We start from the raw sequence: 113,383 nt of genomic DNA, 5'->3' as shown, positions 1-113,383 counted from the left end.
CCGCCGCGGGGCAACAGTGTGAACCGCTCGCCGGTGGACGCGCCGGAAGGGCAGCGGACACCCGAGATCCTGCTGACCCACCTCATGGAGGGCATCGGCCTCGCCCTCGATCCCGACGACGGCCGCATGTACGTGACCGACCTCGCCGGGAACGTGTACGCGGCCGACCTCGACGGATCGAACCGGAGCGAGATCCTCATCCTGCAGGGCAACCTCACCGGCATCGCACGTGCCGTGCTGCCGACCGGAACGACGGGATAGGCGTGAACTTCGCCCCGCTCTGGCAGAAGCAGACGACCTTGCCGTCCGGTGTGTAGGCGGGCATGCCGTACCAGAGCTTCGGCGCGGGGACCGGTGCGCCGGCTGTGATGACGGCATGGACGCGTTCGGCCTTGATCCGGTCCGAGTCCTGCATCTCGGCGATCTTCGCGAGCACGTCCCGCTCCGCCTCCGCAGCCTTGTCCGCGCGCGCCGCGGCGCGCCGCTGTTTACCGCAGCCTGCTGTCAACCCGCCCCATCGACGAGGCCGCGATCGACGGGGCGAATTCGTTGCGGAGACAACAGCTCGGCGGTCGCCATCACCAGGGCACCGGGCCGTCCTCGCTGAAGAACCCACCGGTCGGGCCGCCCGCGCAGAGCGTGGCAGGCGCACCAAGACCGCGGCGCCCTGCGCGACCGTGAGGTACCCGCTGTGGTTGTTGACCTCCGTGTCGACGTAGCCGGGGTCGGCGGCGTTGATGAGGATGCCGTTCTTGCGCAGTTCGTTGGCGTATTGCATGGTCAGTGCGTTCAGTGCGTTCAGTGCGGCCTTGGAGGGCGTGTATGCGGCCGACGTCGGCAGAGCCGCCAGCGGGCCGTCCGGGTCGCTCGTGATGGTCAGCGACCCGGCGGCGCTACTGACGTTGACGATGCGTGGCGCCGGTGACCTTCGCATCAGCGGGAGCATGGCGTTGGTCACCGCGATCACCCCGAAGACGTTCGTCTCGAACACCGCCCGGACCATGTCCAGGTCGACGGAGCTTGGGACTTGATCGTGGGCGTCTTCGGGAGAGACCTGTCCGGAGCCGGTGACGCCGGCGTTGTTGATCAGCACGTCGAGGTGGCCGAAGCGTTCCTCGATCTGCTGTGCGGCCGTCCGGGCGGTGGCCTGGTCGGTGACGTCCAGGACGACCGCGTGCGCGTTGCCGCCGGTCGCGCGCAACGCCGCAGCGGCATCCTCGCCACGTCGTGGGTTTCTGGCACCGATCAGGACCGTCATGCCCAGCGCAGTGAGCTGCTCGGCAGCCGCACGGCCGATCCCCTTGTTCGCCCCGGTGATCAGCGCGATCTTCTGGTGTGTGGCGTACTTGCTCATGACCAGTTCCTTCCTATCGGATGGCGGCGTCCAGTGACCCGTGCAGAGGTCCGACGCCGACGCCGCGTCTGAGGAGGTCGGTGACGATGGAGGGGGTTTCGGCCGTTCAAGCAGCGGCCCGAGAAGTTGCGCGCAGCGGGCCGAGCGCCTGCGCCCACGCCAGCAGCTCGTCGACCAGCCCATGCACCTCCGCCACGTGCGGCTCCTGCGGTCGGAAGTCGGTAAAGGCCTCGAAGTCCTCGCGCAGCGACAGCGCCACCTGAGGCCCGATGTCCGCCATCCGCAACGGGCCTGCCTGCGCACGGAGCTTCTGCACCGCCATGACCGCGCCGAAGATGCCGTAGCCGACGTAACCGACCGGCTTGCCGCCCCACTCCGCATAGAGGTAGTCGATGGCATTGGTGAGGGCGGCGGGCGGGGCGGTGTTGTACTCGGGCGTGACGACGATGAAGGCGTCGCACGATCCGATCCGCTCGGACCATCGCTGCGTGTGCGGCCGTCGGCCCGGTACCATGCGCGCTGGCACGGGCTCGTCGAGCAGCGGCAGCGCGTAGTCCTTCAGGTCCACGAGCTCGAAGTCCGCGACGTCGCCTGCGTGTTCAACCGCCAGGTCCCGCACCCATTGGGCCACCTGGTCGCCGTTCCGGCCGGGGCGGGTGCTGCCGATGATGATGCCGGTCCTGATCATGTCCGATTCTCCTGTGCTGGTCTTGGATCTGGTCTTGGTTCTGGTTCGTGTGCGCCGAACCTGTCGCTGCTTGGTTTCTGGTTGGGGCGCGGCAAACCGTCGCAGTCCGCCGCTGTTTGCCCGAGCGGTGCGTGGCCGGTGCGTGGGCGGTGTCGGAGGCGCCTACTTGTCCGCGGTCGGGAGCTCGTAGCCACTTCCTCGGCTGCGGTCAGTCGGCGTCCCGACGGACCTGTTGTGTTTCGCGCAGGACCGCCCATGGGTCAGCCACGGGGCCCATGTGCCCGAGCTTGTCGGGGTTGCTCACCGTGCGGATCGTCTGGATCCGTCCGTCGAGGATGTCGAGAGTCCAGGTGTTGAGGACCTTGCCGTCCGGGTCGCGGAAGATCGCGCCCGGCTGGCCGTTCACCTGGTGCTGTTCCACGATGCCGCCGATCTGGATGAACGGCGGTAGGAGGGTCGCGAGCACCTGGGACACATGGTCGGCGCCGAAGAAGCCCCTGGCCCACTGCGGGGCCTTGCCGCCGCCGTCCCCGACCAGCGACACGTCGCCGGCGAGGAGCTCCCGCAGCCCGTCGATGTTCCCCTCCCGCAAGGCGTCGAAGAACCGCTCGGCGAGCTTCTCGCGCTCCTTGCGGTCGGCCTCGAACCGGGGTCGGCCCGCGTCCATGTGGCGGCGTGCCCGCACCGCGAGCTGGCGGCACGCTGCCTCCGATCTGCCCACCGCCGAGGCGATGTCCGGGAATCTGAAGGCGAAGACCTCCCGCAGGACGAAGACCGCACGTTCCAGCGGGCTGAGCCGTTCCAGCAGCAACAGGGATGCCATCGACAACGTGTCGGCCAGTTCCGCCGAGTGCTCCGGGTCCTCGTAGGGGTCGGCGAGCAGCGGCTCGGGGAACCACGGCCCGACGTACTCCTCCCGCCGTAGGCGGGCCGAGCGCAGCACGTCGATCGAGATCCGGGTGACCACGGTCGAGAGGAACGCCTTTGTCGACGTGGGCCGGGTCGCGGAGAGCTCGTAGCGCAGCCAGGTCTCCTGGACCGCGTCCTCGGCCTCGCTCACGCTGCGCAGGATCCGGTAGGCGATCGAGAACAGCAGTGGCCGCAGCTGTTCGAACTCCTCGGTCCGGGTCACGCCAGCCCGTCCTGGAAGCCCTGCCGCCACGACGGACAGCGCGGCTCCCAGCCGAGCTCCCGCTTGGCCTTCGCGTTGGAGAGGCCCCGCCCTTCGGTCATCATCGTCACCACCACCTGTCCGGCCAGCAGCCGGGCCAGCCACGGGGGGATGCGCACCGGCCGTTTCGCCCCCGCGCACGCCGCGAGATGGGGCAGCCACTCGTCGGCCGGCGCCGGGTCGTCATCGACGATGTTGAACACCCCCTCGCTTTCTGCTCGACGGCCAGGACCGTGGCGCTCGCCGCGTCGTCGAGATGGATCCAGGAGGCATAGCCGGTGCCGTTGCCGACCAGCGGGAACTGCCGCTTGCGCACGAGTACGACCTGGTCGTCGGTGGCGCCGGGCCCGTAGAACGCGCCGTATCGCATCACCGCGCCGCCGGCGCTGGTGACGGCATCCTCGACGTGGCGCAGCGCTGCCATCGCCGGGTGCGCGGGTGTTTTCTCGTGCAGGTCCAGCGGGTCCTCCTCGGTCTTCACCCAGCCGCCCTCGCGGATCCCGTTCCAGTTGGCGTAGCCCTGCGCGACGAAGTGCGGCACGCCGGTCGCCTCGGCGGCGGTCAGTAGGTGATCGGTTCCCTCGGTGCGCAGCCTGATGGTGGGCAGGGACCACCGGTCGAAGTGCTTCAGGTCGGGCTTGCTGGCGTGAGTCATGCTGATCCCGGTCATCTGGTGCACGATCACGTCCGGGCGTGCCGCCGCCACCGCTTCGCCGACGGACATCGGGTCCAGCCCGTCCATCACGACGCCGTCCGCGCCCAGTTGCTCCACGAAGCCGAGCTTGGCCGTGCTCGTCGTCGTGGCCGTCACCCGGTGACCACGAGCCACGAGCTGCGGCACCAGCCACCGTCCCAGGACTCCACTCCCGCCTGCCACGAACACCCGCATGACCATCACCTTCCTGCTTTCGGAGTCTGACTTCGACGATCTGAGACGAGACAGCCCCGCCGTTCTGTGACATCGGAGGGCGGGGAGGGAAATGGCGGGCGGAGGGGGAGGCCGTCGGCGCCGCCCGGGCACGGCCCGAGACGAGGACGGGCCCGCCGTACGTTGGCCGGTCGGCAGGTCGTCATGAAGGGCCCGGGCTGCCGACCCGTTGAGCAGCCAAAGAGCCCGGCTGACGAGTCACCGGCAGCCGGGCCAGGGCTCTTGCCCTTCCCCGGCGAGAGGGGGCGTGGGCACGGTCGCGACCTGGTTCGTCATCGACGGCGCGGCGCCGGCAGCGGCTGCCGTCAGCTACACCAAGTGCATGGTGGTGACGCGGCTCGCCGGCGATGGTGATCCCGATGAGGACACCGTCCCCCTGCTCGAGGCACTGCGGATCAGCGGGCACATCCCCGGCACGGTTTCCACCCCCTGGCGCGGTCTGGCCGGTCGGCCGCCGGTCGGGCCAGTGCCTGGGGAATCGCCTGGTCACAGCCTCTGGGGAATGACGTCGGTGTCGGCCATCGGGCGCCGGGGTCCGTCGTTCCGGGAGTGCGGGCGCGTACGGAGTGCTCTAGCGTCGTATGAGCGAGGGTGGCCGATACCGGGCCGATCGGGTCTCGGAGGAAGCGCACACGACCCGCATGACAGGCACGGCATACCGCCTGCTCCACCCCTGTGGTGCTCGATCCCTGGGGGATTCCGTCTCTCGCGTTCGCTCGCCGCCGCCCCCGCCCGCGGTCCGGCGCGCGCAGGATCGCGTGATCCGACCCAGAGAGCAGGTGCATCCTCATGCGTCGTTCGGCTTGTATTCCCAGTGTTCTCGCCGGCCTGGCCCTCGCCCTGGGCGGCACCGTCATCGCCGCACCAGCCGCCCACGCGGACATCGCGGCCTGCGAGAACCAAGTCGGGGACCAGGGCACCCAGGTCACGGACGCCGTCCGGATGGGGTGTTACGTCGGCCTGGTGGGCGACCAGAGCGGCTGTGTCGGCGATCTGACCCGGGCCGGGGTGGCGGGCGCCGTCGCAATCGAGGCATGCCGCCAGGCCCCGGAGTAGTCGGCGGTCCCGTACGCGCCCCTTTGGCTCGCCCCACGTCGAGTCCGCCCCGAGGGGCGCGCGAGAGTGCGTCATGTCCGGCGTCCGGCAGCCGGGTTCGAAGAAGCGCCGCCCGTCTACGAAACGCGGCAGGCGTTGAACAATGACGAGTTGTCAGGGGAGGGTGATCTTTACGGGCCACGCGTGGTTTCGGGAACCACGGTCGGCAGTCGGCCGACCGGGGTGCCGCATCCCGGCCGGTACACGGTCGCGGCCGGCTGGGGCGGCCCTGAGGGACTGCCGCACTGTGGCGGTCGCTCGATATGTGCTCCATGCCCCTCGCATCTGGACATGACCGGCGGTGCCGCCCCAGTCCCGCCATACGTTTGGGCCATGAATTCCTCCTCGTCCGCCCGTCCTTCGCCGCCCGCCGCAGACACAACCACGCGTGGGGTATTCGGCCCCAGCTGGTTCGCGGCGGTCATGGGCACGGGCATCGTCGCCAACGCGGCGGTCACGCTGCCCCGGACCTTTCCCGGGCTGCGGACGTTCGCCACGGTGGTCTGGCTGGGTGCTGCGCTGCTGCTGATCCTGCTGGCCGTCGGTTATCTCAGGCAGCGGGCGCTGCGGGTACACGCGGCTGATCCGGTGGCGGCCCAGTTCTTCGGCGCGCCGCCAGTGGCGCTGCTCACGGTGGGCGCCGGGGCGCTGGTGTTGGGCCGGCGGCTGTTCGGGCTCGAGGCAGCGCTGCGTCTGGACTGGGCGCTCTGGTCACTCGGTACCGTGCTCGGTCTCGTCACAGCGTGCACGGTGCCGTACCTGATGGTCACCCGGCACCGCTTCGCGCCGGACGCGGCGTTCGGCGGCTGGCTGATGCCGGTGGTGCCGCCGATGGTCTCCGCCGCGACGGGCGCGCTGCTGGTGCCCCACGCACCGGCCGGGCAACTGCGGCTCGCCCTGCTGCTGGGGTGTTACGCGATGCTGGGGCTCGGCTTCGTCGCGGCGCTGCTGGTGCTGGCCATGATCTACGGGCGACTGGTGCACCACGACGTACCTGCAGCAACAGTGGTGCCCACGGTGTGGATCGGCCTGGGGGCGTTGGGCCGCATGTGAACAGCTGCGATCCGGTCCGCGCCGCGAGAGCGCTCGTGGCCGTCACGCAGGCGCCCACCGGGAAGATGAAGGACCACCATGTGGGGGCGAACGGCAGCCCACCCCGGACCGTCCGTGCGGTCAGCCCCGCGGCGAGCGCCAGCCACATCATGGCGAAGCCCCATACCGACACTCCCCCCAGCAGCGCGGCGACCGCGTTGTTCGCCTCCCCGATCCCCGGGGCCCGCCGAGAAGCGCGCGACGGCGCGACGACCGCGCGGGAGAGCACGGACGAGGCGGCCGTCAAAGCGGTCCGCGTTGCCGAGTTCATCGAGGCGTATCAGTCCGCGGACATCTGGTGGCCGATACCGACCCGCTCACGGCAGGACGGGTGGCCGCGCATCCGGAACTCGAGCTCACGGCATTCGGGCTCCGGGACGATGACCTGCAAAGAGAGTTCGTCGTCGACGGGTTCTCGTGGCAGGCCACCATGACGCTTCGCGATGTGCTGCATGCGCTGCAGGAGTCGTGCTGCCGTACCGTCGGCACCGAGTACATGTACATCCAGAGCTCTCAAGAATGCCGCTGGATCCAGCAGCGGATCGAATCGCCTCAGCCCCCGCCGGACGTCGCCGAACAATTGCAGATTCTCTACCGGTTGGGTGCGGCAGAGGCTTTTGAGACGTTCCTGCAGACCAAGTACGTGGGACAGAAGCGGTATTCGCTCGAAGGCGGCGAGTCGGCGATCGTGCTGCTCGACGCTCTGCTGCTCCGCTGCATCGGGCAGGGGGCGGGGGAAGCCGTCATCGGTATGGCACACCGGGGTCGGCTCAATGTGCTGGCCGACATCATCGGCAAGTCCTACGCGGAGATCTTCGATGAGTTCGAGGATGCGGTGGACATCCGGTCGGTCCAGGGATCCGGCGACGTGAAGTACCACCTCGGTGCGGAAGGGACCTACCGTGCGTTGGACGGCGGCATGATCGCCGTCTGTGTGGTGGCGAACCCCTCGCATCTGGAGCTGGTGGGGCCGGTGGCCCCGGGGGTGGTGTGCGCCAAGCAGGACAGGGCGGCAGACGGTGGGGAAGCCTTCTCCGTCCTGCCGATCGCCGTCCATGGCGATGCCGCGTTCGCCGGTCAGGGCGTGGTCTTCGAGACGCTGAACATGTCCCAGCTGCCCGGCTACCGCAGCGGCGGGACGATGCACATCGTCATCAACAACCAGCTCGGCTTCACCACCTCGCCCGCCAACGGCCGTTCGAGCGCATACGCCACCGATGTGGCACGGACGGTCCAGGCCCCCATCTTCCATGTCAGCGCAGACGACCCCGAGGCCGTGGTCCGGGTCGCGCGCCTGGCCTTCGACTATCGTCAGGCGTTCCACAAGGACGTCGTCGTCGATCTGATCTGCTATCGGCGCCACGGGCACAGCGAGGTCGACGATCCCTCCATCACGCAGCCGGCGATGTACGACCGCATCGACGCCAGGGCTTCGGTGCGCAAGCTGTACGCCGAGGCGCTTGTCCGCCGGGGACGACAACACCGAGCGGCAGGTGGAAGGCGCCTTGCGGGACTATCGGGGGCACCTCGAACGGGCCTTCACGCAGACCCGGGCGCGTCCGGTGCCCCTCTCCCCGACGCCTGTGAACCCCGTGAACCACCTGAACGCCATTGACCCCGTGAACGCTCAGCATGCGGCCGCCTCCCAGGTGGCGACCGCGATCACGGAGGCCGACGCCCGCCAGGTGATCGCTTCCCAGACCGCTGTGCCGGGAGGTTTCACCGTGCACGCGCGCGTTCTTCCGCAGCTCCAGAGGCGGACCCCGACGCTGGGTGCGGGAACGATCGACTGGGCCACCGCGGAAACACTGGCCATCGGCTCCCTGTTGCTGGACGGGGTTGCGGTGCGGCTGGCCGGGCAGGACGCCCGCCGTGGCACGTTCGGCCAACGGCACGCCGTGCTCACCGACCGGCGCACCGGCGCGGAGCACACGCCACTGAGCTCCCTAGGCCCGCGGGCCGCCGACTTCGCACCCTACGACTCGATGTTGTCGGAACTGGGCGCGCTGGCCTTCGAGTACGGCTACTCACTGGCGCGGCCCGACGCTCTGGTGCTGTAGGAGGCCCAGTTCGGCGACTTCGCCAACGGAGCGCAGGCCGTGATCGACGAGTACATCGCGTCACCCGAACAGAAATGGGGCCAACGCTCCGGGGTGACACTGTTGCTGTCGCACGGCCTGGAAGGGCAGGGGCCCGACCACTCCTCCGGCAGGATCGAGCGGTTCCTCCAGCTCCGCGCGCAGGGGAACATGACCGTCGCCATGCCCTCCCTGCCGGGCAACTACTTCCATCTGCTCAGGCAGCAAGCGCTCGGCGAGCACAGAAGGCCACTGGTCGTCTTCACGCCGAAGTCGATGCTGCGGTCGAAGGTGGCTACCTCCGGGCTGACGGAGCTCACTTGGGCGCGTTCCGTGCGGTCATACCGGATGAGACGGCGGACACCGCCCGGATCAGGCGCGTGCTGGTGTGCTCGGGCAAGGTCTTCTACGACCTGGACGCCCGTCGGCGAAGCGCCGGTCCGTCGGACACCGCGATCGTCCGCGTGGAGCGTCTCTACCCGTTCCCCACGGAGGAGCTAGGCGCGGAACTCGCCCGTTTCCCCGCTGGGGCCGAGGTGCGATGGGTGCAGGAGGAGCCGGAGAACCAAGGTGCATGGTCCTTCGTGAGGCCCCATGTGCACCGGCCGGCGGGCCGTCCCGTCGTATGCGTCAGCCGCCCGCAGGCGCCGGCCCCAGCCGTGGGTTCTGCCCGCCGGCATGCCGGCGAACAGCAGGACCTCGTGAGGTCGGCCTTCCACTGACCGTGCCGCCCCAACGGTGCGGACCGGGCCCGGAGGGGGACGGACTCCGTTGTGAGGACACCGGGCGCGGCCGAGGCGCGGAGCGGTGCCGACCTCGTCGGACACGGGCGATGGGGTTCGGGCCGCACTCAGGGGAGGATGGAATCGACGTACCCTCCGTCGACCCGCAGTGCGCCGCCTGTGGTGGCGGACGCCAGGTCGGAGCTCAGGTAGACCACCATGTTGGCGATCTCCTCGGGTTCGATCAGGCGCTGCAGCAGCGACTGCGGGCGATGTTCTCGCATGAAGGCTCGCTGTGCCTCTTCCCAAGGGAGGTCACGGTCGACGAGTTGGTACACGAAATCCTCCACACCAGCGGTGTGGGTAGGGCCGGCGATGACGGAATTCACGGTGACGCGGGTCCCTGACGCATGCTTGGCGAAGCCACGGCTGACCGCGAGCAGGGCCGTCTTCGACATGCCGTAGTGGATCATCTCGGCGGGGATCACCACCGCAGAGTCGCTGGCGATGTATTGGACGCGGCCCCACCCCCGTTGGATCATCTGCGGCAGGTAGGTACGGGTGAGACGGACGGCGGCCAGCACGTTCACTTCGAAGTAGCGACGCCATTCGTCGTCCGTGATCTCCAACGGGTCCTTGGCGCCGAAGATGCCCAGATTGTTGATGAGGATGTCGACGTCCGGCAGGGCTTCCCGGGCGACGACGACGCCCTCCTCGGACGTGACATCGGCGGTGACCGGAAGGAAGTCGCCCTCCGGCACGTCGGCTTTGAGCTGTTCGATGGACTCCTCGACCCTGCCCCGGTCGCGTCCATTGACTCCAACCCGGGCGCCGGCCCGCGCTAGTCCGGCCGCGATCGCGGCTCCGATGCCTTGGGTGGATCCCGTCACCAACGCGGTCCGTCCAGTGAGGTCCAGGCGCATGTCTTTTCCTTCCCGACGAAGGTTCGGCGGCTGTCGGCCGTCATGGCACTTCTTCTCCTCCAAGTGCCCGATCATGTTCGGAAACCCTGGTATGGGGCAGTACGGGTGACAGCTTCTGGCTGGACGGCGTCCTCTGCCCGCTTCAGGAAAATGCATGCCGAAGACTGCATCCTGGTCCCCGGCACGGTGGCGCGGGGTGTGCAGGGCGTCATATGGGGACAGGCGCGGATTCCCTCGGCATTCATGAGACCTGGACACTCGCCTGATCACCGGCTCGGGGCCGGGGCGCCATAGGAATTCCCTATAGCAGCTGTTGATATTCAGTCTTTGCCTCTCGTTCCATTCCGGACCTACCGTGAAATCGCTCGACGAGGTGCTGGCCGCGAATTCTCCGAACATTCGCGCTCTGTGAACGGCGATCCTTCTTCCGGCGAGCGGACGAATACATAATTGAGGGGACCGGTGGCATGACCACGATCGAGAACGGGTCGGGAACGCGAGAAATCGCGGGAAAGCGGGCCCTGGTCACGGGTGGTTCTCGTGGAATCGGAGCGGCCGTCTTACGGCAACTCCTGGACGCGGGCGCCGAGGTGCTCACGACCGCCAGGTCGGCGACGAGCACGGTACCTGAGGGGGCCACCTTCGTGGAGGCCGACGTGCGGACACGGGCCGGAGCGGAGGCGCTCGCAGCGGCCGCGCAGGAGGTGTTCGGCGGGGTGGACATCCTGGTCCACAACGCGGGTGGGGCGGGACCGCACGCCGGCGCCGTGGCCATCCCCGACGAGGAGTGGCAGGACGCGCTGGACCTGAACTTCCTGGCGTCGGTGCGGCTGGACTCGCTGCTGGCACCGGGGATGCGGGAACGGCGTTCGGGGATGACCGTGCACATCTCCTCCGCTGCGGTCACCCTCACGCCACCACCGTTCCTGCACCACGTGGCGGCGAAGGTGGCGCTGGAGGCCTACAGCCGGGGACTGGCCTCGGAGCTGGCCCCGTTCGGAATCCGGGTCAACACCGTGTCTCCCGGCAGAACCGCCACCCCCGGCGGTGCAGCAACGCGGGAGCAGTGGGCGCGCCTGGACGCGGGGCCGGGCCAGGACAACACCACCCCGCCGCTCGGGCGCGATGGTCAGCCCGACGGCATCGCCCACGCCATGCTGTTCCTCATGTCCGACCGGGCGGGCTGGCTGACCGGGAGTAATCTCGTCGTGGACGGCGGTGAATTCCCCAGGGGTTGACGTCGACGGGATTCTGGAACGCCAGTTTCGACACGAAGAATTCAGCGCCACCCGCCCCCTTCTCGGCCGTCACGACACCGGAGAGAAGGAAACCGATTCGGACCAGGTCTCCTGACGCAGGAGTTCGAGCAGGGCCGTCTCCGCCGGGCCCGCGTTCTGCCGGACCACGGCGATGACGGGCTGGGACACGAGCGGGAACACCGGGCGAACGAGGTGCTCGTGACCGTGGGGCACCGCGGAGGCCGGGACGAGCGACACCCCCAGCCTGTGGGCGGCCCAGCGCACGGCCGTCGCCGTCTGGGACACGCGGGCGGCCGTGGTCGGGGTCAGGCCGTTGTCCCGCAGCACGTTCAGCAGCACGCCGTCGAGCGCGCTGTCGCGGTCGAACCTCACCCACGGCTCGCCCTCCAGTTCGCGCAGCTCGACCCGGTCCGCGGCGAGCTGCCGGTGTCCGGCGCCCAGCACCACGACGAACTCCTCCTCGTCGAGGTGGTGGGCGTCGGCGGGGCTCTGCTCGCATGCCGCCATCAGGGCGAGGTCCAACACGCCCCGGCGCCCGAGTTGTTCCAGCTCGGCGGAGCTCGGCTCCTCGAAGACGGTGACCTCCAGCCGTGGGAAGCGGCGGCGCAGCGCGTTCAGCGCGCCCGGCAGCTGCCGCGTGCCAAAGCCCATCTGCACCGCGCCCACCAGCTCGCCCACCAGCTCATCGGCACCGGCCCGCGCCGTCGCCCTCGCCCGCCGCGACGCCCTCACCGCGACCTCCGCCTCCCGTAGGAACGCGCGGCCGACCACGGTGGGCACCAGTCCGGTCGGCGTGCGGGCGAACAGTTTCACACCGAGTTCCCGCTCCAGGCGGCGGATCTGCTGGGACACCTGACGAAGGCTCATCGGCTTCCGTCCCCTCCCTGCGGTGGCCCGCGGTCCACCCCGCTGCAATCGTCGTAATAGGTGTGACAACACGGGAGGCGGTGCGTTTACCCCATGTGCGTCACCGACCGTACGGAGATGGCGGCGCGCTGACAGTGGAGCAGGGCATGATCTGATGGATGCGCTACACAAGTTGGACTTCAGATCGCTTGTTCGTCTCGTACCAGCAGTACTACTTGCAGGGCGACGACTTCCTCACCGAATACGACGACACCGACACGGTCGAGCGGATCTACACGGGAAACAGCTTGGCGGCCGGAGGCCCAGAACACCTCACGGTGCTCGCAGGCACGCACACCGGCTGGATACGCCTGACCACCCAGCAGTGCGCGGGCGAACCAGCTCTGCCGGCGCAGGAGTGGGAGACCGTGGTGGACGTGAGTATCTGCAGCACGAGCGGCGTCCTGCGGCTGTTCCGGTGGGGCGGAGACGTCGTGGAGGACGCCGGGAACTTCGCTACGGCCGGGGCAGGCTGGTACCGCGTCCGCGTACAGGCACGCGGGCGAGATGAAGGCGATGCGCACGAAGGCGACGGCCCCGTCGAGGAACACTTCATGACCGTCTGGCCGGCACCGCCGCAACCCGACGCAGTCCACACCGCGAACGACGCCTTCGCCCGCGCGCATTACGACCCCGCCCGGCCTCCCGGCCAGCCCATCCAACCCTGAGCACCTTCACCGGTATTCCGTGGCGCATCCAAGGCGGATCATCAATAGGCGTACGCCGACAGGTGGCTTCATCGGGCTCGTTGCCTGGGCCAATGCGCGTTCGATGGCGCTGCTCACGCCGACGACGCGATACCGGATGGCGGCCGCTGTGGGCAGGACACCGAAGGCCCTGACCGGGGTTACCGCGCTCATAGGGCCGAGACCGGTCTTGGAACCTAGCCTGGGCGCCGGGTACGCGGACTTCGACGCGGGTCAGGGCCCAGTCGAATCGGAGGATCCGTCCGCTGACCTACGGGGGCAACGGGTGGCAACGGCCGGGCTGCCCACGTACCCATCCTTGCCGCAGCCGCCCCGCGGCCCATGATCTGTTGTGTGATCGACACCCCCTGGGCAGATACGGGGATCAGCAGGTGGAGCGGCCGAGGGTGCCGCGCGCGGCGTACGGCACGAACTCGAGGCGGACCGTGTCGGTACGTGGGATGACCAGTGCCACTCCCGTGTCCGGCGTCCAGCTCTGCGGCAACAGCACGTATTGGTCGGCGGACTGGATGATTAGAACCATGCCTTCGTAGCGGTATGGGTATGCCGACTTGGTGTCGCGGCAGCGGAGTTCGCGGATGCCGGCGGCGTCGATGCCGAGGCTGCGCTCACTGCGCAGCACGACCGCGGTGGAGGTGGCCAGCTGGGATGCCAACTGCTGGGCGCGGCCTCGGCCGACGGCGGCGGCGTAGTCGCTCGCGGCCCAGATCAGACTCAGGCCGACGAGCACGAAGACGACCGCCCATTCGGCGACGGACGCCCACTCCGGGCGGTCGGGGCGAGGCTCTGGAGGACGAGGTTGGGGGCGTACGTCGTCGGGCCGGTCGGCTTCGGAAGGGTCAGCGTCGTCATCCGCAGGGGTCGGCCGGGTGAGCCGGAACGCGCCAACTGGCAGGCCGCGGCGCAGTTGCAGCGTGTACGCCAGCAGGACGACTCCGGCGGCAAGGCTCAGCGGCGCCGCCGCGAGGTGGGCGCGCAGGAAGAACCGGTCGTCGAGCACGCTCCACAGGCCGCCGAGCACGAGGAGGGCCCCGATGCCGGCGAGGGTGGGGACCAGGACGACCAGCACCCGCACGCGGCCGCCCGCGGCAAGGCGGATGCGCACCAGGTCATGGCCCCAGAAGGCGGCGAGACCCGCGGCGGCCGTCACCACCATGGGTACGAACAGGGAGTCCACGCTGATGACCAGGTAGTCGGTCGTGCCGAGGCCGAGCATCGTCGCGTCAACACCGAAGTAGGCGTAGAACCAGTAGGCCTGGTTGAGGCCGAAGTAGTAGAGCAGCCCGGTGATGAAGCTGGTGGGCGCGATGACCGCCCCGAACAGCGCGCCGAAGCGACGCATGCCGGGGACCGCCTCCACGCTCCCCGCGTCCGTCATGAGGGAGTGGTGGCCGACGACGAGGCACCCTGATCGGTCCCGGTCCCGGCGTCCGTGCCAGCGTCCTGACCGCCGTTGTCCTGTCCGGCGTCCGTTCCGGCGTCTTGACCGCCGTTGTCCTGCCCTGCGTCCTGGCCTGCGTTGTCTCCGCCCTGGGATGTCGTTCCCGCGGAGTCGTCGGGGGACGAGGTGGGTGGGCAGGGTGCCTTCACATGGATGTAGATGGGGTCGCCCCGGTAGTACGGCGTCCTGCTGGGCACGGCTTCGACGAAGCCGCAGTCCTGTCCGAAGTCGTGGGACACCGGCTGGCGTATGAGGTTGACGCAGACCGTGCCGCCGCACTGCGGTTTGAAGTAGCCCTCCAGAACTACCCAGTTTGCCCGACCCTGCTGGTCGTCTCCCAGGGGGACGCCCTCAAATTGATGGATCTTGGGCAGGTTCATGGGCGACCCCTTCCCTGCAGGGCCGCCGTTGTTGCCGCCACCGCCGCCACCGCCGTTGCCGCCACCGCCGTTGCCGCCACCGCTGTTCGAGCTGCCCCCGCCGCCTACGACTCCCCCCTCCGCCGTCGGTGGTTCCCCCGCCGCCGGACGAGAGCGCCACCCCGCCCGAGCTGGCTCCCGATCCGTCGCCGTTCCCGCCCCCGTTGTTGCATGCGAGCAGTGGGGCACACAGCAGAAGCGTCACACTCCAGCGTGACACACGCCGCCAATTCGCCATTTCTCCCCCGTGACCGCGAAATCTGGCTGTATCGGGAGAATGACACTTGATCCGCCCAGGGTCCATCCCCTTCTCCAACTTGCGGGGGAGACTGCGCGGTGAGCCGGTCCCATCTTCTTGCTGAGCAGGTGCGATGCAGGATGAGGACGGCTTCAACGAGGCGCGTGACACGGGTGGTGGAGCGCCGGAGCTTGCGCGAGAGTCGCCGTACTTTGAGTGTGGCGAGGGCTTGCTCGACGAGGGTGTCGGCGATTGCTTCATGCGCCGCCATGGCCGCTAGGCAGGACCCGGTCGAGCTGGCTGCGTGAGGTGATGCCGAGCTTGGTGAAGACCTTGCGCAAGTGGTACTGGACGGTGCGTGCGCTGATGAACAGGCGGGTGCCGATCTCCGGGTTCGACAGGCCGCCGCGGGCCATCCGGGCGATCTGGCCTTCCTGGGCGGTCAGTTCCTCGTGCCGGGCCGGGGCGGTGCGCTTGTGGGCGGTTCCACCGGCGGCCCGCAGTTCGCGGCCGGCACGCTCGGCGAACGCTGTCATGCCCATCGTCTCCAGCATGCCGTGTGCCGTGCGCAGTTGTTCGCGTGCGTCGTTGCGGCGGCGTTCGCGGCGCAGCCATTCCCCGTACAGCAGATGCGCGCGGGCGAGATCGACCCGGAGTCGGGTCTTGGAGAAGTGGGTGATCGCCTCGCGGTACAGGCGCTCTGCTGCGTCGTCCTCGCTCAGCAGCGCGCGCGACCGGGCCCGGGTCCCCTGGACCCAGTCGGTGCCGCTGGCATCGGCCATCTCCGAGAGCCGGCGACAGGCGTCGGCTGCGGCCTCGGGCGTCCCGCAGCGTGCGGCGGCCTCGATCAGCTCGGCCAAGGGCCAGCACATCCCGGCAGGATCGTTGCCGTAGGCGGTGGCACGCACGCCCGCGGCCATGGCCTTGTCGTAGTGGCCGAGACCGTTGTTGAGGGCGGCGTTCGCCCATTCCGCGTAGGTGATGCCGATTCCCTCGCCGCGCGTGGTCACGTCCTCCAGGGTGGCGTCGATCACGGCACAGGCCCCGGCCTCGTCACCGCGCAGTGCGGCCAGGCCCATGGCGCTGTAGGACGCCAGGCCGCTCCCGGTCGCTTCCTTGACCGCCTGCAGTTCGTCGGACAGCGACGCCGCGCCGGGCAGATCACCGGCGAACAACAGCACGTAGGCACGTGCGGTGAGGGCCAGTGGCAGCTCACTGAGCGTGCCGGTCTCGCGCGCCAGTCGGAGGTACCGGGCCGAGAGCGTCTCCCAACGGTCGTCGTCCCAGAGCCGGATGGCCGTGATGCACGCCAGATGCATGCGTCGCAGTTCCTCCTCGGCGGACATACCGAGTCCGAAGTCGGCCAGGGCCCTGCGCAGGACCGGGACTCCTGCGGCATACCCGACATCAACCGTCGCTGCCGTGCCGTCGAGAAGGAGATCGGAAGCGCGCGGGGCGTGACGCGGCGGAGGTGCCGCGCCCGCCGCTCGGGCCACCTCGAGCACGTCACCGCCGGGACCGGCCAGGCGTCCGGCGAAGATCGCGCCGAGCAGCGCATCCAGGTAGGCCGCGCGGGAGAGATCCGCGTCGATGGGCCGGAGCCGCTTGGCCGCCCTCAGCAGCAGCGCGGGGGCATCACCACCCCGGCTGGTGATGAACGCGAGCTGGGCCCGCATCATGTCGACACTTGCCTGCTGGAAGTCGCTGAGCTGCCCGGATTCGGCCATGGCCAGCAGCTCCCACGCCACGTCGAAAGCACCTGCCTGGATCGTGGCCCGCGCGGCGTCCAGGGCCCGGCCGGCCCGCCCTGCCGGGTCGAGCGTGAGCAGCGCCGCCTGCTTCAGGAACGCGGCTGCCGCGGCGGTGCCGCCGCGTGCCCGGGCCCGCCCGGCCGAGTGTTCGAGTTCGGCGGCGACGTCCTCGTCCGGTCCCGGGGCGGCCTGCGCGCGGTGCCAGGCACGCCGGTCGGGGTCGAGCCGCGGATCGGTGGCCTCGGCCAGGGCGCGGTGCGCGGCCTGTCTGTCCTGAGCCGACGCCGAGCGGTACGCCGCCGAGCGGGCCAGCGGATGGCGGAACCGTACCCGGGTGCCGAGCTCGACCAGGCCGGCCCCGGTGGCGGGTGCCGCCGCGTCGGTGCCGGTTCCGAGTCGGCCGGCTGCCCGCCACACCAGGGCCGGGTCGCCGGAGGGGTCGGCCGCCGCGATCAGCAGCAGCCTCCGGGACTGTTGCGGAAGGGCGCCGACCCGCCGTAGGAAATTCTCCTCGACACTGCCCGAGAGCGGCATCAGCCCGGGGAGCCCGAATCCGCCGGCCAGCTCCGCGGGCGCCAGCCCCCGCGTCAGCTCCAGCAGGGCCAGCGGGTTGCCTCGTGCCTCGAACACGATCTGATCGCGTACCCGGGCGTCGATCGGCCCGGTCAGTACCGCGTCCAGCAGCGCCCGCGCGTCGGCCTCCCGCAGCCCTTCGACCCGCAGTTCCGGCACTCCGCCCAGGTCGCTGTGCACGGTACGGGCCGCGAAGACCAGGCCCATCGACTCCGCCCCCAATCGGCGCGCGACGAAGGCGAGGACCTGCGCCGAGGCGCGGTCGAGCCACTGCTCGTCGTCGATCAGGCAGATCAGCGGCCGCTGCTCCGCGACCTCGGACAACAGGCCGAGCACGGCCAGACCGACCAGGAACCGGTCCGGCGCCGGCCCCTCGCTCATCCCGAAGGCGGTGCGGAGCGCGTCACGCTGCGGCCCCGGCAGATGCCCGAGCCGGTCCAGCAGCGGCGCGCACAGCTGGTGCAGCCCGGCGAACGCGGGTTCCATCTCCGACTGGATACCCGCGGCGCGTACGACACGGCAGCCGAGCGCCTGCACGGCCAGGTACTCGAGCAGCGCCGTCTTGCCCACGCCCGGCTCGCCGGTCAGCACCAGCGCCCGGCTCTCACCGCTGCGAACGGCCCCGATCAGCCGGTCGAACACCCCGCACTCACCGCGGCGGCCCGTCAGCTCTGCCGCGCGCCTCCATCCCGGCGGGTCCGCGGCCTCACGCACGACACCACGTTATCCCCCTCCAGCCGGCACACCGGCGACGGTGGCCAGCCAGTGGCGGATGCGACCGCCGCCCCACCGGTCGCACGCTTGAACCAGGACATCAGTGGGGGACGGACCGTGAACGGAGCAGCCATGACGACCATCCACCACCGCTACGCCACCGTCCGTGGACAGCGACTGTTCTACCGGGAGGCCGGGCCGCCCGACGCGCCCGCCGTGGTACTGCTGCACGGCTTTCCCACGAGCTCGTTCATGTTCCGGAACCTGATCCCGCTGCTGGCCGACCGGTATCACGTGATCGCCCCCGACCACCTGGGCTTCGGACTCTCCGACGCGCCACCGGTGGATGAGTTCGACTACACCTTCGACGCTCTGGCCGACCTGACCGCGGAGCTGCTGGGGCAGCTCGGGGTCACCCGGTTCGCCTTGTACGTCCACGACTACGGCGCACCCCTGGGCTGGCGGCTCGCCCTGGCGGACCCCGCCGCGGTCACGGCGATCATCAGCCAGAACGGCAACGGCTACGAATCGGGGTTCACCGAGGACTTCTGGAAACCGGTGCGCGCGTACTGGCATGACCAGACACCGCAGACCGAGGCGGCGATACGTCAGGCGCTGACCTTGGAGGTCACGTGGTGGCAGTACCTGCACGGCGTGTCGGACGAGAGCCTGGTCGACCCCGACACCTGGTACCACGATTTCGCCCTGCTGTCCCGGCCGGGAACGACCTGGTCCAGTTGCGGCTGTTCGCCGACTACGCCGGCAACCTCCCGCTGTATCCGAAGCTGCACAGTTACCTCCGCGACAGCGGGGTACCGCTGCTGGCCGTGTGGGGCCGCAACGACGAGATCTTCGGCCCCGAGGGCGCGCTCGCCTTCTCCGAGCACGCACCTCGGGCCGAGATCTGCCTGCTCGACGGCGGGCATTTCCTGCTCGAAAGCCATCTCGACGCCGCTGCGGGCGCCGTCCGCAGCTTCCTGGAAAGGACACTGACATGACTGGCCTCCTGGAGGACGAGACCGTCCTTGTCGTCGGGCGGGGCGGCGGGATCGCCCGCGCCATCGCCTTCGCCGCCCGGGACGCGGGAGCCCGCGTCATCGCCGCGGGCCGCGACCGGCAGGCCCTTGCCGACGCCTACGCCGGCGAACCCGACATCACCACCGACACCGTCGACCTCACCGACGAAGCCGCCATCGCCGCTCTCGGCGAACGGCTCGGTACCGTCGACCATGTGGTGTCCACGGCCTCGGCCCGTGCTCGCGGGCGCCTCGCCGGCCTGGACCGGGATGCGGTTCGCCGCTCGTTCGACACCAAGGTGATCGGCCCGCTCATGCTGGCCAAGCACCTGGGTCCCCGCATCGGTGAGGGCGGGTCGTTCACCCTCTTCTCCGGCGTCGCCGCGGCGAAGATCGCGGTGGGGACCCTGGCCGTGGCCATCACGAACGGCGCCGCTGAGGTTCTGGCCCGCTCCCTCGCTCTGGAACTGGCCCCGATCCGGGTCAACGCCATCTCTCCCGGGGTGATCGACACCGGCGCCTGGGACGCCCTCGGCGAGCAGGGCAAGGCGGACTACTTCGCCGACATCGGCGCCCGCAACCCCGCACGGCGTATCGGCACCACCGACGACATCGCCAATGCCGTCCTGTTCGCCATGACCAGCACCTTCCTGACCGGCGTGACCCTGCACATCGACGGCGGTGAGCCGCTCACCTGAACCCGTCGCCGGTCCGATCCGAACAAGACCCCGAGAGGAAGCAAGACTCCGAAAGGAGCAAGACGATGGGCCTCTCCTGGCAGCAAGGACCGCGCGCCCGCGGCGGTCGGCCGGTTCCTGGTCCCCGATGCGTTGTCCGACCGGATGCTGTTCGCCGAGCCGCTGCGCCGTCGCATGCGCGTCCGGTTCGGTGACACCTGGATCGTCGACAGCGAGGATGCCGTACTGCTGCACGAGCCCGGCCGCTATCCGGTGGCCTACTTCCCGCTCGGCGACGTCACCGCCGACGTCCTGCAACCGGGCGAGCACACCACCCGGCACCGTGACCTCGGGACGACGGCCTGTTACACCGTCCGGCCGGGACGCAGAGCAGGCAGCGCGCGGCGTGGCAGCACACCGAACTGCCCGACCATGCCGGAGACCTGAAGGGACGGGTCGCCTTCGCGTGGCGGGCCATGGATGCCTTCTACGAGGAGGACGAGCGGATCGTCGGCCACGCCGCCGACAGCTACCACCGCATCGACATCCGCTCCACCAGCCGCCACCTGGTCGTCCGCAGCGGCGACGGGGTCGTCGCCGACACCATCCGACCCCTGGTCCTGAAGGAACGATGCCCGAGACCTCAGCTGACCTGCGCTACAGCAGTGATCACCCTGTCGGTCAGCGACGTCGACCAGGCCGCAGCCTTCTCCACCCAGGTCGGCTACATCCTCGATGTCGACTGCCATCCGGCCGACAACTTCCGCGTATTGCAGCTGACTCCGCCGGGCTCGGCCTGCTCGATCCAGGCGACTGGGCGTCGGGCCCCGACCCCGACCGCCGGGACTACGCCAGCTTCGCCGACTTCGCCGACCCGGACGGCAACACCTGGGCGCTCCAGGAAATCGGCCGAATCAGCCCCAGCTCCACACCTGTTGCGCACGTGCCTACAGAGTGATCCAGTAGCGGCGCTTGATGCCCGCGTTGGTTGTGCGGACGTCCTCCAGGACACCACCGTTGCGTTCGATGCTGCGTGCCGACGCGACGTTGTCGTCGTCGCAGGTGACGAGAACTCGATCCAGGCCGAGCGCACGGGCCTCTGGTAGAACCGCCCCGAGAGCCCAGGTGGCCAAGCCGCGTCTCCGGAAGGAGGGTCGGATGCTGTAGCCGATGTGCCCGCCGATGTCGAGCAGAAGGGCGTTCAGGTAGTGCCGTAGATCGACGGCCCCCAGATAGCTGTCGCCCTCGACGATCCACCAATGGGTCGCATGGACGCGCTCGTCCCCGACGGCGACCGACCTGTCCGACTGCTGTCGCAGTCGTTCGACCCACTCCGAGAAGATCTCGGGGTTGTCGAGGTCGGCATCAGGAGCGAGACGCAGGCCCGTCCCGTCCTGGTGGGCACCTGGAGACCACTCGTCACGCGCTGCGAGCCATGAGGAATGCAACCGGCCTGTGGGTGCGATCAGTTCAGGCATGCGGGCGACGCTAGCACTCGTTCGTCTCCCGTGATCATGTTTTGCTGCGCTGGGTTGTTGAAGTGTGCTGGTCATGCTGCGAGGGCGAGGTTGTGCCCGACGCGGGCCCGTTCCCGGAGATGCTCCGCGTTGGCTGTGCTTCGTGGTCTGCACTCGTCGACGAAGCCCGCCCCTGGCCGCAGTGCAGCAGTTCCAGCCGTGGGTGATGGTGCACTGCTCGCAGGTGATCGTGCCGTTCATGTCCGGGTAGTGCCGCTGCCATGCGCAAGAACTCTGTGCTCGCTCCTGCACCGGCTTCCACGGTTGGGCCTCGGCGTCCGTACTTGATCGTTCCTCAGGCACCATCCTGCGCCGACACCGTGACCTCGTCCCATCAACGCCTCGGTGCGTAGGCCGAGTTGCTGCTCGGTGTACACCTGATTCCCCGGTTGTCGTGGAGTCTGGTCCACAGGGGTCCGGCCCTACTGGCCGCGTCCCGTTCGCCACGGGGCCACACACCTTGCCACGCACACCGTCGCGAGACCGGCGAGCGCCATGGCCACGCCGACGTCGGTGAACTCGGCGACGGCCCCGAACACGACCGGTCCCGCACCCTGCACCGTCATCAGTCCGGCGGTGAGCAGTCCGAACGCCTGGCCGCGGCCGGCCTCCGGGACCGCGTCGAGGAAGGGGCGCTGGAGTCCGAGTGCGTACGCGAACCCGGTTCCGGTGACCAGAAGGAGGCCCGCGCACACCACCCACGGCGGATCCAGCGCGAAGCCGGCCAGCGGCAGGCCGATGACCACCACCAGCGCGGCGACCAGGCGTTCCCGTACGGCGGGACGGACGAAGCGGCCGACGGCCAGGTCACCGGCGAGCATGCCGACCGGCAGGCAGGCCAGCAGCAGTCCGGCCGAACCGGCGGGCATGCCGCGACCGCCCGCGAACGGGACGATCAGGCTCTCGGCACCGGCGACAAACGCGGGCGGCAGCCACTGGGCGAGCAGGAGCGTGCGGACCCTCCGTTCGGCGAGCAGCTTCGTGTTGCCGGACCAACTGTGGCGCAGCACCGAGCCGAAGCCCTGCCCCGATCCGTGCCGTACCGCCTGCTCGGGCGCGGGCAGGTCGGGCAGCCGGAGGCGGACGGCGACCGCGGCGGCCAGGTAGACGCCCGCGCTGAGCAGGAGCGCGGTCCGCGGGCCAAGGAGCTCGACCGCGGCACCGCCGCCGGCCAGGCCGAGCAATTGTGCCGCGGACGCGGACATGTTGGACAACGAGCGTCCCAGGACGTAGGCGTCACCGGTGCGCGTCTCGGCGATGAGTCGGTTGGTCACGCCGCTGAAGGCGGGGGTCAAGCAGGCCACGACGGCGATGACGACCAGGATCGCCGCCACTGGTAAGTGGGCCACCCCCATGGCGGCGGTCGCCGCACACTGGAGGCCGTATCCCGCGGTGACGAGCCGGCGCGGGCGGGCGCGGTCGGCGAGCGAGCCGAGGAAGAGCGAACCGGCGAGTTGCGGCAGGAAGCTGACGCCGAACGTCAGGGCGCCCAGCAGGGGTGAGCCGGTCGTCGCGAAGACGAGCACCGAAAGGGTCATGATCCGCAGCGAGTCGGCCGTGACCGTCAGGGTCCGGGTCACGAACAGCAGCCGGAAGCTCCGGTCGGCCAGCACTTCCCGATACGTGGCGCGCTGTTGCGGGGCGAGGTCGGGGGCGGAGGTCACGGGCAGGAGAGTGCCGGGCGCCCGGCGACCCAGGCTGCCGTTACGCCTGAGGCGTAAGCCCATCAGCGTGTCTGCCGGGGCTCGGGACAAAATTCAGGACAACAGTCCCATCGGTGCGGGACGCGGGGTGCCGGAGAATGACGCATCCGGGCAGGATGCCATCCGCCCAGCCCGGGCCTGCTCCGTCCACAGACGACCGAAGGGACCGGACATGCTGGTAGACCACATCGAGACCCCCGACCTGGCTCCGCAGACCTACCTCGACGACGAAGCCCCGGAGGTTTCCGTCGACGCCCCGGAGGAGCGCGCCTGGCTCCCGTCGTACCAGGCGGTCCGGACCGCCTGACGCGCGGCGCGTCCCGTCGGTACCGGGCCCGAGACAGGGCCCGGTACCGATGACTTACGTCCGCGTCCGCCGCCCGACTCTGAAGGACGGTCCTCGTTGCCCGCTTCACCTTCCGCCGCCGAGCCGGTCACCGACCGGGTGGCGCAGGCCGACACCATGCTCTGCGCCGATCGGCAGTTCGGCGACTCCGCCGCCATCGGCGAGCGCAACCTCGCCCGGTTCCGGCTGGGCCTGACCATGCTGGCGCGGCATGACGGCGCAGCAGCGGACGTGCTGCGGACAACGGCCTCGGCGGCCGACGAACACCTCCGATCGCTGCTGTACGACCCGGTGCTGCGCAACTGCTTCGAGGTCGACCTCGCGCGACTGGAGAGCGGCCGACTCGGACCCAGCTCGTTCGGCTCCTACGTGAGCGGTTACGTGCCGGCCTTGGCGGCGGAAGCTCCGCCCGCCACGGGGCCCTGCGAAGCCCTCACCCGTCCGCACCGGAGTGCCTGGCCCGGTCTCGGGGACGCCTGGGTGCTGACCGAGCCGGCGCCACACGGCAGTTCGCAGGAGATGCTGGCCGGGCGCCTCATGGAGCTGTACCGCGGCGCGCTCGGCGACGGCCGGGCGGCAGGCCCGGTCGATCCGGCGGACAGCGTCCGCGCTGTCCTGCGGGAGGGCGCGGAACTCCTCGCGACACTGTTGCCCGCCGCGGGAGCCGGTGTACTCGGGCACGTCACCATGGTGGGCTTCACCCATAGGGAGAGCGAAGAGGGCCCCCTGCAGTCCATGTCCGGCGGCGACCCGCTTCCCTCGACGGTGCTGCTGGCGCCCGAACGCTGCACGTCTCCGTGGCTCGCCGCCGAGAGCCTGCTGCACGAGGGCGCCCACCTCAAGCTCTTCGACGCGCTCCGTACGGGCTCGGTGGTCAAGAACGCCACCGAGCGCGTCCCGATCCCGTGGCGGATCGGTTCGTGGACGGTCATCCGGGTGTTCGTAGCCCTGCATTTCTACGTGCACCTGCTCGTCTTCCGGGCTGCGGCGGCCGCCGCGGGTGAAGCGGTCCGGGAGAGGTTCGGCCCGCCCCCGTCGGTCGAGGACCTCGACGAGCCCAGCCCCGGCACCCCCGCCGCCCGCAGCGGGCAGTACCGGACCAGTGCGGAACGGGCCCGCTACCTCGCCGAGTGTGTGCTGTCGCTGCCGGAGGAGGCACTCACCGAGAACGGGCACCGGTTCGCCCGCTGGCTCCTCACCGCGCTCCGTCTGGTGGACGACGACGCGCCGCGGCCCCATGACCGTGCCGCAGCGACGACCCGGCCGGCGCAACCGTGGCAGCCGCCGGAGAATCCCTCAGGAGGCGTCCTCCAGCGGATCACCCCGGTGGACGCATGCGCCCTGCCCGGCCTGGGACAACTCGTCGTGAGTCCCACGCGGTCGGCCCGAATGCACTGGCTGAACGCGCGCTCGTGGACGGTCTACTCCCTGTGTGACGGGCGTGACCTCGGCTCGGTACGCACGGCCTACGCCCGAGCGGTCGGTCTCCCGGGCGACTCGGAGGAGGCCGACCGGCAGGTGAGCAACAGCGTGCGTCGGCTTGTGGCAGCCGACCTCATCACCCACGACATGTGACACTCCCCGCTCCGGGCACTGGTTCCGTCGGCCACGCCTGTGCAGCTGTTCCGCTGCTGCGCCTTACATACTTGCGGAGCCGGAGCCGGAGCCGGGGTCGGCCGTTTCCAGGCCGGCCAGCCGTGCGGACACAATGGCCTCCAGCCGACTGGAGACATGAATTTTCGGCAGGATGGCCGAGACGTAATTGCGTACGGTCTTCTCCGATATGAACAGCTCCTGCGCTATTCGGCGGTTTCCGTAGCCGAGCGAGACCAATCGCAGCACTTCCCGTTCCCGGTTCGTAAGCGCTGGGAACGGGAGCGTGCCGTCGGCTTCCGCCAGGCGCACCAAGAGGGCGGACAGTTCGCCGCCGGCCCGCGGTCCCAGCGTGACGTACCCCCGCTGTACGGCCCGCACGCTGCGCAGCAAGTCCACCGTCTCCGTGTTCTTGAGCAGATAGCCCGTGGCCCCCGCCATCAGCGTGGTGAGCAGCAGGCCGTCGTCGTCGTGCTCCGGGGACACCGAGGCGATCAGCCGCGGCGCCGGGTAGTGCCGACGCAGTTGCTGGAGCAGCCCGATTCCCGCGCGCCCAGGCAGGTCGAGGTCGACGATGACCACATCGGGCTTCTCCTCCCGGACCGCCCGCACGCCGACGTGCGGGTCGTGGGTCCCTGCGGCGACGGTGATCCCACCATCTTCTAACGCGGAACGTAATCCGCCCAGAATCAGGGGAATGCTCTCTATTACCACCACACGCGTACCGATATGTCGGACCGCATTGGCCATTCTGGCCCTTCCTCACACCCGGGCCGGCGTGAGGCGCAACGAAGCGTCTTCCCCACACCGCCATGATCAACGTTCGAGTGAAAGCGTAGAACCCCCGTTGACCGGCGGCCGGTACAGCGCATGTGCGGATCCGGCGGCGGGTCGGAGGGGGCCATCGGACTGGTGTGGTGTGGCCGAGCCTAGGCAACTCCTGGTGGACCTGTTACGGCAGAGCTGACCGATGCCCCTCGGGCTCGATCGGCGGCGCGATGGCCGGCTGACGGCCACGGAACAGGGCGCTGAAGTCGGCCATTCTCGGCTCGACTACTCTCGGCGAGACTGACGTTCACTCTGCGATCCGGGAGAACTGCGACCGAATCGTCACTCGGGAGACGCCAACGCATGAATACGCCACCATCGCCGCCTGCAGCGGAGCGGACTGACGGATCATCCGTCCGGATCGGCGCTCTCGTTCCGCTGTCTAGGCCTGGCTGGGTCGAGGCAGGCCAACAGTTGCTCGCTGGACTCGAGTTGGCCGTTTGCGAAGTCAATGACGCCGGCGGGATCGTCGGGAGACCACTCGGGCTGGTGGTCCGAGACACCGCGGCCGATCCACAGCAGGCCGCGGCGGCCGTGGATGAATTGGCTCGCCTGGGCGTGGCTGCCTTGGCGGGGGAGTATCACAGCGTCGTCGCGCGCGCCGCTGCCGCCAGGGCCGACGCCCTCGGCCTGCCGTTCCTCTGCTCGTCAGCGGTTCTCGACGCGCTCACCGAACAGCCGACGGAATGGGTCGCGCGCCTCGCCCCGGCACAGTCCCACGGCTGGCGGATCTACGCAGACTTCCTTCTCGGCGCGGGCCACAGTCGAATCGCCGTAGCAGCCGAGCCGAGTGTCTACTGGACATCCGGGGCCCGCATCCTGCGGGACTACCTCGCTCCACGCGGCGGCACCGTCATCGAACTCGACATGCGCGAGCTCGCCCCCACGGCCGTGTGCGACGAACTCGTCGACAATCGCGCGACAGCCCTCCTTCTGCTGGTCGGCCACCCGGATCCGGCCGTGTCGATGGTCAAGTCCGTCCGCCGCGACCAGCGCCTCGCCGAGATCATGATTGGCGCACCGGCAGGGCAACCCGAGTTCGCCGAGTGGGCGACGTTGCTGGGCGACGACAGCGCCGCGATCCCGTTCTTGCGCTACTTGCCCGAGCGCCTCACCCCACTCGGCGCACGAGTCGAGACGGCCCTCCGCGAGCGGCTGGGCAAAGCACCCTCGTTCGTCGCCTTCGAGGGCTACGACACGGTCGCCGTCCTCGCCGATCTGCTGCGTTCTCACGGCGCGGACCGGGTGCGCACTGCCGAATCCTGGCCGCGCGTCGCAGTCGAAGGCACCCGCGGGCAGATCCAGTTCTCCCGCACGCCAGGCATCAGCGTGTGGCAATGGGCCTGGACGCCAGTCCAAGTCGTTGATCGAGATCCGGCGCGACCCGATCGCTTTCGGATCCTCCACACCGGCTGAGAGAGCACGGAAGTCCGACTGCCCAGATCTGTCAGGACCTGAGGCATGACGTTCGGCCCAGCAGGAGCCGGAGGTTGGGCCGATGCCGAGTGGACCGAACTCATCGAAGGCGAAAGCGCGGTCTGGACGCTGGTTGAGCGCCTATTCGCTGCGGGCGAGCTTGGCGTCGAAGGTCGGATCCGGGGACTCCTTCCACGTCTTCGTATCCTGGAAGGACATCCTGCGGCGGGCCCTGCAAGCGGTGCAGGGCCTCCCGGCCGATCGTGATCGGCCGGGAGGTGTTCCGACACACGCGATCGGCGAGCTCGCGGATCCCGACCGGTGGTCACAGCACTGGCTGAGGATGCGCCAGTTCTTGATCAGTGGTTGACGAAGTCCGGGCCGATCGGTCTGTATACGGCCGTACACCTGGTCCATGGGCTGCTGACCGGCGCTGCCCGCCCGGGTTGGGAGGCCGTGGGTGAACAGCCGGCGATGCGTGCGCCCCGGGCGCCGAGCACGGGGGACACGTACGGGGGTCCGGCCGGGGCGAACCCCACCGGACCCCCGTCCCCCCGTCCCCCCGTCCCCCCGTTCCCCTCCGTCCCCCGTGGCGGGATCTCAGCTCACGGTCCACTTCTGGTTGGCGCCGCCCGAGCACGACCAGATCTGCAGCCGGGTGCCGTTGGCCGAGCTGTTGCCCGTCGCGTCCAGACACTTGTTGGCCTGCGGGTTCACGATGTCGTGGGCCGCGCTGACGGCCCACTTCTGGTTGGGCCCGCCCGTGCAGTCCCACAGCTGTACGGTCGAGCCGTCCGCAGTGCCGTTGCCGGTGACATCCAGGCACTTGCCCAGCGCGCGTATGGTGCCGTCGGAGGAGACCGTCCACTGCTGGGCCGTGGTGCCGTTGCAGTCGTAGAGCTGTACGGGCGTGCCGTTGGCCGCGTTCGCCCCGGCCACGTCCACGCACTTGCCGGCGAGCCCGGTGATCGGGCCGCCGGTGGACCCCGAACCGTCGCTCGTCGTCACCTTCACCTCGTCCACCACCAACTGCTGCGGGAAGACGGTGGAGCCGTCGGGGTCGCCCGGCCAGTAGCCGCCGACCGCGAGGTTGAGGATCATGAAGAACGGCTTGTTGAACACCCAGGTCTTGCCGCCCAGATCGGCGGGCGTGCGCCGCTGGTACACCGTGCCGTCCACCGACCAGGTGATGGAGTCGGGGGCCCAGTCGACGGCGAAGGTGTGGAAGGCGTCGGCGAAGGCCTGGCCGCCCGGCAGGGAGTAGGCGGCGCCGATGCCCCCGGATCCCGAGTACCCGGGCCCGTGGATGGTGCCGTGCACGGTCGAGGGTTCGAAGCCGACGTTCTCCATGACGTCGATCTCGCCCGAGTTCGGCCAGCCGACCTGTCCGATGTCGCTGCCGAGCATCCAGAAGGCGGGCCACATGCCCTGGCCGCGCGGGATCTTCATCCGCGCCTCGACATGGCCATAGGTTCCGGAGAACTTCCCGGAGGTGTTCATCCGGGCCGAGGTGTACTCACAACGCCCGTACCAGCACTGGTAGTTGCCCGGATTCTCGCGGCGAGCGGTGATCACCAGGTGACCCTGGCCGTCCAGCGTCGCGTTGTTGCTTCCGGACGTGTAGTACTGCCGCTCGTGGTTGTTGACGTTGTCTCCGGTCTCGATCTGCCACTTCGAGGTGTCGACGCCCGCGCCCGCGGAACCGTCGAACGTGTCGGAGAAGGTGGTGACGGCCGCGGCCGCCGTGGGGGGATCCGCCTGGGCGGGAACGATGGCTGCAGCCGTGACGAGCGCTGCGGACAACGCTGCCAAGAGGCATCTGCGGAGGAGACGTGGGGAGTCCAAGACTCTCCCTTCCGTACGGCGCCCTGAGAAGGGGGCGTCGACTGAGGTGGGGGGTACGTGCATCGCCTCTTGATTTAAGGAGTGAGGTAAGGGGGTGTCAATACTTTGGTCCGGACCAGCACTTCGGGTTCGGCTCAGGCCTCCTAGGAGTCGCGCCGTTCGCGGAAAACGACGGCATGGGCGCACCTCCCGGCCGCGGCCACCGTCCTAGCAGCGGCAGGCAACCCACCAGCGCGCCACTGGTGTTGAGGGCCGAGCCGTGTGGGTGGAGACGTTCACCGGACTGCGGATGAGGCAGTTCGAACGGCTGCTGACGGTGGTGCGGGAACGGGTCGGGATCGGTCCTGCAGGCCGGCCGGCCGTGTCTCGGTCCGTGACCGGAAGGTCGGTGCTTCCGCGCCCGGTCACTGCTGCCGAGCGAGGAAGCGGACAACGGGGAACATCCCCGGATACGGGCTCGCGCCGGGAATGCCTTCGCCCGGATGAAGCACTACACGATTCTCCGCGACTGTCGGTGGCACGGAAATGGCCGCCAGTACGCGCTCCAGACCGTGGCCCACCTGCGCGTAACCTCGCCCTCCCCGCGTGACCACCACACGCAAACAACCCAGCACAGGCTGCCTGACCACGGTGCTTGGGTCAGTTCGGCCGATGGCGCGCATGCGTTCCTCGCTCATGGACAGTGGGCCATGGGGTCGGCCCACTGCTGAGGACGTGGTCGATATCATGACATCGTGGGGTTATGGGCAACTCCATGGAGTATCCCGTTTTCAGAAGCAGCAGTGCGACGGACGTGTATGCACTGGCCCAGCGTCTGCGGGCGTTGATGTCATGGTCGAGGCCGACCGTCCGTCCGGCGGCCGAACTGCAGACGCCGAGGACGTGTGGCGGATGGTGAACGTACTGCCGAACGCACCGTACGAGGCCGAGGGCGTGCCGTTCGATCCCGAACGGTGGGGTCATGAGTACCGTGGGGACGCCAACACCGATGACGTGGACTGGGAGCGGCCTGCTGGAGACCACACGGTCTTTGTGCACATGACCAAGTTTGGCAGTCTTCCCCGAGCACAGTGGTTGGCGGGTCAGTTCGGTGCGTCAGTGCTGGGGAGCCCGATGGTCGGGTGGTGATCGAAACGGGCAGGGCCGCCAGGGCGTTCGTCTGAAGTAACGGATACGACGATCTTCGTGTGGCTGGTGGAATCGCGGCGGTGGAGACGTCCTGGACAGTCCCTTTCCCCGGGCTGAACCCACGACAGGTCGGTAAATCGATCACGGGACCGTGCCGCTCGATGGCAACGGCAGCTACCGGCGTCGGCCGCTCCGTACCTCCTCGCGCAACGCCCTCGTCAGCACCGCCCGCCGACTGCCCGCCCCGGTCGACTCCAGGATCGGATCGGCCGCGAGTACGTCGGCGCCGCGTCGCTCCAGGCGCTCGTCGTCATGCGGGCACCCCGGCCTCGTCCGTGACCATGGCCATCTCACCCGGGGGAAGGGTGGGGTTGGCACCCGCGCTGGTGGCCAGCTCGGGCAGGGCGAGGGCCTCCAGGAGCCGGGGGAGTGGTAGGCGCGGGTCGCAGGCCGCTGCCTGGCGTGTCCAGACGTCCGGGTCGTGGCTGAGTCGCTCGATCAGGTCGGGATCGGCGGCGGGGTCGCGGACTACCACTTGTCGGTAGATCCCGTCCGGATGGTCCGCGTAGCGGGCGGCGAGCCCCTCGCGGGGGAAGCGGGGGTGGCCGGTCGCCATCCAGGCGGAGAACGTCCCGCCGAGCCGTGCGTACACGCTCATCAGGACCTCCTCCGGGGTGTCGGGGTGATAGACGGCCAGGTGGGTGCGCACGAGGATGTCCGTGTCCTCGGCCAGCAGCCGCAGGAGATCGGGTCGCAGATGGGGGCTGCGGGCCGCGGCGCGGCAGAGGATGGGCGGAGGTCGCGGCCCGGTGCGGCACGTCCTGATCGGCGATGCCGGCCGCCACCCAGTCCACGTCACCCCGTGAGTGCGGCGCCACTGTGACGTCGATGGCGGCGCGTCGGGCTTCGGTCAGCTCGGGCCGGAGGGAGACGGCGAGCCGCACCCCGTCGTCGGGGTCGACGGCGAGACGGTCCACGAGGTCGGCCGGCAGGGACGGATTACGGGCGAGTTCGACCAGGTGGACGCCTTCGGCGAGGAACCGCTCGGCGCCCGCGCGGTCGAGAAGCCCACGGCGCAGCGCCTCGGGCAGGACGGCGGGGTCGCGGAGCAGTGCCGCCGTGAGCCGTTCGTCGTGAAGACACGCGCACAGTGCGGCCGACCGCCGTACCTCACGGTCGGGGGCGTCGAGCAGCGTGGCACGCCCGTCCGCCGTCAGGTCGTCCCAGACCCGCAGAGCGGCGCGCCGTGCGGCCGGATCGGGATGCCGGACCAGGGAGGCGAGGAAGGACGGCGCCAAGTGGCGCGAGTGCAACAGCGCGCTACGTACGGATGGTTCGGGGTCTTCTAGGAGACGCCCACACACGGCATCCGGCAACGGACGGACCTTCGTCCGGTGATTGTGGGTCCACTCGGGTCCCCTTGCGACGGCGGCCCGCACCCTGGGCGAGGGGTCGTCCGCGAGCCGGGCCCGCTGCTCGGGCTCTGCCTGGCCGCTCAGCGCGAACTCGACTCGCGCGTCCAGGACCGGGTGGGTGAGGACGGCCGCCACGGCCGGCTCGGGCAGCCCGGGCCGGTGGAGGGCTTGGAAGGCGGGCCGTGGCCCCCGCCGTCGAAGGCGATCAGCCGCAGCAGTAGCGGTGTGGGAAGGGCCGGGTCGGAGGCGACTCCGTCCAGCGCGGAAGAGTAGAAGGCGACCATGTCCCAGCTCTCCGCCCCGCCGCTTTGACTGCAACCCCGACGCCTACGCGGTATCGGCCTTACGTGTCAACGGCCGTCGTCCAGCCACGGACCAGGCTGCCGCAGCACGCGATCACCGAGAGCCCGCACCACGTCCGGTAGATGTCTCCCACACCGCGTCAGCCACAACAGCCCGGACCTTCCCGTGCGCTCAGGCCGACTCGGACAGGCATGGACCTCCCGCGCGAACGCCACATCGATACGGGCTGACTTGTCATCGCGGCGCGCGTAGCCAGTGCAGCCCTTGCCGAACCGGACAGGTCACCGGCTCCTGCCCCTGCCCCTGTCCGGGTTCCGGAACTCCGCATGCTTGCAACCACGCCCACGCCACGGCTGCCTCCGCCTCGTTCAGGTGCTCCAACTCGGGTTCGCCGTCTCCACCTTGGGCACCCGCATAGCTAGCCACCAACTGCGTCTGCCATTTCAGGGCAAGTCCGCTCGCCGCTTCCTGACTACCCGTGCCCGTACGCAGGTTCCCGATTCCATGCACGGCCACAACAGTGGAAGCCGTGCGCGATGCCCCGGTTGGCATCAGCCATCAGCCATCACTCAGGAACGAGGCGCTTCCGAAGCAGGCGGCGTTACTTGTCATGGTCGTGGCCGGGTCGGCGTACAGCCGCTTGGGGCGCACGGCTGCAGCGCCACTGGCCACACTGGATGCGGTTGCTCTTCCCGGGGCTGCAGGCCGGGGATGAGGGGTCGGCCGGTGCCGGGGCCGACTGCCAACGATCCGGCGGCTTTGCATTTCACATACACATCGTGAATGTGCCCTGGAGTTGGGATAGTTGTGACGCCTCGGTCGGATGTTCCGGCCGACGGCCTGACGATCCCGGGGGACCTGTGACTTTCATTCGCCGTGCCGTTTCGGCGGCCGCTGCCGCCGCCGTCGTGCTCGTGGCGATGTCCGCGGATTTCGCGTCGGCCACTGGTGGGGAGCAGTCGTACATCGCCGCGGACGGCACGATTCAGGGATGCGTGAACTCGAGCGGTCACCTGCGCCTCGTCGAGGTGGGCTCCGCCTGCCGGTCCCACGAGCAGTCCGTCACCTGGGCGCAGACCGGCCAGGAGGGGCCTGCCGGGCCGAAGGGAGATGCCGGGCCGAAGGGGGACACCGGAGCGAAGGGGGACACCGGAGCCCAGGGGCCGGCGGGACCCGCCGGTCAGCAGGGAGACACCGGGCCGCAGGGTCCGGCCGGACCCACGGGTTCGCAGGGGCCCGCCGGAGCCCCCGGTCTGGCGGGCGTGCACGTGGTCACCGTGTCGAAGAACGTCGCAGTCCTGGACGTGGTCGACGTCGCCGCCACGTGCCCGGACGGCGAGATCGCCACTGGGGGCGGCTGGTACCTGCCCAGCTCCGACGCCCAATCGTATGGCTCGGAATTGCACTCCAACCCGATCCTCTCCGGCACCACGCCCGTCGGCTGGACCGCCGGGTTCCTGAACGGCGGCTACGAGCCGTACTACACGGCCTCCGTCTACGCGATCTGCGCCAAGACCGGCTGAGGCCTCAGAGGCGAGGTGCCCAGGGCTTGCGGCTTTGCTGACCGTCTGAGAATGAGGACGTCGCGCACAGAGGCAGTTCTTCAGTCGTCGAGACGTCGGAGGATCTGTGTGTACTCACCTGTCTCGACCAGGCGGGCGAGTACACGGGGCATGTTGCTGATGTCGGCGTCTCGGACGATGAGTTCCTCCAAGCACCAGAAGGGTGATGATGGTGGCGCTCCATCGCGGGCGTCCTTAGCTGCATGCCGCTTTGCTCACTGAAATGCGACCCGTCGGTCTGCTGGAGATGGGCAACTGTGCCGTTGACGGCTCGCACATTCGCGTTCTCAAACGAGGCTCCACACCGGGCTGGCGCCGGTCGACCGCGGGCGTCCCGGCAGCAAGTACCATCTGGTCGCCTACCAGCACGGCACACCCCTCGCGCAGTGTCGCTGACCGGCGGCAACCAGCACGCTGTCACCCAGTTGAACCCGCTGCTCGACGCCATTCCCCGCATCCGTGGCCTGCGCGGCTGTTCCGCGCCGGTCCGGTGGCGTCGGGATCGGCAGCGTTGATCCCGGCCCAAAACCTTCTTGTCCAGGCTGAGTGTTGTCCCGCAATGATCGTGGAACCGAGCGTAACCCTGTCTGAAGGTCTGGCGACGTGCTCAGCCGGTGGTTCGTGGCGTGTTCAGGGATCGGGCGAAGTCGGCGAGTGCGCGGAAGTCGTCCTCGCGCAGACCGATTCGTGGGTTGACGTGGTGTAGAAGCCCAGGTCCGTGGTGGTGGGCGGTCACGTATGCCTGGTCCAGATCGCTCTGTTCGTCGTCCACCCAGGCGAAGGGTCGGCCGTTGGCGTAGTCCACCAAGGGGCCGGTCTTCCAGTGGATCCCGTCGGGGCGGTCCTGGAACAGTGCGTCGCCGAAGTCGACGAAGGGGAGTTCGCGAAGGCCGAGTACCGGAGCGATCCACCGGTTGGCTTCGTCCATCCATGTGGTGGCCCAGCACAGCTCGTAGCCCAGTTGGAGCAGGGATCGCCCGTGCTCTGGGTTGAGCCAGACCCGCAGGGGGCGCCGCCGGGCCGAGAGGCCTCTGAGTTCGTCTGGAGTTCCGCTGTCCTGGGGCACTCGGAGAGTGGTGTAGCCGTCGGGGCGCCTCTCCGGCTGGGCCGCATAGGGGTTGAGCGGCCCGTCCACGTCGAGAAACAGCAGTGGTCGGTTCACGATTTCCCCCGGTCTTGCTCAACATCGGCTGCGCCGTGGAAGCGTAGCTGCAGCGACCGTCGAGCGCTCCAACAGCATGGATAGCCCCCCGCGGGGCCCGTGAGGTCGTAGTTTCGGCTACGGTCCAGGTTCCGCGGCGCCGCCGCGAGGCCGGCGATCCTCTTTGGCCCCTTCAAGGCGGGCCAGGCGCGGCGAGTGCCCCGCATCGATTCCTTGAATCCTGCCGGTCGATGGATTGTTGCTCTTGGCGATACGGACTGGAGCACCGCACGCAGGACTCAGGCAAGTGGACGGTGTCAGCGGGGGCAAGACCGGCCGCGCGGGTTCCCAAGGAGGGACGCGCGGGTCCCCAAGGAGAGAGCCGTCGTCACACGTTACGGTCCAGCCGAGCAGACAGGCGTTCTGACCGTAGCGCGCCGCGGCCGGGGTGCGGGTGAAGAACGGTCGGTTCCGCCGCATCACTGGCCGCGGCATACGGTGAGATCCTGCGCTGGCAACGCGTGATCCAGTCACAGAACCTGAGACCGTGACAGCACTCGCCTTGGTCCGGTGCTCACGATCCAGAACGCAGTCCCAGAGCACTGTGCTCCACCACACCCGAGGGAAGGTCGCTCTTCCCCGAAGCCCGAGCAGTCAGCTCCACGAGTCCGGCCCGGAGGTCGGCGGCCGGCTCACCAAGGACGATCGCACTGATGACCAGCTCCATCATCAGGCTGTCGTACTCGTCGCCCCTGCTCCGATAGCGCTCCCCATGGGCCTCCACCACAGCAGAGGCGATCTTCCTCCCACCACCAGCCACGGGGGCAAAGGACGCCTCATAGACGCCGCGACCGGTCCAACTCCGGTGCATGAAAACGACATCGGCTTCGACGAAGACGTTCCACTTCTCATCCATGTCCCGGGCCCGATATCCGCGCCGGATCCGGTCCCAGTCCTCGTCGCTCCAGACACGATCGGGCAACTGAGTCACCAGCCTGGGGGTGTTAATCGGCTGGAGGCGTCGGAACGTCTCTCGGGTGAGCGGGGTATCGGCAGTCATGACGTGATCTTACGGATGCACCACTCCAACAGGACAGCGACTCAGCTCCAACTGGGCATGCGATGCGATGCGATGCGATGCGTGCGGCAGGGGGCTTCATGGTTCCGGCGAGCGCTGGGCGCCGTCTGACGGCCGACTGGTCGCAGCGGTCGACTGTGCTGCCCGAGCTGTCCGCGGGGGAGCCCTTCCTGTCGCTGCTGCTCATCGCAGCTGGTCGTATCGCCCCAGGAACTGGAAATCCCCGTCCCTGGCCTGGTAGAGGAAGCTTGCGTTCTCCGGTTTCAGCGTGTGTGTGGCGTCCTGGGTGAAGCGGATCGGCTTGGCCACGCCGTCGTAGGCAGTGCGGAAGAGGCGTTCGGCGACCTGGCCGGGCTCGATTCCCGCGCCGCCCCCGAGTGCGTCGAGGGCGCGGGCGATCAGGCCGACGGCGTCGTACGCCTCGGCGGCCCAGCGGCCGGGTGTCTGGCCGTAGCGCTTCCGGTACGCGGCGGTGAACGCCTTGGACGCCTTGGTCCCGACCGCTTCCGGTTCGGTGTACGGGGCTTCGAACATCCAGCCTTCGGCCGCATCGCCCGCCGCGGTGAGGAAGGCCGGGCGCATGACGGGCTCGAATCCCAAGCGGGGTCCGGTGAATCCAGCCGCTGCCAGGGTGTGGGCGCAGGCTGCGGCTCGGCTCGGGGAGATCCCGGCGTGCACGACGGCCTGCGGGTCGGTGGCCAGGGCCTTGGCGACGGCCAGGCGGAAGTCGTCGGTGTCGGCTGCCACGGGGTGGATGGTGACCGTGCCCTCGCTGGGCGGTGCCTCGCCGATGTACCGGCTGATGTCCCAGGCCGTCTGTCCTGCGGCCTGGTCCTCGATGGCGGCGGTACGACGCGTGGAATGCACCCGGGTCAGGTAGAGGATGACCGGTAGGGCGCGCTCGGAATCCGATGCCCTGATCGAGCACACGGTGCGCCGCAGGGAGACGGTGGAAAGTCCGGCCTCGTCGGCGTCGACCGACACGAGCACGAACGGTGTCGACGCGGCCGCGTAGAGCGGCCCCGCGGCGCGTGCGGCAGCGGTCGTGGTGGGGCCGATGACCGCGCGGACGGTGAACCGGGCGAGCATGCTGCGGGCCGCGTCCTTCGCCCGTGCGGTCTCACCTCGGTCGTCGTACCTGGCCAGGGCGAGGTGGAAGGAGGCGTCGGCGCGTGCGTTGTGAGTGGCGACGGCGAGGCCGGCCCCGCGTTCCTGCGCTGTTCCGGTGTCCTTCTGAAGCCCTGTCAGGTCGGCCTGGAAGCCGATGGTGCGTCGGCACGTTGCGGGGCGTGCCGGCCGCCGCCGCGGTGTTCCGCCGGTTCAGCAGTACGGCGGCGCCGGCGCCCGAGGCGGCCACCGCCAAGCCGCCGATCGCGAGAATGCGACGGGGCAGCCTCGGTACCGACTCCGGGGGCGATGACTCCGGGGCGGTGCGGGCCGGCGGGCGCGGCGGCGGGTTGAGGGCGCGAGAAGAACGGTCGGCCACCAGCCGCAGCACCTCAGGAGGCAGCCAGTCACCCTGTCCATGGGACTCGGCAGCCGGGCTCGTGCTGTGCCGCTGCGCTCCGCCCGGCGCCTGGCCGGCCCCATCGGTCACTGCCTCGAACACGTCACGGAGCTCGGCGGCCGTGGGCCGGTGCCGGGGGTCTTTGGCGAGGCAGCCGGTGATTGCCTCGTACACCGGTGGCGGCAGGAGACGGTCGAGGCCGGTGAGGTCGGGGACCTCGTGGACGGTGCGGTACAGGACCGCGGCCGCGTCGCCGGTGCCGAACGGCCGTCGGCCCGTGGCCGCGTACGCCAGCACGCAGCCGAGGGAGAAGACGTCGCTGGGCGGGCCTACCTCGCCCTCATAGGGCAGGGCCTGTTCGGGGGAGAGGTAGCCGGGGGTGCCGATGATCGCGTCGGGGGCGGTCAGAGCGGTGGTGCCGGTGCCTTGGGCGATGCCGAAGTCGATCAGCCGGGGCCCGTCCTGGCCGAGCAGGATGTTGCCGGGTTTGACGTCACGGTGGACCAGGCCCGTCGCGTGCACCTCGGCCAGCGCCCGCACCAGACGCGCGCCGAGTACGACGACGGTGTGCGCGGGGAGCGGACCGTGTCCGTCGACCGCCTCGGCCAGCGACGGGCCGGGCACGAAGGCAGTGGCGAGCCACGGCTCGCGCGCCTCGGTGTCGGCGGCCGTCACCGGAACTACCCAGCGGGCGGTGAGCCCGGTGGCCAGCCGTACCTCGCGGCGAAAGCGGGCCCGGAAGGCGGGATCCGCGGCGTGTTCGGCGCGGATCATCTTCACGGCGACGAGTGCCCCGTCGGCGGCGCGAGCCAGATAGACCGTGCCCGTGCCGCCGGCTCCGAGCCGGGCGAGCAGTCGGTGCCCGCCGAGTGTCTCGGGGTCCTCGGCCCGCAGCGCACGCATCGACTGCTCCCGCCGTCAGGACGTGGGCAGCGTGCCGACGTAGGCGAACCGGCCGCCGTCGACCCGGTAGTGGTGAACCAGTTGCATGGTGAGCTCTTTGCTCTTGTCGAACGCGTACGTCGTGGTCAACCCCTTGAACCGGGCCTTGGTGAGGGCCTGGGTGACCTGGGCACGGCTGGGGCGTCGGACGCCCTCCCCGGCCAGGGCGGTGAGCCGGTCGGCGACCAGGCGGGCGGTGTCGTACGCCTCCGGCGCCCAGATACCCGGCGCGCTGTTGTACCGCTTGCGGTAGGCGGTGGCGAAGGCGTGTAGGGGTGTGGCGTCCGGGCTGATGTACGGGGTCAGGGTCTGCCAGCCGTCGGCCGCGTCCCCCGCTGCGGTGATGAAGGACGCGATGGCCGTGGGCGCGTCCAGGAACCGTGGCCCAGCGAAGCCCCGTTCGGCCAGGGCGCGGGCGACCGTGGCGGCGCGCTCGGGGGTGCCGGTGCAGAAGAAGCCGTCGATGCCGTGGGCGAGCATGTCGGCGATCACCACGGACGCGTCCGGCGCGGCGGCGGGCACGACCCTGGCGTACAGGCCGACCTTGCCGACGCGGGCCGTGTCGCGGGCGATCTGCGCGGACTCCATGCCGGTGGCCCGCCCCGCGCGGTCGATCAGCAGGCCCGGGCGGCGGGAGCCCTGGGCGTGTTGTAGACGGTAAAGGCGGCCATGGGCGCGGTCCGGAAATACGCCTTCGGTTCGGCCAGCAGGGCCGACTCTGCGGCGGCGAACGAGAGTTCGGACACGGTCAGTACCGGCAGCCCGGCCGCCTCGTAGACCTCCAGGGCGGCCTGGGTCGAGGCGTAGCCCGTGGGGCCGAGGACGGCGAGCACATCGTCCTCGCCGGTCAGCCGCCGGGCCGCCTGCTCCGCCCGGGCCGGCTCACCCCGGTCGTCCATCACTCGGAGGGCGAGGGCGAACGGCTTGTTCTTGCGGGAGTTGAACTGTTCCACGGCCAGCCGGGCGGCGCGCTCCTGTGTCGTGCCGGCCTCCCGCTGCGGTCCGGTCAGGTCCGCGTGGACGCCGAGGACCCAGCGTCGGCCGGTGGACTGCGCCGCCGGATCCTGCTTGTCGTCGTTCCCCAGCGCCGCCCACAGGGCAGCGCCGCCGCCTGCCGCGAGCAGGGCCGCGCCGCCCGCGGCCAGAGCCAGGACCCGGCGGCGCCCCGGCTTTCGGGCCCTGGGGTCCTGCGCGGGGTCTGCGGAGATCTCGGTCGGCTCGATGCCGGGCAGGGCCAGCATCTCGGCGGACCGGTCGGCGACCATGGCGACCACCGCGTCCGGCAGCCAGTCGATGGAGTCGGCCGGGGCGTCCTCCACCAGTTCTGTGTCCACCTCGGCTGCCGTGGGCCGGGCCGCGGGCCCCTTGTCCAGGCACCGATGAAGCAGCGTGCGCAGTTCGGCGTCGTCGATGCCGTCCAGTTCCGGCGTGTCATGGACGGTCCGGTACAGCAGCGCGTCCGCCGTGCCGGTGCCGAACGGAAGTCGGCCGGTGGCCGTGTACGCCAGCACGCAGCCGAGGGAGAACACATCGCTCGCCGGGCCGACCTCCAGGGCCCGCGCCTGCTCGGGGGAGAGGAAACCAGGCGTGCCCAGCACCACGCTGTCCGAGGTCAGTTCCGTCTCCTCGGCAGCCGTGGGCCGCGCGATGCCGAAGTCGATCAGCCGGGGTCCGTCGAGGGCGAGCAGGATGTTGCCGGGTTTGACGTCACGGTGCACCAGACCGGCGTCGTGCACCGCGGCCAGAGCCCGCGCCAGCGCCTTGCCCAGTACCCGCACCGCGCGCGTCGGCAGCGGCCCGCAGGCCACGACCGCCTCGGCCAGCGACGGACCCGGCACGAAGGCCGTGGCCAGCCACGGTGCCTCGGCTTCGGTGTCGGCACCCACCACCGGCACCACCCAAGCGCTGTCCACCCGCCGGGCGGATATCACTTCCCGGCGGAACCGGGCCCGGAACTCCGCCTGGTCGGTGTACTCCGGCTGGATCACCTTCACCGCGGCCAGGTCCCCGGCTTCGGTACGGGCAAGGTAGACCACGCCCATGCCGCCCGCGCCCAGCCGTCCCAACAGCCGGTGGCCGCCGAGGCGGGACGGATCGGAGGGAAGCAACCGCTCCATCACGCACCCCCTTCCGGGTCCGACTTCGCCCCCGGCATCGACGCGCCCTCGCTGCCCGAGGCGCCCGAGGCATCCGGCTCCGGCGAGACGGATCCCGACCCGTCGAGGCCCCCCAACTCCGACTTCGCGCGCACCAGCATCTTGGGCAGGGCCCCCTGGACAAGGGTCGACAGTTCGTCCGCTTCGCGTCCCCGGCCCCCGCAGACAGAGGTGCTGATCACCACGGAGTTCAGCGTGGCCTGGTCCCACTTGTACGGATACGGGCCGCCGCGGGAGTCACTCACGCACAGGCCTGTCTCCTCAAGGAACTCGTCGCTGGAACTGTTGAGTCCCTCGCCCCGCGCGAACGCGGTCGAGCTCAGTTCCGTCAGCCGCTCACCCGGCCGCAGAAGCTCCTCCTTGCAGCCGAGGGACTCCTCCAGCATTCCGGCCTGTTCCCAGGCCGCGTCCAGCGCCGTACGGTGCACGGTGACCGTGGCCGACAGCCGCACCGGCCCCTTGGCACCCTCGGCGGGCACCTCGAAGTGCCGGGTCAGCGTGGCCAGCACGCCTGCGGGCAGTTCCGCCAGATGCCAGGTGCAGCCGTCGCCCAGCACCGCCCAGCGGCTCGGGTCGCTCTCGTACGGTGTCGTCCGCACCACCTCCGGCCCGAACAGCTCCGGGCCGGCGATCACTTTCCCGATCAGCGCCCGTGCCTGGTCCGCGGTTCTCGGCTGCTTCGCGGGGTCCGTCTCGGTGGTCGGCGAGGCCGTCGGCGAGGCGTCCCCGCCTGTGCTCGCGTCGAGGCTGCCCCGGTCTCCGTATCGCCGCCGTTCTCGCCGCCCGTGCAGCCGACCAGCAGTAACCCGCACATCACCAGGGCACTGCTGATGTGCGGACCTCTCGCATACGCCACGATCCCGCCCCTTGTCCGGTGCTCGTCCGGTGCTCGCCGTACCTCGCGCCGCGAGGGGAACTGCCGAGTCGACGTGTGCCTCGCCCCCGTACCCATGCCACTTGGGCATCCGGCGGTTCCCGGGCTTCCGTATCCGGTTTCGTGGGCGACGACGACTTGTGGAGCCGATCGGATCGTAGCCGGTTCACGAACGAGCGAGACTCAACTCGCAATGACTGCACGGTAGTTGGGATACATCGGAGGGAAACCGTGCCGTCCGCCCAGCCGGGCCGGGGCCGGTCATGCTCAAGGCGATGTCAATGGAGTACGAGGTAGGGGGCGCGCAGGATCATGGCAGGAACCGAGCGGCAGCAGGGCCCGGGCAGCCGCTCGGAAGGGGTGGGGGAGACCGCTCCCGACAGTGCGGTGCGATGGACCGATCCGGACTTGGCGGCCGCCAACGCCGCGGGACGCGTGACCCCCGCCCAGCGGGCGATGATCACTGGCGACTCCCGTCTCCCGTACTTCTGGTGGCCCTTGCTGACCGTAAGAGACCGGTGATGACGGCGTCGAGATCGCGTTCGAGGTGCTGGGCGAACCGATGGAGGCTGGGCAGACCGGTGACGGTGGCCGCTTCGATCCACTGCGGCAGGAGGTTGCCGTAGAGGTGGAGCTGGAGGCGATCCTGCCCTGGACGATTTTCGGGCGACCTCCCGTGCCATCACACGGTGATCAACAGTCACGCTGTGTACGCGACCCCAAGAAGTGGACCAGAGCATGAGAACGAAGAGCGAATGTCGATGGGGCCTGGCATCGATTCTTGATCGAGATGTCCAGAAGTGTTGATGAGGACTGTCAGCACCCGACGGAGATGTGCTGGCCGGTGATGTGCGCGGCGCCGTCAGGCATCCGGAATGCGACCGTCTACGGCGATCTCCTGCGGCGAACCGAGCCTACCGAACGAGTCCACTCGGTTCGCCGCTGCGAGCTTCGCGGCCATCTGGTCGGGGGACGGGCTCCGAAGTTTCCGCATCGGCGTGGCTATGGCCACCAGTGCCCCGAGGCCGAGTGCCGAACGTGCCTGTGAGACGCCTGGTTCCTAAGCGACCGTGAGTACGATCTTGCCTTGGATGTGCCCCCGGGCGGCGCGTTCGTGTGCCGCTCGGGCATCCGCGAGCGGAAACGTGCTGTCTATCGCGACACGAACCGTGCCTGCGTCGAGCAGGCGTCCCAGTTCAGCGAGTTGCGCGCCGTTCGAGCGGACCTGGGTGCCCGAGACCGTGACGCCCAGCTTCGCGGTTTCTTCGTCGTCGTAGTCGCCGAAGAACACCGGGTACAGGGCGCCGCCGCGCTTGAGCGTGCGCAGGAAGCGACTGCTGTCGCGGCCACCGACGGCGTCGAGAACGAGGTCGATGTCGTGCACGAGTTCCTCGGGTCGGCTCTTGGTGTAGTCGATGAACTGGTCGGCGCCGAGTTCGCGCAGGAACGATTCATGCGCGCCCGATGCCACCGCGATGACACGTGCGCCCTTCGGGTTGTTCGACATGGACGTCCTGCTCGAGCGTTTGCCAACCGAGTCGCTGGTAGAGCGGAACCAGGGGAGGTCGGCAGAAGAGAAGCCCGTGCTGTGGCCCCATCGTTCGGGCGTGGTCCACGGCCGCCGATACGACCAACCGTGCCAGTCCGCGGCCTCGCAAGTCAGGCGCAACAGCCACCCCGCCGACTCCCACCACCTGTGTGCCGACCTCTCCGATCGATATGGGTAGCCGCAGCAGACCGGCGTGTGCGACGAGGCGGCCCTGCTGCCTGATGCCGAAGTGATCTTCCTTGGGCAACCAAGTCAATCCGGCGTCTGCGACGCCGAAGGGATCGGCGTCGCCGATGATTTCGATCTGGTCGGTCTTCGTATACTCCGTGAGCCGCACCACGGGCGGTGCGGGAGGGAGACGGTCTGTCATCTCGCCATGATCCTGTTCACGCCGGACCCTGGGCAAGTGAAGATTCCGGGTGCCCAACGGATGTGCTCGGTCACGCTGGCGGGGGCCGGCACGGAGACGGGTGCGGCCGCCGATGATCATCGGTGTGCGAAGGCAGAAGATGAGACAGTTGGCCGCAGGTCGCGGCAGGGATTCCGCCTGCCGACCAGACATGTTCGAGGTCCTGATGGGCCGTATCGCGGGGCGATTCGCCCGGGTGGAACCACGGCGCCGGGCACGGGAGTTCGTGTTCGGGCTGCCGTCGGACCTGCCACATGAGAATTGCTGGACGCTGGCCGAGTATGCCGAGGACTTGACCCCGTACGGTCTGCAGCACCTGCTGTTGCGGGCCAAGTGGGACGCGGATGCGATCCGTGACGATCTCCGGGGCTTCGTCGTCGAGCAGCTGCTCGATGACGACGTCGTGTTGGTGGTAGATGAGACCGGCAATGTGAAGAAGGGCATCGCCACGGTCGGCATGCAGCGCCAGTACACCGGAACTGCCGAACGCATCGAGAACAGCCAGGTCGCCGTCTACCTCGCCTGCTCGATCCCGCTCCTACGGAGGCAACCCGCAGTTGCGCGGCGCGCTGGAAGACCGCCGGGGCGGCTACGTGCTCGCGGTTGCCCGTGATCATCAGTTCGCCATCCGGGCGGGGCAGTCGTGGGTCGATGTCCTGGTCAAGAAGCTTGCGAAACGAGCCTGGCGGAAGCTCTCCGCGGGAGTCGGCGCCAGGGGGCATCGCTTCTACGACTGGGCCCTGGCCGACGTCGCCGACAACCGGCCCGGCCTCCGACGCCTACTCGTCCGCCGCAACCGCAGCAGCGGTGAACTCGCCTTCCCACGCTGCTACTCAGCCAGGTCGGTTCCCCTGGCCAGGATGGTGCGCATCGCCGGGCGCAGATGGACGGTCGAGGAATCCTTCCAGGCCTCAAAGCGTCTGGCCGGACTGGACGAACGCCAGGCCAGACGCCGGACCTCCTGGCACCGCTGGGTCACCCTCGTCATGCTCGCCCAAGCCTTCCTGGCCGCAGCCACCGCAAACGAACGCACCCACCACCCGGCTCCGGACGAGCTGACACCGCTGACCCGCAACGAGATGAAACGCCTGTTCACCGTGCTCATCAACGGAGTTGTCCACCCAGCCGCACATCACCTCGGCTGGTCCGACTGGCGACGGTGTCATCAAGCCCGCTCCCGGGCCTGCCACTACCAGCGGAAGATCTCTCACCAGCGATGAAGATCGCGATCTATAGCTGGAGGACTGGCCCGCCGGGGACGCTGGAGCCTCCGGGACCAGCGGAATGGAGGGCCCTGCGTAGGGCCTGAAACGGGTACAGGGTTTCCCTGCTCTCGTCCTGGATCTTGACGTAGAAGTCCGTCAGTACCGCGGCGAGCGGTGCATGCCGGGAGAGGACCGCCCTGGCCCCCCGCGGTCCGGTCGGTGGGTCCTCCCCTTCCACACATGCGCGAATGAGTGCGTAGCGTTCTTCCCGCTCATAGCCGTATAGAGCTGTGATCAGCCAGTTCACCAGCCAGCTGCGCGTGTAGCAGCGATCGTAGGTCCTGTGCAGTTCGAAGAAACTGGTCTCGGACGGTGACAGATCAAATTGGGAGGAGAGGGCGAGGCCGTAGTCGGCGAAGTAGAGGCGTCGGCCGTCGGTCAGGATGTTCTGAAAGTGGGCGTCGAAGTGCAGGAGTCCGCGAGCGTTCATGAAGGACGTGCCGGCCTCCAGCTCGCCCTCTACCAGGGAGCAAGCCCGGTCAGCAGACTCTTCACCAGCCTGTATCTGCTCGGTGAACCACTCGTGCAGGGTCTGAGGGATGTACTCCAGGAACAGCGCGAGGCTCGCAGAGGACTGCTGAAGGGCCTCGATACGACGGCGTACCTCCGGCCGGCCTCCCCAATAGGCCACGGCCCGCTCCACATCCGCGAGTTCCATGGGAAGCGCGGGCGCCGAGTCTGGCAGCACGCGCCAGTGGTACATCATCGGGAACCCTTGGTGCTGCCCTGCGAGCACCCAGTTCGTCGTCATGGTGTGAACGGCGAGCTCTCGCCACGCCCCGAAGTTGGGCCCACCGACGCCGTACTGGCAGAAGGTGGGAAGCCCGAACATGTTGGCGGTGGACCGTACATGCTGCGGCAGCCGCTCCAGATCCGTGAGCGGCACCCGCTTCACGAAGACCGGCTTCCCGTCAACCTCAAGCAGCGCGGACTTCCCGCCGATACCGGAGCCAAGCGGCACGGCGGCGTCCACAAGTTCGCCCAGCCGGTGATCACTTCGCAGGGCGAGCGAGGTGGAGACAGTGCTGTAGGCAGTCAAGCGCGCGTCTTCTGACATATCGGGATGCTTGACCGCTACGTGCATCGGAATGCCGACCTCGTTTCCACCATGCCCACGAGTGTCCACCAACTGCCGCCTCTGCACTGTAGATGAAGGTCGATGAGGAGTTCGGTCGTGGTCGCCGTAGTGGTGACGACGCTTGTGGTGTCCCTCGTCCTCGGCCTGGCCCAGATCGTCATGCCAGAGGAGTCCGAGCACAAGCGGGACCTTCTGTTCGCATGGATGCGCTACCGCGAGCGCCAAGGCAAGACGCAGGCTCGTCGGTCGGCGCGGCGGACCGGCCGTGGCCCTTGCGAGCCGGACGAGGGAACGCCGGTGAACCGCGAGACCGGACGCGGGGGCTTCATCACAGCCATCGTCCGACAGCTGCGCTCCCGTGGCTCGTCTCCCGGGCGGATCGGCCCTCGCTTGCGGCCACGCCCCGACCCGTACGTCACATGGGTCGCCGAACGCTCGCACGCCTGGATCACGCACGTACGTCGGCATGCTCGCGACCACGAACGGCTCGTCCAGCACCCGGAGAGTCTGATCCCCTGGGCGGCGATCACGCTGATGACCCGTCTGCTGATCCACGGCACGAAGAGCCTGGCCCCTTGCCTGCCGCGCAGGCCGCCTGAGCTGCCCAGGCTGTCGCCACGCGCCCCCTACTCCGAGGCTATCGGGCTCGCATCCCGCACACGTTTCATCGGTGAGCGATGAGTTCGGGGGGCGGTTCGGGTCTGCCCTCGCATGACTCGCATCATCGCTGACATCTCGGTATCCCTCGACGGCTTCGTCACCGGGCCCGACCCCGGCCCGGTCAACGGTCTGGGCACCGGCGGCGAGGCCCTGCACACCTGGGCGTTTTCCGACGACCCCGACGACCGCCGGGTCCTGCGGGAGGGAACCGCCCGCTCGGGCGCCGTCGTCCTCGGCCGCCGGCTTTTTGATGTGGTCGACGGACCGAACCGTCTGACGCTGAAGGAGGAAAACAGCGGGCAGGTGCGTGGCCTGCTCGACATACAGCGCCAACGGGTACGTGCGGCACTGGCGGACTCCTCGGCCGACAGCCGAACGCTCGACGAGCTCGCAACGTTTGTCGTCGCTGTCAACCAGTCGCTGGCCGTACTGAGCCGTGCCGGCGCCTCGGACGCCGAGCTGCGCTCCGTGACCCGGCTCGCATGCACAACGGTGGCGGACACCCTCGCCCGGGCAACATCCGAGGACGTCACCCAGAGCTGAGGGGCACCGGCTCCGCCAGGACTGGGCTTTCAACCCGGCATGCCGACAGGCACTGCCGTCGGCGTGATGCCGAGACGGTCGGCGCTCTCGCGGACGGAGTGCCCAACGGCGTGGAGCGACAGAGTGACCGGTTCGTCATGGCTCTCGGCCGTCCATGTCGGCTCCGCGGCCCGTCCTTGACCGTCCGGCGGCAGCTAGCCCTTCGAGTCCGGCTTCCAGTCCTGGGCGAGGAGTCCGAGCAGCACCTGGTCCAGAAACTCGCCCAGCACCCAGACCGAGGAGCGCAGCACGCCCTCGCGGACGAACCCGTTGCGCTCGGCGGAACTCAGCATCGCGGTGTTGTCCGACAAAGTGTCGATCTGCAGCCGCTGCAGGCCGCGCACGACGAAACCGTAGTGACAGAGCACCGCGACCACGTCGGTGCCGTAGCCCTTGCCGCGCGAGGACGGCAGCAGCCCGAGCCCGATGTGCGCGGACCGGTTGTGATTGTCGATGCCCCACAGCGTCGCGGTACCGACCAGCGTGCCGCCGTCCAGCTCCACCACGGAGAACGGGACGAGCCCCTGCTCCTTGTCGTCCACTTCGAGCCGCGAGTCCTTCGAACCTGGCGTGATCGGCCGCCACGGCCGGCCTTCGGCCCGCGAGCCGTTGACCACGTCGTCGTAGAGCTCGGTCCGCAGGACCGGGATGTCGTCCTCGTGCCGGGCCCTCAGCCCGACCTTGCTGCCCTTTAGCATGCAAGCTTCCTATCCGACCGGGATGGCCTGCGGCAAACCAATAAAAGATCAGCTCAGTTGGTGTAGCAGAGGTAGCGGATGAGGGAGCTGGCGATGCCGGCGAAGGCCAGGAGATGCTCGACTTTGCGCTCGTCTCGAGACCGGGCCGGCCGACGGCGATGATGTCGAGCAGACCGTGGCCGTGATGGGCGGCGCGGACTGGGAACGCTGGGTCGACCACCTCGCCGGACGGGACCTGCTCGGCGCCGGCTTCGCTTCCGCCGCGCTGTCGTACTTCGGATCGCCGCTGACAGCGGCGATCTACCGGCAGGGCACCATCGGCGCGGCCAAGGCCCACTTGGAGGCCACCGCCCGCACCCTGAACGAGCGGCTCGACAAGACCGTAGGCGGGCGGGCCGTGACCTCCGTCAACGGCGCCGCCGTCACCCAGTCCTCCACCGCCATCCCTGGCATCGCCCTGTACACCGGCCTGTTGCGCGGCGTCCTTGGAGAGGACCTGGTCCCGCCTGTACGCCAGCTCGCCGTCCTCTGGGACCAGCTCACCGGTGCTGCCCCGCTCACTCTGGATGACGAAGGCCGGGTCCGCCTGGACAACTGGGAACTCACTGACGACGTCCAGGCGGCCGTCGCCGAACGCTGGGAGGCCGCCACCACCAGCACCATCGCCGACCTCGCCGACCTCGCCTGGTTCCGCGCCGAAGTCCAACGCCTGTACGGATTCTCCGTGCCGCGCATCGACTACACCGCCGCAGTCGCCACTGACATCCCTTGGCCCACCCACACACCCTGACCCCGGCATCCGGCATGGAGGAACGCCATTTCGAGGAGCGTACTGAGGTGATCGGCGCAGCGCGCCGCGCACACGGGGAGGCCCCGGTGGCCGCGCCGGCTGAGCGAGGCCGCTTCACCCGTGCCCAAGCAGCCCGCCGCCCGGCCCAGGGCGAGGGGGCCAACACAGGGAGATGTACCGCACGCTCCTGGACGTCGAGCAGGCCACCATCTCCCGCGTCCTGAGCACTGCCCACCGGGACCTGGGTGGCGACTTGCTTGGCCTGCCTCAGAATCCCCGTGATGCGGCGGGCCAAGGCAACTCCCTCACGGCCCGGTGGCGGAGGCCGCGGTCCCGGCCTCCTTGGTGAACGAGCCGGTCGACGCCGCCGACGACAAACAGCTGGGCAAGACCCTCGCCCGCTGCGGGCGCGTCGATCTTCTCGAAATCGACGAACTCGGCTACCTCGAACTGGACCGCCGCGGCGCGGAGATACTCTTCCACGTTCTCACTGGGCGTGGGGGAAAGATCAGCATTGCGGTCGCATCCAACGAGGCTTCACGGGTGGAGCCGCACCATCACCGACCCGGGGCTCTGCGCGCGACGGTGGACAGGTGCGCCTTCAGTGCCACCTTGATCGACTGGAACCGAGTCCTACAGACTCGCCCGCAGCGATGGAGTCAAGCGCCTGCAGAAAAGGACGTGGGTCTACGCAACAGCCACTGCCCGAACGTCCGACGCGGGGGCCGCACCACCACGCGGCCGCGGGCCTTCTGACCGACCAGCTCCACTCGCAAAGTGACTGGCGTATCAGGATCCGTCGGAATCTGACGGTACTTGACGCTGCTGTGCACCAGCTGCAGACCATCAGTATCGACGACGATGCCCGGCCTCGTGATCAGTGTCAGGGCGCGGCGGCGGTGTCCGTACCGAGGTAGACGTAGCGCGCTCCGGGGCGCCCTGATGCAGCTGCTGGCCTGGACCGACCGGTACATGCTCGACCTGTACGGCGAGGGCCTCCAGGTCGAGCGCGCCTTCGAGACCAAGCCTCGCCGCGGCGACGCCTACTGATTCCGGCGGGTCAACTCCTTGCGGCGTACTCGCGCGCGATGGTTCAGGCTACGAGAAGGCGGAGGCCGAGCTCTGCCGCGTCGAGGGCGACGAGGTCGCGGTTGCGCTCCGCCCAGCGGCCTGAGGAAAGGTCGTCGCGAAGGCTGTTCACCGCCCGTTGCTCGGCCTCCGGCCCGACTCTGGTCCATACCGATACCGCGCGGCGCACATGTTCGTCCAGGTACGCCTCCGGCCGGCGCCAGTGGGCCTCGAAGAAGCCGTCAGCGCAGTCCCATGGGATGAGCACGGGCTCCGCGCGCCCCTCGATCGCGCGGGTCAGGTCTGCCAGTGAAGGCCAGCCGACGAGAAGGGCAGCGAATTCCGGCAGGTAGTCGCGGGTGAGCCAGAACCTCTGAAGCCAGCCGGTGTCACTGGCGTCGTACGTGAACACCACCACGCGCCGGGCCACTTGCCGCATCTCGCGCAGCCCGGCGATCGGGTCCTGCCAGTGATGAACGGTGCTGAAGGCCATCGCGGCGTCGAAGGACTGATCCTCGAACGGGAGGCTCTCCGCGGCGGCGGCCACGCAGGGCGCCGCGCTCGCGGGACGCTGCGCCCGCATGACCGCCGACGGTTCCACCGCGGTCACGTCGCGGTCCGGGGGTTCGTAGGAGCCGGTGCCGGCCCCGACGTTCAGTACCGTCCGTGCGTCCCCGAGCGCATCCCAGATCCTCGCGGCGATCCGCGGCTCGGTGCGCCGCGTCGCCCGGTATGCGGACCCGATGGCTTCGTACAACTGCGCGCCGAGTACTTTCAGTTGTTCCTCCGGCGTGGTCCTGATCCCCATTGCCCGTGCCTCCAGTTCCCCGTCTATGGCCGTCACCATGGCGGCAGCGCGGTCGCGCTGGTCCAGCAGCAGGCCGCGCAGCCTGTGCAGGTGCGCGACCGCGTCGGTGGTCGGGTCGTCTACGAGATCCGCGATTTCGCGCAATCCGAAGCCCAGCCGCCGGTAGCCGAGCACCTCCCGCAGTCGCTCCACATCGTCCGCCGAGTAGGCCCGGTATCCGGCCGAGGTCCGCGCGGATGGCTGCACGAGGCCGATCTCGTCGTAGTGATGCAGTGTGCGGACGCTTACGTCGGCCAGCTCGGCCACGCGTCCTACGGTCAGATGTTCCTCCATGTCACCGACAATGCGGCATGACGCCACGTGAGGGTCAAGCGCTTCGCACCAGGTACCGCAGGGTGGGCCGGAGCCCGCTGGAGACGTGACGTACGGGGGCGGAGGCTGCAAGGCTCAGGCTCTGCGACGCTGCGGCCATGAGTAACCGAGTTGCCTGGCGAAGTCTGGTGAGCCACCGCAGACTTCAGCGGCTTGGCGCGGGTCAGCTGCGACGAGTTGCTCAGCGAGCCGTTCAGCTTGGTCTGCGGGGTCGTCACTGGAGACGGCGAGGATCATCCGGAACTGCGGCCATGGACGGTCTTCCCTGATCGCGGAGCGGCCTGGGTGGAAGAGGGAGACGTTGACCTGGTGCGGTTCCCAGGGCCAGGCGGATACGGCGTCGAGTTCGCATTTCCACCGTGCGAGCCAGTCAGTGTGATCTCGGAGGTCTTGCTCCAGCAGCCGTGCAACGGTCCGCGCCGGCCAATTCCAGCTGCGGTCCGCGGTTGCCCGCTCGACTTCTCTTTGGTACTCCTGAGCCTCAAAGCGGAAGGAGGGCAGGTCAACCTCGTCCTCGTCGGGATTGCGCCACTCGTCGCAGAGAACGTAGTCGCCGTCTTGCTGGATGGGATGTTGCCGGCCGTCGGCCCCGTCCCTCAGATGTGACACAGCAAGTGTCACCCACCTGGCAGGCGCCAATCCTCGACACCTTGGTCCTCTGCTCTGGCCGCCACATAGTCGATTCAGTCCCTCTTGGCATGCTGGACCCGGCGGACAGCCGTGTTGATGTGCATATCGAACAGATCCGGGACCACGGACGCAGGCATGTCAGGGGCGGGGGAGGTGGTCTCACTCGTCCGGACGACAGGCCCCGCCACCTCCGCGCGCGGCGCGCCACGTCACCCGAGCGCGTCCGCGCTTCGCGCCTAAGGTGACGCCCGGAGGTGGAGAATGCGAGTGGGGTTGCACGCGCTCGGTATCGGTGACGGTGCCCGTCCCGAGGTGATCCGTGCGGTGGCCACGGCCGCGGAGACGCACGGCTTCGCGAGGCTCTGGTGCGGCGAGCACGTGGTGCTCGTGGACGCGCCCGCCTCCCGTTACCCCTACTCCGTGGACGGCCGGATCGCCGTGCCAGGGGACGCGGACTGGCTGGACCCGCTGCTTGCCCTGACCTTCGCGGCGGCGGTCACCAGCCGGATCGAACTCGCCACCGGCGTGCTCCTGTTGCCTGAGCACAATCCGATCGTGGTCGCCAAACAGGCCGCCACACTCGACGTGCTCTCCGCCGGGCGGTTCAGCCTCGGAGTCGGAGTCGGCTGGTCGGCCGAGGAATTCGCAGCGCTCGGAGTCCCCTTCGCGAGGCGCGGGCAGCGCACCGAAGAGTACCTCGCCGCGATGCGCACCCTCTGGGCCGAGGACCCGGCCTCCTTCGCAGGGGAGTTCACCCGCTTCGACGCGATCCGGGTCAACCCGAAACCGCTGCGCGGCGGCCGGCTCCCGGTCGTGGTCGGAGGCAACAGCGACGCCGCCTTGCGCCGCGCGGTCACGCTCGCCGATGGCTGGTACGGCTTCAACGTCCCGGCGGCCGACGTCCCGGCACGCATCGCCGTTCTCGCCGACGAGTGCGCCCGCCACGGTCGTGCTTTTGCCGAGCTCACAGTCGCCGTCGCGCTGAGCGACGGCACCCCGGAGCACCTCCCCGCACTCGCTGCGGCAGGCGTCACCGAACTCGTCGTCGTCGGCGCACCCCCACCCGCTCCCGAGGTGGCGGCCACCTGGGTCGCGGAGATCGCTCAAACCTGGATTCGCCCGGAGACGACGCTTCAGGGAGCGGTAAGCGGTTGAGCGGTAGCCGCTGGAAGGTGCTCGACTGCGCCCAGGAAGTCGCGGAAGGCCCGGTCGGTGCGGGTGGTGTCGCCGGTGGCGTCGAGGTCCATGAGAAGACCACGGATGACAGCGAGAACGAGCGTCGCGAGATCCGGCCGACCGATGCTGCGCAGGCCGTCTTCGAGCGGCCCGAGCCAGTCGGTCGTCGCGGTGCGCCGGAAGTCGGGCCACAACTGCTGCTCCGCGCTCTCGCGCAGCTGACCGAACATCCGCAGGTACGGCCGGCCGTCCGGGCCGGTGATGGAGGTCCAGGCGCGATCCAGGGTGGCCGTGTAGGGCTCGTCGGGTCGCACCCGCAGGAGGTCGCCGAATGTGTCGAGCTGGCGTTGCCGCGCGCGCCCGAGGACGGCCCGCAGCAGGGCGTCGCGGGTGCCGAAGTGATAGATCAGCATGCGGGCTGAGGTGCCGGTGGCGGTGGCCAGCGGCTCGAGCCGGTCGGGGAGGCCGTGCGCGAGGGCGTGATCAGCGCAGGCATCGAGCAGCCTCTCCTTGATGTGCGGTTGCGGTCGTCTGCCCACGGCGCGACTTTTTCACGTAACGGCGACTACGTCTACCGTTGATCGAAAGGCAGTCAAGGCAGACGTGGAGGAAGCGATGAGGGTCGTGTTCGTGCATGGGGCGTGCGTGCGGGACGGGTCGTGGTGGTGGCACCGCACCGCCGAGCTGCTGCAGGAGCGAGGGGTGCCGAGCGTGGCCCCGGCGCTGCCGAGCTGCGGCGAGACGGGCCTGCCCGGCGGCGTCGGCGGTCCGGGGCTGTCCGAGGACGTTGCCGCGGTGCGGCAGGTGCTGCAGAGCGGCGACGAGCCGACCGTCGTGGTCGCCCACAGCTACGGCGGCATCGTCACCGCGGAAGCCGCTGCGGGAATCGGGTCGGTACGCCACCTGCTGCTGGTCTCCAGCTACCTGCCCGAGGTCGGGCAGAGCCTGTCGGAGTTCGGGGACGGGAGCCCTGCCCCGTTCCTCGACGTCGACCCTGACGCCGGCACGTTCGGGGTCCGCCGCGAACTGCTCGTGGACACGTTCCTGCAGGACTGCGACCCTGAGGTCCAGGCGCAGGCGGCGGATCACCTCGCCCGGCAGAGCGTGCAGGTGACGGGGCAGAAGGTCGGGGCGGCCGCATGGCAGCAGGTGCCCTCGACGTATCTCGTCTGCAGTCAGGACCGCGGCACCCCGCCGCGCCTACAGCGCGAGTTCGCCCGCCGGGCCGGCAGCGTCGTCGAACTCGAGGCCGGCCACCACCCGTTCCTGTCCCAGCCCGCCGCGGTCCGGGACCTGCTGCTGAGCCTGTGACGGCAGCCACGGACGAGCCGGGCCGGCGATCCGAGGACCAGGAGGCCGTCGTGAGCGCCGAGGAGGAACTTCCGTCGAGGGCCTACACGGCCTGCAACGGGCAGGACGTCGACCAACGAACACCGGCGTGACGCCAGATTTCCGGCCGCTGATCCTCAAGCGCCGTCTCCCCCTGACGCGCTGCCCCCCAAGATCAACCGCCTAGCGTTGTCTTTCGCTGGAAGCTACCGGCATCCCTTGACGCGGTCCGAGGACCGGCCACCATCACGGCACCGGGGAAGGCACCGCCCACACTTCGGGCGGTGCTACTTCGCATCGACATTTCTGGGTCCGGCGATCGCCAGATGCTGGGTGTGGACCCGCCACCGGTTCGCACGGTTCGGTGTGCGGGCGGTCGCCAGACGCAGACGGCTACACCCCTGTTGAGGGCAGCGGGTCCTGTCCCACCATGTTGTGTCCGCGGGCGGCCGATTCGCGCACGGCGTCGAAGCCGTAGCCGATCATCTCTTCCTCGTACGCATGCAGGGCCTCGGCCAACGGCCGACCGCCGGCGGCCTGAACGAGTCGAACGGTCAGTATCCGTGCGTCACGCAGTGCGGTGTTCGCGCCAACGCCGATGGCAGGGCTCATGACGTGGATGGCATCGCCCAACAGGGTGACCGCGGTGGTCTCCCACGTCGCGACGGGCACGCTGGTGCGCACCGAGACCGGGAAGATCGAGGCGGGGTCCTGACGGGACACGATCTCGACCAGTCCAGGGTGCCATCCCTCCACCAGGGAGAGCGTGAGCGCTTTCAGTTCCGCGCCGTTCATCGCGAACAACTCCTCGTCCGTGCAGGGAATCTGCTCACGTCGGGTGCCGAAGACGCACGCGAGGTAGTCGCTGTCGTCGCTGAGCTCGATGTCGGAAGCCAGCCGGGCCGTCGCCCGGTGCATGGGCTCGTGGTACTGCACGGGGGCGAGTCCCACGAAGCGCTTGCCCGGGCCGATGACGGTGGTCCACAGTCCGAGCAGTTCGGGCGGGACCAGGGCTCGGGCCTGGTCACCGGCGAACGGGACCTTGCCGTAGAGCAGCCGCAGTCCGGCGTCGATGACCTGAGCCTGGGGCAGGTACTGCCTGCGGGTGGCCGAGTTGACCCCGTCGGCGCCGATCAGGACATCGCCCGTGGCACTGGTGCCGTCCGCGAAGTGCGCGGTCACCGAGCCCGACCGGTCGGTGTCGTAGTGGGTCAGCCGGGCACCGTAGTGCACCGCCTTGTCCAGGCCGGACAACAGGATCTGTCGCAGCGTCATGCGGTTGACCGCCAGGTGCCCGCCGCCGGGCAGGTCCGGGACGGGCGGGAGTTCCTGGGCGTGCAGCAGGTTCAGCTGGTGGTCGAACGTGTCCATGCGCGACCCGGGGGTGGCGGCGGTAGCCGTGAACACCTCGTACGCCTGCGGCGTCAGCACCGCCCTGAGCGCGGTGATGCCGTCGGAGTTGATGCGGATGCGGTAGCCCTGGTTGCGGAAGGCCGCAGTGGAGTCCTTCTCGTACACCGCGGCGCTGATCCCCGCCCGGCGAAGCCCCTGCGCGAGGGCCAGGCCGCCCAGCCCGCCTCCGGCGATGATGACATGCAGATCCGACACAGCTGTGTCCCTTCTCGAAGATGAAACGAAAAGGGACGCACCGGACGTGCCTCAACGGCACTGTACGAGCGCATGACCGCCATCCGGACTACCTACCGGACCGTGACTTTTGTACGTCCGGAGAAAAAGCTAGCACAGGTCCGGCGGTGAGCCCCGCAGTGCCAACACCAGGCATGCCACTGCGAATTGGTCGGGCGTCTGCTTGAAGGGCATCGCTTGCCGTGGCCCAGGGCGACTCGGCCTGGAGCATCACGGCCGCAGAGCGCTCCAGTTCAAGGCTCAGCCAGGGGTGCGCCTGATCTTGTACTGCCTCCGCAGTTCGCGGGGCCATCCCCGGCGCCAAGCTTCGGTCGTCCGTCACAGTCGCCAGCCTCTCGGCAAGCTGCGGATCCCTACCGCCGGCGACCGGTGGCAGCGGATTCGCACATGCGATCAGAACACGGCTTCCCCGGGACGGCCCTGCGGTGCGTCTGAGTGAGTGTTCAGCGGGCCGGCCGGTGCAGTGCCAGGTCTGCCTCGCTGAACCGGGAGGACACGAGGTTGGCCTGGTGCCAGTGCGGATAGATGAGGTCGGGCGCGCTTACTTTGTCGAGGCGGTCCACTTCCTCCGGCGAGAGCTCCAGATCGGCCGCCCCGAGATTGTCGGCCAGTTGTTCGTCCTTGCGGGCGCCGATGATGACGGAGGTGACGGCGGGTTTCGTGAGCACATAGGCCAGGGCCACCTGGGCCGGGGAGGCCCCGCGTGCGGAGGCCACCTCGACGAGGGCGTCGATGGTGTCGTAGAGCTTCTCCTCGTCACGTACGGGGGGCTCGGACCACTCGGTGAGGTGCCTGCCGTCCTCGGGCTGCCGGTCACGCCGGTATTTGCCACTCAACAACCCTCCCGCGAGCGGGCTCCAGACGAGGATCCCGAGCCCCTGGTCCACGGAGGCGGGAACGAGTTCGTACTCGGCGTCCCTGGACTCGAGCGAGTAGTAGATCTGGTTGCTGACGAACCGCTGGTATCCGTGCGCGTCGGCGACACACAGCGCCTTCATGAGCTGCCAGCCAGAGAAGTTCGAGACGCCCAGGTACCGGACCTTTCCCGAGGCCACGAGGCTGTCGAGCGTCTGCATGGTCTCTTCCAGCGGAGTCAGACCGTCCCACTGGTGCACGTGGTAGATGTCCAGGTGGTCGGTACCCAGGCGGCGCAGGCTGGCATCGACCTGGTCCAGGATGTGCCGGCGCGACAGACCCTCGTCATTGGGTCCGTCCCCCATGGGCAGGCGTACCTTCGACGAGACGAGGACCGTGTCCCGCCGGCCTGCCAGGGCCTTGCCGAGGATCTCCTCGGCCGCTCCCGAGGAGTACATGTTCGCCGTGTCGATGAGGTTGACGCCGGCGTCGAGGCACATGTCGACCTGACGACGGGCACCGTCCACGTCGGTATGGCCCACGTTGCCGAAGACGTCCTTGCCGCCGAACGTCATCGTGCCCAGGGCGATCGTCGAGACCAGCAGCCCTGAATTCCCCAGCTGTCGGAAATCCATGGTCAATCTCCTCCCAATCCAGATCGACAGCGCGGTGAGGCCACGGCGCGCGCCGTGGCCACTCGGGTCGACCGGCCGCGCCGCGGGGGCTCGTCACCCGGTGATCCGAGTGGTCGACCCCTCACGACAATGCCTTGATCAGAGCTTCCAGACCATCGCCGTAGATTCCGGTGAAGAGAGCGACGACGTCGGCATCGGAGGCGTCCGTGGGAACGAAACGTCCCGACCACTGGACCTCACTGATGGTCGCGTCGCCCGAGACGGCGTGGACCCGCAGGGTGGAGACGTAGTCGGTCACCGGGAACGGCGCCTCGACGATGGCGTAACTGTACTGACGCTCTTCCTCGTTGAAGGCGACCAAGCGCTCGACGATGGTGTCCCCGTCGGGGTTGCCGAGCCTTCTGAGGCGCCCTCCGTCCTCCAGGATGCTCGACGGAATGTAGGGAAGCCAGTCGGGCAGCGAGCCGAACCCCCCGATCAGCCGCCACACGCGTTCCGGAGGGGCCGGGACGATCCGGCTCACCGATGTGGATGCCATGGCGTGTCTCCAAGTGTGTCGAGAATCGTCGTTCCTGGGGGAGCCGGGAACAGCCGTCCCTGAGCGAGCCGAGAATGGCCGTTCCTCGGGGGAGCGGATGGGATCAGATGCCGTCCGGCAGAGGTGCCTGCGGGCTCACCAGCCGTGCCTCGCGAAGTTCTCGCCAGAACCGGTCCGGGATCTGTTCGTGGAGTGCCGCCAGGTCCTCGGCGATGCGGCTGGGCTTCGTCGCGCCGGGAATGACCGCGGCGCTCACCGGGTGGGCGAGCGAGAACTGCAATGCGGCCGCCTTGATCGAGACCCCGTTCCGGTCGGCGATGTCCTTGATGAGCCTTACCCGTTCGACGACTTCCGGGGGCGCGTCCTGGTACTCGAAATGGGTTCCGCCGGCCAGGATTCCGGAGCTGTACGGTCCGCCCACCACCATGCCGACTCCCTGCTCCTGTGCCATGGGCAGCAGCCGCTGCAGGGCGTGCTCGTGGTCGAGGAGGGTGTACCGGCCGGCCAGCAGGAAGCCGTCGGGCTTCGGTTCATCGAGTGCCAGGGTGAGCTCGATGGGCTCGGTACGGTTGACACCCAGGCCCCAGGCCCTGATGACGCCCTCGTCCCGCAGCCTGCTCAACACCCGGAACGCCCCGGTCCTGGCTTCCTCGAACTTGCCGATCCAGGGGTCGCCGTGGAAGTCCTGCGCTACGTCGTGCACCCAGACGATGTCCAGCCTGTCCACGCCGAGTCGCTGCAAACTGCCGTCGATCGAACGTTCCGTGGCATCGGCGGTCCACTCGTGGAGGATCTTGTTCGGCCTTCCCTCGGCGAACAGACTCCCCTTCTCACCCAGATCGCGACTGCCGGACTCGACCACGTCGAGAATGACCCGGCCCACCTTGCTGGACAGCACGAACTCGTCCCGGGGCTTTTGCGACAGCATCTCGCCGAGACGGATCTCGGCGAGGCCGGCGCCGTAGAGCGGCGCGGAGTCGTAGTAGCGGATGCCCTGGTCCCAGGCCGCGTTGAGGGTGGCGGACGCCTCTTCCTCCGGGACAGCACGGAACATGTTGCCCATGGGGGCCGTGCCGAAGCCGATGCGGTCGGGCATGATCTTGTCCAGGGCCATGATGGTTCCTTTCCGGGAGCCGGTCACCCTATGGAGCCGGGCTGGGGTGTCAGCGGCTGCTGTGCCGTCCGTGTCACGCGCGTGGTGGAGAAGAAGAGGAGAAGGCCCGCCAGGGTGAGGAAGAAGCCGGCCCACGCCGAGGAGAGGGTTCCGAAGCCTGCGCCGATCACGGCCCCGCCCGCCCAGGCGCCGATGGTGTTGGCGACATTGAGCGATGCCAGGTTCATCGCTCCCATGAGGGTGGGAGACTCCGGGGCCAAGTCGGTCAGACGCACCTGGATCGTCGGAATCGCGGTCATCATGGCCGCGCCGATGCCTACGAGCGTCACGAAGAGGACCCACGGCTGGGCGCCGTACAGGGCGAGCGGTACCAGCAGGACCAGCGCCGTGCCGAAGCCGCCCACCAGGCCGAGCGACGGATGCCGGTCCGCGATGCGGCCGCCGTAGAGGTTCCCGGCGGTCATGCCGATACCGAAGAGGGCGAGAGCGATCGGTACGACGCCGAGGTCGAGGCCGGCCGCATCGGTGACGTAGGGACCTATGAAGCTGTAGACCGCGAAGATGCTGGCCACGCCCACGGCGGCGACGCCCATGATGGTCCACGCGGCGGGCTTCCGCAGCGCGCCGACCTCCTTCACGAGGGAACTACCGCTCAGATCCCGGGTCCGCGGTACGAAGAGCAGGAGCGCCAGCAGAGCCGCGGCGCCGACCCCGGCCACGATCACGTAGGTGACTCGCCACCCCGTGGTCTGCCCGAGGAATGTCGCGAGGGGCGATCCGACGATCGTGGCCACCGTCAGACCGGTCATGACGAGTGAGAAGGCCTTGCCGGACCTTCCGGGGCCGACGACGTAGGAAGCGACGACCGCGCCGGCACCGAAGTACGCACCCTGCGGCAGGCCGCTCACGAACCGCGCCGCCGCCAGCATGCCCAGGTTCATGGCGAGGGACGACAGCAGGTTTCCGACGACGAACAGGCCCATCAGCCCGAGCAGAAGCCGGCGCCGGTTCATACGGGCCGCGGCGAGTGTGATGGTGGGCGCGCCGATGACCACCCCGGCGGCGTACGCGGCGATGGCGTTGGTGACCGAGGAGAGCCCCAAGTGAAGGTCGGCGGAGAAGAGTTGAGGAATCCCCATGCTCGCGAACTCGGACGTTCCGATCGCGAAACTGCCCAGGGCAAGCGCGAACAAGGGAAGCTTGCCCGACCGGCGGTGGGGAATGGCGGCGCAGCGCTTGTCCTCAGCCGCGCATTGGGCTGCGTACGCCTCTTCGTGCATGGACTGCCACCTCTGCTGCCGGTGGAACGCCGGACCGAGGACGCCGGCTGCCGGGAAGAAGGCGGGCGCGGCCCATGGCGCGTCGGAGACAGGGTGAACAGAACCTGTCCGTCGGCTCAGTCCTCGCGTAGGATCCCGCCCGCGGACGCTCGTACATCGATTGTGCACCCGTTTCTGCGACGCTGCAGGAGGGCGTTTCGATGTCTCTCCTCCGCCAAGTCCGCTGCGGCTGAACTCATGGGTCCGAGCAGGAGTTTCCCCTGCCGGGGTGTCGTCTCCGACGGGCCGCCGCGTCTGGTGTCCTGGGATTTCCCCCATCAGCTGTGCGTAGGAATTCGGCACGCATTCTAATACCGGACCATGTGCAACGAGAGCTGCAGGCCTGCCCGATTTCGGCAAGGCCGGGAAGTGAGTGCCTACTTGCAGTGTCGGTGCTGCTTCGCGGACGTGGGTACGACGTGCCACGGGCCAAGACTCTCGGGGCACGGAGCCGACTCCCTCGGGTACACCGCCAGGTCTCACTCTGCCCTGGGCCTGGGGCTCTTGCTTGCGCGAGTCCACGTGTGGGACGCACGGGTGGTCAGCTGTGCCTGGCACTGACCACGTCCGTGCTCGGGACCGATGAGCAGGCCCCCGGGACCGGCGGACTGCCGGTCTCGGCGCGGGCGCGCGACGGCGCCGCCGCTCCGGGAGGTCGCTCAGGGGAATACGGTGGGGACCAGGCCGCCGTCGACGCTCAGCGCCGCGCCCGTGGTCGCCGCCGCCTGATCCGATGCGAGGTAGGTGATCAGGCCGGCCACCTCTTCCGGACGGATCAGACGTCCCAGCAAGGAGTTCGCGGCCCGCCCGTCCGCGACGAACCTGCGCTCCTGTTCGGCGACGTCGAGGCCCGGGTAGAGGTCGGCCCACATCTCCAGCACGCCGGCGCTCAAGGTCGGCCCGGGCAATACGCAGTTGACGGTCACTCCGCTGCCGGCGACCTCCTGGGCCATGCCGCGCGACACCGCCAGCTGCGCCGTCTTGGTCATGCCGTAGTGGACCATGTTCGTGGGCGTCTGGATGCCGGCCTCGCTGCTGACGAACACGACCCGGCCCCAGCCGCGTTGCACCATCCGGGGAGTGTAGTGGCGGGCCAGACGTATGCCGGAGAGCACGTTGACGTGGAAGAAGCGCAGCCATTCCTCGTCGGGAATCTCGAACACCGGCTGGGTGGCGAACACACCTGTGTTGTTCACCAGGATGTCGACGTCGGGGACCTGCTCGATCACCGCATCGGCGCCCTCCGGGGTGCTCACATCCGCGGTGACACCGCGACCGCCGAGCCGCTCGGCGGTCGCGGCGACGCTCTCGGGGTTTCTCCCGTTCACCACGACCTCGGCCCCGGAGGCGGTCAGCGCCGCCGCGGTGGCCTCGCCGATGCCTGCGGTGGACCCGGTGACCATGGCGATGCGTCCGCTCAGGTCGATGTTCATGTCTCCACCATCCCTGCCTGCTGCGTCCGTCGGAGGACGTCGCTGACGGGCGCGAGGCTCGTCCGCCGGTTCGTTGATCGATGTGCCCGCAAGGCTGCTTGGGGTCCTGGGCGAAGCGCCGCCGGTTCCCGCTCAGGACAAGTGGCCGATCTCCCGGGACGCCTCCGACGCGTGGCTCCAGCGGAACCGGGCGAGCCCGTGGCCGTGCGCGTCCATGACCCCAGTCTTGTCCTGCCGCGTCACGCCCGCATCCGCGGCCGTACAGTGCGAACGGGCGCCCTCGGTGGTAACGGCACATCACCTTGGCCCTGCTCGCTCACGCCATCCTCGCCACCCCGGCAGCGCAGGCCGCCACCGCTGCAAAAGGGGGCGGCAGCCATGACATCCGCAGCCCCTGACCGTGGCAGAGGTGCGGCGCCAATGCCGAAGTCGCAGCTCAGGACACGAACCGCTGCTGGAGTGTTACTCGGAGTCCGGCGCATGTTCGCAGGACAGCACCGCCCCCACGGTCACGCCTTCGCCGCAGTCGTCGCGGACTCCCCAGTCGTTGGCGAGCGCCGCGACCATGTGCAGGCCGCGGCCGCTCTGCGCGTGGGTGGACGGCGTAGTGACGACCGGAAGGCCGCAACCGCCGCCGTCCGTCACCTCGATCCTGAGCCGGCCCCGGCAGTCGGTCTGCCAGTGGATACGTACGTGACCGGCGTCCTGCCGCGCGCCGACCAGAGGCCTTCCGTGCAGGCAGGCGTTTGTCAGCAGCTCGGACAGGATCAATACAGCGTCGTCTATGACGGATTCGGTATGCCGGTGGTCTGCAGCCGATCGCGCATCAGACGTCTGGCGTTACGGATGTCCGGGCGATCGTGGAGAAGGTCCTCGGTCCAGGTCAGGAGCGCCTCTCCGTGGCCATCAGCGTCATCTTGCTTCTCCGTCTCGGGTGCCGCCGTTCACCGGCGAACGCCGGTCGTGTGCGGCCTGCGTCCTGCGGGCCGGGCCAAGGGCTCCCGATCCACATGCGGAGCCGTGGGCCGGCGGGCTGGGCGCAGCACCGGAGGGGTGGGGGTGTCAGGCTCGGTGGTACTGGATAGGGGTGGTGACCGTGCCTCCGAGCCGGTCGGCGGCGTGACGGGCCCAGGAGGGATTGCGCAGTAGCTCACGGGCCAGGAGGACGGCGTCGGCCTTGCCCGAGGTGAGGATCTCCTCGGCCTGCACGGGCTCGGTGATCATGCCAACGGCCGCGACGGGCAGGTCGGTCTCGTTGCGGACGCGCTCGGCGAAGGGGACCTGGTAGCCGGGCCCGGTCGTGATCTTCGCGTCGGGGACGATGCCGCCGGTGGAGACGTCCATGAGATCGACGCCGTGTGCCTGGAGCTCTTTGGCGAAGCGGACGGTGTCGTCGGCTGTCCACCCTTCGCGGCTGTCCTCGGGGTTCTCGGACAGCCAGTCGGTGGCGGAGATGCGGAAGAACACCGGCAGGTGCCCGGGCCACACGGCGCGTACGGCATCGACGATTCCCAGCGCGAAGCGGATCCGGCCTTCGAAGGAGCCGCCGTACTCGTCGGTCCGGCGGTTGCTCTCCGGGGAGAGGAACTGGTGGATCAGGTAGCCGTGGGCTCCGTGGATCTCGGCGACCTCGAAGCCGGCTGCGAGAGCACGTACGGCGGCAGCGGCGAACTGCTGGGTGATCTCGCGGATACCGGCCGTGGTCAGCTCCTCGGGAACCGTCGACGTCTTGTCGAAGGCCACCGGGCTGGGGCCGACCGGTGTCCAGCCGTGGGGCTCGTCCGGGGCGATCGGGCGTCCGCGGTCGATCCACGTGCGCTCGGTCGACGCCTTGCGTCCGGCGTGCGCCAGCTGGATCCCGGGGACGGTGCCCTGCGACTTCAGGAAGGCGGTGATGCGCTGAAAGGCGGCGACCTGCACTTCGTTCCAGATGCCGAGGTCATAGGGGGAGATACGGCCCTCGGGGCTGACGGCGGCGGCCTCGGTGATGATCAGCCCGGTGCCGCCGGCGGCGCGTGCGGCCAGGTGTGTGAAGTGCCAGTCCGTGGGCGCGCCGACGCTCTCGCCGTCGGGGGAGGCGCTGTACTGACACATCGCCGCCATCCAGATGCGGTTGGGGATCGTCAGCGACCTGAGGTCGTAGGGGGTGAACAGGGAGGTCATTGCGGTACTTCCTTGGTGAGGGATCGTGACTCGGACGAGGCGCCGAAGGCCCAGTCGGGGTGGCCCTGCCGCGCCTGGCGAGAGGTGTAATTGCAGACGCATGTATTTTATTTCCGCCGGATACCAGCGTGCGACGGTTTTTGCATAGGGCGCTTATCCCGCCGCCGGGTGTTCACGGTCGAACCGTGACGCACCCAGCGGCCTGGTCGCCGTCGGTGACGAGCGCATTGCGACGAGTGAACGGAGCCACGTCTTCGTGCTGCCCGCGTGGGTGTCGGGCGACAGCGGTGATGCTTCGTCTTCGGCCCCAGCCCCGGCCCACGAGGAGCCCTGCGGTGGTCGTTCCCGGTTCCCGTTCAGTCCTGAGCGTCACGACCACCTGCGCGGGCACACCGTGCTGCGGCGCTACCTCTGTGCGAGGGAACTCGCCAAGGGCGCTCTGGTACAGCTGCTCCAGCCCGTGGTGCCCCCATCGACAGGCTGCACCCGGCGTTTCGCGCGGGCCCCGAAGCGACCCCGGCGATCGTGGAGGTCCGCACACCGAAAGAACAGCCGGCAGCTCGCCGAATACGCCGGCCACGCCACCCGGCACGACCTGCAGCACCTGCTCTTCCACAGCCGCTGAGGTGCCGGGGTTCACGCGTCGGTTTGGTCGGCCGACCGAACGGCTGCGATCGGCGTTGCTCTCGGTCGGTCTTGCCCTCGCAGGCAGGGCCGGCGCTCGGATGACGGACGTCTTGGGGTCGCCGGTCAGCCGGAACACTTTGCTGCGGCTGATCGCCGCGCCGCCCGATCCTCCGGTCACGGAGCCCCCCGCGTGGTCGGCGTGGACGAATTCGCCAAGCGCAAGGGCCGCATCTACGGAACCGTGCTCGTAGACGTCGAGACACGTCGCCCGATCGACCTTCTGCTGGACCGGGAAGCGGACACGCTTACGGGCTTGGCTCGCCGAGCGGCCCGGCATCGAGAACGTCTGCCGCGACCGTGCCCCTTCTTCGCCGAGGGCGCGACCCGTGGGGCCCCACCGGCCATTCAGATCGCGGACCGGGGCACCTCTGGCACAACCAGGGAGAAGCCGCCGAGAAGTGCGTCTGCCGACACCGCGGTTACCTGCGTCCCGCACGAACATCGCCCGACGAACCTCCGGAGGAGGCGGAGCCAGCCGCGTCATCGCCCTCGCCGACGGGCCACCGGTGCGCCGAACGCACTCGCGCCAAGCACGCCACCATCCACGCGCTTTTGAAGGCAGGCCACAGCAGACGGTCCGTCGCCCGGCAGCTCGGCATGACGCTCAACACGATCCTGCGCTTCTCCCAAGCCACCACACCGGAAGAGCTGCTCACCGGCCAGTGGCAAAGCCGCGCGACCGGGCTCGACGCCTACGAGCCCAACCTCGACCAGTGCCGGCGGAGTGCTGTACCAACGCCTGGAAGCTGTGGGAGGAGATCAGACAGCAGGGTTCCCCGGACGGCTATGGCAACGTCCGCAAGTACGAGCAGGACTCTGCGCCGCAAACCCCAGCCGGTCGGGCCCCGGCTGCCATCGCCTCGCGCCGCGACCGCCGGCTCCTGACCCACCCGGACGCGCTGACTAGCGTTCGGTGTGGAATTTGGCGTGGTGCTCCATGTTGCGCTCGGTTCGCAGACGGCCGGCAGACGACGCGGCCGGGTGGATCGTGATGGGGTGTGGTCGGCCGACAGCGTGCTCGCTCAATGACAGCGCCGACGATCGACCTGCCGAGGTGTTTCGTCCCCGGCTCGGCCCTGGCGCTGGCGGTCGAGTCGGTCGCCTGCCCGGCGATCCGCCAGGTTACGGGCCGAGTGCTTCACGGCGTGGGCCCAGCTGATGGAGGCGCTGGTGGCCGAACGCCGCCCCGACCGGCCGGTACCGCCGATGGGCGGTACCGTTGCGATCGGGGCGATCGTGCATCTGCCGGGCACCGTCATCGAGGAGGGCCGGGACCTGTCCTCGATGAGCGGCATCCTGGCCGACACCACCTACCGTCTGCTACCGGCCTGACGGCGGGGGTGGTCGGCTGCTAGCTCAGATGCCGGGTGAAGAACTGGGCCGCGGCGTCCCCCGCGAACTGCGGGACGCCGGTGTGTCCGCCCAGATTGGCGTGCAGCGTCTTCTCCTTGGAGCCGAAGGCGTCGAACAGGTCCAGGGCCTGCTGCCGGTCGTTCCCTTTGTCGTCCCACTGCAGCAGGACGTGCAGCGGAATGGTGACCTGGCGGGCCTCCTCGAGCATGGCGCGAGGGACGAAACTCCCGGCGAACAGAACGGCGGCCGAGATGCGCGGCTCGACCACCGCCAGCCGGGTCCCGATGGCGATCACTCCCCCCGAGTACCCGACCGGGCCGCCGATCTCGGGCAGCGAAAGGAGAGCGTCCAGGGTGGTCTGCCATTCCGGGACCGCCTTTTCGACCAGCGGGAGGACGAGCCGATCCACGATCTCGTCGTCGACCGGCTCGCCGGCCTCCAGCGCCCGGCGCAGGTCGGCGCGGGCCTGCTCGGCGGCGGCGGAACGGGGCCGGTCACCGCTTCCGGGGAGCTCGATGGTGGCCGCGGCGAAGCCCTCCGCTGCGGAGTGCCGGGCCCGGGCCGCCAGCCGGGGGTACATCTTGTGCAGTCCGCCGGGGTGGCCGAGCAAGATCAGCGGCGCCGGTGCGGATGCGGATCCGGGCGTCCACAGGATGCCGGGGATCTCGCCGAGGGTGAATTCGCGTTCGAGGACGCCGTCGTCGAGACGCTGTTCAGAAGTGAATTGCATGGTCGTGCCTTTCGGGAGTGCGCTTGAACGGCGCTCCCGGACGACCTATCGCCCGACCGTGACCCCGGAGGGGAGCACCCATGTCGATACTGCGTCCACGGGTACCACCTCCTCGTTCTCTCGCACGGCCTCCGGAAAAGTAGCAGTGGTCTCCTTGGTCCGCCAACGGGTTTTTGCGGAGGCTCCGTGGCCGGATGCCACGGTTCCTCCAGTCCTCAAGGCCGACTCAGCTGACCACGGACGGCATCCTGACTCCGACTGGCAGGACCGTCTGGGATGAGTCCGTCGTCCGTCGTGCGTCGTCTGTACGCTGCAACGGCGACGAGGAAAGACTGAATCATGGCTCGCGTCACCTTTCCGCTGAACACACCGCTCACGAATGCGCAGATCGCCGCCGTGTCCGCGCTCGCCGAGAAGTTCAAGGTCGGGATCTCGCTGTACGGCAACACGCCCTCGCCCACGCGTGACTCTTTCACCTGGATGGTCGAGGGCGGCATCCTCCAGGGCGTCCGGTTCACGCGGCACCTGAAGGCGATGCGCTGACCGAGCAGCCCGGCTGCACCCTCGCCCCACTACGCACCGACGGACAGCCGAGAACGACCAGGAGTGGCACGGTCGCTACCGTCCGACGGCCTTTCGGTGAACCTCGGCGACACCGCCGGGCGGTGTGCCAGCCAACCTTGATCGTCCTCACCGATAGCCGCTGTACCGATGTTTCTCCCCCCGTATCGACCCCCGCCACGCCTCGCGGTCAGCCCCGTGCAGCCTCCGTGTGCTCGCGGGTCGCCGCGGCGAGGTCGAGTACGGCATGCGCGACGGCCGCCAGGCCCTCCCGATCGCGTCGGTCTGCTTGTCCGCGCCCTCCCGGCCGGCCGCCATGTCCGCCCGGCTCTCCGCGTAGTCGCCCCACACGCTCTTTGTCGGCATCCCCACCCCTCCCCATGCCACCGGTCCGTCCGGCGGCGCCTGCACCCTCCCTCTCCAGGGCGGGAGTGAACCGTCCATGTCGTGACGGCTGTTGAGTCCGCGCCAGCCCATGAACTCCGGATAACCTCCCCATGTCCGAGCCGCATGCTGGGTAGAGCGGTGGGTGTGGCCCGTACGATGATCGTGTGACAGCCCGCCGCACGCTTGGTACTGGCCCCCAGGACGCGCACAGCATCCGCGCCGCCCAGGCCGACCTCCTCGACACACTCCCCGGAGTTCGTCTCCCTGACCTTGACGAGCTGCGGGCCCGTGGAGTGCTCGGCGCCCACCCGGCGATGTTCCCGAGCGAGCCGCGGACCCTTGGACCGGGCGGCCGCGCGATCGGCGATTCGCCCGACCCCTCGGCCTGACGCATCCTCAGCACGCCGCGCTGAGAGCCCGATAGGGTCGCCCCGGCGTCACAGTTGTGCCCATTCACTCAGTGGACGGGGTTGTGAACGCCCCCGCCTCACTGTGCGCGCATCGCCTGGCCCTCCCCGCCGCTCTTCCGGTCGACTCCGGTACCGGATCGAGTGGCGCTGGCCGGGATCGTCTACGTGCTCCGCAAGGGCGTTGCCTGGAGAGACGTCCCTGCCTCAGTAGTGGGCTGCTCCGGAGTGACCGCTTGGCGCCGCCTCCGCGACTCGGCCGAGGCCGGCGTCTGGTCGCAACTGCACGCCGCACTGCTGACCGAGCTCCGCATGGCCGGTCTGTTGGACATGGACGCCGCAGCCATTGACGGCTCCCACATCCGGGCTCTCAAAGGGGTGTCAGTGGTGGCGGGCAGACTGTGGGGCATGACTTTGGTGACCGCACAGGATTACGCCTGGATACATTCCTCCCCGGTGTTCCGCAACACGATAGAGGGCGGATACGGCCTGACCCTGGTACGGGGCGTCGCCCCCAGCGACGTACTGCGTGTGATGGGGGCGGAGCCGCAGGGCACGTGCACGGGCGTGGACGCGCTGATCGAGCGGCATACGGACCAGCGTGATGCGACGGACTACTGGGACGACTCCTTCATCGCAGGCACCTTCACCGTGCCGGGCACGAACGGCGATTGGACGCTCGTCCTGCAGTTTGACGGCGGCGTGGGGATGCGGCCGCGCTTCCTGGAGACCCTGTCGGCGGCCGGGCGGGCCGTGACGCATTCCAGCAACGGGGGCGCGCCCATCGACCTGTTCCACTGGTACGAGGCCGGTGAGCTTCGGACCAGCTTTGAGTGGCCCACCGACAGGTACGGCAGCACCCCGGACGAACTGGTCCCCTTGATGCGTGAGATCGGTTTCGACCTGACCGAGGACGGCACCGGCCCGAGCACCGACACCAAGGCGGCGGTCCTCGCCCTCGCCGAGCGGCTGACCGGTGTACGGCTCACGGAGGAGCTGCTCAAGGACGCCGAGTACCACTTCGGGCATGTGCCGGAGGAGCCTGCCGAGGAGTGGACCAAGTTCGTCATCGACATCACCGACGCCCACGGGGAACGGTTCTACAAGGAAGTTACCCGTGAGGAGGTCGAGGCCGCTTCGGCACGTGCCCGGGCCGAAGCGGAGGCGCCGATCGTCATCCTGGGGCCCTCGTCGCCCGCTCCCTGACTCTCACGCCGGCCAAGGCCGGAGCGCAACCGCGGCTCTATGACCCTGCTTCGAGCCCTGGATGGAGGCGGTTGCGCACGATGGCCATCGCGTGCGAAACGGCACCGTCGTCCATGGCGCTGATGAACCCCTAGGCCGCCCGCCGCCGTGGCCAGCCCGCGCCTGCCCCTCCCAAAAGGGAGAATCGAACATCAACTCACGTACCAACCTCTGAGCTGACGACACAGCTCAGCACGACGATCCCGGATGACGCTGTCATGGAGACTCCTGGGCTGCCTTTTCCGCGACGCGTGCAAGAAACGATCGCCATGCACGATCGCATCCTGAGCACGGCCAGTGTCCGCCGTGTCATGGGGAGTTCGTTATAGCGCGGCACGAAAACCCTCCAGAGTAGGGCAATTGGCTGCAAGCGGTGGTCTACTGCATTACATGCGCCTTACGGTCGATGAGCGGGACACGCTGATCATGGGTGCGTTCATCGGAGGGGGCGGGGCGGGGCTCCTCCTCGTCTTCGATTTGTTCTGGCGATTTCCGTGGCAGGTGATGCTGCTCCTCGTCGCTGACATGGTTGTGCTCGGGGGCTTGATCGCCGCCATGCCGCTGGCCGACGTACGGCGCGAGGCGGACCGGCGGGAGAGCAGCCGCGTGAGTCTGCTCGCCTGGGGCGGTCCTCAACGGGGGGCGTTGCGAGACCGACTTGGCGGCGTTCACCGCCGATGGGGAAGGGGGGAGCTGCCGGTGAGCCCGCTATTTTGTGGCACGCGGCTGGCCGTGGGCCACCGGGACGGCGTCGAGGTGGGCATCGCCTGCTCCACGGACTGGGACCTCGAGGGGGAACCACTTGGCGCATGGCGGTCCTGGTCCGCCTCTCCGAGGAGCGGTTGCCTGCACGGCCGCGCCGCCGGGAGATACACCGACTGGGCCTGCCGCAGGGCGTGGTGTCGGTGGCGATGGGCGGCCGGGAGCTGTGCGTGCGGTACCAGGGCTGGCCGGATGACTTTGTGGTGCTGAACACGCGGGTCGACGCAGCCGTTCACCTGGCGGCGAGCCTGCAGGAGGCGTGACGCGGACGCAGACTCGCCCGCTGTCTCGGCTCCGGCTCCCCTCCGCAAACGTTGCTCGCCTGACCTGCGAAATCCGCAAGCCCCTCAACGGGTCGCGAGCGTGACCCAAGCCCCTTCAGGATGCTGGGCCGACTCCAACTACAACTGAGGCTGGGACTGCCGATAGCGCTCGTCGGTCCCTGACTACCTGGGGAAGCGCCCCTCTGCATCGGGCCACACCATCTGGAGGGCCGGGAAGGGGGCGCCAGCAGAAGGCTATCGCGTGCCCGAAGAACTCCCGGTACCAGCGAAGATCGGCTTCCTTGAGGACGACCGGAAACTCCTCCAGCGCCTACTGCTCGTCGGACAGGTCAGTCTTGTAGGGCTTGTGCTCGCTCACGGTGTTCAGCCCAGCACGCCCGAGCCCGCCGACCAGCAGTGATGTCGCAGCCCCACACGTTCAGGTGACGATGAAACACCTATCAACCCGCACACCGCCCTCTGAGACCTTTTGCAGGTCGGAGGCTTGTCGCTGCTGGCCGGTGGGCCATAAGTCTGTCGCGCCATCTCCGTGCATGGTGGTAGGAACTGCGAGCATGGAATTCTTCTGCTACCACCGCGATCGGTCCGGCTCCGTGGCGTTGCGCAGCGAGTTGCTGGAAGATCATTGGTCCTATATGGATCAGTACGCGAAGGAGATGATCGCCCGCGGCCCGACCCTCGCCAGCGACGGCGACATGCCCACCGGCAGCGTGCACATCGTCGACCTGCCAGATCCCGCCGCCGCCCGCGCGTTCGCCTTCGACGAGCCCGGCTATCAGGCCGGCGTGTACCGGGACGTGCTGCTGCGCCGGTGGCGCAACATGCTGGGGCGCACCATGTGGGACTTCCCTGGTGGCCGGACCGGTGGCAACCGGTTTCTGGTGCTCGGCCTCGGCTCGGGGGAGGCCGCCGACGCCGCCGTGCCGCCCGACCGGGACGAGCTGATCGCATACGGGCCGCTGCTTTCCGACGACGGCGCCACCTGGCTGGGTACAGCGGCACTGGTCCGGGCGCCGGACCCGGACACGGCACGCGCTGTCCTGATCCCTGACCGGTACGCCGACATCGAGGTCCACAACTGGCAGTTCGGCGGTCGGCCGTCATGAACCCTGGGCGGCGGTGACCTCGGCGGGCCCGCGACGGACCGCATCCAGCAGCCGGCACCACGAAGTGCGGCCCGATTCGAGAGCGGCGAGTGCGGCCAGCCGGGGATCATCGGGTGCTGGTCCCGGCTGCGGCCATAGGTATGGCAGAACAGCCTGTCCGCGCTGAACGGCACGTCTGGCCGCGGCCAGTTGCTCACGTCCACGGCCAGAACGAGCCTGCCGTCGGCCGCCTTGGGCTGCGGCAGCGAGGCCAGAGTCCGCCGCAGCCGCCGGGCGTTGACGCGGCCACGGTTGAGGGCGTCGTACAACGCGCCGTGACCACGGCGGTGCTCGGCCAGCAGCGTCAGGTCCACCGGCGTTTTCACCAGCCCGTCGGCGCACAGCAAGGCGTCGGTCAGCTCGAAGGCCAACAGCCTGACGCGACCTCGACCTCGCGTCAGGCCCGGCATCGCCTCGGGGCGAGACCTAGGCCTGGTCGACCTCGTCGAGCGCTACGATCAGTTCGTCGACTGGATCGCTGACATCTCCGTGCCCGTCGCCAGCAGGCGGCGGAGCTCGTCAGCCAAGGCCGAGAGCCGCATGGCCCTTTCAGGCTCGAGTCCAGATAGTGCCACCGCTCAGCTCCCGTTCTCAGTCGGTACGGGCTCGTCCGCAGTGTCGAGCATGACAAGGCCAGCGCTGACGGCCTGTCTGTCGTCGATCCCTACATGCCGGAGGAAGGCCCAACGGTCCAGCTGAGTGCATGCCCAGTCGGGATCGTATGCCGCGGTCGGCAGCTGCGGGATACGCTTGCGGCCCGTTTCGTCCAGCCGATACGGCTCCTCGAAGGCGCTGTTCCATGCGTGGACTGCGAGGGTGTACCGCTCTCGGGCCTCTTCAGCACTGAGCCCCAAGTAGGCCGCGATCTGTGCCCAGGAGCTGCCGCGTTCTACTTCGTAGACGACGGCCGAGTTCAGAGTCCGCTCAGCCAGTTCGATGAGCTGCCGAGCCTGGCTGACGCGGCCGGCAAGTCCGGTGTCGACATCGTTTCGGGTACCCACCAGCCCGGCGGCACTGTCCGCCACCTCGGTGGCGTGGTCGGCAAGTACGAGCCGGGCCAGTCCTTCGCGGGAGTATGCGGCTCGGTCATGGCCATAGGGGGTCGGCTCGCTCATGAGGGACAGAGTTCCATGTCCAGGTGTCACGTCGCCCATGACGCCCGGACTCACAGCGCGCCACCCAGCGCGGGGCGACTTCCGTGACCGACTCGCCCAGATGTTGGCGCGACAGCCCGCAGAAGGCAGGGGGGACATGGCCGCGCGGGCCTGTTTGATCTTCACGCATCGGACAACTCGCGGGGTCGTCTCTATGTCCCCACACTCAACGACCAAGATCAATCGCAGGTCGGCCCAGTAGGGTCGCAGGCATGACGACACCCCTTGCCGGCAGTGCCTTCGACTTGCTCCGCCTCGACGCCGTGCCCGACCAGGAGGCGCTGCGCCGGGTCTACGAACCCCCCAGCGACGCGTCGGTGCGGAAGCAGATGACCGAACTCACCGAGCAGACCCGGCGGTTGATCGGCTGCTCATCGCTGGTCCTGGTCGCCAGCGCGGACGCCGAGGGCAACTGTGACGTCTCCCCGCGCGGCGGTCCCGCCGGGTTCGTCGCCGTCCTGGACGCACGGACGGTGGCGATACCGGACGCGACCGGCAACAAGCGTCTGGACACCCTGCAGAACGTCGTCGCCACCGGACGGGCCGGGCTGCTGTTCGTCATCCCGGGGCGCACCACGACGCTCAGGGTGAACGGCCGGGCCTGCGTCTCCACTCGCCCAGAGCTGCTGTCGCGGCTGACCGCCGTGGGCAAGCCGCCGGCCAGTGCGCTGGTGCTGGGGATCGAGGAGGTCTACCCGCACTGTCCCAAGTCGCTGCTGCGCAGCGGGGCCTGGAAGCCGGAGGAGTGGCTGTCGGCGGACGCCCAGCCGGCCTCGGCCGAGGTGACGCTGGCTCAACTGCGGATGCCGGAGCTGATGATCGCCGACATCGAGCAGGCGGAGGCGGACTCGCTGAAGTACCGGTACGAGTAACGGGCCGACCTGCGATTGCTGAACCACCAGCCAGCCGAACCCCCAGGCCGGCACGCCCCAAGATCAATGGCGGGGCTGCCCGTGAGCGAAATGTTGACTGAACTGTCCGAACTCTTCAGTGATGTCCGACAACCGGGTGCGCCCGGACCAAGATTCATGGCCGTCAACGCTGCTTCAGAAGCTGCCTGCCTCCAGGAGCATGGGCGTACCTCCAGCCCGGCCGGTGTGGTCCATCCATTTGACCTGGGCAGCTCCCAGCCCGGCCGTGCCAGGTGCTCATGTTCGTGTCGTCCGGTCGGCGTCGGCTCAATCGGAGGTGGACGGCCGATGCGAGGAATCCACGGCGGGGGCGAGCTCGTCCTTGCTCATCCCCAGCGTCTGCTGCAGTCGCCGTTGCAGCGGGATATGCAGGTCGTGGTGGGCGGCCAGCCGGGCCGCGTCGGCCTTCGGGTTGGTCGGCATCATGAGCCCCCGGGCCATGGTCCGGCCGGAGGGCGAGGTCAGGGCGTTCAGCAGGGCGTGCGCGCGGTGGGCGGCGTCCGTGGCGAGCAGGCGCATGGCTCTGGCGTCGATGCCCGGTAGAGCGGCCGGTTCGGGTTCCGCCGGGACGGTAGGCGGCTCAAGACGCGGGGCAGAGGCGGGATCAAGATGCTGAAGCGACAGATATATGGGAGAGCCGGCTTCGCACTACTCCGCAAACGAGTCCTCCTGGCCTGACCCAAACCACACTCCGTCACCCCGTCACGGAAATCTTGACTGAGCCAGTCGATGACGCCTCCGTGCGCCAGGACCTGGGGCCGAAAGGGCTGCACGCCGTTCGTTCGAGTGCGGGGCCGTGGCTCGGGCCGAGTCTCGATGGCAGGTATGACCCGCTACAAGCCGGGCAAGCGGTCCCGCTTGATCTACGCGGTCCGCGAGTACACCGGACGTAAGGATCAGCCGAAGGGCTTCGGTGGCGCGACTTCCGTGATCTGCTGGTCCGCGCCCGCATCCAGCTCCGCGTCCCGATCGTGCTGGTCTGGGACAATGTCCGCATCCACCTCGCCGCATCCTTGCGCGCGTTCTTCGCCGCGAACACCAGCTGGCTCACCGTGTCCCAACTGCCCACCTACGCGCCCGATCTCAACCCGACCGAAGGCTTGTGGTCCCTGGTCAAGCGCGACCTGGGCAACCTCGCCGCCGCCGACCTGAGCCAGATCACCAGGGCAGTACAGTGCAAGCTCAAGACCCTGCAGTACCGGCCCCAGGTGATCAACGGCTGCCTGAGCGGAACCGGCTTGGGCCTCGAAAATTGATCACGCTCAACGCGTCGGCTAAAAGAAGCCGAAGAATCGATCCCACCAGCTGGGCTGCCATGGATCCTTATCCCATGGACGAAGCCGACTCTCCCCGTCGTACCGGAGATTGAGCAGCTCTTCTGGGAGCACCACGTACCCCAGGCCGATGAGCGCCTGCTCCACCCTTGCAAGGTCTCCGGCTTCCAGCTCACCCTCGGCCTGAGCGTCATCCGTGCCGAAAGAAGCCCCGGGATTGTCGGCCGACACCAGAGCCAGAGACCCGAACTTGCTCACGCACACCACGATCCGAGTCCCGCACACAGTCGCCTCTGCGGGGACAACGACGCGACCATACTCGCTGGAATCCTGAGTGTCCCGCTCAGCCATGCAACTCGTCCCGAAGCCGCTCTCCAGGCTGGACACCAGACGTCCGAACGGCACGGCAGCTTCGCTACGGCTGTAGCCCATGGGCTGCTCCAGCCACTCCGGGTCGTCGAGCCGGCGCAACAACGTCATCAGATCCGCTTCGCTCTCCGCCATCCGCCCATCCTGGCGCAGGCCAAACGCTGGTCCATGCGGTTCCTGGCGCGGGGGAGCCCGACATCAAGCATTCAAGTTCAGTAGCCGAGTTTCCGCAGCACCTTGGCGATGGTGGCCCGGTACGTCCGCAGCGCCTGCAGCCCGGCGGCGTAGCGGTCGCGGTGCCGTGTGATGTCCACGGCCTGCTTCTGCGCCCGTGCCGCGTGCCAGAGTTCGGCCGTATGGTGGAGGCGCTTGCAGGTGACGTCCGCGACGGCGGTGGCCCGCTCCCGCTGCGTATGCCGGGTGTTGCCGTCACTGTCGCGCTTCCAGGCGGTGTCCGTGTACGCCGCGACGGGGTCGAGATAGCGCGTGAATCCTTGTTTTGCCACACAGCGGGACCACACATCCCAAGCTGCGCGAAGGCGAGGGTCGCGCTTGACTGCCTTGTCGACCTCGATCGCCCGTGTGCTTGCGTAGAGCCAGTCCCGCCTGAGGTCGATGCCGCGCATCAGCCGCCGGCTCGCCTCGGCGCTGCAGGCGGGGAAGTCCGCATACTCGGCGTTGGTCATCCGGCGGCCCTTCGGCCGGAGGGGCAGGGACTTTGCCGGGTCCCAGCCGTAGCCCCAGCGGCGGGCGGTGGAGAGATCCAGGACGCCGTAGTCGGTGCTGACTGCGGTGGCGACGACGGGGTCGCTGGGGTAGCGGGGGTCGAGCGGGAAGTCCAGGTGGCCGCGCTCCGCCATGCACTGCCGGATCAGCAACGCCGATGCCCGCTGCGATCGCTGGTAGTCCTGCGGCGTGTAGTCGTAGCGGTCGGCCGGGAGGGGGCCGAGGTCCGACGCCGTGCGGATGACCTCCGGGCGTTCTGGACCGGCGGCACAGATCGCCGCCAGCACCACCACGGCACTCAGCCGCCACCCCCGACTCGTCATGCGAAGGGATGGTAGCGGGCGGCGTGCAGCGGTCGGCCCTGGGCCCCAGCGACTCATCCACGCACGCCAAGACTCCAAGCGACAGAAAGCTCGATCAGGCGACACCTATCGAGCAGCTCTCCAGACCGACGTACCGCGATCCTGCGGGAAGCTCCCCGCTCCCTCGCGGGACTCTCACTCTGCCCAAGCCACACTTCAGCAGGTCGGCGAATTGCGTCGGTTGATGTCCGTTCTCAACGAACCCAGTCGACGGCAGGCGGCTGACCTGGTGATCCGTCGCAGCGAAGGTTGATCATTTTCACCGAAGGTTGGTGACCGCTAGGTTTTCTCACCGAAGGTTGAGTGATTGTTTGAGGCTGGCTGTCTGGGGTCAGGGTTCGGTCGTGATCAACTCGACATCGCGCGATCCTCAGACGAGTTGACGGTTGTTGACCGGATTGCGAAGAAGGCCAGTGCTGCGAGGACCGCCGCACTCGCTGCGAGTGCCAAAGTGCCTGGAAGGGACCGGGTTGCGACCGGTCCGGCAACCGCTGCCCCCAGGGCGAATCCGGTGATTTTCAAGCTGGCGCCGGTGGTGAAGATCTGGGCGCGGAGGTGTTCTGGAGCCTCCCGGTGGCGGATGGCGAACAAGGCGGCCAATTGGGGTCCTTCACCGATCCCCGCGATGAGTACGGCCACGACGAGCACGACGGGCTGACGCCACGTGGCCAGGGCCAGCGCGGCAGCCTGGACGAGAGCACTGGCCCAGATGATCGTGTCGGGGGCGGCTGAAGGCGGAAACCGGGCGAGTGCTGTGTTGGCCACCAGGGCGGAGATCGCCGCGCAGGAGAGCAGCACCGCGCCGCGGCCTGTTCCGCCCAGGACGCGCTCGCCCAGGAGTGGGATGCACGCCGTCAGCATGCCCTGGGCGATGCAGGAGACGACCGAGGTGAGGGTCGCTCGGGCCAAAGCCTGCCTTCCGGCGATGACCCGCATTCCGGCAGCAAGTTCGCTGATCAGTGAGGTGGTCCGAGCGCCCCTCGCCCGACCAGGACGGGCGGGCAGCATCCACGCGGCGGGCAGTGCCAAGGCAATGAGCCCCACGGAGACCACCACGGCCGTCGGGGCTCCCAGCGCCTCCGCCACGCCGCCGGCGAGAGCCGGACCGGCCAGACTCGCCACGCTGAACGTCATGGCATCGAGGGTGTTCGCCCGGGGCAGTTGGTCGCCCAGCGCCATACGGGGCAGTTGGGCCGTCCATCCACCCGACAGGGCCGGCCCCAACAGCCCTGTCACCACTGCGATCAGGATGATGACAGCGAACGGCATACGGCCGAGCCCCAAGAGAATCATCCCCAGCCCCGCCGCATACAGGACGAGGGCCACAGTCAGCAGGCGTCCCGGCCGTCATGCTCTGTCGAGGAGTGCCCCGAGCACCGGCCCCCCTACCGCGGCAGAGATCGTGATGCCCGCGAGCAGCGACGATGCGTCGGTAGGAGATCCGGCCAGAGCAAATCCTGTCAGCATCAGCGCCGGTCCCGACATCTCGTCCCCGGCACGAGCTGCCACTGCCCCGGCCAGATAGAGGCGGAGTGAGTAACGCTTTTCCATCAGCGAGACGTTACGGAGGTAACTCAAAACTCAGCAAGATGCGTTACATTTCACATGTGTTCCCCAACAGCGACGACGACTGGTCCACCCGGCACTCCGTGCTGACCACCGCTCGGCGGACCGCCGCCCTGATCAACGCTCTCACTGACGACTGTCCCGACCCAACCGAAGTCGCCGACGTGCTCCGCACATACGGTGAGACAGACCCCATCGACCTCACCACCCGCGACGTTGCCGGGATGCGCGCAGCCGCCACCCTGCTGCGGCAAGTCTTCGCCGCCGAGCACGCCGCTGACGCCGCAGCCACCCTCAACCGCCTCCTGCAGGAACACACCGGACCGCTCCGTCTGACCTCGCACGGCGGCAGCACCCCCTGGCATCCCCACCTCGACCACGACGACAGCGCCCCCTGGGACGAGTGGCTCCTCGCCTCGTCCTGCATGGCCCTGACCGTTCTCGTCTGGGACCGTCAATGCCCGCCCGGCAGGATCTGCGCGTCACCCACCTGCCAGAACGCCTTCATCACCCAGGGCAGCGGTCCCGAACGCCGCTACTGCTCCCGCCGATGCGCCACCCGCGAACGAGTCGCAGCCCATCGGCGCTCCCACTCCGCCGAGCAGTCGAGTGAAGTCAAGTAGGGCGCCCAGGATCCAACCGCACTATCGCTCAACCTTCGATGAGCCGTCTCCAAGGATCTGGTCCCCGTCCTAGGTGATCTGGCCCAATTCGCTTGCGGCCTCAGGTGATCTGGGTGCCCCTTGGTAACGAACCTCGGGCGGGGCTTCCGAGAGCTGAGCAACGTGAATCGTCTGCCAGCCTCCTAAGTTGATGCCAGAACACGGTCTAGCGCCGCCCGGCCCGCGGGTCCCCATGTCGGCTTGCCGCCTGGCAGGCCCCGCTCCCCGGCCCGGCCCATGAGGATGAGGAAGAGGCTCTTCGAGGCAGCCAACCCTCGTGCGCGCCGGATCGTCGCCTCGTCTGCGTAGGCGTATGCGCCGAAGAACCGTGCAGCTGCCCCCGCGGGAAGGAGCATCCAGGCCGCCGCGAGATCGACCGCCGGATCGCCGGCGCACATGTCACCGAAGTCGATCACGCCCGAGAGTGTCCCGTCCGAGACGACGACATTGGCCGGATGAAGGTCGCCGTGCAGCCATACGGGCGGGCCTTCCCAATCGGGACTCGCAACAGCCTCGTCCCAGACGTCGCGGACATTCCGGAGGTCAGCGGCATCGCTTCCGGAGGCGACTTCCTCGAGTCCCCTTTCGAAACCGTCCGAGAGCGTTTTGAGGGGAACGCCGCGATCCTGACTGACCGGTGCATCTGCGGGCGCCTTCGCATGGAGTGCCTTGAGGAAGCCTGCCAAAGTGTCGGCTGCGCTGTCGTTGCTGATTGGGGCGCGGTCGGCCGGTTCGCCGGGAACCCATGTCGCGATGGTCCATGGCCGGGGGAAGCGTGTGGACGGTGCACCGATCCGCATGGGGGTCGGGACCGGGAGTGGAAGGCGCGGGGCCAGGGCGGGCAGCCACCGGTGCTCTTTGCGCAGGAGGGAGGGTGCTCGCTCGGTGCGCGGCATGCGCACGGCCAACTCGTCCCCCAGGCGCCACAGTTGGTTGTCCCAACCGCCGGCCACCTCACGCACGTCCAAGCCTGCAAGGTCAGGATGCTGCTCTCGCACCAGAGAGCGGACCAAGTTCTCATCGATCTCGAAGCTGTCCATGATCTCACTCAACCATCAGTCGTGGCTGCCGACCCAAGCGTGGTGCCAGTTCGAAACAGAGCCGGACCTGATCAGCTGAGACAGCATCCGGGATTCAACCAGCCAAGACCACATCACCCGAGATTCCCGGCATCCCCACGTCTCAAGTGAACTGGTCGCCCCGGCCGCCGTGCTGCGCTGCGGGGACGCGGGGGACGTGCGGGACGCGGTCACCGCGGTCCGCGACCGGGGACTGGAGATCGCAGTGCGCGGCGGCGCGCACAGCGATCCCGGGCTGTGCCTGGTGGACGACGGTGTCACCATCGACCTGTCACTGATGAGCGGGCGAGTCGATTGCCCGAGTGGGCTCTGCCTCGGCCGCCTGGTGAAGGGCCGCCCGATACCTCATCGGCGGGCTACTCACGCAACCGCTGGAGTCAGCCTTGGGACCGCCTTGCAACCATCGACTCGGCCAGCCGGATCACGCTGCAACAGGTCCAGGCACTGACAGCTGTGGACTGGGACGCGCACCTGCCCTAGTTCGGTACTTCCCATCCAGGCTGGGTATTCGATAAATGGCAGCCCGGCAGTGAGCCCTGACGGTCTTCGCGGCTCCCGGACGACGCCGAGGCCGTGCTCGGGGTGTCAGGGCCCGAGGCAGGAGAGTGGTGGCCCTGCCCATCGGTAGTGCCACGATGATCAGTCGCGTTCGTGCTCTCGTGAACAGGCACTCAGCGAACGTCTGACCTACCGTCAGCGCGCGGCCTGTGCCAGTCGTATCCCTGAGCGTGCACCTCGGGCGGGGGCTCGCTTCTTCAGACCCGAACCGTGTCTGACCGTTTCGGCGCCGGCCCGTCACGTTCGTGGAAGACGCCGGGGCTCACCTCGTCGGACTGCTCGACGACAACCGATGCCAAATGGACAGGCCACCGAGCCTCTCGGTTCCAGGTTGCTCCTGACGGAGCGTGATACATGCCCCAGCCAGCCAAGAGACTCGCGCCGGTCAGGTCCACGCCGAACAGGCAGGGGTCTCGGTGATCGCGTAGGCAGAGGCGTCGGGCACGCGAGGGAGAGCAGCCCGCGCGGGGCTGCTTCGTGCTGGGCGCGCTCGGCGTCCGTCACCACGCCTCCAGGGTAGGCCAGGGAGCCACAGCGGATCCCGTCGCCGCATGACGCAGAACGAGCAGCGGTAGTTCGCAACCGTGTCCAGCGTGAGCAGGAGCTGGACGGCTGCGTCTTCGTCCCGGCGGACGGTGCCGGTGGCATCGGGCTGTGCCAGTGCCGCCTGACCCATGATCACCTCGATCAGGTGGGTGACGTGCTTCTCTGCCGTCTTCCAGTCCGGTTCGGCGCCCGCAGCGGCATGGGCGAGGGGTGGCGGGCACCGAAGGCCCGCACCGCCTCCCTGACCGTCTCGGGGCCCTGTTCATGGGTACAGGCGTCGGTGTTCGCGTTCGAGGCGAAGGGCAGCGGACTCGCCCTGGGCCTTCGCCGGTGTCCGCAGCGGTGACCTGCACCGCGAGCGCCGAGGGTGTCAACGACGGCGTGGCGCTTGCGGCCGTTGATCAGTTTGCCGCCGTCGAAGCCGCACCTGTCCGCGCCGACGACGGCGTCCGCCTTGACCGACTGGGAGTCGATCACGCCTGCGCTCGGCTCCGGGTCCCGGCCTGCCTGCCTGCCGGCGGACCTTCCCTCGTAGCCGGTCGTGGAACTCGATGGCCGTGTCGTGGTCGCGCCGGCGGCGGAAGAAGGCGTAGACCCCGTCCCACGGCGGGAAGTCCGTAGCGACGGCCCGCCACTTGGTTCCGTTGTCGACCAGGTAGCGCACCGCGTCCAGCTTCGTCCGGTGGCAGTACGCTTCCGGCTGTCCCCCACGTCCCTGAAGCCAGCCCGGCATCGGCAGCAGCGGACGGACCACGGCCCACTCCGCGTCCGTCATGTCGGCGGGATAGCGCCGCTCACGCGTCCCGTTGTCCGCGGCGTTCCCGAACCGGTGCGCGAGACAGACACACGATGGGGCGACCGGACTGGACCCCGTTGGCGCGAGGGCGTACGAATGCGACAACCCCTTCGCCTTGAACCGCCACGTCGGCCGCCGATCGCGAGCGTTGATTCGATAGGAGAGTTTCGAGGAGTGCATCGAACCGGGGCGCTTCAGGTGCCAGTCCGCTTCCCGCAGGCGCCTGATGCCGTTGTCGAGATTCCGATGCCTGCGCTGCCAGCGTACGGAGAGGGCGGCGGCGACGGTGGGAAGTATGCCGTTGCGGCGGTGCAGGAGGGTGGGTGCGTGGGCTGCCTCGGCGCATGACCAGGAACCTTTGATCTTCGTAGGCGTGTCCGAGCATGGGCGGACTACGCTGCGCCGCGAGTGCTTGAGGACCTTGATGAATGAGACGCGGCCCGGATCGATCCCGTTGTCGTCGGCCAGACCTACGATGATCCGCGTAGGGCGGTGATGCACAGTCAGGTGCACCCAGAACTCCTGACGCACCAGATCGGGTCACCCGAGCGCAGGACCACGACCGACCCGCGCTGGAACGTCTTGATCTGCCGAAACGCCGCCTCCGCCTCCCATATCGCGTGGCAAAGCCCTGCCAACTCTGCTGCTGGATGGCTCGTGATCGAGCCTCGTCTGCCGATAGCACCGATCAACGCAGGTCGGAGCAAGCGAACCGACGCGAACCGCCCTCTGGAACCCAGCAGGTTGCGTTGGACTTTGGTTACGGTTGACGCGTAGATACCCTGATGACTCGCGCTCAGCGCTTCCGATTGCACCGTCACCGAATGGTGTCGGTATGGAATTTGCTGCCGCCGTGAATGCGCGTGCGGTGTGTCACTGGCGGCTATTCAGGTGAGGGCCTCTCGGTTGAATTGTGATCGCAGCTGGGCGTGTTACCTTCCCGCCGATTGATCCGACATGAATCATTTCTGCCGGTGTTCCGGTACCACTTACGGGAACGACACTCGCGATCCGCCCGAAGGAGCCCCGATGCGTCAGAGCATCTCTCGTATCGCCCCCATTCTCATGGGACTCACCATCGCCGCTTTTGACGTCGTTACGCTGCCCGCTACCGCACAACCTGCCAACCCGGATCCGGACCTACTCGGCGTGTCGCAGTCGGCTACGGCGCCTACCAACCCAGGGCTCGGCACTCCCTCCGCCGAGGCAAGCAGAACCACTATTGCCACCAGCCGGGCGCCGATCATGAACGTGACCAGCTGCAGCGAGAGCGACCTGCAAGCCGCGATCGGCGCTGTCGCCACAGTGGGCGGCACGGTCAACCTCAGGCCCGGCTGCACCTACACCCTCACCGACACCGTACCGCCCAACGGCGATAACGGACTGCCGGTCATCAAGAATAGCGTTACGATCAACGGATGCGGCGACATCATCACCCGAGCCGCAACCGCGGCGAATTTCCGTTTCTTCGAAATCGGCGGCCCCAATGGAAACCTCACTCTCAACACCCTGACCCTCAGCAACGGTCACGCGTCCACTGGCCTTGGCAACGGCCGGGGCGGTGCGATCTGGCTCAATGGCGCCGGTTCCGCACTGACGCTGAACAACTCCAGCCTCACCACCAACACGGCCGACTCGTATGGTGGGGCCATCGACAATGAGCATGGCGCGGTGAGCGTCAACAGGAGCACGCTCCACAACAACAAGGCGAGTGCTGGCGGGGCCGTGTTCGTCAACCCATTCGGAGGTTCCGGCACGGCGACCTTCGACAGAAGCAGGATCACCGGCAACCACGCAACCATCCTGGCTGGCGGGATCGCCGCCGCCGTCGGCACGAAGGTGACGTTGACCGGCACCCGGGTCACCGGCAACGACGTCACCGGTAACAATGCGCAGGGTGGCGGCATCGCGCAAGCCGGAACCATGTCGCTGAAGAGAAGCGAGGTCGTTGGCAACACCACCACCGGTGCAAATGCGCAGGGCGGCGGCATCTTTAACACTAGCGGCACGGTGCAGCTCACCAGCAGTCCCGTCGCCGGCAACACCACCAACGGCACGAACTCCCGCGGTGGCGGCATCTTCAATACGGGCTCCGGCTCGGTGGCTCTCACCCGTAGCCCGGTTACCAACAACCGGGCGCTGGGAACGGGAGCAGACGGTGGCGGCGTCTTCAAAGCCAGCGGCACGGTGACGCGGGACGCCGGTCCCATCTCCCGTAACCGGCCCAACAACTGTGGTAGCCCAAGCACCGTACCCGACTGCTCCTAGTGTCCTGCGCCAGTAGTTGATCGTTAGTAGTTGCGTGACTTCTGCTGCTGGTGCGTCAGTTCCTCGCCGGGGCCCGAAGCTGGAACCGTTACTTCTGTCCGTGGATGAGCGGGCGGTGTTGGAACGGTGGACGCGTCGGGCGACATCGGCCCAGGCCCTGGCCCTGCGCGCTCGGATCGTGCTGGCGTGCGCGGGCCCGGAGGTACCGCCGATCGTCACGGTCGCCCGGGATCTGCGGGTGACCGCGGACACCGTCCGCAAGTGGCGCCGACGCTTCCTCGCCGAGCGGCTGGACGGGCTGGCCGACGAGCCCCGGCCGGGCCGGCCGCCCACCATCAGCGTCGATCAGGTGGAAGCGGTCGTGGTCACCACGCTGGAACAGCTCCCGAAGAACGCCACCCACTGGTCACGGACATCGATGGCGCAGCACAGTGGTCTGTCGAAGTCGACCGTGGGCCGGATCTGGCGGCAGTTCCAGCTCAAGCCGCATCTGGCGGACACCTTCAAGCTGTCGACGGACCCGTTGTTCGTGGAGAAGGTCTACGACGTCGTGGGCCTGTACTTCAACCCGCCCGAAGGGGCGGTGGTGCTCTCGGTGGACGAGAAGTCACAGATCCAGGCCCTGGACCGGTCCCAGCCGGTGCTGCCGATAATGCCGGGCATGCCCGAGCGGCGCACCCACGACTACGTGCGCAACGGCCTGACCACGCTCTTCGCCGCGTTCGATGTCGCCACGGGTGAGGTCATCACTGCCCTGCACCGCCGGCACCGGGCCGCGGAGTTCAAGAAGGTCCTGATCCGGATCGACAAGGAGGTGCCCGCTACCTGAATCCGAGCCCCGGCCGTGCCGTCGGCGAGAGTGCGTTGGGGCGTGGCTGGCTGGGCCAGGGTGGGGGCCGGTCCGGTGCGGAGGTTGAGGGCGGCCTGCGGTCCGTGATCGCGGCGGGCGGCGGCCACCTCGTCCAAGTTCCAGGCCAACTCGCCGACGACGGTGCGGCGCGGGCCGCGCGCCTCGACGGTACCGCGCACCAGCAGCAGCCCGGAGTGGAACACGGTGTGCGCGACATGCTCGTGGGAGTCCTCGAAGAAGGAGATGTCGACCAGGCCGGAGCCGTCCTCCAGGGCGCAGAAGATGACACGCTTGCCGGACGGGACCGGCGGCGTCTGCGTGGAGGCCCGTACCCCGGCGACCAGCGCCTTCTGTCCGGGCACCATGCCGGGCAGGTGCGCGGCGTCGGTCACGCCGAGCTCGCGCAGCAGCCGGTGGTAGTGCTCCATCAGATGCCGGCTCACGTCGATGGAAAGGGCGTCGAGTCCGGCGCCGAGTTTGTCGCGGCTGGTCATCTCCGGCAGGCCGCTGGGAGTCGCGGTCACCAGCTCGCCGCCCAGCGGCAGCTGCCCGTCGGTGGCGGTGCGGTTGCGGGACTGCCGGTGCAGTTCGGTGGCTTGCAGCAGGTCCCGCCGGGTGAGGCCGGGGGAGAGGGCATCGAGGGCGCCGATACGGATCAGGCGCTGCGCGAGCGGCAGGGACGGGCGGGCGCGCTGCCACATATCCTGCAGGCCGGTGTAGGGCTGGCCGGCCACCAGGCGGGCGGTCTCCGCCTCACTGATGCCCTTGACCGTGGAGAACGCCAGGCGCACCCCCAGTCCCGCCCGGTCTCCTCCACCCCGTGCTGCCCGCGGGAGTGGCTGACGTCGACGGGCAGCACGGCAACGCCGTGGCGGCGGGCATCGGCGACGATGACCCGGCGCGGCCACATCCCCGGACCGTGCTTCAGCAGCCCCGCATACAGATACGCCGGGAAGCGCGCCTTCAAGTACGCGGAGTGCAGGGCGAGGACGGCGAAGGCCACCGCGTGCGCGTGGCAGAACCCGTACGCGCCGAAAGAGGAGACGATCTCCCACACCTGGTCCAGCACGTCCTTGGCGTAGCCGTGCTCACCGGCCGCAGCCGGTCATCGGGGCGAGGATCGCGATGATCTGCTCGTGCCAGATGACCACGCCATAGGTGTCGTTGAGTACCGGCTCCAGGTCCGGGTGCGGGTACTTCGGGGCGGCGCCGTGCCGGGCGGCGATGAACAGCGCGGGCATGCCCCCGGACACGGGGCCGGGCCGGAAGAGCGAGATGTCAGCAACGACATCCTCCATGTGCCGCGGCTGAAGACGGCCCACCAGATCCTGCTGGCCAGGGCTTTCGAGCTGGCAGAGACCGACGGTGTCCGAGGCCCGGATCATTTCGAAGGCCTGCTGGTCGTTGAGGCCGACGTGGTCAGGGTTGTCCAGATCAATCGCACGTCCGGTCGTGCGGCGGATCTCGGAGACCGCATGGGTCATCGCGGACTGCATCCGCACGCCCAACACGTCGAGCTTGACCAGCCCGAAGCCCCCGAGCTCGATGTCCTCCTTGTCGGCCTGCACCATGCTGTAGCCGGCCGGAGTCGGTTGTACCGGAAGCCGGGCCAGGAGCGACGCGTTCGAAAGGATCACCCCGCACGGGTGCATGGCGTAGCCGCGGGGCAGCGCGTCCAGGCCCTCGGCAAGCTCCCACAGTGGCCCGAACTTCCCTGCCTACACGGAGAGTTGCCGCAGTTCCGGCAGGTCGGCCAGGGCGGCGCGGATGTCCCGGGCCCGGATGTGCGGGAACGATTTGGCGACGTCGCCGACGACCTGGGCGGCAGCCCGAGGGCGAGCCCGGTGTCCCTGAGGGGGTGCCTGGCCCGGTAGGTCTTGGGCATGCCAGTGACCGCGGTTCGCTCCCGGCCGAACCGCTCGATGATTGCGTCATACACCTCCAGGCGCCGCTCGGACTCCACGTCGAGGTCGATGTCCGGCAGCGAAGTACGCCGCTCGCTGAGGAAGCGCTCGAAGAGGAGCCGGTGTTCGAGAGGGTTGGCCGTGGCGACGAAAAGCGAATGGTTGACCATGGAGGCGGTACCGGAGCCGCGCGCGGCGACCCGGATCCCGAGCGCCCTGGTCTCCGCGACCACCTGGGCCACGGCCATGAAGTACGGCTCGAAGGCCGTGTGTCCGATGCGTCCTGCTCGTATCGGAGTTGCTGAACGGCGCGCTCGTCCGTGTCCAGGCCGCGCGCAACCGTGCCGGCCTCGCACCGCTGCCGCAGCAGCCGCATCGCCGAACCGGTCTCCGCCGTCGCGCCTACGACGGGCGGTTCGGGGAATCGCGGCCGTCCCAGCCTGGGGTCTGCCGGGGTGAAGGTGCACGACTGGCCGGCGGTCTCGGTCTCGGCCAGCAGGCGCACGGCCCGAGCACGGCCGTCGCCAACGGCCTGCGCAATCCGCTCGGCGGCCGCAGCCATGGCGGCCGGGTCCTTCAGTCACCGCTCGCTGCCGTCCAGGTGACGGCGGTCGACGGGCCGCAGCAGCCGGGCCGCATCGAGGACATCGGCCAGCCGGTGCTGGTCGGGGTCGGCGTAACGGACCGAGTTCGTCAGCACCGCGCGACGCCAAGCTGGTCGGCCAGGCCCACGGTTCGCGCGGCCAGCCGCAGCGAGACCGCGCCGGTGCCCTGACGGCCCAGATACACGCTCTCCAGGCTCAGCCGCTCACCAGCCGGCTCCCGCCACGGCGCGAGCAGCTGCTCGGCGACGTCGGGGCGGCCCGCGGACAGGGCCCGCATCGGCTCGGACGAGGGGCCGTGCAGTACCACCAGGTCCTGGTCGGCGTACCCGCGTAGGACCGGCCAGGTCACGACCGGCAGAGTTCCGTCGGCCTCGGCGTGCGCGGCGGAGACCAGACGGCACAGCCGCGCCCACCCCGACACGTTCTGCGCGAGCAGGGTGATCCGCAGCGGCGGCTCCATCACGTGCGCGCCGCCGCGTACAGGCGTACGCGGCCGTCGGGCAGCCGGGGCCGGCGAGACAAGCGGAACGACGGCGACGTCGATGCCGAAAGCCGGACGGATGCCGGCGGCCGCCGCGGCTGCGGCGCAGCGGACCGTCCCCGCGAGGGTGTCCCGGTCGGTCAGCGCGAGCGACGTCATACCGTGCTCGGCCGCGCGCTGGACGAGGACATGGGGAGGGCGGCGCCGTAGCGGGCGGAGTAGCCGGAGGCGACGTGCAGATGGGTAAATCCACGGCTCCGCACCTCCTGTCTCCGCGTGTCCCTCCCCCTGACCTGTGACCTCTCCAGATATCCACCAGAGTCGCCCCCGGCTGTTGTGACGTTCGGTGTGACCGGTCGCGATAGGTGGCGGATGCTCGCGCTTGTCGGCGAAGGCCCCGAGTCGGCTGCCAGTCTCCGTCCCGACCCTTGTCTTACCTATCGATATTCGATAGATTCCCATCGCAACTCGATGGAAGGATGGGTCGTGGGAAAGCTGACAGTACGTGCGCTGCGCGCCGTGCTCGTGGTGGTGCTTGCCGGCACCGTGTTCGTACAGGCAGGGATGGTGTGGGTGTTGGTCAGCGGGAGCGACCCGGAGGACGGGTCGCTCCCGCTGACCCCGCTGCGCGTGATCACGATCCTGGGCATGGTGTCGGTCCAGGTCGCCGTGGTCTGCGTATGGCGGCTGGTGACGATGGTGCGACGCGGAACCGTGTTCTCCCACGCCGCCTTCCGGTACGTGGACGGCGTGATCGGCGCGATCGTGGCGGCTGCCCTCGTGTGGTTCGCGGTCACGGGCATCAATGCGCCCGGCCAGCGGGACGACCCAGGCGTCACCCTCATCATGGGCGGGGTCGGCGTGGCCATCCTGGGGGTCGCGCTCCTCGTGCTCGTGCTGCGGATGCTGCTCGCCCAGGCCGTCGCGCGCGACGTCGAAGCGTCGCAGATGCAGGCCGAGTTGGACGAGGTGATCTGATGTCGATCGCCGTCGACATCGATGTGATGCTGGCCAGGCGGAAGATGTCCGTGGGCGAGCTCGCGGACCGCGTGGGGATCACGCCCGCCAACCTGGCGGTACTCAAGAACGGCCGCGCCAAGGCGGTGCGCTTCGCGACGCTCGCCGCGCTCTGCGAGGTGCTTGAGTGCCAGCCGGGCGACCTGCTGCGCTGGGAGGCCGAGGACGCCGCAGGCGGATGACGTGCCCTTCCAAGATCATGGAGTTCTCGGCGCCTCGTGATCCGAGCGGAAGACCCTGCATGCCGACGCGTCATCACCGATCCCGCCTGCCCGAACAGAAGTACCGTGACCTGCGAGGACTCCACGGGCGAACCGCCAACTATTGCGAACGGTCACACAGCGATGGTTGGCCACTCGCAGAGCTACTTGGCCACAACGGCGTCCTGGGTGGCTTGTCCTGGACCTCGATTTCCGAGGCGAGTCCAGGCGGGTGAGGACCTGATCGTAGATTGTGCGCATGATCGAGGAGACGTCGCCCGAGCGGTTAGAGCGGTCCACGAGACGGAGGCACGCGGCCCCGAAGAAGCCGAAAGGTGGGGGCGGGCTGCTGCGTTCTTCCGTGCTGATGGCGGCGGGCACGGTCGTCTCGCGTGCCACGGGGCTGATACGGCAGGTGCTGCAGGCGGCCGCGCTGGGTACCGGGTTGCTGGCCACTACCTACAACCAGGCCAACACGATACCTACGAGTTTGTACTTCCTGCTGATCGGCGGCGCTCTGAACTCTGTCCTGGTTCCCCAGCTGGTCCGGGCCCGGGCGGAAGACGCTGACGGCGGGGCCGCGTTTGAGCAGCGCCTGGTCACCCTGGTGCTGTGCGTCCTCGGTGCGGGCACTGCGGTGGCCACGTGGGCCGCCCCTGAGATCATCAGCGTCTACCAGCGCGACACACCCGCCACGCACGGCGCGTTCGAGTTGACCGTGGTCTTCGCCCGCTTCCTGCTCCCGCAGATCTTCTTCTACGGCGTGTTCAGCATCTTCGGTCAAGTCCTCAATGCCCGGAATCGGTTCGGCGCGATGATGTGGACCCCGGTCCTCAACAATCTCGTCCTGATAGCCATGTTCGGCCTCTACCTCGGTCTCATCACCGCTCCCGAACAGGTCTCGGACATCACCGACTCCCAGGTCCGGCTGCTCGGGGTCGGAACCACACTCGCGTTGGCCCTTCAGGCTCTCGCCCTGATCCCCTACGCCCGCACGGCCGGCTTCCGGTTCCGCCTGCGCTTCGACTGGCGAGGCAACGGACTGCGCAAGAGCGTGAACGCGGCCCGCTGGACGTTGCTGTTCGTGCTGGCCAACCTCGTGGCGAGCACCGTGGTCACCCGCCTGGCCTCTTCCGCTGACGCTGCTCTGCCTCGCGACGGCGTCGGCTACACCGCCTACAGCTACGCCCAGCAGATCTGGATGCTGCCCCAGTCGATCGTCACGGTCTCCCTCGTGACGGCCCTGCTCCCGCGCATGAGCCGGGCCGTGGCCGAGCACCGTCTTGACGACCTGCGCGCCGACCTGTCACGGGCACTGCGGGTCAGCGGCGTCATCATCGTCCCGGCCGCCTTCTTCTTCCTCGCCTTCGGCCCGCAGATCGCACAGCTGCTGTTCGCCCAGGGAGCCGCCGACACGGCCGCCACCGTCCCTCTGGGGCACATGCTGCAAGCCTTCGGTCTGGGACTGATCCCGTTCTCCGCCCAGTACCTCCTGCTGCGCGGCTTCTACGCGTTCGAAGACACCCGCACGCCGTTCCGGATGGCGTTGTGGATCAGCAGCATCAACATTGCCCTCGCCGCGGCCTGCCGCCTCCTGCTGCCCCCGCACTGGGCCGTGACGGGGATGGCCGCCGCTTACGCCCTGTCCTACGCGATCGGCCTGCTGTTGACCGCCTTGCGCCTACGACGACGCACGGAAGGGCTGCTCGATGGCCGCCGGATCAGTCGCACCTACGCAAAACTGACCACGGCCGCCACCGCCGCCGGGGGAGCCGGGTGGCTCATCGCCCGCTCCTGCGACCAGAGCCTGGCATCGGCCTCCTGGACGCCGGTGCTTTCGCTGGCGGCGGGCGGCATCGCCATGGTCCTTCTCTTCATGCTCTTCGCGCGGATCTTGCGGATCGCGGAACTGCGCAGCCTGCCGGGGCTGGGCTGACCCCGGCACCAGCGGTCACTGATCGCCGTGGTGGTGGCCCTGATCGGGTAACGCCTCCTGCGCATGCTCATAGACGCGCCATGCCTCGTCGGGGAGGTGGCTGCCGGCCTGCGCTCCCATCCGCAGCATCCCTCCGTCCTTGAGACATCCGACCGACGCGACGACGAGTTCCTCCACTGGCTGGAGGAGATCAGAGCCCATGGGCGAGGCAGTGCGGAGCGTCCGACGTTCACGTATTCAAAAGGGTGAAAATAATTTCATTTATCTCTTGATGTGCGAGGTGGGGGAGATCGAGCCTGGAGGAGGCAAAGACCAGTGGATGCCCCGGGAGCGGCTCCCATGCAAGAACATCTGCTTTCTTCCCAGATGGGGGGCGCAGACGAAGCCGTCCATGAACTCGACATCGACACGGTGCAGGCGCTGCGGCACGCCCTGCGTGAAGAACTGGCCCAGTAGGTCCACGGCCTCGACCTCGACTTCGCCGGGGTCGACTTCCGTGACTGCTCCGGCCCTAACATCCTGCTGCACATCCGCCGCCTGGCCCTGGTGGAGGCCAAGACGGTCCGCATCCGGACGGCGGGGATCGCGGTAGAGCGCCTGCTCGCACCTACTCGCACTTGGCCGCTCTTCGCGCACCCGGATGACGCCGGTCCTGGAGTGCTCCCTCGGCCTACCACCGTCGCCCTGAAGTGCCGAACTCAGTTAATGCGGCGGCGCGACGGACGTGATCGGCGTCGGCTTCCCCGCGGCGGTGTTATCAAGGGTGTATGGAGGTATTTTCTGGGCGGCCTCGGAGCCCGGAACGTCATCCGCTCATCGGACGCTCGCGGCAACATCGGGCTTCCCTGCTGGACCTGCGCAGTGTGGCCGGTCAAGTATTCCTTCTCCAGGTCGTCATCGTGGTCCTGCTGGTCGTGGCCGCGGTGGCGGCCATGGTGCTCCAGACGTCGAGTGACGCGCTGCAACGGGGGCGTCGTGAGTCGGTCGTCGCGGCCCAGTCGTTCGCGTCTGCCCCTGGCACGGCCGAGGCGCTGCGGAGCACTGATCCGACGGCGGTGCTCCAGCCGCGGGCCGAGGAGGTGCGGAAACGCACGGGCGTGGACTTCGTCGTCGCCATGAACACGCGGGGGATTCGTTACACGTATCCCTATCCGCGGGAGATCGGGAAGAAGTTTGTCGGCACGATCGCACCGGCGCTGAAGGGCCATACCGTCGTCGAGCAGGCCGGCGGGCCGCCTCTGCCCGCGGGCAAAGGGACGGCCGTCCAGGCCGTGGTCCCGGTGACCGACTCGGGCGGCAAGGTGGTCGGCCTGGTCTCTGCCGGAATCACGGTCAAGAACGTGGCGGCACTGTGGCTGCCGCAGCTGCCGATCATCCTGGGCAGCGGCGCGGCCGCGCTGGCGCTGTCCATGACGGGAACGACGCTGGTGGCCCGGCGGCTGCGTCGGCAGACGCACGGCCTGGCCCCGGCGGATCTGGCGCAGCTGTACGAGCATCACGACGCGGTCCTGCACGCGGTGCGGGAAGGAGTGCTGATCACTGACACCGACGGACGACTGCTGTTGGCCAACGACGAGACGAGGCGTCTGCTCGACCTGCCGGCGGACGTGCAGGGGCGCCCGGTGCGGGAGCTGGGACTGCCGGAGCCGATCACGCGTCTGCTGTCGTCGCCGGAGGCGGTCACCGATCAGGTGCATCTCGCAGGGGACCGATTGCTGGCGGTGAACAAGCGGCCAACGTACCCCCAGGCCGACCAGGGAGGCAGCGTGGTGACCCTGCGGGACACCACGGAGCTGGCGGCGGTCTCGGGGCGGGCCGAGGTCGCGCGGGAGCGGCTGAAGCTGCTCTACGAGGCCGGGGTGCGGATTGGCACGACGCTGGACGTGGGACGAACGGCGCAGGAACTGGCCGACGTTGCGGCGCCGCAGTTCGCCGACCTGGTGACGGTGGACCTGCTCGACGCGGTACTGCGGGGGTGGGAGCCGACGGCGGAGGGCTGGCGGCATCTGCGCCGGGCGGCGATCGGCGGTGAGCAGCGGATGATCCCGGTGTATCCGTTGGGCGAAGTGATCACGTTCTCGCGCCGAACGCCGCAAATGCGGACGCTGCAGGAGCGACGGGTCATGCTGGAGGCGGACCTGCGGCAGGCATACGGCTGGCGGGAGCAGGATCCGGAGCGGGCCCGGAAGGCCCTGGAGTGCGGGTTGCGTTCGCTGGTGACCGTACCGCTGCAGGCGCGGAACGTGCCGCTGGGCGTGGTGAACTTCTACCGGACAGTGGATTCCCCGGCGTTCCAGCCGGAGGATCTCTCCTTCGCGGAGGAACTGGCCGTGCGGGCGGCCCTGGCCATCGACAATGCTCGGAGGTTCACCCGGGAGCACGCGATGGCGGTGACGCTGCAGCGCAGTCTGTTGCCGCGGGCACATCCGGATCAGGACGCACTGGAGGTGGCCTGGCGGTATCTGCCCGCGGAGGCGGGGGTGGGCGGGGACTGGTTCGACGTCATCCCGCTTCCGGGCGCTCGGGTGGCCCTGGTCATGGGTGACGTCGTCGGTCACGGGCTGCACGCGGCGGCGACGATGGGCCGGCTGCGCACCGCGGTGCACAACTTCTCCACCCTGGACCTCCCCGTTGACGAGGTGCTCGGGAACCTGGATGACCTCGTTGTCAGCATGGACAACGAGGAGAACGCGAGCGGTGCCGCGGAGGGCCACGAGGGGGAGGGGGTGACCGGAGCGACCTGTCTCTACGCGGTCTACGACCCGGTGGCGGGGGCCTGCACGATGGCCCGTGCGGGACACCCGGAACCGGTGTTGGTGCGTCCGGACGGGACGGTCACCTGTCCTGGCGTCCCGGCCTCGACGCCGCTCGGCCTGGGCGGCTACCCCTTCGAGACCGCCGAGCTCTCCTTGCCAGAGGGTTCACAACTGGTGCTGTACACCGACGGCCTGGTGGAGGACCGCACCCACGACATCGACGTCGGGATGGAGAGGCTGCGCCGGGCATTGGACGGTTCCGGGCGCCGCACTCCGGAGGAGACGTGTCAGGCGGTGATCGACGCGCTGAAGCCGTCACACTGCTCCGACGACATCGCGCTGCTGGCGGCGCGTACGCGGATATTCCCGCCTTCGCGCGTGGCCGAGTGGGACGTGCCGTCGGACCCGGCGGCGGTTCCCTCTGTGCGGGCGCGGTGCAGGGAGACGTTGCGGGAGTGGGGACTGGAGGAGACCGGATTCGCCACGGAACTGATCCTCAGCGAGCTGATCACGAACGCGATCCGTTACGGCTCGCCGCCGGTCAGTGTGCGGCTGTTGCACGGACGCTGTCTGACCTGCGAGGTGTCGGACGGCAGCGGCACCTCGCCGCGCCTACGGCGGGCGGCGACCACGGACGAAGGCGGGCGGGGGCTGTTTCTGGTGGCGCAGTTCGCCCAGCGATGGGGAACGCGGTACACGACCCGCGGCAAGGTCATCTGGACGGAACAGTTTCTCCACGACGGCACATCCGCCGTCCCGAGCCGGACACCGGTCGACTTTCTTCTCGACCAGTTCGATGATCTCGACGCGTGAGCCCGCATGGTCCACCAGCGCCGCGCCCTGTCTGTACCCGACACCAGTCCCGTCACAACAGCCTGCACCCCGGACCGGGCTGGAGGACCATCCTCGTATTGTCTGTGTCGAAAGTGGCTGGTTGTGACTCAGTGGCCTGTGTTTCTATTCCGGACCGAACGTCGAGAGGTCCGGGGCGCCTGGTGAGAGGCCGAGCCTCTACATCCGGCAGAGGGCTGATGGCGATGTTGAGGAGTGCGTGCGGGTCCTCGCGGAGGGCCATTAGCTTGACGGCATCCGGTGAACTGGCCTGAGTGCCTGGACATCAGGCGGAACACCAGTGCGCCAGGCAGCACATCCGTGGCCGCCGCCGTGTCCACGCGGGGCCGGGTCAATCCTGCCTCGCCGGCCCGGCCCGGCCCGTCCCAGGCCGACTGCGGTGCGTCGTACGACGCTCGTGCACTCCTCGGGCAAGTCGCTGGCCAACAACAGCTATCCCGTCACCGACGCCTCCGCGGCCGTCGATGTCAGGCAGCAGGTCGGCGGCGCCATCGGCACCGCTGTATTCAGCGCCCTTGCGGCCGGCGCCGCCGCCACGAATCCCACCGGCAGGAACCCGACTGACGAGAGCGTCAAAGCCTCCTCACGCGGCGGTCTTGCGGCTGTCGCGGTCGGCCCGGGCCGCGGCCATCAGGCCGTCGAGCGAGTCGCGGGTGTGCAGCAGCTCCTCGATGTGGGCGGAGAGCCGGTCGCGTTCCTGGGCCATGCGCTCCAGCGCGGAGTCGGAGTTCTCGTCGCTGGGTGCGTCGCGGCACGGCATCAGTTCCATGATGGTGCGGCTGGACAGCCCGGCCACGTACAGGCGCTGGATGAAGTCGACCCGCTCGATGTCGTCCTGCGTGAAGTGCCGCTGCCCGCCGCTGCTTCGGGTGCTGGCGAGCAGTCCTTGCTCTTCGTAGTAGCGCAGCGAACGGACACTCACTCCGCTGCGCGCCGCCAGTTCGCCGATCCGCATCTCACCCTCCTGGCGGTGCCCCGCCCCAGGACTTGCACCTCACATTGATGTCAGCTTCTAGCGTACCTGTCGGGCCCGCCGTTCCCGGGCCCTCGCCCCGTACGAAGGAGTTGCCGCATGACCGGCCAGACCAACACGACCACGCTGTTGGACCGCTTCCGCCTCGGCGGTCTGGAGCTGCCCAACCGGGTCGTGATGGCCCCGATGACCCGGGTCCGGGCCGCGGCCCGGGGTCTCGCCACCCCGTCCATGGCGGCCTACTACGCCCAGCGGGCCAGCGCCGGGCTGATCGTCACCGAGGGGTGCAGCCCAGCCTGGTCGGGCAGTCCAACCCGGGCACCCCGGGCCTGTACACCGACGAGCAGGTGTCCTCCTGGCGGCCCGTCACCGACGCCGTGCACGCCAACGGCGGGCGGCTCTTCGCCCAGATCATGCACGGCGGCCGGGTCTCGCATCCCGACACCACCGGCCTCCAGCCGGTCGGACCGTCCGCCGTCGCGGCCGTCGGCGAGGTGTTCACCCCGGCAGGGCCGCGGCCTGCGTCTCTCCCGCGTGCCCTGGACCTCTCCGAGGTGCCCGAGCATGCTCGCTCGTACGCCGAGGCCGCCCGCCGCGCTGTCGACGCCGGCTTCGACGGCGTCGAACTGCACGGCGCGAACGGCTACTTGATCTCACAGTTCCTGTCGTCCAATGCCAACCTGCGCACCGATTCCCGGGCCGGGCGAGCTGGGTCGATGGCGCGCCGGACCAGGCCGTCGCGAGCACGGCGGTCAGGGCACAGCTCAGGGTGGTCAGGACACGGTGCATACTCATCTCTCCCCGTTCAGTCAGCTGCCACCCATGCCGCCCTGCGCGGCGATCATGGTCATCGGCAGAGTGCGTACGGCCTTCTCCAGGCCGGGCGCCAAGGCGCCGAGAGAGCCCGTGCAGGCGTCGATACGGGCCCGGTACGTCTTCTGGTCCTGGCGTGACACAACCGAGCGGATGCCACCCGCGGCGGCCAGCGCCAGTAGCGCGGCGTCGGCGGCGGGGATGTCCCGCACGGGGCCGTCCCCGTGCAGCGCCGCGGACACCCGGGCTCGGTGCGCGGCGGGCACAGCACGGTCCGACACGGTCAGCCTCCGTGTGCCGAAGGGGGTGCGGGACGCCTTCACGGTGAGCAGTCCCGCCGAGGCGAGCCGGTCCTCCACCTCCGTCAGGGTCCGCTTGCGGTGGCGGCGCACGAGCTGCTTCCAGCCGTGCACGGCGGTGGCGTCGCGCAGAACGCCGTCCAGGACGGGGTCGCCGACCGGCTCCGTCCCGGACACGGTGACCCTGCCGCTGCTCTCTCCCAGCAGACCGCGCGACGCGAGGTCGACCAGGGCGGCGGCACGCACCAGCAACTGGGTGCGGGAACGGTCGTAGGGGCCTTCGGCCGCGTCGTCGAAGGCGAGCAGATACATGAGGCAGGCCAGATCGTCATTCACATCTCGACGCTATGGCCGGGTCCCTCGGCCGCGGATCGGCCACCAGAACGGACTGGCACTGGGAACGCAGGAGGACCGCGGCCCGACCTCCTCCTTGAGGAGGAGGCTCTGCGGAGGAGGCGAGGCCGTCAGGGGCGGCGCGGCTGCACGAGGCCGTGGTCGTAGGCGGCGACGACGGCCTGGACGCGATCGCGCAGGCCCAGTTTGCGCAGCACCGCGGTGACATGGTTCTTGACGGTGGCCTCCGACAGACGCAGCCGTTCGGCGATCTCCGCGTTCGACAGCGCCTGCCCGATCAGGGTGAGCACCTCCCGCTCGCGGCCGGAGAGGCCCCGCAGGGAGGGCGGCGGCGCCAGGTCGGGCGTGGTGCGCAGAAACCGGTCGAGGACGCGGCTCAGCACGGTCGGCGCCAGCAGCGCGTCGCCGCGCGCGGTGAGGCGGATCGCGTCGACGAGTTCGGCGGGGCGGATGTCCTTCAGCAGGAAACCACTCGCCCCGGCCCGCAGGGCGGCGACGACGTGCGCGTCCACGTCCCAGGTGGTCAGCACGAGCACCCGGGCCCCACGATCCGACTCCGCGATCTGCCGGGTCGCCTCGATGCCGTCCACGACGGGCATGCGTACGTCCATCAGCACCACGTCGGGCGCCAGTTCCCGCGTCAGCCGCACCGCCTCCCGGCCGTCCGACGCCTCACCGACCACCTCGAGGTCGTCCCGGGCGTCGATGATCATACGGAATCCGGTACGGACCAGGACCTGGTCGTCGGCCACCACCACACGCAACGTCATCACGCGCCCTCCACCGGCAGCCGCGCCGCCACCTCGAATCCGCCCCCGGGCAGCGGACCGGCGCGCAGGCTGCCACCCACGAGCCGTGCGCGCTCCTTCATCCCCACCAGACCGCGTCCCGCTCCCGCCGCGACCGAACGGCCCTGCGGCGCACGCCCGTTGTCCACCACCATGACCTCCACACACTCCGCTTCAGCCATCACGCGCACACTCACCTCGTCGGCGCCGGCTGCGTGGCGCAGCGTGTTGGTGAGGGCTTCCTGGACGATCCGGTACGCCGCCAGGTCCACCGCGGCCGGCAGCCCGCCGGTGGCGCCCTCGCGGTGCACGTACACGGTCATCCCGGTCGCGCGCACGGTATCGGCCAGCTCATCCAGGCGCGCGAGCGAGGGCACCGGCGCCCGCTGCTCCGCGGTCTTGTCCTCCCCGGCATCGGGCTGGAACGCACGCAGCACCAGACGCAATTCACCGAGTGCCGAGCGGGCGCTCGTCTCGATGGCCCGCAGCGCCTGACGGGCCTGTTCGGGTCGCTGGATGAACACGTCGTCGGCGGCGCCCGCCTGGATGACCATCACCGACAGGGTGTGCGCCACGACGTCGTGCACCTCGCGTGCGATCCGCGCGCGCTCCTCCACCACAGCCCGGCGCAGCTCCGCCCTCGTCCGTTCCTGCTGCGCCCTGCGCCACTGCCCGGCCGTCCACGCCAGACCCACCGTCAGCAGGTAGACCGCCAGCCCCGGGCCGCCACCCGCCCCGAAGGCCAGCGGCGCCGGCAGGCACATCGCCGCGAGCGCCCGCACCGACGCCCGCCGTGGCCTGGTGGCCGACAGCACGGACAACGAGACCTGCGCCGCGAGCAGCGCCCCCGTCAAGGTCACCGCGGGCAGCATCGCCCACACCACAAGCCCTGTCGCCGCGTTCGCGGCCAGTACGGTGACTGGGGCGCGCGCCAGCCACCTCAGAGCACAGACCTGTGCAAGGACCAGAGCCACGGCCACGGGCAGTCGCCAGCCCCGCTCGGCGCCGGTGACGAGCACCGAGGTACCCAGGACGCCGAGCACCAGACCGGCCGACCCCCACCACAATGCCCTGGCCGCACGGAGTGACAACTCGCCCCGAGCCTCCCCGGCGAACGCGTCCTCCGACTGCCTGCTGCTGAGCTCCACGTCCCGACCCTATCCAGCGGCGCAGGCCGGACCCTCCATGAAACCACCGCCTACACGATGGCCGTCGAGGCCGACGGCAGCGGCTTGGCCCTCGAAATGGGAAACGGACATTCAGATCGGGCGGATCGACCAGATCGAGTTCCGAATGAAGATCTGCCAGCATTCCTGTGGGCTGAGTTCGGCAGGGCAACGGAACCCCTCGTAGGACGAGGCGGCGGTTGATCAGCTCGGTCGGCCTACCAGGTTTTGCCGCGCCGATGACCCGCCGACGAACGAGTGGGAACAGATGTAGCCACCGAGACCCTCTCCGTTGGCGGGCAATGTTCGACCAGGCCTTGGCCTGGAGCGCGGGCCAGTGCGGGAGCGCGGCCCGGGGGCGGCGCCTGCCTACTCGGGTTGGTGTGGGGTGCCGAGCGCAAGAACTGCCGACGGCCGACTGAGCAGGTCGGCCAACCCCGGTTCGGGCCGATGCAGCCCTGGGTGCCTACGCCGGTTCGGACGCGGTCGACGTCCGCGTCCAAGGAGACCCCCACTGGCTGACGACACCCGGAGCCCCACGTCCTCGGGTTATGGGGCGTCGATCTCGTCCCCGGTGAGCTGGATGTCGAGCGCGGCGACGGCGTCGGCCAGGTGGTGGGGCTTGGTGGCGCCCACGATCGGGGCCGAGACCACGGGGCTGTGGAGCACCCAGGCCACGGCGATCTGCGCCGTGGACACGCCGCAGGCCTCCGCGATCCGCTCTACGGCATCGACGATGGCCTCGTCGCTGTCGAAGTCGATCGGACGACCGTTCATGTCGAACTGGCGGCCCTCCTCGGACCTGCGCGTCGTGCCCTGTTCGCCCCAGGGCCGCGTGCACCGCACCGTGTCTGCGACACTACCTTCGCCGAGGACGCCTCTCAGCTGCGGACCGGCAACGCCTCCCGCGTGATGGCCACCTGGTGCGACCTCGCCGTCGGAGGCCTCTGAACGGCCGGAGTGAAGAACATCGCGGCCGGCCTCCGTCACAACGCCTGCGACCCTCGCCGCCCCCTCGTACTCCTCGGACTCGGATGATCACGGAACCGGACGTCATGCGACTGCGCCGAAGCCCTGGCTCAGGCCCGCGTCGGCTTCGTGCTCCGTCAGTGGGTCGACATTCATGGCGCCCGCCCTTTCCCGTGATCGACAGACCTACGGCCGCCGAGGAATTGTGCGGGCTTCGTCATGGTGGTAATCGAATGGGCGTGAATATCCCCAACAAGTATTTCGCGATGGCGTGATCGATTCCGTTGTGGCTGAAATGCGCTGTTCATTCGGCAACTTCTGTCTCCGGAAGGTCGGCGGTTGGCAACTCATCGATATCCATGGCTAGTTGCATGCGATGTTACTCATAGGTAACTCCTGCTTCACTGCTCCCCATTGAGCTTGAAGGTGCGGCAATAATCCACTCGTTATCCCCCTGGCGGTCAATCCCCACCGAGGAGTCTTCTTGACGGCATGCATAACTCCTGATGTGCCAATGGGTGCGTCAGGACGGGGCAAGCGCCCCTTTCGGGCTTTACGGACTGTCGTCGGCGCCGGGCCGGCAGGGCCTCGAGAGTCGGTGGGATTCAGTACGGCGCTCGGGCTTCGGCGTGCGTTCGTAACTGGTCGGCCGGGAGCGGGGTGCTTCGCGTGCTGACGGCGCATCCCGCGCGGCGCGGTGGCCGCCCGCGGTCGGCATGGCGCAGATGGCTGACGCTCATGGTGGTCGGCGCCCTGCTCGGTCTCGGGCAGACCGCTCTGGCCCCGAGCGTGAACGCCGCCGACATACCCACACAGGATCAGGTGCGGGCCGCGGTGGCGAGCGGGCCCGCCAACAACCTTTTCTGGACCGGTCGGATCGGCTCCTGCCAGAGCGAGGACGACAGCGTCAAGAAGATGGTCGAGGAGTACGCGCGGCAGCGTCACCAGAGGACTCTGGAGATGCGTCTCGCGGACGCGGGCCTGAAGATGCCGCCCTTCGACACCCCGGACAACAACGCCAAGGAGATCTGGAGGTTCGCCTCGGCCGAATTCGCGCGGCAGACCTCGGATCAGGCGTGGGTGGTCAAGGGCAAGTGCGTACGTGACGACAACACTTGGGAAACCCGCGAGCTGCCCGAGCTGAAGAAGAGCGGCAAGGTCAAGTGCATCTGGCAGATCGATGCGGGCGACCTCGTACACGAGAAGCTGATCTGGAACGCCTGGTGGTGGGCCAGCACTTGCAACGGCCAGGTGCACCTGCGCAACAAAGCCGCGCTGGCCTGCGTCCCGTACGACGAGCAGGACCTCGAATACGGTTTCAAGTGGCGGCACTACGACGAGAAGGACCGCGACAGCTGGAGTTACCTGGACGGCCGGGCGTACATCGGAGGGGAGCCCTGGTCCGGCACCCGGGACGATGACGTCGACCCCACCGCCAAGGGGTACAGGTACTCGATAGAGCCTGATGACAGTGGTCCCGCGAACCCCAGCTACCACGTCAAACACACCGACGGGCTCATCGGCTGGTTCCGCCGCAGCAGTGACACACGGCCGTACCGTCTTGAGATCCTCGACCGCTCCAGGTCGTTCACGCGCAACTGGTCGGAGCCGTACGACGATGTCTGCAGCTTCCAGGACGGGCTCAAGCCCGCTGTGGCAGCCTCCTCCGAGCAGTGCAGCGCGGCGGACGAGGCGTGCAACGTGATGGTCGTCGGCGACTCGATCAGCAACGGCTACGAGGGCGACAGTACGTGGCGCTACCGGCTGTGGGAGTGGGCCAGGGACCAGAGCTGGCAGACCCATTTCGTCGGACCGCTGACCGGGACCGCGAAGCAGCAGGAGGCGCACGCGCCACAGCCGCCACCGCTGGTGGAGAGCGCCCAGGACCCGCCACCGCCGCAGCCCGACCCCTCTCAGTTCACCGGCCCCTACGCCCAGACCGACGACCCGGCCTTCGTCGAGGGCGATTCGGGCCACTACGCGATGTGGGGCCGCACCCTGGGCGATGACGTGGGCACCATCGAGCTGGTCATGGCCGCCCAGGGCGCCCAGGGACATCTGCCCGACGTGCTCCTGGTCGAACTCGGCTTCAACGACATCGGCTGGCAGGGCGCCGGTGCCGGCCTGGCCGACACCATGAAGAAGTTCGTGGACAACGCCCGCAAGGCCAACCCGAACGTGAAGATTGTGCTGGCCAACGTCCCGCAGCGGACCACTCTCGGCGACGCCAACCCGCAACTCCCGCAGCGCACCAGGGACTACAACGCCACACTCGCGGCGGCGGCACCCGGCTGGTCCACTCCCTCGTCACCGGTCATGATCGCCGACATCGACAAGGCGATGGGCTGCGACTCGTCCTCCAAGACCTGCGCCACCGCCTACGACGGGCTGCACCCCAACCCGCTGGGCGAGTACAGGATCGCGTCCGCCTTCGGCGCCGCCCTGCACGACGGGCTGGGAATCGGCACGTCGGTGCCCGAGGCCCCTGCGAGCTTCCCCGACCGGCAGGTGACCACACCGACCGGCCTGGCGTTCGACGGCTCCCAGCAGGGCGTCACCGTGACGTGGAACAAGATCGTTGGAGCGCACAGTTACGACATCCAGTGGCGGGAGGTGGTCTCCGGCACAGACGAGCCCTGGGAGAACGCCGTCCCCTCCACTCAATTCAACCGGTGGGACCTGCCCTGGCAGTTCAGCTTCCAGCCGGTCGACGGCCATCGCTACGAGGTCCGGGTGCGGGAGGTCGCGGGCGACGCCGACATCCTGAAGTCGCCTTGGTCGGCGCCGGTCTCGGGCGTCGCCCACCCGACCGTGCCCAAGCCGCCGGACGAGGTGGGCGCCACTGCTTCGGGGCCGGGTGAGATCGACGTGAGCTGGACCCCGGTGTACGACGACTCCCTTACCCGCTACGCCGTCTACGTCTACGACACGGACACCCCGTTCGTCTTCGCGAAGGTCTACGGCTACGCCCCGACGGTGCGCCCGCTGCGCCGCATCACCGGTCTGACCCCCGGCCACCACTACCAGGTGTACATCTGCGGCTGGAACGCGGGCGGCGAGGGGAAGCCGCGGCTCGCGGAGGGGACGGTGGTGCCCTGACCGCGAGCGCCTGGTAGGCGCTTCCGAGCGGTTTGAGCGCGCGGCAAGCACATGCTTGCCGCGCACCTCAGCGTGACGGGCGTGCGTCCGCTCTCACGTCCCGCTCGCGCTGACGGCCGCGGAATGGACCAGCGCGACCCGGTGGTTGTGCGCGTCGAGGGAGACAGCCAGCGGCAGAGTACTCACGGACATCGACCGCGCGCTGACGGAGGATGAAGGTCTTGTTCGAGGTCAGGATGATCGAGCCCTTCTCGTAACGCTTCGAGATGACCTGTACGACCAGGTTTGCCTCGGCGCGTTCGAGGGGCTGGTAGACGACCTCGTCAACGACAAGGACGCTGGGCCGCAGGTAGGTGCCGAGTTTGTTGAGGAGCCGACCCGCGGCTTCGGCTGCTTTGAGGTTGTGGACCATGTCGTCGAGACTGGTGAAGTAGATCAAGTAGCCGGCCCGACAGGCTGTGACTGCGAGAGCGACGGCGACGTAGTTCAGGCCGGCGGGCACGTCCCGCCGGACCGCGGCCAGGAGCTGCTGGTACTCGGAGGCGCCGCGGGCGTGGATGGTGTTTGCCGAGCCGGATGCCCAGGGCCCGGCGGGAGCGGTAGTCGTCGTTGGCCGAGTTCGGGTTGAACGCGGGATTGTTGACCACCCTGACGTCATCGGTGTGTTCCTGGGTCACCACGGCGAGGTTGACCCGCTGGCCGCCCCACGTCAGGGTGCCCTGGGCATCCCGCGTCACCTGGGTCTGTCTCCAGGAAGTACACCGTGTACAACCGCCCCCCGGGTACTCCCAGGGCGACTGGTTGACGGTCATGGGCATGTTCGGGTGCGGCCGGGGATCGGGAGTGGTGGTGCTGTCGTCGAATCCCTGGAGCACCGGCGGAGGCCCCGAGTCGGCTTCCTGCAGTGCCACCACGGGGCGGGTCGTCCGGCGCTGCGGCGGTCTGTGGTGCCGCGACGGCCACCACCCCGGCCGTGGTCGGCAATAAGGCGGCCAGGGATGCCCATAGGCGTCCGCTGCACCCGGGAAATCTGAGAAACGTCGAACTTATGCTGGGCTGCTTCCTGTCTGTGGGTTTCAGTGCGTGACGTACGGTCAGGCCGGTTGTGCCTGTTCCCGTTGCGGCACTGGATCACCGGGAGTACTCCTGTGCCGACGCGGCCCTGCCACCCACGGTTGGGTGTGGGGGCAGGCGTTTACGGCCATGACGCCTTTGCGCCTCTGAACGGTCCACTTCGACGAGCCGGTGCCGGCGGCCCTGTCACGTTGGTTGCCGATCTTCTTCGAACTACCAAGTCACCGCTCTGACCGGGGCTTCTCGGACAACCTCGGCTCGGTGGCGGGTCATTGGTCCCTGGACCTCGGTGGCGTGACCAGGGTGAGGCGACCGGTGGCGGTGTCGTAGCTGTAGCCCGAGACTCGAATACGGCCCGAGGCGGACGGCGAATGCAGGATCTTGTCGACGTCGATGGGAACTGTGGAGGCCGGATCGGTGACCGCGGTGCCCCGTAGGCGCGTCTCCTCGAAGCCGCGCTGGACGAAGCCGCGGCTCAGCTTGTCGTCAGCCATCAGGGCCGACCCGCAGTCGGTGTGGTGGATGACGGCCAATTCGAACCAATCGGTGTCGGGGGTCACAGTCTCGTGCAGGTAGCTGATCCACGCGAGATCGTCGAGGAACGACTGGTTTGCCCGGCCGCCGACGGTGCGTGCCACGATCGCGTCTCCGAGTCGCAGACCGAGGGTGGCTGCGGGGTCGACACGCGGATCGATGCAGGTCAAGACATAGACCTGCTGGTTGGGGATGAACGGGATCTCCGGCAGGTGGTCCCTGAAATCGGTAGCCGCGAAACGCTTGTTGTTCTCGAGTAGCTTGTCGAAGTTGGTCATATTCCCAAGGTCGCAGCTTGGCGGGGTCGTGATCGTGCGGATCTGGCCAGCTGTCGTCAGAGTCGCGCCACCAGCGCTGTCATGCCAGGGGCCCGTCCGGGCTACGGCGGTGGGTTCGGCGGTATTCGGTGGGTGTCGTGCCCAGCGCGCGCGACATGTGCAGGCGCAGATTGCCTGCGGTACCCAGCCCGCATCGCTCGGCGATGAGGTCCACCGGTAGGTCGGTCGTTTCGAGGAGCCGTTGCGCCTCCAGCTCTCGTTGTGCGGACAGCCAGCGCATCGGTGTCATGCGGGTTCGTTCGCGGAAGTGGCGGGAGAACGTGCGTGTGGGCATGCCCGCATGCCGGGCCAGGTGGGTCAGCGACAGCGGCTGGTGCATCCGCTGGATCGCCCATTCGAGGGTTCGGGCCAGGTGGTCGGCGTCGTCGTCGCGCGCATCCCTACGCGGGTCTTGGGCATGGTCGCCTGACCGGTGGGTGGCCACGACCATGCGGCGGGCCACCGCGTCGGCGACGCTTGCCCCGAAGTCCGAGCGGACCACGTGGATGTAGAAGTCGACGCTCCCGGATTGGCCCGCGCCGGTGAGGATGCTGCCACCGTCGACGAACAGTACGTCCGGGTCGAGCCACACGGTCGGATAGCGTCGGCGGAACTCGTCGGCTTCGCGCCAGTGGGTAGTTGCCCTACGGCCATCGAGCAGACCGGCGGCGGCCAGCGCGAACGCGCCCAGACATACCGAAACCAGGCGTGCGCCACGTTCGTGGGCAGACCGCAGCGCCTCGCGCACGTCGGCGTCCGGTTCTACCGGTGGGTAGAAGCCGGGCACGATCACCGTGTCAGCTGTTGCCAAGGCATCGAGGCCTGCCGCTGCGTCGATGGCGAAGCCCGTTGAGGTGGGGACCGGGCCCGGTCGCAGCCCGCACACGGTGAACGAGTAGTGCGCAGCTTCGTCGCGGAACCCGAAGACCTGAGCGGCGGTCGCGAGATCGAATGCCACGACTCCCGGCAACGCCAGTGCGACGACCGCGTGTGGGCGCTGGTGCGGCCATGTCATGGGGCCACCTGGTCTGACAACATCGCGATCCCCTTCCGAAACATGCGCGTCCCGACATCGCACGGCTGCGGCACCGCCATGCTCCAGCGTGACGCAACCTGCAGCCGGTGCAAGACCGCCGCGGCAGGTGCTGTGCCCAGCCAGGGCAGGGATACCTCCATGTCGACCTCAGGGAGTGGGCCGCAAGGGCGCGAATAGCACGGGCCGTTTCGGAATCGGAAGGGCTGAGGGACCGCGCTTTCCGCGAATGGTGTGGGTGCGTGGCCAGATTCGATCTGTCCAGTCACCCGCAGGGGTGGCAGGTGCGCTGGGTATCGGCCACACCGGGTGGTCTGCCCTTTCCTCATGCCATCGACAGGGAAGCCTGAGCGGTGCTGACCAGCGCGAGCGTTGCGAGCTGGCGCGTCCCACGAAGGAGAAGAGGCCACGTGATCGGCACCATGATGAGGTTCCTGCGACGGCCGACAGTAGCCGTAGCCGTAGCCGGCGCAGCGGCAGTCTTTGCCTCCATGATCGGAGTAGCTCAGCCCGCGCAGGCGTCCCCGGCCTACCACCTCGTTCAGATCAAGACGTCCACGGGCAAGTGCCTGACCATCAGGAACCAGAGCACCGGCGACGGCGCTTCGCTTGAACAGAACCGGTGCCAGAACCTTCCCGCCCAGCGCTTCAAGAGCATGAACGATGGCGTCGCGAACCCGACCCACGAGATCAGGACGTTCGCGGACAAGTGCCTGACCATCTACGGCGCATCCGGGGGTAACGGGATCACTTGGCCGATCATCCAGCAGGAGTGCAGGGAGGGTTCCTTTCATCAGCGCTTCACGTACTTCGCCGAGTACGGTCAGCCAGGCATCGGGTTCAGGTCGTTGTCCATGGGGCTCTGCTGGACCGTGACGGGCGTCAGCGACGGCGCCAGGATCGAGGGCGATGCTTGCGACGGGTCCGACTCTCAGCGCTTCACACTCGTCTATGTGTGAGGCCGTGCCGCTGCTCACCCACAGCGGCACGATCCCCTAGGGCCTCCTAGGCGGCCTGTGCCGGAGTCTGGTCGTCTTCGGCGCGCTGGACCACGTTCCGTCCGTACCGTGAGCACGATCACAGCCTAATTCGAGGGGTCCCTCATGTTAGTCTGGATGTATGAGTCACCAGCACGTCCTGTCCGCGCCCCAGGCGCCGGTCAAACCGCTGCGCCGCGACGCGCAGCGCAACAGGGACGCGATCGTGGCCGCTGCCCGCAAGGCTTTCGCCGAGCAGGGGCTGGACGCTTCCCTGGAGGGTGTTGCCCGCGAGGCGGGTGTCGCGATCGGCACGGTCTACCGGCACTTCCCGCGCCGGCTCGACCTTGTCGAGGAGCTCTTCACCGCGAAGTTCACGGATCTGCTCGCTGCGGCCGAAGAGGCTGCGGCCATGGACGACGCCTGGGAGGGGTTCTGCTTCTACCTGGAAAAGCTCTGTGAACTGCAGGCCTGTGACCGGGCCTTCAACGACCTGGTCTCGGCCCGCCTGCCCGTCCACGCGCTCGGCAGGGGAATGTTCGAGCGCACGAAGGAGCGGGTCGCTCAGATCTTCCAGAACGCCCAGGAGCAGGGTGTCCTGCGTGACGATGTCACTCCGGAAGACATCGCTTTCGTGATCTGGTCCCAGGTCGGGATCATCCAGGCCACTCGTGCCGTCGCTCCCAACGCCTGGCGCCGCCATCTCCACCTGCTGCTCGACGCCTTCCGCGCCGAGTGTGCCCACGAGCTGCCCGAGCCCCCGCTGACCCCTCAGCAGTTCGCGCAGACCCTCACCACGCTCGAGTGCCCCGAAGAGGAGTGCCGCGAGTGTCGCGACGAGGCATGAGCCGCGGCTGACGACATCGTGCAACACGGCATACGACGTCGTGTAACACGGCATACAGCTGGACATGCGGCGGGCCCGGTGCCGCGGTCGGCGTCCGGGCCCTCACTCCCACGGGGGCGTCACCGTCCAGGGGGATGGCGTTCAGTTTTCCGCCAGCAGCTGTGCCAGCTCGGCGTCCAGGTCGAACCGGCTGGATTCGGCCCCCGGCGGCACCGCGGACCACGTTTCGTGCAGGAAGGATTCCACGCCCTGCGCGGGGAACTCGAGCAGGGCCGATCCCGCAGGCGAACTGAGAACCATGCGTACCACATCGCGTCCCGAGTCACTGGTCGGCCACATGCGCACGTCTCCGTGCCCGGTGTGCTCGCTCAGAGCCTGAGCCAGCAGGTCGCGACTGAGGAACCACTCGACCGTTCCGCTCTGGGCCAGGGGGTGGAAGACGGCACGCACGGCATAGGGATCATCCGCGTCGTACTGCAGTGCTGCATGTATCGACACCGACAGGTCGTGCGACAAGACGAGCCGCACGGGCAGCTCGTGTGCCACGGTTCTGACCGATCTCACTGTTCCTCACTTCCATGTACCCGCTCGCCCGGCACTGCGATGGCTCCCTGTGTGCTTCGAGGCGCGGCGGTGGCGGTACCGCCGGCGCGACCGGAGGCGCCGGTGGACGGGAGCAGCCCACGCGGTTCCCGCGTGTTCTCCTTGTTCGCCCGGGGGCGATTTCTCCGGCTCGCGCTCGATGTCGGCCCGGCGAGCGGTCGGTTTGACGAGTCGCAACGGCGCACCCCAAAGCCACGTCGTTGCGGCCGGTCAAACCGACCGCGCCGGCCTGCGACCGCATCAGCGCTGGTCCGCGTACCACGCGACCTGGTCCAGGTACCAGCGCTCGGCGCTGACGCGGTACGTCGTCGCCTCGTTCCAGCGGTACCCGTCCCAGACGTACAGGTGGCTACCGTTCCAGCGCTCTTCCCCGTAGTGGCCCTGGCGGTCGTCGTTCGTGTACCAGCCGCGCGGTGCGCCCCAGCTGTCGTCCTGTGCGTCGTGGTGAGTGCTCTGGTATCCGTTCGCGCGGTCGCCGCCGGTGGTGAAGGCGGTGATCGCGGACTGTGTGTGCGCCCCGGGCGCCGAGGCCGTCGCTGCTGACGCCGTGCCGCTGACTCCGAGAAGGGCTCCGCCTGCCAGCGCCGCAGAAGCGACAGCAGTCGAGACGCGCTTGATCCACTTGTTCATGGTCATCTCCTTGTGATGTGCCGCGATTCCGTTGACCGGGCGGCGGTCCTGTCCGTGATCCGGGGAATCCGGATCGGCCGGTGCCGAACTGTGAAGATCATTCGGAGGGGGCCCTCATGTTCGACGCTGCCCAGCGTACTTGAGGGGGCCCTCATGTTTGCGGTGAGGCTCATCACAGCACGTCGGAGGGGTCGAATGGCACGAGTAGGGCGACGGCGGTCGAGGCGGCGGGCGCCCGGCCCGACCTCGTAGGAACGGGCATCCGGGACCCGGGGCGCCGACGCGTCCGGTAGCCGCGAGGCCACGGCCTGGATGGACTTGCGGCGACCGTCCACCACCAGTACCCGCAGGTAGCAGCCGCCCTTGGCTCGCTGATCCTTCCGCGGGCTCACCCACTACCAGAGCCTCGATGCCCTCCGAGACCTCCTGAGCTGCTGGACAGGCCTGCGCACCACGTGCCACCAGCCCCTGCCCCGACCCCGGACCAGACACCAGCCAGCAAGATCCACCTCGACCTGACCGAGTCCTACTATGGGTGTGGCGTTGCGGATCGTCGGCGTCGCTGGCTCGGAGATGCCGCTTTTCATCGGTCCCCCCACTCCGACAACCCGGCATCCTGAGCGCCGTCCGCGAGCGCTCCTGGTGACGGCGTTGGGACCGATCGACTGCGGGTACTCGGAGGCCGAACGGCGGTGAAAGCACCGCCCACTACACGGAGGGATGGTTCCGTGATTCGGCATGTCAGCGACGTCATGACCAAGGCCCCGGTGACCATCGAACCGCAGACCTCGGTGGCAGTCGTGGCCCGTGATGCGGGACGATGACATTGGTGCTGTTCTGGTCGCCGAGGGTGAGCGGTTACGCGGACTGCGGACGCGTTCGGCGACCTGGGCGTCGAACGCGACCCGGAGTCCGCTCTTGGCAACATCAGCGCGGCGCGGCCCGACACGTAGCGCGTCCCCCTCCATACGAGTGGTGAGATTCCTGGAGACCCGAATCGATCGGCCTGTTCTTTGCCACCCCCACGCGGTCGGGCGGCGGGCCCCCACGCCGCCAGCCCGCTGAACATCTGTCAAACCCAACGATGTGACCAGCCCACGGGGAGCTGGGCCCCGAGAGGAGCGTGCGCCATGACGACTCCTGACCCCGACCCGACGCGAACTCCGAGAACCGAACCGGGCCGCGGTGTGTGGCCAGGTGAGACACCGCCCGCCGAAGGGGGCATTTATGGCATCTCCTATCCGGAGCCACCCGGGGTGGGCAAGGGATGGGGACCGATGGCACTCGCCCTGATCATGGCGGTGGTGGCACTCATAGCGATCGGACTGATCGCCATGGTGGTGGCCCTGATCGCGTAACTTCTCCTGCGCATGCTGGCGTCCTCGGCCCCCGGGTCCTGCGAGGTGCGCTACGAGGACAACGAGGTCGTCCTGCGCAGCCGGGGCGACGTGGTGGCCCGGATCCACTCCGGCGCGGTCGAGGCGGCGCCCGACCCGACGATCCGGCCGCACTGGCAGATCCACTTCACCGTCGACGACGTCGAGGCCGCCGCCCGCGCCGCACGCGCCCACGGCGGCACGGCCCACCAGCAGGGCCTCGGCTCGACCGAGGCCATCCAGACCGACCCCGACGGAGCCCGCTTCTTTGTGACCGCGCGCAGGGAGATCTGAGGGTCGCGCAGTTGTCGAGGCCGTGGAGCAGACGCCGACCGGCATGCCGCGTGACTCGTCCCCGCGGCCAGCGCACCAGCTTGCCTGGGAAGCTGAGTGCCCAGCTGTGTTAGTCAGCCTGGGCAGCAGCGCAGACAGGTTGCTGGCGATCACGCGGGGCTCGAGTCTGTTGATCACTGAGCGAGCTGTGTCTGCCCCCTGTGTCATGTCCGCCGCGCAGTCAGCGAGACAATGCCGCCAGGCTCAGCAGCAGATGCGCCGACTCGGGGTGGTCGAAGTCGGAGTGGGCTCCGGCGGGGGCCAGGCGGGTACGGGCGCTGCCGCGGAACCGCACGCTGGCATCCACGTTGACGAGTCGGTGATCCAGTGTCGAGAGCCGGTACGCTCGTGCACCGGCAACAGCCGTGTATGGAACTGGGGGACCGGTGCCGCGCCGGCCCCCGAGTGACCGATGTCGGCGGAGCCCTCCGCGCGCAGATGCCAGAAACCGGTGGCCCGGTCCCAGTGGGAGTGAGTCAGCACCAGCGGTCCGCGCAACGGAGCGCCGGACTTCGCGCCCGAAGGGAACAGGGACGGGAAAGACGGTCGAACGCGTCGCGGGGTGCCGCCATCTGGAAGATGACCATGCTGTCCACGCTGAAGGGGCGTCCGGGCGTCGCGCGCGCACTCCACCCCAGGACGCGCGGCGCGTCCGGCCTCGCCGCCCACTGCACCGCCTCGCACAGGAAGCGGCCGCCGAACGGGTGGCCCACGAGATGGAGGTATTGGCCGTTGCGGTTGGCGAGTACCGGGGGAGCCGTCGGGTCGGGGCGCTGCGCGTCGAGGTAACCCAGAAGGTGGGCGAGAACGTGGGGCGCGTGGCCCTGAGCGGGTGCGCTCATTGCATGGGCGCGGTCGCGGATACGACGGTAGCCGCCGAGCGAGGGCAAGCTGGACGACGGCCGGCGCACGGTGACGACCGTCGGCCGGTACCCTCGGGCCAACTGCGGATAGCGGTCCGGATGAGCGGCGTGCAGTTCCCGGGTTCGTGTGAGCAGGGAGGTCGCGCGACGTTGCGCGGTGGATGGCGCGGTCTGTCAGCCGTGTACGTAGACGTAGAGGTCCGTCACTCGGTCAGGGGTGCGGAGGTGCTCGGCAAGATGGTCGGCGATTCGGTGGCCTGGGACGGTATGACGGCCGTCGGCAGAGCGGAGCCGTCCCCGTTCATCGAGGTCAAGGGTGATGAGGTGCACGGTCGGATCTCCAGGAGGCTGTCGATGCCGCAGTACAGAAGATAGGCCAGGGCGAGCGGGTTGTGCAGGTCGTCGAGGAAGTGGCGGACCAGGGCGCGGCAGATCTCTCCCGCGGTCTGCGACCCCGTCAGATACCGGTCGAGGAAGGCGTGCGCGTACTCCGAGGCGGAGATCTGGGGGATCTCGATCTGCGGGCCCAGCACTCCGGTCGCACCGTGCTTGATGAAGCCCTTGCCGAGGCACTCCAACTCGGCCGTCGCCGCCGGCACCCCCGCGTGGCAGGCGTTGAGCAGGACGAACGGGCGGAACACCGACTCCTGCGCGGTACTGAGTTCCTCGCGATGCTCGTGGACCCGATCCGCGTCGATGACCTTGTCGTCCGAGAGCCGGACCCCCATGGTGTGGTGGGCGCCGTACTCGTTGAAGGCGCCGTGGCACCAGAAGTACATCAGGTCCTCGTCGAACTCCGCGTCCGCCAGCGACTTGAGCAGCTCGTCCGAGTGGGTGCGAACGGTCAACTGGGAGCGCTTGCCGAGCAGTTCGGATACCTCTTCCGAGCGGCCGATGCCGTCGAGTGCCGTGTCGGTGTTGAGGCTGGTGACCGGGAGGGACCGGACGGCGGGGGAGTAGACGGGTGCGTACGACGCCCCGGTCTGATCGATCTCGTGCCGATAGCCGAGGAACGAGGGCGTGGCCGAGTCCTCGGTCCGCACAGCGAGCATCGGCCACGGCAGGGACAGGTCGGGGGAGTCGAAGCTGATGCGTAGGCCCTCCCGGCGCAGCTCGCCGAGCAGGAACTCGCGGAACCACACCAGATCGCTGTCCGTCCCCGCGAGGATCCGCTTCAGTGTGGGGTCCCCGCTCTTGGCCAGTTCCTCGATCATCGGGACGACCGTGCTCCGGGACGGCCTGAGGTCATGCGTGGCGGCGAAGGGAAACGGCGGCCCGTACGGCATCCCTTCGGCGTCCCGGGGCTGGTGGCGGACGAAATCGTGCCACTGTCCGCGCAGCCGGTCGGCCTGATCACGGATGACGGTGGCGGAGACCTGGAGATCGGCCCGATGGTGACCCGTGCGCGGGGTGCGCTTGCCGTGTGGGACAGCGATCATCTCGACACGGTCTTCTGACTTGACAGACAGGATGACGGACAGATCGATCGGTTGCTGTCCATGGTCCTCGGGCCATCGGGTGAGGTCACCCGAAGGGTCGTGGAGGACCTCGGTGCCCCGACGACGTCGACGAAGAAGAAGACGAGGACGGCCTGGTCCCGGGGGATGAAAAGGACGAACCCGAGGGAGCGGTCTTCCCGCCCTGAAGATCCTCAAGGACGCGCGCCCGCTCGAAGATCCACCCGATCACGGTCATCCGCACCGAGGAATGCGACAGCGGTCCCTGGCCCCTGATCAGCGAGGACATGGACGGTGAGCCCCGCTGGGTGCACCCCGACGTCACCCTCACGCGTGTTCTCCACATCAAGGCGCACGGCAGGCGCGTCCGGCGCGACCGGCTCGACGTGCCCGACTCCTTCGGCGAGGGCGTGATGTGCCTGATCGACCGCAACGGCAGCTACCCGTCCGCCTGTTCGGCCGTCCCCCTCGCCCCGAACGAACTGCTGCACACTGGCCCCCTCCAAGCGTTCGACAAGACACAGGCCGACATCTACCTCATCGACATCCCGGAGTGGAACCACACCGACATGCCGCACCCCCTGGGGCGGATCATCCAGCGGCCGGACGAGCAGGGGCGCCGGCCATCCACGACTCCTGGACCGGGAAGGCCAACGAGTCGCTCTTCAAACCCTTCTACGAGGCCACCCGGAAAGCACGGACCGAGCTCGTCCAAGCCGGCGGTGACCCCTACAAGGCGTACAAGACGCGGCTGTCCATCGCTCTGCGGCTGCTGTGGCCCAAGCGCACGGAACAGCGGTCCCCGTTCTGGCGGCCCGACTGGCGCATGAGCATGGTCGCCGAGGCCTCCGTGCGCCACTGGGCGGTAGCCTTCCGGGCCGTCCAGGACGGGCACAAGCTCATCGCCCTGCACAACGTCGACGCGGCCGCCTTCTGGACACCCCCCGGCACGCCGCCCGCCACGTACTGGATCGGGACCGGCTTCGGGGAAGTCAAGGCCAAGTTCATCCAGCCCGGCGAGTTCATCCCCGAAGGTGACGACTGATGGCAGGACCCACACGCCGCGGCAACTCCCTCGGCGCCGCACTGGGCGACCTCCTGCGCGCCCAGGTCACCCCCCGTTATCTTTTTTGCGGTCCTGCAAGAGGACCGCTGGCCTCTGGGCCCGGCATGGCTGTTCCCCCCTGTCGAACGCATGACCTGGGGGGTGGTGTCACCGGG

Annotated in this window: 93 protein-coding genes and 22 pseudogenes (1 of these 115 cut by a window edge); 50 read left to right on the top strand and 65 right to left on the bottom strand. The window is 68.9% G+C overall.

Annotation, left to right across the window (positions count from 1 at the left end; all coding sequences use genetic code 11):
* Positions 1-261: the 3' end of a 3-hydroxyacyl-CoA dehydrogenase gene (locus ACZ7M3_RS43565; protein ID WP_472071234.1), read on the top strand. It extends 645 nt beyond the left edge of the window; 261 of the gene's 906 nt are visible here — the last part of the coding sequence; its start codon lies off the left edge, out of view; the stop codon is at positions 259-261.
* On the opposite strand, the gene ACZ7M3_RS43560 is transcribed toward ACZ7M3_RS43565, so the two are convergent.
* The 5 genes and pseudogenes from ACZ7M3_RS43560 to ACZ7M3_RS43540 form a co-directional block, all read right to left on the bottom strand.
* Complete coding sequence (locus ACZ7M3_RS43560) at positions 215-436, bottom strand: hypothetical protein (RefSeq protein WP_472071232.1); 222 nt, start codon at positions 434-436, stop codon at positions 215-217. The two genes, ACZ7M3_RS43565 and ACZ7M3_RS43560, sit on opposite strands and share 47 nt — an antisense overlap.
* Before the next feature lie 142 nt (positions 437-578).
* Positions 579-1,354 (bottom strand): annotated as a pseudogene (locus tag ACZ7M3_RS43555) (SDR family oxidoreductase).
* A 106-nt stretch (positions 1,355-1,460) separates the two neighbouring features.
* On the bottom strand, positions 1,461-2,042 hold the full coding sequence (locus ACZ7M3_RS43550; RefSeq protein ID WP_472071230.1) for an NADPH-dependent FMN reductase: 582 nt from the start codon (positions 2,040-2,042) through the stop codon (positions 1,461-1,463).
* A 208-nt stretch (positions 2,043-2,250) separates the two neighbouring features.
* Positions 2,251-3,174: an RNA polymerase sigma-70 factor gene (locus ACZ7M3_RS43545; RefSeq protein ID WP_472071228.1), complete on the bottom strand. Its 924-nt coding sequence runs from the start codon at positions 3,172-3,174 to the stop codon at positions 2,251-2,253.
* Between the two features lie 106 nt (positions 3,175-3,280).
* On the bottom strand, positions 3,281-4,102 hold the full coding sequence (locus ACZ7M3_RS43540; protein WP_472071226.1) for an NAD-dependent epimerase/dehydratase family protein: 822 nt from the start codon (positions 4,100-4,102) through the stop codon (positions 3,281-3,283).
* A gap of 828 nt (positions 4,103-4,930) precedes the next feature.
* Between ACZ7M3_RS43540 and ACZ7M3_RS43535 the strand changes: the two genes are divergently transcribed.
* Both ACZ7M3_RS43535 and ACZ7M3_RS43530 read left to right on the top strand, forming a co-directional pair.
* Positions 4,931-5,197, top strand: a complete 267-nt coding sequence (locus ACZ7M3_RS43535; protein WP_472071224.1) for a hypothetical protein — start codon at positions 4,931-4,933, stop codon at positions 5,195-5,197.
* Positions 5,198-5,569: 372 nt separating this feature from the next.
* Positions 5,570-6,289, top strand: a complete 720-nt coding sequence (locus ACZ7M3_RS43530) for an SLAC1 family transporter (protein WP_472071222.1) — start codon at positions 5,570-5,572, stop codon at positions 6,287-6,289.
* A gap of 58 nt (positions 6,290-6,347) precedes the next feature.
* Here the strand turns inward: ACZ7M3_RS43530 and ACZ7M3_RS43525 are convergent.
* A pseudogene (locus ACZ7M3_RS43525) lies at positions 6,348-6,599 on the bottom strand (SLAC1 family transporter); the annotation flags it as partial.
* On the opposite strand from ACZ7M3_RS43525, the pseudogene ACZ7M3_RS43520 reads away from it, so the two are divergent.
* Positions 6,553-9,128: pseudogene (locus tag ACZ7M3_RS43520) on the top strand (multifunctional oxoglutarate decarboxylase/oxoglutarate dehydrogenase thiamine pyrophosphate-binding subunit/dihydrolipoyllysine-residue succinyltransferase subunit); the annotation flags it as partial. The pseudogenes ACZ7M3_RS43525 and ACZ7M3_RS43520 overlap by 47 nt on opposite strands.
* Positions 9,129-9,256: 128 nt before the next feature.
* Here the strand turns inward: ACZ7M3_RS43520 and ACZ7M3_RS43515 are convergent.
* Positions 9,257-10,051 (bottom strand): SDR family NAD(P)-dependent oxidoreductase, encoded by a 795-nt coding sequence (locus ACZ7M3_RS43515; RefSeq protein WP_472071220.1) that lies wholly within the window; start codon positions 10,049-10,051, stop codon positions 9,257-9,259.
* Between the two features lie 467 nt (positions 10,052-10,518).
* Between ACZ7M3_RS43515 and ACZ7M3_RS43510 the strand changes: the two genes are divergently transcribed.
* The gene (locus ACZ7M3_RS43510; RefSeq protein ID WP_472071218.1) at positions 10,519-11,289 is read left to right on the top strand and encodes an oxidoreductase; all 771 of its coding nucleotides are present in this window, start codon (positions 10,519-10,521) and stop codon (positions 11,287-11,289) included.
* Positions 11,290-11,358: 69 nt separating this feature from the next.
* Here ACZ7M3_RS43510 and ACZ7M3_RS43505 read toward each other — a convergent pair whose 3' ends face one another.
* On the bottom strand, positions 11,359-12,177 hold the full coding sequence (locus ACZ7M3_RS43505; protein ID WP_472071216.1) for a LysR family transcriptional regulator: 819 nt from the start codon (positions 12,175-12,177) through the stop codon (positions 11,359-11,361).
* A 215-nt stretch (positions 12,178-12,392) separates the two neighbouring features.
* Between ACZ7M3_RS43505 and ACZ7M3_RS43500 the strand changes: the two genes are divergently transcribed.
* The gene (locus tag ACZ7M3_RS43500) at positions 12,393-12,884 is read left to right on the top strand and encodes a hypothetical protein (protein WP_472071214.1); all 492 of its coding nucleotides are present in this window, start codon (positions 12,393-12,395) and stop codon (positions 12,882-12,884) included.
* Positions 12,885-13,287: 403 nt separating this feature from the next.
* Here the strand turns inward: ACZ7M3_RS43500 and ACZ7M3_RS43495 are convergent, their stop codons facing one another.
* From ACZ7M3_RS43495 to ACZ7M3_RS43480, 4 genes and pseudogenes are all read right to left on the bottom strand, one after another.
* Positions 13,288-14,301 (bottom strand): hypothetical protein, encoded by a 1,014-nt coding sequence (locus ACZ7M3_RS43495; RefSeq protein ID WP_472071212.1) that lies wholly within the window; start codon positions 14,299-14,301, stop codon positions 13,288-13,290.
* Entirely contained in the window at positions 14,298-14,744 is a 447-nt protein-coding gene (locus ACZ7M3_RS43490) for a hypothetical protein (RefSeq protein WP_472071210.1), read from the bottom strand. The genes ACZ7M3_RS43495 and ACZ7M3_RS43490 overlap by 4 nt, the downstream gene beginning before the upstream one ends.
* A gap of 392 nt (positions 14,745-15,136) precedes the next feature.
* Positions 15,137-15,262, bottom strand: a pseudogene (locus tag ACZ7M3_RS43485) (IS5/IS1182 family transposase); the annotation flags it as partial.
* A 16-nt stretch (positions 15,263-15,278) separates the two neighbouring features.
* Positions 15,279-18,059, bottom strand: coding sequence for an AAA family ATPase (locus ACZ7M3_RS43480; RefSeq protein WP_472071208.1), 2,781 nt, complete (start codon positions 18,057-18,059; stop codon positions 15,279-15,281).
* Between the two features lie 132 nt (positions 18,060-18,191).
* Between ACZ7M3_RS43480 and ACZ7M3_RS43475 the strand changes: the two are divergent.
* The 3 genes and pseudogenes from ACZ7M3_RS43475 (at position 18,192) to ACZ7M3_RS43465 (ending at position 20,199) form a co-directional block, all read left to right on the top strand.
* Positions 18,192-19,057: pseudogene (locus ACZ7M3_RS43475) on the top strand (alpha/beta fold hydrolase).
* Positions 19,054-19,773 (top strand): SDR family oxidoreductase, encoded by a 720-nt coding sequence (locus ACZ7M3_RS43470; RefSeq protein WP_472071206.1) that lies wholly within the window; start codon positions 19,054-19,056, stop codon positions 19,771-19,773. The pseudogene ACZ7M3_RS43475 and the gene ACZ7M3_RS43470 overlap by 4 nt, the downstream one beginning before the upstream one ends.
* A gap of 132 nt (positions 19,774-19,905) precedes the next feature.
* Positions 19,906-20,199, top strand: a complete 294-nt coding sequence (locus ACZ7M3_RS43465; RefSeq protein ID WP_472071204.1) for a DUF427 domain-containing protein — start codon at positions 19,906-19,908, stop codon at positions 20,197-20,199.
* Positions 20,200-20,699: 500 nt separating this feature from the next.
* On the opposite strand, the gene ACZ7M3_RS43460 is transcribed toward ACZ7M3_RS43465, so the two are convergent.
* Together ACZ7M3_RS43460 and ACZ7M3_RS43455 are read right to left on the bottom strand one after the other, a co-directional pair.
* Positions 20,700-21,230: a GNAT family N-acetyltransferase gene (locus ACZ7M3_RS43460; RefSeq protein WP_472071202.1), complete on the bottom strand. Its 531-nt coding sequence runs from the start codon at positions 21,228-21,230 to the stop codon at positions 20,700-20,702.
* 461 nt (positions 21,231-21,691) lie between these two features.
* Positions 21,692-22,939: an MFS transporter gene (locus tag ACZ7M3_RS43455; RefSeq protein WP_472071270.1), complete on the bottom strand. Its 1,248-nt coding sequence runs from the start codon at positions 22,937-22,939 to the stop codon at positions 21,692-21,694.
* Positions 22,940-23,144: 205 nt separating this feature from the next.
* On the opposite strand from ACZ7M3_RS43455, the gene ACZ7M3_RS43450 reads away from it, so the two are divergent.
* Both ACZ7M3_RS43450 and ACZ7M3_RS43445 read left to right on the top strand, forming a co-directional pair.
* On the top strand, positions 23,145-23,279 hold the full coding sequence (locus ACZ7M3_RS43450; protein WP_450432883.1) for a hypothetical protein: 135 nt from the start codon (positions 23,145-23,147) through the stop codon (positions 23,277-23,279).
* A 96-nt stretch (positions 23,280-23,375) separates the two neighbouring features.
* Positions 23,376-24,893 carry an aKG-HExxH-type peptide beta-hydroxylase gene (locus ACZ7M3_RS43445; RefSeq protein ID WP_472071200.1) on the top strand — a complete coding sequence of 506 codons (1,518 nt, stop codon included), beginning with the start codon at positions 23,376-23,378 and terminating at the stop codon, positions 24,891-24,893.
* 63 nt (positions 24,894-24,956) lie between these two features.
* Here ACZ7M3_RS43445 and ACZ7M3_RS43440 read toward each other — a convergent pair whose 3' ends face one another.
* The gene (locus ACZ7M3_RS43440) at positions 24,957-25,661 is read right to left on the bottom strand and encodes a LuxR C-terminal-related transcriptional regulator (protein WP_472071198.1); all 705 of its coding nucleotides are present in this window, start codon (positions 25,659-25,661) and stop codon (positions 24,957-24,959) included.
* Between the two features lie 381 nt (positions 25,662-26,042).
* Here ACZ7M3_RS43440 and ACZ7M3_RS43435 point away from each other — a divergent pair, with 381 nt between their 5' ends.
* Positions 26,043-27,155: an ABC transporter substrate-binding protein gene (locus ACZ7M3_RS43435; RefSeq protein WP_472071196.1), complete on the top strand. Its 1,113-nt coding sequence runs from the start codon at positions 26,043-26,045 to the stop codon at positions 27,153-27,155.
* A 600-nt stretch (positions 27,156-27,755) separates the two neighbouring features.
* On the opposite strand, the gene ACZ7M3_RS43430 is transcribed toward ACZ7M3_RS43435, so the two are convergent.
* On the bottom strand, positions 27,756-29,000 hold the full coding sequence (locus tag ACZ7M3_RS43430) for a ricin-type beta-trefoil lectin domain protein (RefSeq protein ID WP_472071194.1): 1,245 nt from the start codon (positions 28,998-29,000) through the stop codon (positions 27,756-27,758).
* Positions 29,001-29,239: 239 nt separating this feature from the next.
* Here ACZ7M3_RS43430 and ACZ7M3_RS43425 point away from each other — a divergent pair.
* Positions 29,240-29,352 (top strand): annotated as a pseudogene (locus ACZ7M3_RS43425) (IS5/IS1182 family transposase); the annotation flags it as partial.
* Positions 29,353-30,438: 1,086 nt separating this feature from the next.
* On the opposite strand, the gene ACZ7M3_RS43420 reads toward ACZ7M3_RS43425, so the two are convergent.
* Positions 30,439-30,987, bottom strand: coding sequence for a hypothetical protein (locus tag ACZ7M3_RS43420; RefSeq protein ID WP_472071192.1), 549 nt, complete (start codon positions 30,985-30,987; stop codon positions 30,439-30,441).
* 7 nt (positions 30,988-30,994) lie between these two features.
* Here ACZ7M3_RS43420 and ACZ7M3_RS43415 point away from each other — a divergent pair, with 7 nt between their 5' ends.
* Entirely contained in the window at positions 30,995-31,477 is a 483-nt protein-coding gene (locus ACZ7M3_RS43415) for a hypothetical protein (RefSeq protein ID WP_472071190.1), read from the top strand.
* Positions 31,478-31,623: 146 nt separating this feature from the next.
* Here ACZ7M3_RS43415 and ACZ7M3_RS43410 read toward each other — a convergent pair whose 3' ends face one another.
* Positions 31,624-31,827: a hypothetical protein gene (locus ACZ7M3_RS43410; RefSeq protein WP_472071188.1), complete on the bottom strand. Its 204-nt coding sequence runs from the start codon at positions 31,825-31,827 to the stop codon at positions 31,624-31,626.
* A gap of 879 nt (positions 31,828-32,706) precedes the next feature.
* Between ACZ7M3_RS43410 and ACZ7M3_RS43405 the strand changes: the two genes are divergently transcribed.
* Together ACZ7M3_RS43405 and ACZ7M3_RS43400 are read left to right on the top strand one after the other, a co-directional pair.
* Complete coding sequence (locus ACZ7M3_RS43405; protein ID WP_472071187.1) at positions 32,707-33,369, top strand: hypothetical protein; 663 nt, start codon at positions 32,707-32,709, stop codon at positions 33,367-33,369.
* 238 nt (positions 33,370-33,607) lie between these two features.
* Positions 33,608-33,881 (top strand): annotated as a pseudogene (locus ACZ7M3_RS43400) (transposase); the annotation flags it as partial.
* Between the two features lie 134 nt (positions 33,882-34,015).
* Here the strand turns inward: ACZ7M3_RS43400 and ACZ7M3_RS43395 are convergent.
* From ACZ7M3_RS43395 to ACZ7M3_RS43370, 6 genes and pseudogenes are all read right to left on the bottom strand, one after another.
* On the bottom strand, positions 34,016-34,570 hold the full coding sequence (locus ACZ7M3_RS43395) for a hypothetical protein (protein ID WP_472071185.1): 555 nt from the start codon (positions 34,568-34,570) through the stop codon (positions 34,016-34,018).
* Between the two features lie 553 nt (positions 34,571-35,123).
* Complete coding sequence (locus ACZ7M3_RS43390; protein WP_472071183.1) at positions 35,124-35,609, bottom strand: hypothetical protein; 486 nt, start codon at positions 35,607-35,609, stop codon at positions 35,124-35,126.
* A 201-nt stretch (positions 35,610-35,810) separates the two neighbouring features.
* Positions 35,811-38,037 (bottom strand): annotated as a pseudogene (locus ACZ7M3_RS43385) (bifunctional serine/threonine-protein kinase/ABC transporter substrate-binding protein).
* A 15-nt stretch (positions 38,038-38,052) separates the two neighbouring features.
* Positions 38,053-38,664: an ABC transporter substrate-binding protein gene (locus tag ACZ7M3_RS43380; protein WP_472071181.1), complete on the bottom strand. Its 612-nt coding sequence runs from the start codon at positions 38,662-38,664 to the stop codon at positions 38,053-38,055.
* Positions 38,665-38,690: 26 nt separating this feature from the next.
* Positions 38,691-40,193, bottom strand: coding sequence for a protein kinase domain-containing protein (locus tag ACZ7M3_RS43375; RefSeq protein WP_472071179.1), 1,503 nt, complete (start codon positions 40,191-40,193; stop codon positions 38,691-38,693).
* Positions 40,193-40,867: a hypothetical protein gene (locus tag ACZ7M3_RS43370; protein ID WP_472071177.1), complete on the bottom strand. Its 675-nt coding sequence runs from the start codon at positions 40,865-40,867 to the stop codon at positions 40,193-40,195. Before ACZ7M3_RS43370 ends, ACZ7M3_RS43375 begins: the two co-directional genes overlap by 1 nt.
* Positions 40,868-41,418: 551 nt before the next feature.
* On the opposite strand from ACZ7M3_RS43370, the gene ACZ7M3_RS43365 reads away from it, so the two are divergent.
* Complete coding sequence (locus tag ACZ7M3_RS43365; RefSeq protein WP_472071175.1) at positions 41,419-41,628, top strand: hypothetical protein; 210 nt, start codon at positions 41,419-41,421, stop codon at positions 41,626-41,628.
* A 538-nt stretch (positions 41,629-42,166) separates the two neighbouring features.
* Here ACZ7M3_RS43365 and ACZ7M3_RS43360 read toward each other — a convergent pair.
* Both ACZ7M3_RS43360 and ACZ7M3_RS43355 read right to left on the bottom strand, forming a co-directional pair.
* Positions 42,167-42,598: pseudogene (locus ACZ7M3_RS43360) on the bottom strand (zinc-binding dehydrogenase); the annotation flags it as partial.
* Positions 42,558-43,025, bottom strand: a complete 468-nt coding sequence (locus ACZ7M3_RS43355) for a GNAT family N-acetyltransferase (RefSeq protein ID WP_472071173.1) — start codon at positions 43,023-43,025, stop codon at positions 42,558-42,560. The pseudogene ACZ7M3_RS43360 and the gene ACZ7M3_RS43355, both read right to left, overlap by 41 nt.
* Before the next feature lie 205 nt (positions 43,026-43,230).
* Here ACZ7M3_RS43355 and ACZ7M3_RS43350 point away from each other — a divergent pair.
* Positions 43,231-44,284: pseudogene (locus ACZ7M3_RS43350) on the top strand (transposase).
* Positions 44,285-44,294: 10 nt separating this feature from the next.
* Here the strand turns inward: ACZ7M3_RS43350 and ACZ7M3_RS43345 are convergent.
* Positions 44,295-45,386, bottom strand: a complete 1,092-nt coding sequence (locus ACZ7M3_RS43345) for a protein kinase family protein (protein ID WP_472071171.1) — start codon at positions 45,384-45,386, stop codon at positions 44,295-44,297.
* Positions 45,387-45,827: 441 nt separating this feature from the next.
* On the opposite strand from ACZ7M3_RS43345, the pseudogene ACZ7M3_RS43340 reads away from it, so the two are divergent.
* Positions 45,828-45,956, top strand: a pseudogene (locus tag ACZ7M3_RS43340) (IS5-like element IS4811 family transposase); the annotation flags it as partial.
* A gap of 162 nt (positions 45,957-46,118) precedes the next feature.
* On the top strand, positions 46,119-46,610 hold the full coding sequence (locus ACZ7M3_RS43335) for a hypothetical protein (protein ID WP_472071169.1): 492 nt from the start codon (positions 46,119-46,121) through the stop codon (positions 46,608-46,610).
* A gap of 194 nt (positions 46,611-46,804) precedes the next feature.
* Here the strand turns inward: ACZ7M3_RS43335 and ACZ7M3_RS43330 are convergent, their stop codons facing one another.
* Entirely contained in the window at positions 46,805-47,347 is a 543-nt protein-coding gene (locus ACZ7M3_RS43330) for a GNAT family N-acetyltransferase (RefSeq protein ID WP_472071167.1), read from the bottom strand.
* 133 nt (positions 47,348-47,480) lie between these two features.
* Between ACZ7M3_RS43330 and ACZ7M3_RS43325 the strand changes: the two are divergent.
* Together ACZ7M3_RS43325 and ACZ7M3_RS43320 are read left to right on the top strand one after the other, a co-directional pair.
* Positions 47,481-48,137 (top strand): annotated as a pseudogene (locus ACZ7M3_RS43325) (enoyl-[acyl-carrier-protein] reductase FabV); the annotation flags it as partial.
* A 342-nt stretch (positions 48,138-48,479) separates the two neighbouring features.
* Positions 48,480-48,783 (top strand): annotated as a pseudogene (locus ACZ7M3_RS43320) (ATP-binding protein); the annotation flags it as partial.
* Between the two features lie 447 nt (positions 48,784-49,230).
* Here ACZ7M3_RS43320 and ACZ7M3_RS43315 read toward each other — a convergent pair.
* The gene (locus ACZ7M3_RS43315; RefSeq protein ID WP_472071165.1) at positions 49,231-50,346 is read right to left on the bottom strand and encodes a MerR family transcriptional regulator; all 1,116 of its coding nucleotides are present in this window, start codon (positions 50,344-50,346) and stop codon (positions 49,231-49,233) included.
* A gap of 930 nt (positions 50,347-51,276) precedes the next feature.
* Between ACZ7M3_RS43315 and ACZ7M3_RS43310 the strand changes: the two genes are divergently transcribed.
* Positions 51,277-52,170, top strand: coding sequence for an LLM class F420-dependent oxidoreductase (locus ACZ7M3_RS43310; RefSeq protein ID WP_472071163.1), 894 nt, complete (start codon positions 51,277-51,279; stop codon positions 52,168-52,170).
* On the opposite strand, the gene ACZ7M3_RS43305 is transcribed toward ACZ7M3_RS43310, so the two are convergent.
* On the bottom strand, positions 52,149-52,730 hold the full coding sequence (locus tag ACZ7M3_RS43305; RefSeq protein WP_472071161.1) for a TetR/AcrR family transcriptional regulator: 582 nt from the start codon (positions 52,728-52,730) through the stop codon (positions 52,149-52,151). The genes ACZ7M3_RS43310 and ACZ7M3_RS43305 overlap by 22 nt on opposite strands.
* A gap of 76 nt (positions 52,731-52,806) precedes the next feature.
* Here ACZ7M3_RS43305 and ACZ7M3_RS43300 point away from each other — a divergent pair, with 76 nt between their 5' ends.
* Positions 52,807-53,502: an alpha/beta hydrolase gene (locus ACZ7M3_RS43300; RefSeq protein WP_472071159.1), complete on the top strand. Its 696-nt coding sequence runs from the start codon at positions 52,807-52,809 to the stop codon at positions 53,500-53,502.
* Complete coding sequence (locus ACZ7M3_RS43295) at positions 53,499-53,633, top strand: hypothetical protein (RefSeq protein ID WP_472071158.1); 135 nt, start codon at positions 53,499-53,501, stop codon at positions 53,631-53,633. The genes ACZ7M3_RS43300 and ACZ7M3_RS43295 overlap by 4 nt, the downstream gene beginning before the upstream one ends.
* Before the next feature lie 280 nt (positions 53,634-53,913).
* Here the strand turns inward: ACZ7M3_RS43295 and ACZ7M3_RS43290 are convergent, their stop codons facing one another.
* The 8 genes and pseudogenes from ACZ7M3_RS43290 to ACZ7M3_RS43255 form a co-directional block, all read right to left on the bottom strand.
* Positions 53,914-55,128, bottom strand: coding sequence for an FAD-dependent oxidoreductase (locus ACZ7M3_RS43290; protein ID WP_472071156.1), 1,215 nt, complete (start codon positions 55,126-55,128; stop codon positions 53,914-53,916).
* A 482-nt stretch (positions 55,129-55,610) separates the two neighbouring features.
* A complete protein-coding gene (locus ACZ7M3_RS43285) occupies positions 55,611-56,657 on the bottom strand; it encodes an aldo/keto reductase (RefSeq protein WP_472071154.1) in 1,047 nt (348 codons plus the stop codon).
* 121 nt (positions 56,658-56,778) lie between these two features.
* Positions 56,779-57,195 (bottom strand): SRPBCC family protein, encoded by a 417-nt coding sequence (locus ACZ7M3_RS43280; RefSeq protein ID WP_472071152.1) that lies wholly within the window; start codon positions 57,193-57,195, stop codon positions 56,779-56,781.
* Between the two features lie 103 nt (positions 57,196-57,298).
* Complete coding sequence (locus tag ACZ7M3_RS43275; protein WP_472071150.1) at positions 57,299-58,309, bottom strand: aldo/keto reductase; 1,011 nt, start codon at positions 58,307-58,309, stop codon at positions 57,299-57,301.
* A gap of 23 nt (positions 58,310-58,332) precedes the next feature.
* Positions 58,333-59,589 (bottom strand): MFS transporter, encoded by a 1,257-nt coding sequence (locus ACZ7M3_RS43270; RefSeq protein ID WP_472071148.1) that lies wholly within the window; start codon positions 59,587-59,589, stop codon positions 58,333-58,335.
* Positions 59,590-60,287: 698 nt separating this feature from the next.
* Positions 60,288-61,061 (bottom strand): SDR family NAD(P)-dependent oxidoreductase, encoded by a 774-nt coding sequence (locus tag ACZ7M3_RS43265; RefSeq protein WP_355430649.1) that lies wholly within the window; start codon positions 61,059-61,061, stop codon positions 60,288-60,290.
* 462 nt (positions 61,062-61,523) lie between these two features.
* Positions 61,524-61,865: pseudogene (locus ACZ7M3_RS43260) on the bottom strand (ATP-binding protein); the annotation flags it as partial.
* Positions 61,866-62,123: 258 nt separating this feature from the next.
* Positions 62,124-63,224 carry an NADH:flavin oxidoreductase/NADH oxidase gene (locus ACZ7M3_RS43255; RefSeq protein WP_472071146.1) on the bottom strand — a complete coding sequence of 367 codons (1,101 nt, stop codon included), beginning with the start codon at positions 63,222-63,224 and terminating at the stop codon, positions 62,124-62,126.
* 1,857 nt (positions 63,225-65,081) lie between these two features.
* Here ACZ7M3_RS43255 and ACZ7M3_RS43250 point away from each other — a divergent pair.
* Positions 65,082-65,243, top strand: a complete 162-nt coding sequence (locus ACZ7M3_RS43250; RefSeq protein WP_472071144.1) for a hypothetical protein — start codon at positions 65,082-65,084, stop codon at positions 65,241-65,243.
* Between the two features lie 19 nt (positions 65,244-65,262).
* On the opposite strand, the gene ACZ7M3_RS43245 is transcribed toward ACZ7M3_RS43250, so the two are convergent.
* On the bottom strand, positions 65,263-65,994 hold the full coding sequence (locus ACZ7M3_RS43245; protein ID WP_351308918.1) for a dienelactone hydrolase family protein: 732 nt from the start codon (positions 65,992-65,994) through the stop codon (positions 65,263-65,265).
* 339 nt (positions 65,995-66,333) lie between these two features.
* On the opposite strand from ACZ7M3_RS43245, the gene ACZ7M3_RS43240 reads away from it, so the two are divergent.
* A complete protein-coding gene (locus ACZ7M3_RS43240) occupies positions 66,334-66,537 on the top strand; it encodes a hypothetical protein (protein ID WP_472071142.1) in 204 nt (67 codons plus the stop codon).
* 147 nt (positions 66,538-66,684) lie between these two features.
* On the opposite strand, the gene ACZ7M3_RS43235 is transcribed toward ACZ7M3_RS43240, so the two are convergent.
* The gene (locus tag ACZ7M3_RS43235; protein ID WP_472071140.1) at positions 66,685-66,921 is read right to left on the bottom strand and encodes a hypothetical protein; all 237 of its coding nucleotides are present in this window, start codon (positions 66,919-66,921) and stop codon (positions 66,685-66,687) included.
* Between the two features lie 185 nt (positions 66,922-67,106).
* On the opposite strand from ACZ7M3_RS43235, the gene ACZ7M3_RS43230 reads away from it, so the two are divergent.
* The 6 genes and pseudogenes from ACZ7M3_RS43230 (at position 67,107) to ACZ7M3_RS43205 (ending at position 70,746) form a co-directional block, all read left to right on the top strand.
* Positions 67,107-67,331, top strand: coding sequence for a hypothetical protein (locus ACZ7M3_RS43230; RefSeq protein WP_472071138.1), 225 nt, complete (start codon positions 67,107-67,109; stop codon positions 67,329-67,331).
* Between the two features lie 90 nt (positions 67,332-67,421).
* A pseudogene (locus ACZ7M3_RS43225) lies at positions 67,422-67,724 on the top strand (transposase); the annotation flags it as partial.
* A 33-nt stretch (positions 67,725-67,757) separates the two neighbouring features.
* Positions 67,758-68,555 (top strand): DUF6461 domain-containing protein, encoded by a 798-nt coding sequence (locus ACZ7M3_RS43220; RefSeq protein ID WP_472071268.1) that lies wholly within the window; start codon positions 67,758-67,760, stop codon positions 68,553-68,555.
* A gap of 848 nt (positions 68,556-69,403) precedes the next feature.
* Positions 69,404-69,619, top strand: coding sequence for a hypothetical protein (locus ACZ7M3_RS43215; RefSeq protein ID WP_472071136.1), 216 nt, complete (start codon positions 69,404-69,406; stop codon positions 69,617-69,619).
* A gap of 262 nt (positions 69,620-69,881) precedes the next feature.
* Positions 69,882-70,040 (top strand): hypothetical protein, encoded by a 159-nt coding sequence (locus tag ACZ7M3_RS43210; protein ID WP_472071134.1) that lies wholly within the window; start codon positions 69,882-69,884, stop codon positions 70,038-70,040.
* Between the two features lie 154 nt (positions 70,041-70,194).
* Positions 70,195-70,746: a YciI family protein gene (locus ACZ7M3_RS43205; protein ID WP_472071132.1), complete on the top strand. Its 552-nt coding sequence runs from the start codon at positions 70,195-70,197 to the stop codon at positions 70,744-70,746.
* Between the two features lie 26 nt (positions 70,747-70,772).
* On the opposite strand, the pseudogene ACZ7M3_RS43200 reads toward ACZ7M3_RS43205, so the two are convergent.
* Both ACZ7M3_RS43200 and ACZ7M3_RS43195 read right to left on the bottom strand, forming a co-directional pair.
* Positions 70,773-71,195: pseudogene (locus tag ACZ7M3_RS43200) on the bottom strand (transposase); the annotation flags it as partial.
* A 168-nt stretch (positions 71,196-71,363) separates the two neighbouring features.
* The gene (locus ACZ7M3_RS43195; RefSeq protein WP_472071130.1) at positions 71,364-71,900 is read right to left on the bottom strand and encodes a hypothetical protein; all 537 of its coding nucleotides are present in this window, start codon (positions 71,898-71,900) and stop codon (positions 71,364-71,366) included.
* Between the two features lie 251 nt (positions 71,901-72,151).
* Here ACZ7M3_RS43195 and ACZ7M3_RS43190 point away from each other — a divergent pair, with 251 nt between their 5' ends.
* Positions 72,152-72,811, top strand: coding sequence for an MSMEG_1061 family FMN-dependent PPOX-type flavoprotein (locus ACZ7M3_RS43190; protein WP_472071128.1), 660 nt, complete (start codon positions 72,152-72,154; stop codon positions 72,809-72,811).
* 306 nt (positions 72,812-73,117) lie between these two features.
* Here the strand turns inward: ACZ7M3_RS43190 and ACZ7M3_RS43185 are convergent, their stop codons facing one another.
* A complete protein-coding gene (locus ACZ7M3_RS43185; protein WP_472071126.1) occupies positions 73,118-73,369 on the bottom strand; it encodes a hypothetical protein in 252 nt (83 codons plus the stop codon).
* 204 nt (positions 73,370-73,573) lie between these two features.
* Here ACZ7M3_RS43185 and ACZ7M3_RS43180 point away from each other — a divergent pair.
* A pseudogene (locus ACZ7M3_RS43180) lies at positions 73,574-74,106 on the top strand (transposase); the annotation flags it as partial.
* Positions 74,107-74,124: 18 nt separating this feature from the next.
* Here ACZ7M3_RS43180 and ACZ7M3_RS43175 read toward each other — a convergent pair.
* The 4 genes from ACZ7M3_RS43175 to ACZ7M3_RS43160 form a co-directional block, all read right to left on the bottom strand.
* Positions 74,125-74,628, bottom strand: coding sequence for a hypothetical protein (locus tag ACZ7M3_RS43175; protein WP_472071124.1), 504 nt, complete (start codon positions 74,626-74,628; stop codon positions 74,125-74,127).
* Between the two features lie 77 nt (positions 74,629-74,705).
* Entirely contained in the window at positions 74,706-75,542 is an 837-nt protein-coding gene (locus ACZ7M3_RS43170; protein WP_472071122.1) for a hypothetical protein, read from the bottom strand.
* A 387-nt stretch (positions 75,543-75,929) separates the two neighbouring features.
* Positions 75,930-76,907: an MFS transporter gene (locus tag ACZ7M3_RS43165; RefSeq protein WP_472071120.1), complete on the bottom strand. Its 978-nt coding sequence runs from the start codon at positions 76,905-76,907 to the stop codon at positions 75,930-75,932.
* 21 nt (positions 76,908-76,928) lie between these two features.
* Positions 76,929-77,132, bottom strand: coding sequence for a hypothetical protein (locus tag ACZ7M3_RS43160; RefSeq protein ID WP_472071118.1), 204 nt, complete (start codon positions 77,130-77,132; stop codon positions 76,929-76,931).
* Positions 77,133-77,170: 38 nt separating this feature from the next.
* On the opposite strand from ACZ7M3_RS43160, the gene ACZ7M3_RS43155 reads away from it, so the two are divergent.
* A complete protein-coding gene (locus tag ACZ7M3_RS43155) occupies positions 77,171-77,770 on the top strand; it encodes a CGNR zinc finger domain-containing protein (protein ID WP_472071116.1) in 600 nt (199 codons plus the stop codon).
* A 182-nt stretch (positions 77,771-77,952) separates the two neighbouring features.
* Here the strand turns inward: ACZ7M3_RS43155 and ACZ7M3_RS43150 are convergent, their stop codons facing one another.
* The gene (locus ACZ7M3_RS43150; protein ID WP_472071114.1) at positions 77,953-78,849 is read right to left on the bottom strand and encodes an aminoglycoside phosphotransferase family protein; all 897 of its coding nucleotides are present in this window, start codon (positions 78,847-78,849) and stop codon (positions 77,953-77,955) included.
* Between the two features lie 169 nt (positions 78,850-79,018).
* On the opposite strand from ACZ7M3_RS43150, the gene ACZ7M3_RS43145 reads away from it, so the two are divergent.
* Positions 79,019-79,336 (top strand): hypothetical protein, encoded by a 318-nt coding sequence (locus ACZ7M3_RS43145; protein ID WP_472071112.1) that lies wholly within the window; start codon positions 79,019-79,021, stop codon positions 79,334-79,336.
* A 797-nt stretch (positions 79,337-80,133) separates the two neighbouring features.
* Here the strand turns inward: ACZ7M3_RS43145 and ACZ7M3_RS43140 are convergent.
* Positions 80,134-80,469, bottom strand: coding sequence for a hypothetical protein (locus ACZ7M3_RS43140; protein ID WP_472071276.1), 336 nt, complete (start codon positions 80,467-80,469; stop codon positions 80,134-80,136).
* Positions 80,363-80,725 carry a transposase gene (locus tag ACZ7M3_RS43135; protein ID WP_472071266.1) on the bottom strand — a complete coding sequence of 121 codons (363 nt, stop codon included), beginning with the start codon at positions 80,723-80,725 and terminating at the stop codon, positions 80,363-80,365. Before ACZ7M3_RS43135 ends, ACZ7M3_RS43140 begins: the two co-directional genes overlap by 107 nt.
* A gap of 1,092 nt (positions 80,726-81,817) precedes the next feature.
* On the opposite strand from ACZ7M3_RS43135, the gene ACZ7M3_RS43130 reads away from it, so the two are divergent.
* On the top strand, positions 81,818-83,056 hold the full coding sequence (locus tag ACZ7M3_RS43130; RefSeq protein ID WP_472071110.1) for a hypothetical protein: 1,239 nt from the start codon (positions 81,818-81,820) through the stop codon (positions 83,054-83,056).
* Positions 83,057-83,135: 79 nt separating this feature from the next.
* A pseudogene (locus ACZ7M3_RS43125) lies at positions 83,136-83,879 on the top strand (IS630 family transposase); the annotation flags it as partial.
* 5 nt (positions 83,880-83,884) lie between these two features.
* Here the strand turns inward: ACZ7M3_RS43125 and ACZ7M3_RS43120 are convergent.
* A pseudogene (locus ACZ7M3_RS43120) lies at positions 83,885-87,159 on the bottom strand (PHP domain-containing protein); the annotation flags it as partial.
* A gap of 223 nt (positions 87,160-87,382) precedes the next feature.
* Here ACZ7M3_RS43120 and ACZ7M3_RS43115 point away from each other — a divergent pair.
* The 3 genes from ACZ7M3_RS43115 to murJ all read left to right on the top strand — a co-directional run bounded on the left by ACZ7M3_RS43115 (position 87,383) and on the right by murJ (position 90,049).
* Positions 87,383-87,874 (top strand): DUF2975 domain-containing protein, encoded by a 492-nt coding sequence (locus ACZ7M3_RS43115; protein ID WP_472071108.1) that lies wholly within the window; start codon positions 87,383-87,385, stop codon positions 87,872-87,874.
* Positions 87,874-88,095 (top strand): helix-turn-helix domain-containing protein, encoded by a 222-nt coding sequence (locus tag ACZ7M3_RS43110; protein WP_472071106.1) that lies wholly within the window; start codon positions 87,874-87,876, stop codon positions 88,093-88,095. Before ACZ7M3_RS43115 ends, ACZ7M3_RS43110 begins: the two co-directional genes overlap by 1 nt.
* A 385-nt stretch (positions 88,096-88,480) precedes the next feature.
* Entirely contained in the window at positions 88,481-90,049 is a 1,569-nt protein-coding gene (murJ, locus tag ACZ7M3_RS43105) for a murein biosynthesis integral membrane protein MurJ (RefSeq protein WP_472071264.1), read from the top strand.
* A 15-nt stretch (positions 90,050-90,064) separates the two neighbouring features.
* On the opposite strand, the gene ACZ7M3_RS43100 is transcribed toward murJ, so the two are convergent.
* On the bottom strand, positions 90,065-90,226 hold the full coding sequence (locus ACZ7M3_RS43100; protein ID WP_472071104.1) for a hypothetical protein: 162 nt from the start codon (positions 90,224-90,226) through the stop codon (positions 90,065-90,067).
* A gap of 590 nt (positions 90,227-90,816) precedes the next feature.
* On the opposite strand from ACZ7M3_RS43100, the gene ACZ7M3_RS43095 reads away from it, so the two are divergent.
* Positions 90,817-93,618 carry a SpoIIE family protein phosphatase gene (locus tag ACZ7M3_RS43095; protein ID WP_472071102.1) on the top strand — a complete coding sequence of 934 codons (2,802 nt, stop codon included), beginning with the start codon at positions 90,817-90,819 and terminating at the stop codon, positions 93,616-93,618.
* A 622-nt stretch (positions 93,619-94,240) separates the two neighbouring features.
* Here ACZ7M3_RS43095 and ACZ7M3_RS43090 read toward each other — a convergent pair.
* Complete coding sequence (locus ACZ7M3_RS43090) at positions 94,241-94,612, bottom strand: MerR family transcriptional regulator (protein WP_472071100.1); 372 nt, start codon at positions 94,610-94,612, stop codon at positions 94,241-94,243.
* A 117-nt stretch (positions 94,613-94,729) separates the two neighbouring features.
* On the opposite strand from ACZ7M3_RS43090, the pseudogene ACZ7M3_RS43085 reads away from it, so the two are divergent.
* A pseudogene (locus ACZ7M3_RS43085) lies at positions 94,730-95,304 on the top strand (oxidoreductase); the annotation flags it as partial.
* 135 nt (positions 95,305-95,439) lie between these two features.
* Here ACZ7M3_RS43085 and ACZ7M3_RS43080 read toward each other — a convergent pair.
* The 4 genes from ACZ7M3_RS43080 to ACZ7M3_RS43065 form a co-directional block, all read right to left on the bottom strand.
* Positions 95,440-96,078, bottom strand: a complete 639-nt coding sequence (locus tag ACZ7M3_RS43080; protein ID WP_472071098.1) for a GOLPH3/VPS74 family protein — start codon at positions 96,076-96,078, stop codon at positions 95,440-95,442.
* 128 nt (positions 96,079-96,206) lie between these two features.
* The gene (locus ACZ7M3_RS43075) at positions 96,207-96,866 is read right to left on the bottom strand and encodes a response regulator (RefSeq protein ID WP_472071096.1); all 660 of its coding nucleotides are present in this window, start codon (positions 96,864-96,866) and stop codon (positions 96,207-96,209) included.
* Complete coding sequence (locus ACZ7M3_RS43070) at positions 96,866-98,032, bottom strand: sensor histidine kinase (RefSeq protein ID WP_472071094.1); 1,167 nt, start codon at positions 98,030-98,032, stop codon at positions 96,866-96,868. The genes ACZ7M3_RS43075 and ACZ7M3_RS43070 overlap by 1 nt, the downstream gene beginning before the upstream one ends.
* Before the next feature lie 567 nt (positions 98,033-98,599).
* Positions 98,600-98,896 carry an aldo/keto reductase gene (locus ACZ7M3_RS43065; protein ID WP_472071092.1) on the bottom strand — a complete coding sequence of 99 codons (297 nt, stop codon included), beginning with the start codon at positions 98,894-98,896 and terminating at the stop codon, positions 98,600-98,602.
* Positions 98,897-99,688: 792 nt separating this feature from the next.
* Here ACZ7M3_RS43065 and ACZ7M3_RS43060 point away from each other — a divergent pair.
* A complete protein-coding gene (locus ACZ7M3_RS43060) occupies positions 99,689-102,118 on the top strand; it encodes a GDSL-type esterase/lipase family protein (RefSeq protein ID WP_472071090.1) in 2,430 nt (809 codons plus the stop codon).
* A 214-nt stretch (positions 102,119-102,332) separates the two neighbouring features.
* On the opposite strand, the pseudogene ACZ7M3_RS43055 reads toward ACZ7M3_RS43060, so the two are convergent.
* From ACZ7M3_RS43055 to ACZ7M3_RS43045, 3 genes and pseudogenes are all read right to left on the bottom strand, one after another.
* Positions 102,333-102,611, bottom strand: a pseudogene (locus ACZ7M3_RS43055) (ATP-binding protein); the annotation flags it as partial.
* 850 nt (positions 102,612-103,461) lie between these two features.
* The gene (locus ACZ7M3_RS43050) at positions 103,462-104,004 is read right to left on the bottom strand and encodes a carbonic anhydrase (protein WP_472071088.1); all 543 of its coding nucleotides are present in this window, start codon (positions 104,002-104,004) and stop codon (positions 103,462-103,464) included.
* 79 nt (positions 104,005-104,083) lie between these two features.
* The gene (locus tag ACZ7M3_RS43045) at positions 104,084-105,058 is read right to left on the bottom strand and encodes a GlxA family transcriptional regulator (RefSeq protein ID WP_472071086.1); all 975 of its coding nucleotides are present in this window, start codon (positions 105,056-105,058) and stop codon (positions 104,084-104,086) included.
* A gap of 428 nt (positions 105,059-105,486) precedes the next feature.
* On the opposite strand from ACZ7M3_RS43045, the gene ACZ7M3_RS43040 reads away from it, so the two are divergent.
* Entirely contained in the window at positions 105,487-106,035 is a 549-nt protein-coding gene (locus ACZ7M3_RS43040) for an RICIN domain-containing protein (RefSeq protein WP_472071084.1), read from the top strand.
* Positions 106,036-106,195: 160 nt separating this feature from the next.
* Entirely contained in the window at positions 106,196-106,900 is a 705-nt protein-coding gene (locus ACZ7M3_RS43035; protein WP_472071082.1) for a TetR/AcrR family transcriptional regulator, read from the top strand.
* A gap of 141 nt (positions 106,901-107,041) precedes the next feature.
* Here the strand turns inward: ACZ7M3_RS43035 and ACZ7M3_RS43030 are convergent, their stop codons facing one another.
* Both ACZ7M3_RS43030 and ACZ7M3_RS43025 read right to left on the bottom strand, forming a co-directional pair.
* Entirely contained in the window at positions 107,042-107,446 is a 405-nt protein-coding gene (locus ACZ7M3_RS43030; RefSeq protein WP_472071080.1) for an SsgA family sporulation/cell division regulator, read from the bottom strand.
* A 297-nt stretch (positions 107,447-107,743) separates the two neighbouring features.
* Positions 107,744-108,133: a hypothetical protein gene (locus ACZ7M3_RS43025; RefSeq protein ID WP_472071078.1), complete on the bottom strand. Its 390-nt coding sequence runs from the start codon at positions 108,131-108,133 to the stop codon at positions 107,744-107,746.
* A 1,130-nt stretch (positions 108,134-109,263) separates the two neighbouring features.
* On the opposite strand from ACZ7M3_RS43025, the gene ACZ7M3_RS43020 reads away from it, so the two are divergent.
* On the top strand, positions 109,264-109,491 hold the full coding sequence (locus ACZ7M3_RS43020; RefSeq protein ID WP_351317523.1) for a DUF6480 family protein: 228 nt from the start codon (positions 109,264-109,266) through the stop codon (positions 109,489-109,491).
* Positions 109,492-109,509: 18 nt separating this feature from the next.
* Positions 109,510-109,803 (top strand): annotated as a pseudogene (locus tag ACZ7M3_RS43015) (VOC family protein); the annotation flags it as partial.
* A gap of 220 nt (positions 109,804-110,023) precedes the next feature.
* Here the strand turns inward: ACZ7M3_RS43015 and ACZ7M3_RS43010 are convergent.
* From ACZ7M3_RS43010 to ACZ7M3_RS43000, 3 genes are all read right to left on the bottom strand, one after another.
* The gene (locus ACZ7M3_RS43010; RefSeq protein WP_472071076.1) at positions 110,024-110,149 is read right to left on the bottom strand and encodes a hypothetical protein; all 126 of its coding nucleotides are present in this window, start codon (positions 110,147-110,149) and stop codon (positions 110,024-110,026) included.
* Positions 110,150-110,318: 169 nt separating this feature from the next.
* On the bottom strand, positions 110,319-110,753 hold the full coding sequence (locus tag ACZ7M3_RS43005; protein ID WP_472071074.1) for a hypothetical protein: 435 nt from the start codon (positions 110,751-110,753) through the stop codon (positions 110,319-110,321).
* Positions 110,754-110,908: 155 nt separating this feature from the next.
* On the bottom strand, positions 110,909-112,144 hold the full coding sequence (locus tag ACZ7M3_RS43000) for a CHAT domain-containing protein (protein ID WP_472071072.1): 1,236 nt from the start codon (positions 112,142-112,144) through the stop codon (positions 110,909-110,911).
* A gap of 571 nt (positions 112,145-112,715) precedes the next feature.
* Here ACZ7M3_RS43000 and ACZ7M3_RS42995 point away from each other — a divergent pair.
* A complete protein-coding gene (locus tag ACZ7M3_RS42995; protein ID WP_472071070.1) occupies positions 112,716-113,207 on the top strand; it encodes a hypothetical protein in 492 nt (163 codons plus the stop codon).
* Positions 113,208-113,383: the final 176 nt, after the last annotated feature.

The sequence above is a fragment of the Streptomyces sp. NPDC111656 genome, from assembly GCF_055656965.1.
Note: the sequence above shows the minus strand (reverse complement) of the source record. Positions and strands in the feature narration are given on the sequence as shown.

Excerpts from the sequence above, each read along its gene's own strand:
- ACZ7M3_RS43550 (WP_472071230.1), bottom strand. The coding sequence starts at position 2,042 with ATGATCAGGACCGGCATCATCATCGGCAGCACCCGCCCCGGCCGGAAC.
- ACZ7M3_RS43540 (WP_472071226.1), bottom strand. The coding sequence starts at position 4,102 with ATGCGGGTGTTCGTGGCAGGCGGGAGTGGAGTCCTGGGACGGTGGCTG.
- ACZ7M3_RS43535 (WP_472071224.1), top strand. The coding sequence starts at position 4,931 with ATGCGTCGTTCGGCTTGTATTCCCAGTGTTCTCGCCGGCCTGGCCCTC.
- ACZ7M3_RS43530 (WP_472071222.1), top strand. The coding sequence starts at position 5,570 with ATGAATTCCTCCTCGTCCGCCCGTCCTTCGCCGCCCGCCGCAGACACA.
- ACZ7M3_RS43515 (WP_472071220.1), bottom strand. The coding sequence starts at position 10,051 with ATGCGCCTGGACCTCACTGGACGGACCGCGTTGGTGACGGGATCCACC.
- ACZ7M3_RS43510 (WP_472071218.1), top strand. The coding sequence starts at position 10,519 with ATGACCACGATCGAGAACGGGTCGGGAACGCGAGAAATCGCGGGAAAG.
- ACZ7M3_RS43505 (WP_472071216.1), bottom strand. The coding sequence starts at position 12,177 with ATGAGCCTTCGTCAGGTGTCCCAGCAGATCCGCCGCCTGGAGCGGGAA.
- ACZ7M3_RS43495 (WP_472071212.1), bottom strand. The coding sequence starts at position 14,301 with ATGACGGACGCGGGGAGCGTGGAGGCGGTCCCCGGCATGCGTCGCTTC.
- ACZ7M3_RS43490 (WP_472071210.1), bottom strand. The coding sequence starts at position 14,744 with ATGAACCTGCCCAAGATCCATCAATTTGAGGGCGTCCCCCTGGGAGAC.
- ACZ7M3_RS43470 (WP_472071206.1), top strand. The coding sequence starts at position 19,054 with ATGACTGGCCTCCTGGAGGACGAGACCGTCCTTGTCGTCGGGCGGGGC.
- ACZ7M3_RS43460 (WP_472071202.1), bottom strand. The coding sequence starts at position 21,230 with ATGCCTGAACTGATCGCACCCACAGGCCGGTTGCATTCCTCATGGCTC.
- ACZ7M3_RS43450 (WP_450432883.1), top strand. The coding sequence starts at position 23,145 with ATGCTGGTAGACCACATCGAGACCCCCGACCTGGCTCCGCAGACCTAC.
- ACZ7M3_RS43440 (WP_472071198.1), bottom strand. The coding sequence starts at position 25,661 with ATGGCCAATGCGGTCCGACATATCGGTACGCGTGTGGTGGTAATAGAG.
- ACZ7M3_RS43435 (WP_472071196.1), top strand. The coding sequence starts at position 26,043 with ATGAATACGCCACCATCGCCGCCTGCAGCGGAGCGGACTGACGGATCA.
- ACZ7M3_RS43410 (WP_472071188.1), bottom strand. The coding sequence starts at position 31,827 with ATGGTCGCCTTCTACTCTTCCGCGCTGGACGGAGTCGCCTCCGACCCG.
- ACZ7M3_RS43390 (WP_472071183.1), bottom strand. The coding sequence starts at position 35,609 with ATGACTGCCGATACCCCGCTCACCCGAGAGACGTTCCGACGCCTCCAG.
- ACZ7M3_RS43380 (WP_472071181.1), bottom strand. The coding sequence starts at position 38,664 with ATGGAGTCCGCGCAGATCGCCCGCGACACGGCCCGCGTCGGCAAGGTC.
- ACZ7M3_RS43375 (WP_472071179.1), bottom strand. The coding sequence starts at position 40,193 with ATGGAGCGGTTGCTTCCCTCCGATCCGTCCCGCCTCGGCGGCCACCGG.
- ACZ7M3_RS43365 (WP_472071175.1), top strand. The coding sequence starts at position 41,419 with ATGGCAGGAACCGAGCGGCAGCAGGGCCCGGGCAGCCGCTCGGAAGGG.
- ACZ7M3_RS43355 (WP_472071173.1), bottom strand. The coding sequence starts at position 43,025 with ATGACAGACCGTCTCCCTCCCGCACCGCCCGTGGTGCGGCTCACGGAG.
- ACZ7M3_RS43345 (WP_472071171.1), bottom strand. The coding sequence starts at position 45,386 with ATGTCAGAAGACGCGCGCTTGACTGCCTACAGCACTGTCTCCACCTCG.
- ACZ7M3_RS43335 (WP_472071169.1), top strand. The coding sequence starts at position 46,119 with ATGACTCGCATCATCGCTGACATCTCGGTATCCCTCGACGGCTTCGTC.
- ACZ7M3_RS43330 (WP_472071167.1), bottom strand. The coding sequence starts at position 47,347 with ATGCTAAAGGGCAGCAAGGTCGGGCTGAGGGCCCGGCACGAGGACGAC.
- ACZ7M3_RS43315 (WP_472071165.1), bottom strand. The coding sequence starts at position 50,346 with ATGGAGGAACATCTGACCGTAGGACGCGTGGCCGAGCTGGCCGACGTA.
- ACZ7M3_RS43310 (WP_472071163.1), top strand. The coding sequence starts at position 51,277 with ATGCGAGTGGGGTTGCACGCGCTCGGTATCGGTGACGGTGCCCGTCCC.
- ACZ7M3_RS43300 (WP_472071159.1), top strand. The coding sequence starts at position 52,807 with ATGAGGGTCGTGTTCGTGCATGGGGCGTGCGTGCGGGACGGGTCGTGG.
- ACZ7M3_RS43285 (WP_472071154.1), bottom strand. The coding sequence starts at position 56,657 with ATGGATTTCCGACAGCTGGGGAATTCAGGGCTGCTGGTCTCGACGATC.
- ACZ7M3_RS43280 (WP_472071152.1), bottom strand. The coding sequence starts at position 57,195 with ATGGCATCCACATCGGTGAGCCGGATCGTCCCGGCCCCTCCGGAACGC.
- ACZ7M3_RS43275 (WP_472071150.1), bottom strand. The coding sequence starts at position 58,309 with ATGGCCCTGGACAAGATCATGCCCGACCGCATCGGCTTCGGCACGGCC.
- ACZ7M3_RS43270 (WP_472071148.1), bottom strand. The coding sequence starts at position 59,589 with ATGCACGAAGAGGCGTACGCAGCCCAATGCGCGGCTGAGGACAAGCGC.
- ACZ7M3_RS43265 (WP_355430649.1), bottom strand. The coding sequence starts at position 61,061 with ATGAACATCGACCTGAGCGGACGCATCGCCATGGTCACCGGGTCCACC.
- ACZ7M3_RS43255 (WP_472071146.1), bottom strand. The coding sequence starts at position 63,224 with ATGACCTCCCTGTTCACCCCCTACGACCTCAGGTCGCTGACGATCCCC.
- ACZ7M3_RS43245 (WP_351308918.1), bottom strand. The coding sequence starts at position 65,994 with ATGCAATTCACTTCTGAACAGCGTCTCGACGACGGCGTCCTCGAACGC.
- ACZ7M3_RS43240 (WP_472071142.1), top strand. The coding sequence starts at position 66,334 with ATGGCTCGCGTCACCTTTCCGCTGAACACACCGCTCACGAATGCGCAG.
- ACZ7M3_RS43235 (WP_472071140.1), bottom strand. The coding sequence starts at position 66,921 with ATGCCGACAAAGAGCGTGTGGGGCGACTACGCGGAGAGCCGGGCGGAC.
- ACZ7M3_RS43220 (WP_472071268.1), top strand. The coding sequence starts at position 67,758 with ATGACTTTGGTGACCGCACAGGATTACGCCTGGATACATTCCTCCCCG.
- ACZ7M3_RS43215 (WP_472071136.1), top strand. The coding sequence starts at position 69,404 with ATGGCGGTCCTGGTCCGCCTCTCCGAGGAGCGGTTGCCTGCACGGCCG.
- ACZ7M3_RS43205 (WP_472071132.1), top strand. The coding sequence starts at position 70,195 with ATGGAATTCTTCTGCTACCACCGCGATCGGTCCGGCTCCGTGGCGTTG.
- ACZ7M3_RS43195 (WP_472071130.1), bottom strand. The coding sequence starts at position 71,900 with ATGAGCGAGCCGACCCCCTATGGCCATGACCGAGCCGCATACTCCCGC.
- ACZ7M3_RS43190 (WP_472071128.1), top strand. The coding sequence starts at position 72,152 with ATGACGACACCCCTTGCCGGCAGTGCCTTCGACTTGCTCCGCCTCGAC.
- ACZ7M3_RS43185 (WP_472071126.1), bottom strand. The coding sequence starts at position 73,369 with ATGCGCCTGCTCGCCACGGACGCCGCCCACCGCGCGCACGCCCTGCTG.
- ACZ7M3_RS43175 (WP_472071124.1), bottom strand. The coding sequence starts at position 74,628 with ATGGCGGAGAGCGAAGCGGATCTGATGACGTTGTTGCGCCGGCTCGAC.
- ACZ7M3_RS43170 (WP_472071122.1), bottom strand. The coding sequence starts at position 75,542 with ATGACGAGTCGGGGGTGGCGGCTGAGTGCCGTGGTGGTGCTGGCGGCG.
- ACZ7M3_RS43160 (WP_472071118.1), bottom strand. The coding sequence starts at position 77,132 with ATGGAAAAGCGTTACTCACTCCGCCTCTATCTGGCCGGGGCAGTGGCA.
- ACZ7M3_RS43155 (WP_472071116.1), top strand. The coding sequence starts at position 77,171 with ATGCGTTACATTTCACATGTGTTCCCCAACAGCGACGACGACTGGTCC.
- ACZ7M3_RS43150 (WP_472071114.1), bottom strand. The coding sequence starts at position 78,849 with ATGGACAGCTTCGAGATCGATGAGAACTTGGTCCGCTCTCTGGTGCGA.
- ACZ7M3_RS43135 (WP_472071266.1), bottom strand. The coding sequence starts at position 80,725 with ATGCCGGGCTGGCTTCAGGGACGTGGGGGACAGCCGGAAGCGTACTGC.
- ACZ7M3_RS43130 (WP_472071110.1), top strand. The coding sequence starts at position 81,818 with ATGCGTCAGAGCATCTCTCGTATCGCCCCCATTCTCATGGGACTCACC.
- ACZ7M3_RS43110 (WP_472071106.1), top strand. The coding sequence starts at position 87,874 with ATGTCGATCGCCGTCGACATCGATGTGATGCTGGCCAGGCGGAAGATG.
- murJ (WP_472071264.1), top strand. The coding sequence starts at position 88,481 with ATGGCGGCGGGCACGGTCGTCTCGCGTGCCACGGGGCTGATACGGCAG.
- ACZ7M3_RS43095 (WP_472071102.1), top strand. The coding sequence starts at position 90,817 with ATGGAGGTATTTTCTGGGCGGCCTCGGAGCCCGGAACGTCATCCGCTC.
- ACZ7M3_RS43090 (WP_472071100.1), bottom strand. The coding sequence starts at position 94,612 with ATGCGGATCGGCGAACTGGCGGCGCGCAGCGGAGTGAGTGTCCGTTCG.
- ACZ7M3_RS43075 (WP_472071096.1), bottom strand. The coding sequence starts at position 96,866 with ATGACGTTGCGTGTGGTGGTGGCCGACGACCAGGTCCTGGTCCGTACC.
- ACZ7M3_RS43050 (WP_472071088.1), bottom strand. The coding sequence starts at position 104,004 with ATGACCAACTTCGACAAGCTACTCGAGAACAACAAGCGTTTCGCGGCT.
- ACZ7M3_RS43045 (WP_472071086.1), bottom strand. The coding sequence starts at position 105,058 with ATGACATGGCCGCACCAGCGCCCACACGCGGTCGTCGCACTGGCGTTG.
- ACZ7M3_RS43035 (WP_472071082.1), top strand. The coding sequence starts at position 106,196 with ATGAGTCACCAGCACGTCCTGTCCGCGCCCCAGGCGCCGGTCAAACCG.
- ACZ7M3_RS43025 (WP_472071078.1), bottom strand. The coding sequence starts at position 108,133 with ATGAACAAGTGGATCAAGCGCGTCTCGACTGCTGTCGCTTCTGCGGCG.
- ACZ7M3_RS43020 (WP_351317523.1), top strand. The coding sequence starts at position 109,264 with ATGACGACTCCTGACCCCGACCCGACGCGAACTCCGAGAACCGAACCG.
- ACZ7M3_RS43000 (WP_472071072.1), bottom strand. The coding sequence starts at position 112,144 with ATGATCGCTGTCCCACACGGCAAGCGCACCCCGCGCACGGGTCACCAT.